Below are 112,775 nucleotides of genomic sequence, written 5' to 3'. Positions count from 1 at the left end.
CTTCGGGCACGTGAGGATCGACTTCGGAATAGGCCGGCACTTCGAGATCGCTGTCGATCCCGAACACCTGGCGCACCGACACCTTCATGTCGGGCTGACCGGAAACTTCCTCAACTTTGGACAGGGCGGCGGTCGTCATCAATCCTCCGAGGTCCCGGGCGGTCCCGAAACCGGTTATTCGCACGTTGGCTGCGGCTGGGTGCTGAAAATCAACCTATCAGAGACAACGAGCCGGCAGAAGCCCGCCCACCAATCAAAGTTCCGTTGTCTTTTCATTTAGATAGGCAAGGAGCGCGGTTTTTGGAGGGCTGCCTTGCGAATCACGCCCAAATTCGGGCGGGTCGCGCCGTTCCGTGCGAATGGTTACTTTGGCCGTATGCGGTTACTTATGTAGGGTCCGAAGCTCCCATGCTCCAGCCCTTCAAGAGACGACGTGACGTCCTTTCTCGATCCCCTCATCGCCTTCGTCTCCGCCCATCCGTGGCTGGCCTACCTGACCCTGTTCCTGGCGGCGCTGCTCGAAGCCGTTCCGGTGGTGGGATCGGTGATTCCCGGCTCGACCATCATCCTGGCGCTGAGCGCCCTGGTCCCCGGCGGCGAATTGCAGCTGCCGTGGGTGCTGCTCGCGGCCGCAGCCGGCGCCGTGCTCGGTGACGGCTCGGCCTATTGGATCGGGCATAGGCGGCAGCGGGAAATCCTCAACACCTGGCCGCTGACCAATTATCCGCGCCTGGTCGCCGAGAGCGAGAATTTCTTCCACCGCTTCGGCACCTGGGCCGTGTTCTTCGCCCGCTTCGTGCCGCCGATCCGCGCCTTCGTGCCCGTGACCGCCGGCGCGCTCGGCATGGCGCCCGCGAAATTCTATGCCGTGAACATCCCGGCGATCCTGGTCTGGGCGCCCGCCCATGTGCTGCCGGGCGTACTGGCCGTGTCGGCGCTGCACGAATATGCCGGGCTGCATCATCACGGACATGTCGGCAAGCACGTTTGGATCTTGACGGTGGTAGCCGTCGCGATCGTGCTGAGCGTAGCCGTGTGGATCTATCGCCGGCGGAATGGTGATGTCGCAGCGAAGACGCCGCAGGCCTAGTTCGGCAGCACGACTTGTTTTCACTGCGGCGGATTGAGCAACACCCAGAGCCGCGAGATTTTTCCACCTTCGACTTCGGCTACGTCGGCCCCGGTCACTGCAATAGGGCCTTGCTCGGGTCCGGCATGCCAGGCCAGACGCGCCAAGCCATGATGCCCGACCGCAACCCCATCGGGTACGAACCTGAATGTCGGTCCGAACTGCTTCAGAAGCTCTCCGGCGACGCGCGATATCTCCAGGCGTCCCCGAACGATCTTCGTCGGCTCGTACATGACGGGCTCTTCAACGAACAACTCGGCAATGGCGGCCTGCCGCTTGTCCTCGTCCCGCTCGTTGAACACGCGCTCCAAATTGGCCCGTAGAAGTCGGTCGAAATCGATATCATTGGTGGTCATCTTGCAGCCTTTCTCATCTCGTTGGAGAACATCCTCGAAGCCATCAACCGAACTTGACCAGGTTCAGCGCCGGAAGCGGACCGCCCGGAAACTGGGTCAGCCTGGCTCCGACCGCGAGCGAACCGAGATCGATGCCAAAGAATCCGAGCTGGCCGATCAGCGCGCCGACACTTGCCTTCGCATCGGCGTCGTCGCCCGAGTAGAACAGCACGCGCTTGCCGCCGTCGCTCGCCGGGTCTGTTGCGAGGAGCTGCGCCAAGAGGTGATTGAACGCCTTCACCACCCGCGCACCTTGCACCAGATCGGCGAAAACTTCGGACGAGGCGCGACCACCGAGCTCCGCCGGCTTGAACAGCGGCGCCTCGATCGGATTGTTGGCGTCAACGACGATGCGCCCGCCGAATAGCGGCAGGCCGGCAAGCGCATCAGGCAGCTTCGACCAGTTGACCGCGACGAAGACGATATCCTTGGCCGCAGCTTCCTCGCGGGTGCCGGCGATCACGAGCGGACCGATCTCGGCCACGGTCGTCCTAAGACTGTCCGGGCCGCGGCTGTTGGACAGGGTCGCGGCGATGCCATTGCGCGCCAGTGCCTGGGCGATTGCGCGGCCAATATTGCCTGCGCCGATGATGCCGATGGTGGACATGGAATGCTCCGAGCTGTTTGGGATCAGGCGAGATGATCGGTGGCCCAGAGATGACCCAAACATTGCCCTTTGATTAGGAGGATGTTGCTCGTAAGATTTTCAACGATCACTTGCAAATGAGCCCATGGAAACACTGGCCAACCTGGAATCATTCATTCGCAGCGCTGAGTGCGGCAGCTTCTCGGAGGCTGGCCGGCGCCTTTTGCTGACTCCGGCAGCCGTCAGCCGCAACGTCGCCATGCTGGAGCGCAATCTCGGCGTCCGATTATTTCATCGTTCGACACGGAGGCTGACGCTCACCGAGGCCGGCGAGACGTTTCGCACAGCCATCGCCGGCCATCTTGAGGGACTGCAGGCCGCGATCGCCGGAGCATCGACCGGACGCGAGGAGCCGGCGGGCGTTCTCAAGATAAGCCTGCCGCCGACATTCGGCACAGCCCATATCCTGCCACTGCTTCCCGGCTTCCTGGCCCGTTACCCGCAGGTCCGCCCTGAGTGGCACTTCGAGAACCGTCAGGTCGATCTGGTCGGTGAAGGCTATGACGCCGCGATCGGAGGTGGGTTCGAATTGTTGCCCGGTCTTGTCAGTCGCACCCTTGCGCCAGCACACATCATCGCCGTGGCGTCTCCAGCCTACATGTCCGGGCGAACATCACCGACCAAGCCGGACGAACTGGCCGCACTGGATGGCATCGTCATGCGCTCGCTGCAGACGGGACGCATCCGGCACTGGTCGATGCGCGATGTTTCGGGGCGGGAAGTTCAAGCCCCGCTATCTGAGTCGATCGTGGTCAACGATCCCGCTGCGATGCGCGAGGCGGCACTGTTGGGCCTGGGCGTTGCCATGCTTGCCACCGCCGACATTCTTCCCGCCCTCGAAAACGGGTCGCTGCTACGCCTGGTGCCACGTTGGTACTGTGACGCAGGCGCAATCTCGATTTACCACGCATCGCGCAAGCTTGTGCCCGCGAAGACGAGAGTCTTCGTGGACTGGGTTGCCGACGCATTCAAGAAAAACAGGCTCGCCGAACGCTTCGCCGGAAGCCTGAGCTAACGGGACCGGCAAAGTATTCTACTCCGCGGCCCCCGCTCGCCGCCCCGGCGCCGGTCCCACATACCTTGCCCGCGGCCTGATCAGCTTGCCGAACTGCAATTGCTCGCTGGCATGGGCGATCCAGCCGACGCTGCGGGCCATCGCGAACAGCGCGAGCTCGCTGCCCGCGGGCAGGCGCAATGCGTGCACCAGCACGGCGAGCGCGTAGTCGATATTGACGAACTCGCCGGTGGCTTCCGCAATCCGCTCCGGCACTTCCCTGGTGAATTTGCGCGGTGCGCCGGCGCGCGACAGCGCGTTCAGCAGTGATTGCGCACGGGGATCGCCGCGCTTGTAGACGCCGTGGCCGAAGCCGGCAAAGCGCTCGCCAAGCGCGACGCGTTCGCGCACAACAGGCGCGACATCGCGGTCGACCAGCGTCTTGACGAGCTGCGAGGCCAAGACGCCGGCGCCGCCATGCTTCGGCCCTTTCAACGCGGCGAGCCCGGCAATGACGGAGTCATAAAGGTTGAGGCCGGTCGAGGCCGCACAGCGCGTGGTGAAGGTCGAGGCGTTCAGCTCGTGATCGGCGAGCAGCACCAGCGCGCGGCGGATCAGATCGGGCGCGTGCTTGTTGTCCGCCGCCCAGGCGCGCGCGACCTGCTGATGCAGCGGCTCGGCCGAGGCTTCCGCATTGAGCATGGTCGCAACCAGCAGGCGGACGATGCGTGCGCCGACCATGGCGCGCCCATCGGGCGCCCGGGTGAAGGCGCGGGGATCGACGCTCGCGGCCAGTGCCAGCACGGCGATGGCGCGGTCGATCGGCGCCGCCCGGCGCGCGGCCGCCGCGATCGTGCGCATCTCCTCGGACATCTCGGGCTGATTATCCGGATCGAACGGATCGACGTCGGCGACATCCCACAGCAGCGTCGCCGTGTGCTCCAGCGTGTCGTTCTCTGAAAGATCGACGCAATTGACGCCGCGGTAGATCGCGCCCTCCTCAGTGATGGTCGAGATCTCCGTGTCCATCACCGGCAGGTCGGCATCGAAGCTGCGCAGGCCGCGCGGATCGGGCGACGGCACGCGCCGTTCTTTGAGCGCGCGGACGTCCTCGGCGCGATAGCGGTTCTTGCGCGAGTCCGGCGTCGGCTCGGAGCGGATCAGGCCGCGGCTGACATAGGCGTAGAGGGTAGCCGGGGAGATCGCGAGCTCGGCGGCGGCTTCCCGGGCGGAGAGGTACAGCCCATCGGAATTTTTCATATTGATTTATGTAATCAAGATTGATCAACGTGTCGAGAGGCATGACTTTATCCTCCGTGAACAGGAGATTTGGGCCATGAACATCCACCTCACCAAAAGCCAGATCGGGCTGGACGGCGTTCCCGCGGCCGAGACCGTGCTGAGCCATGTCGATGGCGAGCGCGGCGAGCTGATCATCGCTGGCGAGCATGTCGGGCGGCTCGCCGCCATCTCGAGCTTCGAGGGCGTCACCGCCCGGCTCTGGAACGGCGCCAGCAAAACCACCCTCACCGAAGCCAATGTGCGCTCACACCTGGGCGCGGCGCGCGAGCGCGCCTTCACGCGGCTGCCGGACCTGCTGCCGGCGACGCGCGGCATGGGCGTCATCGACGGGTTCCGGGCGGCCGTCGCCGGACTTCGCGCCGAGCCCGGGCTGGAGCACGAGGCGACGATCGTCGGCGCATTTCCGGTGATCGCGGGCGCACTGGTGCGGCGCGCGAGGGGGCTCGAGCCGGTCGCGCCCGATCCCAACGTGAGCCATGCCGCCGACACGCTGCGCATGCTGCACGGGCGTCCGCCGGCCGCGCGCGAGGTCACGGCATTGGACGCCTATCTCGTCACCGCCAGCGACCACGGCATGAACGCCTCGACCTTCACCGCGCGCGTGGTGGCCTCGACGCAGGCCGATCTGTTCGCCGCCGTCACCGCCGGCTATTGCGCACTGACCGGTCCGCTGCATGGCGGCGCGCCGGAGCCGGTGCTGGAAATGCTGGACGCGATCGGCTCGCGCGAGCGCATTCAGCCCTGGGTGGATGCGGCGCTGGCGCGCGGCGAGCGGATGATGGGTTTCGGTCACCGCGTCTATCGCGTGCGCGATCCGCGCGCCGACGTGCTCAAGACCGCGGTCGAGGCGCTGGCGTCCAATGGCACCGATTTGCCGTTTGCCGGCGAGGTCGAGGCCTATATCCGCAGCGCCCTGCGCAAGAAGAATCCGGACCGGCCGCTGGAGACGAACGTCGAATTCTTCACCGCGATCCTGCTCGATGCGCTGGCGATCCCGCGGCAGGCGTTCACGCCGATCTTCGCGGTCGCGCGCAGCGCCGGCTGGACCGCACACGCGCGCGAGCAGCGGCGGACGGGGCGGTTGATCAGGCCGAGCTCGTCGTATGTCGGGGCGATGCCGGTGGCGTGAGGTGGCGCGGATCTCTCCGCGAGTCCGGGAATCGTAGGGTGGGCAAAGGCGCACTTGCGCCGTGCCCACCATCTCTCTCGAGGGAAAAAAGTGTGGGCACGCTTCCGCCGTCGCTCTTCGAGCTATGGCGGACAAGTCGCTTTGCCCGCCCTACGACACTGCCGGCCGCGCGAAAACCGGGACGACACCGGAAGGTACCGCGAGTCCTACGCCTCGCGCACGACCGTCTTCAGATAATTGTACGCCTTGATGATCTCGATCAGGCGGTCTTCGGTCGAGCGGTCGCCGCCATTGGCGTCGGGGTGGTGCTGCTTCACCAGCGCCTTGTACTTGGTCTTGACGTCGGCGAGCGTGGCGCTGGGGCCGAGACCCATGACCTGGAGCGCCTTGCGCTCGGCGTTCATCACCTTGCGGGTCTCGGCCTTGGGCTCCGCTTCGGGGCCCTTGCGCCAGCTGGCGCGGCCGTTGATCTCGGAGAACATGCTGAAAGGATCGGCCGCCATGTCGATCTGTTCCGCGCCCTTCTTGCCGCCATTGGCGCCCATCTTCCAGGTCGGGCGGTGACCGGTCAGCGCATCCTTCTGGTAGCGCGCAACGGCTTCGGCATTCATGCCGGAGAAGAAATTGTAGTTCTGGTTGTACTCGCGCACGTGGTCGAGACAGAAGTGCCAATACTCGCGCTGGTTCTCGCGGCCCTTCGGCGCGCGGTGCGAGCCCTTGTTGGCGCAGCCCGCCCACTCGCAATTGACCGCGGTGTCGCGCGGCTTCACTTCCGGCTGCTTGCCCCGCGGCTTCACGCGGATGGAGTCGAAGAACTTTGATGAATCGATCGGCATGGCTGACTTTGACTACGCAATGCGAAAACCTTCAAGTCTTGACATTGCAATTCGCTGAGCACCCGGTCGCGACGGGCCTGGACGTCCGGGTATTGACGGGGTGCGACCGCGCACCTTAATGGCACACATGGCTATGAAAGACACTATCAGCAACAAGTTGCAGGAAGCTTTCACGCCCGAAAGCCTGCAAGTCGTCGACGAGTCACATTTGCATGAGGGCCACGCCGGCCATCGGGCGGGCGGCGAGACGCACTTCCGTGTCTATATCGTGTCTGCCGCCTTCAAAGGGAAGAGCCGGGTCGACCGTCATCGCATGATAAATTCGGCGCTCGCCGCGGAACTTGCCGGCAGCGTGCACGCGCTCGCGATCAATGCGCAGGCGCCGGGGGAAGGTTAGAACGACGTCCCGGCCCGTCTCGGCTTGGCCTCTTCCAGCTCGGCCTCGCGCGGCACCGGTGAAATACGGAGCGCGGTGATGCGGTTGCGCTCGCGGCGGAGCACGCGGAAGCGGAAGCCGTGGAAGGTGAAGCTCTGGCCGCGGTCGGGGATCGAGCGCGCCTCGTGAATGACGAGGCCGGCGACCGTGGTTGCCTCTTCATCGGGCAGATGCCAGTCCATGGCGCGGTTGAGGTCGCGGATCGGCACCGAGCCGTCGACCACGACGGAGCCGTCGGGCTGGCGGCGCACGCCGGCCACCACCACGTCATGCTCGTCGGAAATATCGCCGACGATCTCTTCCAGAATGTCTTCCAGCGTCACGAGGCCTTCAACCTCGCCATACTCGTCGACGACGAGCGCGAAATGGGTCTTGCGACGGCGGAACGCCTTGAGCTGCTGGGATATCGGCCGCATCTCCGGCACGAACCAGGGCGGCAGCATGATGGTGGAGACGTCGATGCGCGAGGTCTCGCCCTCCGACGCGCGGATGGCGCGCAACAGATCCTTGGCGTGCAGAATGCCGATGATGTTCTCCGGCTTGTCGCGCCACAGCGGAATGCGGGTGTATTCGGTGGCCAGCACCTCCCGCACCAGCTCCTCCGGCGGCAGGTCGGCATTGATCATCACCATGGCGGTGCGGTGAACCATCACGTCGGACACCGTGAGCTCGCCGAGGCGGAAGACGTTGTGAATGTATTCGGCCTCGCCGCTCTCGATCTTGCCGTGCACGGCCGATTCCTCGACCAGGCCTTCGATCTCCGAATCGGTCAGGATCTCGTGTTGCGAAAACTCCTGGACCCCGATCAGGCGCAGGATCGCGCTCGAGGCCGTGTTGAGGCACCAGCTCAGCGGATAGAACACCAGATAGGAGACATGCAGCGGGTACGCGATCCACTGCGACACCGGCATCGGCTCCCGGATCGCAAGCGTCTTCGGCACCTGCTCGCCGATGATGATGTGCAGCGACGAGAAGACCAGGAAGCCCGCCACGAACGAGGTGAAGTGCAGCGTGGCCTCCGACAATCCGAGCGGGCTGAGGACAGGGCTCAGCAGCGCCGACACGGTCGGCTCACCGATCCAGCCGAGACCGAGGGAAGCCATGGTGATGCCGAGCTGGCAGCAGGCGAGATAGGATTCGATATTCCCCATCATGGTCTGCAGCAGGCGAGCGCCGAAGCGGTTCTGCTCGACCATGGCCTTGACGCGGAAGCCGCGGCTCTTCACCAGCGCAAATTCCGCCGCCACGTAGAACGCGTTGGCAGCGAGCAGGAGGGCCGCAAGCAGAAGATTGATCGAGATCGAACTCATGTTTGCCTCGCGACCGCCCCGGCATTCCCCGCCGTTTCGCGGGCGGCCGATCTGAACGGTCCCGCCATCACTGCGCGAGCTTCTCTTTCAGGAAGTCGCGCACCGGCGCCGGCTCGACATCCTTCGCGATCACCGCGCGGCCCACCGCCTCCAGCAGGATGAAGGTGAGCTTGCCGCGCTTGACCTTCTTGTCCTGTGCCATCAACGCCATCAGCGCGTCGGCATCGGCAAGCCCTTCCTGCGCAAAGCCGGCGATGTCCTGCAGACGCGTCGGCAGGCCGGCCTCGATGAGGTGACGCTCGACACGTGCGGCATCGGCCGCGCCGATCATGCCGAGCTTCGCGGAGAACTGCGCCGCCAGCGTCATGCCGATGGCGACGCCCTCGCCGTGGAACAGGCGGTCGGAGAAGCCGGTCGCAGCTTCCAGCGCGTGACCGAAGGTGTGACCGAGGTTGAGCAGCGCGCGTTCGCCGGTTTCGCGCTCGTCGCGTGAGACGATTGCGGCCTTGGCGCGGCAGGAGGTCGCGATCGCATGTTCGCGGGCCGAGCTCCCCCTAGAGATGTCGGCATGGTTCTTCTCCAACCAGGAGAAGAAGGCTTCGTCGCCCAGCACGCCGTATTTGGCGACCTCGGCATAGCCGGCCCGGAACTGACGCGGCGACAGCGTGTCGAGCACGGCGGTGTCGGCGATGACGAGCACCGGCTGGTGGAAGGCCCCGAGCAAGTTCTTGCCCTGCGGCGAGTTGATGCCGGTCTTGCCGCCGACGGATGAATCGACCTGAGCGAGAAGCGAGGTCGGCACCTGCACGAAATCGACGCCGCGGCGCAGGATGGCCGCGGCAAAGCCGGCGAGATCACCGACCACGCCGCCGCCGAGCGCGATGACGAGATCGTTGCGCTCGATTTTTGCGGCGATCAGGGCCTCGCTGACCTTTTCGAGGCCGGCATAGGTTTTCGAGATCTCGCCTTCCTCGACCACGATGCGCGAGGTCGGAATGCCGGCGGCCGCAAGCGATGCTTCGGTCGGCTCGAGCCAGTGTTTTGCCACGGTGCGATCGGTCACGATCGCCGTGCGCACGCCGGGACGCAGCGCGGCGATGCGCTCGCCGAGCGAGGCCAGCACGCCGCGGCCGATGACGATGTCATAGGCGCGATTCTCCAGCGCGACGTCGACGTTGATGGGATCGGAATGCTTCAACGGCGCCGTCATCTTAACGCACTCGCAACGTCTTGAGGTGGTGGGGCGGACTGCTCGCCGCAGAGATGAGCACGCAGCGTCTCGATGCACTCCTCGACGATTTTGTCGTGGGGCACGTCGCGCGAGGCGATGGTGAGGTCGGCTTTGCCATAGACCGGCTCACGCTCGGTGAGCAGGCGCGTCACCGTCCCTTCCGGATCGGCAGTCTGGAGCAGCGGACGGTCGGCACGGCGGCGGACGCGGCGCATGATGACGTCGTGGTCCGCCCTGAGCCAGATCGAGACCGCCTTGGCGGCGATGCGGGACCGCGTCTCCTCGCGCATATAGGCGCCGCCGCCGGTTGCCAGCACCACGGGTCCATCGTCGAGCAGCCGCGCGATCACCCGTGTCTCGCCCTCGCGGAAATGCGCTTCGCCATAACGCTCGAAAATTTCCGGTATGGTCATGCCGGCCGCCGCCTCGATCTCCGTGTCGGCGTCGACGAAGGGCAGCTTGAGCCGGGCCGCGAGCCGCCGGCCGATGGTGGATTTGCCCACCCCCATCATGCCGACGAGCACGATCGAGCGCGCGCCGAGCGCCGACAGGATGTCGGCCTCGGGCGAAGCAGGAAGCGGCAACGCGGCGTCGGACATCGTCTCGCTCGACTGGATCTCGCTCGAACTGCCGCCAGATGCGGCATGCTTTGGCCACCTATACGACCCCATGGGGGCCCTCGCCAGAGGACTCTTGCCACGAAACGGCGAACATGTTGGATGATTTCATTGGTTAATTTGGCTGCCGAGCCCCTACCCGAGACTCCCGAACGATGCCGAGCCTGTTCCGCTTCCTGACGGTCGTTGCTGTGATCGCCGGCATCGTCTATGGCGTGGTCTTCGCGCTGGCGAACTTCGTCAATCCGAAGCCGCGGGAAATGACGGTGACGATCCCGCCGGACAAATTTCTCAAGAAATAGGAGCTAGCCTCCAGGGCATGCGCAACCCGCCCTCAGACGCCAAGCTCATTGGCCTGTTCCTCGACATGCTCGCAGCGGAACAGGGCGCCGGCCCCAACACGCTCGACGCGTACCGCCGCGACCTCACCGATTTCTCCGAATTTCTGGGCCGGGTCGGCCATACCTTCGTGAATGCCGAGACCCAGACGCTGCGCGACTATCTCGCCGATCTCGACACCCGCGGTTTCAAGTCCACCAGCGTCGCCCGCCGGCTATCGGCGATGCGGCACCTCTACCGTTTCCTGCTGAACGAGCGCATCCGCGGTGACGACCCCGCGGCGATCCTGTCAGGCCCGAAGCGCGGCCGCGGCCTGCCAAAAGTGCTGTCGATCGCCGACGTCGACCGCATGCTCCGCCGCGCCAAGGAATTGAGCGAGGCGGAAGATGCCTCGCCCTCCAGGCGGCTGCGGGCGCTGCGGCTCTACTGCCTGCTCGAGGTACTCTACGCCACGGGCCTGCGCGTCTCCGAGCTGGTGGCACTGCCGCGCTCGGCGGCCAAGCGCGACGCCCGCATGATCGTGGTGCGCGGCAAGGGCAACAAGGAACGGCTGGTGCCGCTCAACGACGCCTCGCGGCAGGCGATGGCGGATTATCTCGCCGCGACGAAAGCGGCAAAGGCCGACAAGAAGAACAGCGTGGCAGCCTCGAAATGGCTGTTCCCCTCGTTCGGCGAGAGCGGACATCTGACGCGCCAGCATTTTGCCCGCGACTTGAAGGAGCTTGCGGTCGCCTCCGGCCTGCAGGCCCGGCTGGTCTCCCCGCACGTGCTGCGCCACGCCTTTGCCAGCCATTTGCTGCACAACGGCGCGGACCTGCGCATCGTGCAGACCCTGCTCGGCCACACCGACATCTCGACGACCCAGATCTATACCCATGTGATCGAGGAGCGGCTGAAGAGCCTGGTGCGCGACCTGCACCCGCTGGCGGAGAAGTGAGGATAAGTGAGAGGTCTTCGTGCCCCGGACGCAGCGCAGCACGTCAGTGATGCGCTGCTGAGCCGGGGCCCAGGCCGCGCTGGGTCCCGGCTCTGCGCAGCAGCGCTATAAAAGCGCTGCAGCGCGTCCGGGACACGAGAGCCCAGCCAGAACGACGAGGAAACCGCCTTGACTTCGGCCAGATCTCCGCAGAAAGAGCCGGGGCCCAACGGCTGATTTGGCCGACTGCATCAGCGCACAAGCCAAACCATTGAAGACGCTACACTTCTTTCCGTCATCCCAACTCGCTTCGCTTCTCAAGCCCCGTCCCCTTATATTGAGTTGATGCAAGACCAGATGCGCAGCTATCTCGACTTCGAAAAGCCCGTCGCCGAGCTCGACTCCAAGGTCGACGAATTGCGCGCGCTCGCCGCCACCGGCACCGACATCAGCGACGAGGTCGGACGGATCGAGGACAAGGCGGCGCAGGCGCTGGCCGACCTCTATGCGAACCTGACGCCGTGGCAGAAGACGCTTGTCGCGCGGCATCCGCAGCGGCCGCATTTCAACGACTTCATCAAGGGCCTGATCACCGAGTTCACCCCGCTCGCCGGCGATCGCAAGTTCGGCGAGGACGAGGCGCTGGTCGCCGGCTTCGGCCGCTTCCGCGGCGAGCCGATCTGCGTGATGGGCCAGGAAAAGGGCGATTCCACCGAGAGCCGCATCAGGCACAATTTCGGCATGGCGCGCCCCGAAGGCTATCGCAAATGCGTGCGGCTGATGGAGATGGCCGAGCGCTTCGGCCTGCCGGTGCTGTCGCTGGCCGATTCCGCCGGCGCCTATCCCGGCATCGGCGCCGAGGAGCGGGGACAAGCCGAGGCGATCGCGCGCTCGACCGATGCGTGCCTGGCGCTGACCGTGCCGAACGTCGCGATCATCACCGGCGAGGGCATGTCGGGCGGCGCCATCGCCATCACCACGGCCAACAAGGTCTTGATGCTCGAGCACGCGATCTACAGCGTGATCTCGCCGGAGGCGGCGTCCTCCATCCTCTGGCGCGACGGCACCAAGGCGCAGGAAGCCGCCAACAACATGAAGATCACCGCCCAGGACATGCTCCGCTTTGGCGTGATCGACGCCATCCTGAAGGAGCCGGTCGGCGGCGCCCACCGCGACCCCGCCGCCATGATCGCCACCACGGGCGAGGCCATCGCCAAGGCCTTCGATGAGCTCCGGAACTTTGATGGGGATGCCATCCGCAAGCAGCGGCGGCAGAAATTCCTCGATATCGGCCGCAAACTGGGCTGATTCGCCTCGATTCCGGTCTCGGTAGGGTGGGCAAAGCGAAGCGTGCCCACCATTTTACGCCTCGCAACGGACAGATCGTGGGCACGGCGCTTCGCGCCTTTGCCCACCCTACGAGACCTTTCGCAGCCCCGGTAACCCAGCGTTAACCCTTTTTTTGCCCAAATCGGCGATCTGAGTCCTGCTGGGCCAAAAGCCCAAGTTCCGTCCCAAGTCGCGTCCATTTAGTCTCTGTTGACCATGCCACTGGGCCAACGCCCTCGTGATCCCCGCTCGGGTTGCGACCACATGACCCAGAGGTTAGAATTTTAATCAATGGCTTCAGGGCATAAGCGCTGGAGCGGGGTCTGACCGGGCCCGTCTCGGCGGGTCGGTTTTCCGGTCGGATTGCGCTTCGGGAGAATTGGGGTTCGCGCTTCAATGCCCGGCACGGTGTGGGGTCCATCTTGATTTCTCGTTCGCTTGCTCGCGCGCTCTTGGCTTCGGTTGCGCTGATGACGGCCGGCGTTCTGCTGTCCGGCTGCGACACCGATCAGGTCTCGCTCGCAACCAATGCCAAGGCCAATCAGCCGGTACCGCCGAAGCTGATCGCCGCGATGGCCGAGAAGAACATGGACCTGCAATCGCCGATCCTGGTCCGCCTGTTCAAGCAGGAGGCGGAGCTCGAGGTCTGGAAGCAGACCCGCAACGGCCAGTTCGCGCTGCTCAAGACCTATCCGATCTGCCGCTGGTCGGGCGATCTCGGCCCCAAGGTGCGCGAGGGCGACCGTCAGGCGCCGGAAGGATTCTACTCGATCAACCCGGGCCAGATGAATCCGCAATCGGCCTATTACCTCTCGTTCAACACCGGCTATCCGAACGCGTTCGACAAGGCGCTGGGCCGCACCGGCTCGCAGCTGATGGTGCACGGCGACTGCTCTTCGCGCGGCTGCTACGCGATGACGGATGAGCAGATCGCGGAGATCTATTCGCTGGGGCGCGAATCCTTCTTCGGCGGCCAGAAGGCGTTCCAGCTGCAGGCCTATCCGTTCAAGATGACGCCGGTGAACATGGCCAAGCACCGGAACAATCCGAACATGGCGTTCTGGAAGATGATCAAGGAAGGCTATGATCATTTCGAGGTGACGCGGCAGGAGCCGAAGGTCGATTTCTGCGAGAAGAAGTACGTCTTCGACGCGGCGAAACCGGCCGATGCCAAGCGCGATCCGGTGTTCGACGCTTCCGCAAAATGCCCGGCCTATGTGATCCCCGAGGACGTCGCCAGCGCCGTGCGCGAGAAGCAGGCCAAGGACGAAGCCGAATACGCAAAGCTCGTCGCCAAGGGCACGCCGGTGGCGCGGATGAACACCGGGATCGATGGCGGCATGAACAAGGTGTTCGCCGCCAAGATTCCGGAAGGCTCGACCGGCCTGTCCGAGGGCGCCGAAGGCACCACGCTGCAGATGCTGGCGATGGCGAAGGCGCCGGGCACGATCCCCGGCCACGTCAACCCGCCCAAGCCGAACTTTGATGCGGTGGCAAGCGCGCCGGCGCCGCGGGAAGAGCCGGTGGTCGCCGCGCCCGCGACCAATACCCGCGTCGCCGCAGCAGCTCCGAGCGAGAAATCCGGCGGCTTCTTCTCCAATCTCGGCCGCAAGATGGGGCTCGGCACCGCCGATACCACCGCGACCACCACGCCGGCGCCGCAAGCCACCGCGTCCGCGGCCCCGGCCGCCCAGACCTCCACGACGCCGGCCACGGCCGCCTCGAGACTCAAGGCCGCCGTGACTCGCTTCGTGCCGGGGCAGGACAAGTCCAAGGATTCAGTAAAGGACGCGGCGAAGGACACGCCGAAGCCGGCCGTTGCGGCCGCCAAGCCTGCCGAGCCGCCGAAGCCCGACACCCGCCTTGCCGCAACGCGCCCGGCGCTGAAGCCGTCGGTCTCGGACGGCGCGGGTGACAATGCCCCGATGATGGCTGGCGCCGCGCCGGTGGTGCAGTCGAACTCGTTCGACAGCCGGTTCTCGGCGGTGAAGTAAGGCACGCTACTTCGGACAAACAAAATTTCTCTTTACCCGAACACCCGAAACACCCTATCCTCCTGCCATCTCATCCCTCCGGAAGGGGCGGGTCGCGATCGTCACGGTTCGTGGGGTGGGTTGCGGTGGACGCGGGCGGCGTTGGCGCCAGAGGCGGTCGCAGGGCGGGTAGTCCCCGTGAGCGATCAGCGGGCGCGGTACGACGGCGCTGCCGTGCCCTTGCGAGGCCGAAAGGCGAAGCAGGGCCAGCGTACGGCAAAATCGTGTGGTCCTGGCGCCCGCAGGCTGGCGTCAAGTCTCCGCGGTGGTGTGGGTGCCCGACCGGGTTGCCCACATCAGCGATCTGGCGAGGCGACGGGGGCAAAAGTGCAACGCTCCCCGGGGAGAGCGCGACATAAGCCGTCAAACCACTGCGCAGGGAAGGCCGGTTATCGGGCTGCACCTGTGTCTCCCCTGTGAGCGTCTACTCTACGCATCATGCACAGGGGCTCGTGGGTGCCAGCCGGTACCCGGCCTTCCCTGCGCCCTTCCGACTCGAAGGGCGTCAGAAGCGAAGCAAAACCCGGGCGCGGAAGCGCTGCGGGATCGCGATGTCACGTTCGGTTGTTTGACAATTGAATCGGGGATTCGACGCCGCCACCAGTCTCCGCTGTCATTCCCCGCGAAAGCGGGGAATCCAGTATTCCAGAGGCCGTCGTTATCGATCGAGAGGCCGCGGCGTACTGGATGCCCCGCTTTCGCGGAGCATGACAGGCGAGGTCGATGTTAGATCGCCTCACGCGCATCCCTACGGCGCCAGATAGCGCATCAGCTCCGGATTGCCCCTCACCTCCCCCGCCTCCCCCTGCAGCGCGACTCTTCCGCGGTCGAGCACGTAGGCATAGTCGGCGACGCGGAGCGCGAGGTCGAGGTGCTGCTCGACGATGATGACGGCGATGGTCTTGGCGAGCTCGATCAGGCGCTCGGTGATCTCCTCGATGACGCCGATCCAGACGCCTTCGGTGGGCTCGTCCAGCAGCAGCAGCTTGGGATCGCCCAGCATGGCGCGCCCGATCGCGAGCATCTTGCGCTCGCCGCCGGAGAGCGTGCCGGCGGGTTGGTCGAGGCGCTGGCCGAGCTTCGGGAAGATGGCCAGCACGCGGTCGATTGCCGATGCGTCCTTGCTGGCGAGCGAGCCGACCGCGAGATTGTCGCGCACCGACAGGCGCGCGAACACCGAATGCTCCTGCGGCACATAGCCGATGCCGGCGCGGACGCGCTCCTGGGTGGCGCGGCGACTGATGTCGCGGCCGTCGAAGGCGACCTCGCCCTTCCACGCCGGCAGCTCGCCGACGATGGTCTTCATCAGCGTGGTCTTGCCGGCGCCATTGCGGCCGAGCACGGCGACGCCGCCGCGCCAGGGAATGCCGAGGCTGACGTCGAACAGGACCTGGCTGCGGCCGTAGCCGGCGTCGAGATGCTTGATGTCCAAAAATTCAGGCACGGCGCAGATAGATCTCCTGGACGGATGTGTTGGCCTGGATTTCGGACACCGTGCCTGTTGCCAGCACCTTGCCCTGGTCGAGCACGGTGAGGCGGTCGCAGATGTCGCGGATGAAATCGAGGTCGTGCTCGACGATGACGAGCGAGCAATGCTTTTTGATCGGCTGCAGCAGCTCGCCGGTGACGCGGCGCTCCTCCAGGCTCATGCCGCCGGTGGGCTCGTCGAGCAGCAGCAGCTTCGGCTTGCCGGCGAGCGCCATCGCGATCTCCAGCCATTGCTGCTGGCCGTGCGACAGCGCGGCGGCCGCATCGAAGGCGCGGTCGGCGAGGCGGAACTGCCTCAACATGGTCATGACCTGATCGTGCAACGCGCCGCGTGTGCGCGAGAACACGAGGTCGAACAGCGAGGACTGCGCCTGCAGCGCGAGCAGGATGTTGTCGTAGAGCGTCAGCGACGGCAGCACGGATGTGATCTGGAATTTCAGGCTCATGCCGGCGCGGGCGCGCTCGGTCGGTGTGAACGCGGTGATATCGGTGTTGACGAAGGACACCTTGCCTTGGGTCGGCACTTCGGCGCCGGCGATGCACTTCATCAGCGTGCTCTTGCCCGAGCCGTTCGGGCCGATCAGGCCGTGAAACTCGTTCTCGCCGACCGTGAGGGCCGCGCCGTCGAGCGCGGTGAGCTTGCCGAAGACTTTCTTGATGCCCGCCGCTTCAAGGAGCATTGTGCTTCTCCTTGATCCGGGAGCCGAAGCTGCCGACCCGTTCGCGCTCGCCAAGGACAAAACTGATCAGGCCGAGCGGCCGGAACAGGATCACGAGCAGGAGCAGCAGGCCGAGGATGATCGGCCAGATGTCGCGGTAGTTGTCCGAGAGCCAGAAGCTGACGCCCTCGACGATCACGGTGCCGATGACGGCGCCGATCAGTGTGCCGGAGCCGCCGAACAGGACGTAAAGCACGACCTGGGTCGAAACCACGACGCCGACCATGTTGGGCCAGACGAAACCTTCGTGGAAGGCATACAGGCTGCCGGCAAGACCGGCGATGGCCCCGCCGATGGTGAAGATGATCGCTTTCAGGTGCTGCGCCTTGTAGCCGAAGAAGGCGATGCGCTGCTCGTTCTCGCGCAGCCCCGCGAGCGCCAGGCCGAACTGCGAGCGCACCAGGAAGCGGCAGAGCAGATAGACGACGACGAGGATGCCGAGCACGAGATAATAGAAGGCCGGTCCTTCCGTGAAGTCGTAAGACCCAAACGACATCGGCGCGATCGAGGGGATGCCGTTCTGGCCGCCGAGATAATACCAGCCGCGCGCCAGACGATCGGCGGCGTAGGAGCCGGTCAGCGTGCCCAGCGAGACGAAGATCACGCTGGAGGGGTGCCGTCCCAGCAGCAGGAAGCCGCCGAGCAGCAGCGCGAAGGTGAGGCCGATCAGCGTGCCCGCCGGCAGCACCAGGAAGATGTTGGTGATGCCGAGGTCGCGCGCGAGCAGGGCGACGCCGTAGCCGGCCGAGCCGAAGAACAGGGCCTGGCCGAAGCTCATGATGCCGGCATAGCCCCAGACCAGGTCGAACGACAGCGCGAACAGCGCGAGGATGACCACGCGCGTCGCGAATACCGTGAGATAGTCCTGCAGCACCAGGGGCGCGAACAGCGCCGCGACGAACACAATGCCCTCGACGATGGGCAGGATTTTTCGTCCTGCCTTGACGCGGTCATTGGCCTGTTCCGCCGCTGCGCCTTCAGCCATCGCACCATCCGCTTCGTCGTCCGCGTCGGCGACGATGGCCTCTCTTACCACACTCATCGGCTTCAGCATTCCGAGTTAAACATCGTGAGAGTCAGCCACGTTAATGACGGCGGGTTTACCTCTCCCCAGCGGGGAGAGGTCGGATTGCGCAGCAATCCGGGTGAGGGGCCGCGGCAGCCAGTGAGACCAGATCCCCTCACCCGGATCGCATCTTGCGATGCGATCCGACCTCTCCCTCCGGGAGAGGTGAAGATTCAGCATTCCTTGGGATCGACGAGACCGTTGCTGCGCCCGACGATCTCGTAATTGCCGCTCTTGGCGACCGCGGTGTACATCTTCATCTTGCAGTGCCGCTTGCCCGGCACCATCTCGGCGGGTCCGCCGGGACCTTCGGCGATCTTGGCATGGTCGAGCGCGGCGGCCACGGACTCGCGGTCGATCTTGCCGGCTTCCTTGACTGCGGCTTCCCACAGCTTGAGGCCGCGATAGGTGCCGGTGGCCGCGCTGCCGGCGGCGAACAGGAAGTTGCCCGGGAAATCCTTTTCATAGGCCGCCTGGATCTTGGCGTCGAACGGGTTCTCCTTGGTCAGCACCTTGAAATAGTCGAGGCAGCTGGCGAGGCCCTCGATTTCGGCAGCCTGGTTGATGTTGAGCGTGTTCTCGTCGTAGTAGACGCAGGCGAGACGTCCGCCGTTCTTGAGGAAGCCGGCTTCATAGAGCTGCTTGAAGAACGGTCCGACGCCGGGCGGGATGACGGTGTTGAAGACGACGTCGACCTTGTTGGAGATGATGCGGTTGACGGTCGCGGAGAAGTCGACCTGGTCGAGCGGGTAATATTCTTCGAACACGACCTCGCCGCCACTCGCCTCGATCACCTTGCGGGCATAGACGTTGAGGGTATGCGGCCAGACGTAGTTGGCGCTGGGCAGCGCGAACTTCTTGCCGCCGTTCTTGATCAGCCAGGGGATGAACTCGTCGCATTGCTGCGCCGGCGTCGGGCCGGTGCAGAACAGGTAGGGCGTGCACTCCTTGCCCTCGTAGAGCTGCGGATAGATGTAGAGCGTCTTGCCGCGCGCCACGATCGGGTCCTTGATCGCGTTGCGCATCGACGAGGTGATGCCGCCCAGCACCATGTCGACCTTGTCGCGCTGGATCAGCTTGCGGACGTTGCCGACGGCGACGGATTCGTTGGATGCGGTGTCCTCGATGTAGAGCTCGAGCGGACGGCCGAGCAGGCCGCCGGCCGCATTGATTTCCTTGATTACCATTTTCGCGACGTTGGCGTCGGCGTTGCCGGCATAGGCGATCGGGCCGGTGAGGTCGGTGGCGATGCCGACCTTGATCGGCGCCTCGGCCGCATTGGCCCAGGGCGCCGGGATCACCCAGCTGCCGACGCCGGTTGCGACCGCGCCCGATGCAAAGGCGAAATTGGAGAGAAAGCGGCGGCGTGAAAGCTGCGTACGATCGAACATGACTAAACCCCTTTTCCAGCGATGAGACCTTGCGGACGGAATTTGATGAAGACGATAGCAAGGACGAAGACGAGGACGTCGGCGACGACGGGCGCCATCACCCAGGGCAGCGCCGCGCTCAGCGTGCCGATGACCCCCGCGCCCGCGACCGGGCCGATGAAGGAGCCGACGCCGCCGACCATGACCGCGACGAAGCCCTGGATCAGGAAGCGCAGGCCGAGATCGGCAAACAGGCTGAACACCGGCACGATCAGCGCGCCGGCAAGGCCGGCGAGCGCTGCTCCGAAGGCAAAGGTGGCGCCGTAGATCAGCGGCGTGGAGATGCCCGAGGCACGCGCCAGCGACGGGTTCTCCAACGTCGCCCGCACGCGCAGGCCGAAGCTCGTGCGTGACAGCAGCAGATAGCAGAGGCCCATCACCAGCAGCGTGATGACGATGATGGTGAAGCGCCAGGCCGAGATGTGCATGGCGCCGACGTCGATCGAGCCGCCGATCGGCTCCGGCACGGTGAGATAGAAGCCGCCGATCAGCCCGCGAACGACTTCGCGGATGATCAGGCCGAGCGCATAGGTGCCGAGCATGGCAACGATCGGCGCGGCGTAGAATCGACGGATAATCAGCGCCTCCAGCACGAAGCCGAGCGCGCCGACCACGAAAGGCGCTGCCACCATGCCCGCCCAGATCGGCAGGCCCTTGGCATAAGCGAGATAGGTGATGTACGCCCCGAGCAGGACGAACTCGCCCTGCGCGAAGTTGAAGATGCCCATCATGCTGGCGATGATCCCGAGCCCCAGCACGATCAGGACGATGATCGCACCGAAGCTCAGGATTTCGAACGCTGCGACGAACGCGTTAGCCATGTGGTGGTGTTCCGTTCGTCTGGACTAGTCCCTCGTTCACATCTTCTTCCAGTCGCCGATCTGCTCGAAGGCATGGGCGGCGCGGTAGATGGTGGATTCCTCGAACATGCGGCCGACCAGCATCAGGCCGACCGGCAGGCCGTCGACCATGCCGCAGGGCAGCGACATCGCGGGATGATGGGTGATGTCGAACGGCGCGGTGTTCGAGATCATCTCGAGCGCACGGGCAACGTAGTCCTCGCGGCTGGCATTGGGCTCCGGCAGCTTGGTCGCCTTCATCGGCGTGGTCGGCATCAGCAGCAGATCGTAATCCCCGAACGCCTTGTCGTAGGCCGCGGTCAGCCGGCGCGAGATGTTGAGCGCCTTGCCGTAGAAGCGTGGACCGAAATTGTTGTTGATGTAGGTGCCGAGCATCATGAACAGTTTCGTGGTCTCGGACAGCGAGTCGGCCTGCCGGCGCCAGCCGCGATGGAAATCCATCAGCGAGGTCGAATAGAGATCGCCGCGGCTGAGGCCGTAGCCATCGCCGAACATCATGGTCTGGGTCAGGCCTTCGGTACCGATCGGAGTCCAGATCGCTCCGCCCATGAGGTGCATCGGAATCGAGACGGTCTCGACAGTGGCGCCCAGATCCTTGAAGCGCTTTGCGGCCTCGCGCACGCTTTCGTTCACCGCAGACTCGGCGGTCGGCTGCTCGAAACCCTCCTTGAGGATGCCGATCTTCATGCCCTTGACGCCCTGGCCGAGCGCCTTGGTGTATTCCTCGACCTTCGGGGCCTTGATCCTGGGATCGTAGCCGTCATCGCCGGCGAGCACCTCGAGCAGCAGCGCATTGTCGGCGACGGTCGCGGTCATCGGGCCGGTGTGATCGACATAGATCTCGATCGGCATGATGCCGGTGTAGGGAACGAGGCCCCAGGTCGGCTTCATGCCGTAAATGCCGCAGAACGACGACGGCATGCGGATCGAGCCGCCCTGGTCGCCGCCGATCGCCATGTCGACCTCGCCGAGCGCGACCACGACGCCCGATCCCGACGACGAGCCGCCGGCCGAGTAGCCCATCTTGTGGGGATTGTGCACCGGCCCGTAGGAGCCGGTGTGGCTGCCGCCGGACAGGCAGAAATGCTCGCAATGCACCTTGCCCTTGATCTCGGCGCCGGCATCCAGCATGCGCGTGACGATGGTGGCGTCGAAATCGGGCACATAGCCCTCCAGCGTCGACGAGCCGTTGGTCATGGGCACGCCGGCCAGCATGATGTTGTCCTTCAGTGCAACGGTCTTGCCCTTGAGCTTGCCGCTGGCGGCGCCCTTCACGGTCGACTTGCGATACCAGGCATTGCGCGGGTTCTCTTCGGCCGAGGGCCGATAGCCCGGCGTGCGCGGATATTTCACCTCGGGCAATTCGTCCGGCATCGCGGCAACGAGATTGTAGGCTTCGATCGAGCCCTGCATGAGACCGCGGAACGAGGCGACGTCATCATCGGTGAGCGAAAGGCCGCACTGCTCGGCGACACTGCGAAGTTGGGCTGGCGTGGGAAGGGCAACTGTCACGGCGCTCTCCTTGAAGGCTTCTTGATCCCTGGCACTGATGGAAGCCTCTCGCCCGCGCCTTGGGGGTGCGGGTCAACCGGCTTCACGTGGTTACTAGAGACGGAAATATTTTCCTTTTCAAGTATTATTTCGCGAGAGCGCTGCGGCGTATCGGCAGCCGTCGCTCAGAGCGTCTTGATGATCTTGAAGTCGAGACCGTCGGCTTCAGCGAGGTACATCGGCATCTCGGCACGGCCATCGCGAAGCGTCACGGGACCGCGGCCCGCCGAGTAGACGGTGTTCCGCGCGGCCTTCAGCAGCGGACGAAAGGCCAATGATCCGGCACGGTTGGCGACGGATTCCAGGAAGCGCAGCCCCTCATAGTTCGACTGACCGACGGAGCCGACCGGCGGCGCGTTGGCACCGAACATGGAATAATAGGCACCGAGGAACTCGTCATTGGCGCGCGAGGCCAGGCCGTTGAAATAGCCGGAGGCGCAGAACAGATTCTCGGTGTTGTCGGCACCGATGCCGAGCAGCACGGTCTCGTCCATCGCACCTGCAAGCCGCAGCGTTGAGGTGGCAAGGCCCGCTTCGGCGAAGGCGCGGTTGAAGGTGATGCTGTCGGTGCCGATCAGCGAGATCAGCACCACATCCGGCTTGGCGGCACGGATCCGCGCCAGATGCGGCTCGTGATTGTCCTCGCCTACGGGTACGAACTCCTCGCCGACGACCTGGCCGCCCGCCTCCTTGATATAGCGCTTGACCGCGCGATGCGACTGCCAGGGCCAGACGTAGTCGCTGCCGATCAGGTACCAGCGTGCCGCCTTCTTGACGTCCGCGAGCCAATGGATCGCCGGCCGGCTCTGCCAGCGCGGCGTCTCACCGATCGCCATGACGCCCGGCGTGCGCTCGCCGCCTTCATAGACGGGCGTGTAGATGTAGGGGATGCGGTTGCCGGTGACCTTGCGCAGTGCGACGCGGACCGCGCTGATATGCGAGCCCATGATGAGGTCGACCTCGTCGAGTGCAATCGCCTGCTCGGCACGGCGCACCACCTCCTCGATCGGTCCGCCGGAATCGTAGATCGACAGTTCGAGCTCGCGGCCGAGAATGCCGCCGCGCTTGTTGATCTCGGCAACCGCCAGCATCGCGCTGTTGGTTGAGGTCGGGCCCCAGATTCCGGGCGAGCCCGTGAAGGTGAGGAAATTGCCGATGCGCAGCTTGCTGCGCGCGCCGCGCCGCCTCATGAAATGCGCATCGACCGGAGACAGGTCGAAATCCGCCGCCGATGACGACAAATTCCTGAACAGCAAGGACGGCGGCAACGCCGGGCCGCCGTGAGCCGGGAAGTTTACCGTCGCGTGCACGCCAACTCCTGTCTGAGACCAGACTTGAAAGCACATTGAGCAGGCGGCCGCGGCTTCCGCCCTTTTGTTGGGCAATGATCCTATTTTGAAAATATTGAATATTCAAGAATTGAAGTGCATATAGATGCAGCATTGTTTGCAAGACATTCACTCATTTGGGTCAAGACGAAGTCTTAGCCGTGGCAAAACCGTCGAAAGAAAACTCCCCGATCACCGAACATCTCGCCTACCTGCTCGCGCAAGCCAACCGGGAGATCAACCGGCAGCTCGAATTGCGGTTGAGCAAGGAAGGCGTGCCGGTCGAGCAATGGCGCATCCTGAAAGTGCTGTCGGATGGCGAGGGCCATTCGATGGGCGAGCTTGCTGACGCCGTGCTGCTCAACCATCCGACGCTGACCAAGATGATCGACCGCATGGTCTCCGACACGCTGGTCTATCGCGTGCAGGACCCGAACGACCGCCGCAAGGTGCTGATGTTCATCTCCGACCGCGGCAAGGTGCTGTGCAAGAAGCTCAACTCGCTCGCGGTCGACCAGGAGGAGCACATCCTGGAGAGCTACGGCGACAAATCGACGAGCGAATTGAAGCGGCTGCTGGAGAGCTTGATCGATAGCTCGAATTGAGCGCGAGCTACACCCTCAACTGTCATCGCCCGCGGAGGCGGGCGATCCAGTATTCCAGAGACGATTGTGATTGAGCCGAAAGGCTGGGGCGTACTTGATGCCCCGCCTTCGCGGGGCATGACAGCATCACCTAATCACTACGCATACCGCCCGTGGCAGTGCTTGTACTTCTTGCCGCTACCGCACGGGCAGTCCTCGTTACGGCCGACCTTGCCCCAGCTCGTCGGGTTCTTCGGATCGCGCAGCGCAGCGTCGGTAGCCTGGGTGCCGAGGGTGACGCTGGCGAGGGCCATCTCGTCTTCGCCGGTGTTCGGATCGAACTTGTGCGCCTCCATCGGCGGCAGCACCGGGGCTTCCTGCTCCGGCGGGACGATCTCGACACGCATCAGCTGCGCCGTGACCGCCTCGCGCAAGTGAGCGCTCATCTCCTGGAAGAGATTGAAGGCTTCGGTCTTGTACTCCTGCAAGGGATCGCGCTGGCCGTAACCGCGCAGGCCGATGACCTGGCGCAGATGGTCGAGCATGATCAGGTGCTCGCGCCAGAGATGGTCGAGCGTCTGCAAGAGGATGGTCTTCTCGACGTAACGCATCACGTCGGGACCCCATTGCGCGACCTTCGCCGCCATGTGCTCGTCGGCCTTGGTCTCGATGCGGTTGAGCAGCTCCTCGTCGGCGATGCCCTCTTCCTTGGCCCATTCGTCGACCGGCAGGTCGAGATCGAGCACGCGCTTCAATTCGTCCTTCAGACCCGCGACGTCCCACTGCTCGGCATAGGCATGCTCGGGGACGTGCTTGGCGACGAGGTCGTCGATGAAGGCGTGGCGCATGTCGGCGACCGTCTCGGCGACGCTCTCGTCCTTCATCAGCTCGACGCGCTGATCGAAGATCACCTTGCGCTGGTCGTTCTGGACGTTGTCGAACTTGAGGAGGTTCTTGCGGATGTCGAAGTTGCGCGCCTCGACCTTCTGCTGCGCCTTCTCCAGCGCCTTGTTGATCCAGGGATGGATGATGGCCTCGCCCTCTTGCAGGCCGAGACGCTGCAGCATGCTGTCGAGACGATCCGAGCCGAAGATGCGCATCAGATCGTCTTCCAGCGACAGGAAGAACTTCGAGCGGCCGGGGTCGCCCTGACGGCCGGAACGGCCGCGCAGCTGGTTGTCGATGCGGCGGGATTCGTGGCGCTCGGAGCCGATGATGTAGAGGCCGCCGGGCTTCTTCACGGTCTTGGCGGGCTTGCTTCCCTTGGCCGGCTCGACCTCGACGGTCTCCTCGGCCTTCAGCACGATGTCGCGGAAATGCTCGATGTCGGCCTTGATCTGCTCGATCTTCTTGGCCTTCTCGGCTTCGTCGGTGATGCCGGCCGTTTCCTGCTGGATGCGCATCTCCAGGGAGCCGCCGAGCTTGATGTCGGTGCCGCGGCCGGCCATGTTGGTGGCGATCGTGATCGCGCCGGGCACGCCGGCCTCTGCGACGATATAGGCTTCCTGCTCGTGGAAGCGCGCGTTCAGCACCGCGAACAGCTTGGCCGGCTTGCCGGCGCGGGCGGCGGCATAGAGCTTGTCGAGTGCGCCCTCCTTGCCGAAATCGATCTGCTTGTAGCCGTTCTTCTTGAGGAAATCGGCCAGCACTTCCGACTTCTCGATCGAGGCGGTACCGACCAGCACCGGCTGCAGCCGCGCATTGGCCCGCTCGATCTCGGCGAGGATGGCCTGATATTTTTCCTTGTGGGTGCGATAGACCTCGTCGTCCTCGTCGAGGCGCGCGATCGACAGATTGGTCGGGATCTCCACGACCTCGAGCTTATAGATGTCGAACAATTCGTCCGCTTCGGTCGCGGCGGTGCCGGTCATGCCCGCCAGCTTCTCGTACATGCGGAAGTAGTTCTGGAAGGTGATCGAGGCCAGCGTCTGGTTCTCGGGCTGGACCTGGACGTGCTCCTTGGCTTCCAGCGCCTGGTGCAGGCCTTCCGAATAGCGGCGGCCCGGCATCATGCGGCCGGTGAATTCGTCGATGATGACGACCTCGTTGTCGCGGACGATGTAGTCCTTGTCGCGCGTGAACAGCGTGTGGGCGCGCAGGGCCTGGTTGATGTGGTGCACGACGGAGACGTTCTCGACGTCGTAGAGCGATTCGCCCTTGAGCTGGCCGGCATCGCGCAGCAGCGTCTCGATCTTCTCCATGCCGCCTTCGGTCAGCGTCACCGTGCGCTGCTTCTCGTCGACCTCGTAGTCGGTCTTGTCGAGCTTGGGCAGGAAGCCGTCGATGGTGTTGTAGAAGTCGGAGCGATCGTCGAGCGGACCGGAGATGATCAGCGGCGTGCGCGCTTCGTCGATCAGGATGGAGTCGACTTCGTCGACGATGGCGAAGAAGTGCGGCCGCTGGACCATGTCCTCGAGCCGGTACTTCATGTTGTCGCGGAGATAGTCGAAACCGTATTCGTTGTTGGTGCCGTAGGTGATGTCGCAGGCATAGGCCGCCTTGCGCTCGGCATCGTCGAGGCCGTGCACGATGACGCCGGTGGTCATGCCGAGGAAGCTGTAGATCTGACCCATCCAGCCGGAGTCGCGGCGGGCGAGGTAGTCGTTGACGGTGACGACGTGGACGCCCTTGCCGGCGAGCGCGTTCAGATACACCGCAAGCGTTGCGACCAGCGTCTTGCCTTCGCCGGTCTTCATCTCGGCGATGTCGCCCTCGTGCAGCACCATGCCGCCGATCAGCTGGACGTCGAAATGGCGCTGGCCGAGCGTGCGCTTGGCGGCCTCGCGCACGGTGGCGAAGGCGGGGACCAGCAAGTCGTCGAGCGTCTTGCCGTTCGCGAGCTGCTGCTTGAATTCCGCGGTGCGGGCCTTGAGCGCCTCGTCGGAAAGCTTGGCGAGCTCAGGCTCCAGCGCGTTGATCGCGTTGACGCGGGACTGATATCCCTTCACCCGCCGGTCGTTGGCGGAGCCGAAAAACTTGCGGGCGAGCGCGCCGATCATGCCTAGTTCCTGTGTTCGCGATTTAACCGCGTTGGGCCCAAGAAGTTGTTCCCCGCCTGCCTATCAACTCACCGTGACGCTTCGCGGCGTCAGAGCCCGGACTGCGGGGTCATCCGCCATATGGGTGGGAATTGGGCAAGTCTGGGTTCAACGGCCAAAAACGCAGCAAAATAAACGCCATCGCCATGGTCGCGACCGGGCAGAGATATGGCCCGGTCAGGGCCTTGTCAACGGCGGGCGCATTGCGGCTAATTCATCATTTTGACAGACTTTTCGCGTTGCCAAGCCCCCCTGATTGGGCGAGTGTCCGCCCCGCTCGAGCAGCCCCCTGCTTCAACATAAGGATTTTCCATGACCGCCTCGTTCCCGGTAATCACCGGCCAGCGCTTCCGCAACGCGTCCGCCCTGGCTGGCAGCCTCGCCCTGGCGCTGTCCCTGGCGTTTGCGGGCCCGCTCCGGGCCGCCGATGATCCGGTGCTGGCGAAGGTCAACGGCGCGGAAATCAAGAAGAGCGACGTCACCATGGCCGAGGAGGAGCTCGGGCCGAGCCTCGCCCAGATGGACCCGGCGACCAAGGATGAGAACGTCCTCTCGTTCCTGATCGACATGAAGATCGTCAGCAAGGCTGCCGAAGACAAGAAAATCGCCGACAGCGAGGAGTTCAAGAAGCGCCTCGCCTTCGCCCGCAACCGGCTTCTGATGGACAGCCTGCTCGCCAACGAGGGCAAGGCCGCCACCACGCCGGACGCCATGAAGAAGGTCTATGAGGAGGCTTCCAAGCAGATCACCGGCGAGCAGGAGGTCCGCGCCCGCCACATCCTGGTCGAGACCGAGGACGAGGCCAAGGCGGTAAAGGCCGAGCTCGAGAAGGGCGCCGATTTCGCCGAGCTCGCCAAGAAGAAGTCCAAGGATCCGGGCTCCGCCGACGGCGGCGACCTCGGCTTCTTCACCAAGGAGCAGATGGTGCCGGAATTCTCGGCGGTGGCCTTCTCGCTGGAGCCCGGCAAGATCTCCGACCCTGTGAAGTCGCAGTTCGGCTGGCACATCATCAAGGTCGAGGAAAAGCGCAACCGCAAGGCGCCCGATTTCGAGCAGGTCAAGGCCCAGATCGAGCAGTACGTGACCCGCAAGGCCCAGGCCGAGTATGTCGCCAAGCTGCGCACCGAAGCCAAGGTCGAGCGGCTGGACCAGCCGGCGGCGGATGCCTCCAAGGACGCCAAGCCGTCAGACAGCAAGATGGCGCCGCCGGCGAAGAAGTAAGAATTCGCTGTCACTTCGCGGACGCCAAGAGTATCTAACGTCGCAATGGCCGGGGCTCCCCCGGCCATCTGCATGTCCAGACCCTACCAAGGCGCCCGCGATGTCCTCCTCCGTCTCTCCCCTCGCCCCCAAAACCGTCCCTGATATGCCCGTGATCGCAGGCGTCCGTCTTGCGACGGCCGAAGCCGGCATCCGCTACAAGAACCGCACCGACGTGCTGCTGGCGGTGATGGACAAGGGCACTGCGGTCGCCGGCGTCTTCACCAAGTCGAAATGCCCCTCGGCCCCGGTGGAATGGTGCCGCACCAAGCTGAAGGGCGGCAAGGCGCGCGCACTCGTCGTCAATTCCGGCAATGCCAACGCCTTCACCGGCAAGACCGGCCGCGCCTCGACCGCGCTGACCGCGAAGATCGCGGCGAAGGCGGTCGGCTGCAGCGAGAGCGAGATCTTCCTGGCCTCGACCGGGGTGATCGGCGAGCCGCTGGACGCCACCAAGTTCGACGGCGTGCTCGGCCGTCTCGCCGAAACCGCCGAGCCCGGCGATTATCTCGCCGCGGCCAGGGCGATCATGACCACCGACACCTTCCCGAAGGTCGCGACCGCGACCGTCAAGCTCGGCAAGGCCAAGGTCACCATCAACGGCATGGCCAAGGGCGCCGGCATGATCGCACCCGACATGGCGACGATGCTGTCCTTCATCTTCACCGACGCGCCGATCGCGCCCGCCGCACTGCAGGCCCTGCTCAAGGCCGGCGTCGAGGACACGTTCAATGCGGTGACGATCGACGGCGACACCTCGACCTCCGACACGCTGCTGGCGTTTGCGACCGGCGCTGCCGCCGCGCATGGCGCACCGAAGATCAGCCGCGCCAGCGATCCGCGCCTGAAGACCTTCGTCAAGGCCTTCAACCAGGTGCTCGCCAATCTCGCCGAGCAGGTCGCCCGCGACGGCGAAGGCGCGCGCAAGCTGGTCAAGATCACCGTCGAGGGCGCCAAGACCAAGGCCTCCGCCCGCAAGATCGCGATGTCGATCGCCAACTCGCCGCTGGTGAAGACCGCGATCGCCGGGGAGGACGCCAATTGGGGCCGCGTGGTGATGGCCGTCGGCAAGGCCGGCGAACCCGCCGACCGCGACAAGCTCTCGATCTCCTTCAACGGCATCCGCGTCGCCAAGAGCGGCGCGCGCGATCCGTCCTATGACGAGGCCCAGGTGTCGGAAGCGATGAAGGCGCCGGAAATCGCGATTCTGGTCTCGCTCGGCCTCGGCAAGGGCCGCGACCGCGTCATGACCTGCGACCTCACCAAGGAATATGTGGCGATCAATGGGGATTACAGGTCGTAGGCCTCACGGTGTCATTCCGGGGCTCGCGAAGCGAGAACCCGGAATGCGTCCAAGCAATCACCCCGAGATCCTTGCGTCGGCAACCGCCTTCTTGAACAGCGCGTTCATGGCGTCCGAGATGCCCTGCGTCGGGCTGACCTCAAAATACAGGCCCGGCGAAGCGCAGCTCTCCATGTTCTGTGCGATCTGGCTGTTCGGCGACGGGCCATAGGGGCCGGCATTGAACGGGTCGATCCATTTCATGTACCAGGAGTTGGTCGGCAGCGCGAGATAGGTCGTGTACAACACAGCGATCTTGATGCCGCGATCCTTCATCGTCTTGCAAAGTGCAGGGTTGAGCGGTGACTGGCAGCGCGTGCTGCCCGAGAGCGGTTTCAGGCACCCGGTGTTACTCTCGTCGGCGACGCCATCAGACACGAAGAACAGGTATTTGAGCGGACTGGACGAGGTGCCGCTTCCGGGGGAGCTGATCTGGCCGTTGATCGCAGGAAAGACCGCGGTGAATGGGGTATCCTGATCGTTATTCTCGTTCTGGCCGTTCACCGACATCAAGTCGATGTTGCCGGCCGCCGTTTTGGCGCTGGAGAGAGAGGACGACAACGAAAACAGACTGCGCAGACCGAGCGAGCTTGCAGAGCCGCCGAAATCATAGATCGCCATTCTGAACTGGTTTGAATAGGTCTGAGTGGCGTTTGCCGTATCCATCAAGGACTGCGTGGCGCTCCGAAGTACGTCGATCCGGGTGGTCACGCCAAGCTTCTTGGCCAGGTCGTAATAATTGTTCTTGTCGTTGAGGTCGTGGCAGGCGAAAGCGCACTTATCGGACGTGTTGTTGACCATCTTCTGCACGTCGCTCGGCGTCGCGCCGACACCCATCGACGGAGAATTGTCCAGCAGCAGATAGAAATCGATATAGAGCGGCATGCTGGCCGTCGCCTTCGACGTGCCACTCAAGGTCATCGCGGACTTGCCGATCACGCCGAGAAACATGGTGTTCATAGTTGCGGTGAACGAAACCGTCGCAGTGACGGTCGAGCCGGACTTGATCACGGTCGGCGTGAGGCCCGTCAGCGTGTAGCCGGTCAGATTGGCGCGATTGGCATCGAAGATGTTCTGGGCGTCCGTAACGCCGACCGAAATGGAGCCGTCCGCAGTCATGTTGCCGGCGGCCTTGAAGCCGGGCGAGGCCTTGGCGATCGAGCCGACACTGGCCGCATCGGCGGCAGCCTGAAGCTTGGACCGGGTCAGCGTCGCGCGCGAATAATCGATGGCGCAGCCGATCGCACTGATCACCGGAACGCAGGCGAGAGCAAAAATCACCGCGATATTGCCGCGCCGGTCGTGGACGAACCGGCGGAAGAGAACGGAAAGCGCAGTGCGCATGGGTCGGACCTGGTGTGGTTTAAGCGTTCCCACACTAGGAACCGTGGATTAAATATGACTTATGGAGACCTTGGAAACATGGACCGCAACGAGGTTAACAAACCGTTGCGGACGATCATCAGCGAGTGACGACCACGCATGGCCGATCTCAAACTGACACTGGTGGTGGCCTGCGCGCTCGTCGACGCCGACAAACGCGTCCTGATCGCGCAGCGCCCCGAAGGCAAGGCGCTGGCGGGCCTTTGGGAATTCCCCGGCGGCAAGTGCGAACCGGGCGAGCGGCCGGAGCAGAGCCTGATCCGCGAGCTGCATGAGGAGCTCGGCATCGAAGTCGCCGAGCCGTGCCTCGCGCCGTTGACCTTCGCCAGCTACGCTTATGAGACCTTCCATCTCCTGATGCCGCTCTACATCTGCCGGCGTTGGGAGGGAATGGTCACCGCACGCGAAGGCCAGAACCTTGCCTGGGTCCGCGCCAACAAGCTGCGCGACTACCCGATGCCGCCGGCGGATATTCCGCTGATCCCGCATCTGATCGATTTGCTGATGTGATTGCACTGTACCCCGGACGCAGCGCGAAGCGCTGCAGAGCCGGGGCCCCAGGGCGCAGACCGGGTCCTGGCTCTGCGCAGCAGCGTTAGAACGCTGCAGCGCGTCCGGGACACGCGTCACTCCTTCCCGGCCTTCTTCACCGCCTCCGCCAGGCTCGCTTTCGCCGACCCCGGCTTGAGCGGCTGTTGCTGGCTCGCATGCGGCGCCCAGCCAGAGAGCCAGATGATGTCGAACGTCGCGCGGGTGCGGCCGTCGGCATCGGCAAAGCGCTCGGTGTAAATCTCGGCCATCCGCAACAGCGTCGCGCGCCTGCTAGGTGTGCGGCGCCGCTCGATCAGCACATTGGCCGCGCCCATGCGGCGGAGATCCTGCATCAAGGCGAACGCATTGCCATAGCGCACCACGACACGATCGACGTCAGTCACCGGCAAGGCAAAGCCCGCGCGCTGCAGCAGCGCGCCGATATCGCGGAGGTCCGCAAACGGTGCGACACGCGGCGACACGCCGCCCTCGCATTCGGCTTCCGCCGCCGCAAAGGCCTGCCGCAGCTCGGTGAGGCTGTCGCCGCCGATCATCGCGGCAAGCAGCAGGCCGTCCGGCTTCAGCGCCCGCCGGATCTGCGCCAGCACGCCCGGCAGGTCGTTGACGAATTGCAGCGCCAGCGCCGAGACGAGGAGGTCCAGGCTTTCCGGCGCGAAGGGAAGCTTCTCCGCGCCGGCCGCGTCGAGCGCGATGTGCTCGATGGAAGGAAGCCGCGTGCGCAACGCCACCAGGCCCGCGCCGGGCGTCCAGAGGTCGGCGGGAGCGTGAAACTCCCGCATCACCGCCGCCAACCGGTCTGACATGTCCTCGGCAACGCGATCGAGCAGGAAGCTCACGGGACCCTGCGCCTGCGCACGCCGCTGCCGCGCGTGCAGCAAGGCGCGATCGAACAAAGCAGGCGGGGTTTGAGGGGGTTGGGCCATGCCGCTGGTTACGCCGATCTCCACGGTTCTGGCAATCCGCTGCGTACAACGCTAGCCTCCCCACATGGAAGCTAACACCGTCCCTTCCCGTTCCATCGTCGCACCGCTTCGAGCCGCGTGGACGGCCGGCCGCCACGTGCTGGCGCGGGCGGCGCGGCTGGCGCTCGACATCGCGCTGCCGACACAGTGCGTATCCTGCCACGAGCCGGTCGAGGGCGAAGGCGTTTGCGCTTCGTGCTGGGCGCGGCTGTCGTTCATCGAACGGCCCTATTGCCCGCGGCTCGGCATCCCCTTCGTCTATGACCCCGGCCCCGACATGCTGTCGATGGAGGCGATCGCGAGCCCGCCGGCCTACCAGCGGGCGCGCGCGGCGGTGCGCTACGACGACGTCGCGCGCTCGCTGGTGCATGCGCTGAAATACCAGGACCGCACCGATCTGGCGCCTGCCATGGGCCGCTGGATGGCACGCGCGGGTCGCGAGTTGCTGACCGGCGCCGACATGCTGGTGCCCGTGCCCCTGCATTGGCGGCGGGCCTGGCGGCGCCGCTACAACCAGTCCGGAGCCCTCGCCCGTGTGATCGAGCGGCAGAGCGGGGTCAAGGTAGCAGGCGACGTGCTGCGGCGGGTGCGTGCCACCGAGCAGCAGATCGGCCTGTCGCGGGCCCAGCGCGCCACCAATGTGCAGGGCGCATTCCAGGTATCTCCCGACCGGCAGGCCGAGGTCCAGGGCCGCCGCGTTGTCCTGATCGACGATGTCCTGACGTCAGGGGCGACGCTCGATGCCTGCGCGCGAGCCCTGCTCCGCGCCAAGGCGGCCCAGGTCGACGTGCTGGTCTTTGCCCGGGTTGTCGAGAGCGGCCCCCGTCCCATATAATTCAACGAATTCATGACATGAGAGCGCCAGACGAAATGACTGCTGCTGTCGAGATCTACACCCGGCCGGGCTGCGGCTATTGTTCCGCCGCCAAGTCGCTGCTGACCCGCAAGAAGGCGACCTTCACCGAATTCGACGTCGCCAAGAACCCGTCCTGGCGCCAGGAAATGTACGGCCGCGCCGGCCAAGGTTCGACATTCCCGCAGATCTGGATCGGCGGCACCCATGTCGGCGGCTGCGACGACCTCTATGCGCTCGATCGCGAAGGCAAGCTCGATGGCATGCTCGAAAGCGTGAAGGCTACGTCATGAGCGAGAACCGCACGTTCACGGCCGCCATGGTGCAGATGCGCACCGGCCTGATGCCCGGGCCGAGCCTCGAGCAGGCCACGAAGCTGATCCGGCAGGCTGCGGCCAATGGCGCCGATTACGTGCAGACGCCCGAAGTCAGCAACATGATGCAGCTGAACCGCAAGGCGCTGTTCGAGCATCTCCAGAGCGAAGAGGACGACACCTCGCTAAGGGCCTACCGGGCGCTCGCGGCGGAGCTGAAAATTCACCTCCATGTCGGCTCGCTGGCGCTGCGCTTTTCGCCGGAGAAGGCGGTCAACCGCTCCTTCCTGATCGGGCCCGAGGGCAACGTGCTCGCGAGCTACGACAAGATCCACATGTTCGACATCGAGCTGCCGGACGGCGAGAGCTATCGCGAATCCGCCAATTACCAGCCGGGCGAGACCGCGGTGATCTCGGATCTGCCCTGGGGCCGCGTCGGCTTGACGATCTGCTACGACGTGCGCTTCCCTGCGCTGTACCGCGCGCTGGCCGAAAGCGGCGCCTATTTCATCACCGTGCCGTCGGCCTTCACCCGGAAGACCGGGGAAGCGCATTGGCACGTGCTGCTGCGTGCCCGCGCGATCGAGACCGGCTGCTTCATCTTTGCCGCGGCGCAGGCAGGCCTGCACGAGAACAAGCGCGAGACCTATGGTCACTCCCTGATCATCGACCCCTGGGGCGAGATCCTCGCCGAGGGCGACGTCGAGCCGGGCACCATCATGGCCAAGATCGACCCGGCCAAGGTCGAGACCGCGCGCCGGGCGATTCCCTCGCTCCAGCACGGCCGCCGCTTCGGCGTCTCCGATCCCAAGGCGGGGCCGGACCATTTGCACCTCGTGCGGGGATCGACATGATCCGCTACGCGCTACGCTGCGACCGCGACCATGACTTCGAGAGCTGGTTCCAGAGCTCGTCGGCCTATGATTCGCAGGTGAGGCGGAAGCTCGTGACCTGCCCGATCTGCGGCTCAGCCAAGGTCGGCAAGGCCATCATGGCGCCGCGCATCGTCGGCAAGAAGGGGCGCGGGCGCGCCACGCCGCCGCCGGAGCCCGTGGCTGCGACCACGCCCGAGGCTGCGCCGTCAGGGCCGACCTCGTTGCTGATGGCACAGGAGCGCGAGCTGCGCGCCAAGCTTAAGGAGCTGCGCGATCACATCGTCAAGAACGCCGACAATGTCGGCGAGCGCTTTGCGAACGAAGCCCGGGCCATGCATTACGGCGACAAGGAGCACCGCCCGATCTACGGCGAGGCATCGCCCGAAGAAGCGAAGTCGCTGATCGAGGAAGGCATCGAGGTGTCGCCGCTGCCGACCCTGCCGGAAGACCGCAATTAGGCCCCCACCAGCACCGCCACGCCGATCACGATCAGCGCTATGCCAAGAATCTCGCGCCGCGCGATCGGCTGCTTGAACGAGTAGTAGGCGACGGCTTGTGCGAACAGCACCTCGACCAAAGCGAGCGTTCGGACATTGGCGGCGGCCGTCAGCGCGAATGCCAGGAACCAGAATTGCGAGGCGAGGGCGCCCGTGAAGCCCGCCAGCATCGAGGGCTTCCACAGGCCGAGGATCGCCTGCAGCACTTTTGGAGCGCGCCAGAGCAGATAGATCGTCAGCACCAGCGTCTGCACGAACAGGCCGAGCACCAGCGTGATCGACGCCGCGGTCACGAAGGAGACATCCGGCACATTGATGATGGCGCCGCGAAAGCCGACTGCGGAGAGCGCGAAGGCCGCCGCGGCAACGAGGCCGGTGATGGTCGGCTTCAGCTCGGCAAAGCTCTTCTCGCCGCCGGGGCGGAGCGCGGTGATGACGACGCCGATGGTGGCGATCACGATCGCCAGCACCTTCAGCCAGGTCAGGTGGTCGCCGAGGAAGACGAAGCCGAAGATCGCGGTCTGGATCGCCTCGGTCTTCAGGTAGGCCGTCGTCACGACGAAGGAGCGGTCATTCATCGCGAGCAGCATCAGGCCGGTGGCGACGATCTGGCTGAGCGCGCCCAATAGGAGCCACGGCCAGAACACGGTCGGCGGCGCGCTCAGATGATCGCCAGTCGCGAGCAGCACCAACCCCAAGAACAGCAGCGAGAACGGAAAGCCGAACAGGAAGCGGATATTGGTCGCGCCCCAGGTCCCCAGCGGCTTGGTCAACGACCGCTGCATCGCATTGCGCGCGACCTGCCCGAGCGCGGCAATGATGGTGAAGGGAATCCAGAGGCTGGCGATGGTGAACATGGGATGGCGGGCGCGAGGAAGAGACAGTCAACCTGCCGCTTGCGCTCAAGCAGGTCAATCACGCCCACGTCATAGGAGCGATGCTCGCGCCGACCGATAGCCTCACACCATCGCTTCAGCGACCACCATGTAGTTCACGTCCATGTCGGACGACAGAGACCATTTGTCGGCGAAGGGCGAGTAGACGACGCCGGCCTGCTCGGTGATGACGAGACGGTTGTCGAGCAGGTATTTCGTCAGTTCGTCCGGCGTGACGAACTTGTTCCACTCATGCGTGCCGCGCGGCAGCCAGCGCAGCACGTATTCGGCGCCGACGATGGCGAGCGCAAAACTCTTCCAGTTGCGGTTGAGCGTCGAGACCACCATCAGACCGTTCGGCTTCAGCATCGCGGCGCAGCGCTTCAGGAAGACGCCGACGTCGGTGACGTGCTCGACCACTTCCATCGCCAGCACGATGTCGAAGCGCTCGCGCGGGTCGATCTCCTCAACCGTGGTGCAGCGATAGTCGATCGCCAGATGGCTCTTGTCGGCATGCAGCTTCGCCGCCGCGATGTTGCTCACGGAGGGATCGATGCCGATGACCTGCGCTCCGAGGCGCGACAGCGGCTCGCAGAGCAGGCCGGCGCCGCAGCCGATGTCGAGCACGCGCAGGCCGGCCAGGCAGTTCAGGCTTCGTACATTACGCTCGAACTTGCGGCAGGCGGCGTCGCGGATATAGCCGAGCCGCAGCGGGTTGATCCGGTGCAGCGGCGCCATCTTGCCCTTCGGGTCCCACCACTCCGCCGAGAGCTTTGAGAATTTCGCGATCTCGGCGGCGTCGACGGTCGAGCCCGGCTGGGTGGAGAGGGAAGTATTTTGCTGCATGCTCATGGTTGGGCGCGGTCCTACCGCGTGGTGATCGAACTACGGAAAGCGAGCGGCGAGGCGATGGTCTTGATCGTCTCGATCCCCTCGCCGACGCCGCGAATCGTCACGTCGCCGTAGTTGAGAATACGTCCAAGAATGGTCTGGTCGACGTCGACGCTCTCGACCTTGTCCAGCGCCATCTCGAAGGTTCGGCGCTTGATGAAGCCGGTCTTGTGCACGACCCTGAGATTGGTGACGTCGGTCTCGGTGGTGAAGCGATGGAACCAGCCCTTCACGGTCCAATACAGGCCCGCCAGCGCCGCGAGAGCTGCGGCGGCGAGGCAAAGCAGAACGAGCCAGTCGACGGTCGCCTGTCGCGACAGGATGAGCAGGGCCAGCGCCGCGATCCAGGCCACGATGGCCGGAAAGTAGAAGATCCAGTGCGCATTGGTCGAATACAGCACCCGCTCGCCGGGCTGCAGGATCTCGTCGATGTAACGCGCCATGATCTCGGTTAACCCACTACCCCGCCCCGGCCCCCGCAGGAACCCGCTTGCCCCCGGCCCCGTCGCTCTGTATACGCGCGGTCGGTGTCCGCGAGGCACCCGTCCAGTGCGGGCCACCATACTGATCCTTATGAAGGAATGCACGCGTCGTCATGAGCCGCCTCGTGATGAAATTCGGCGGCACGTCCGTCGCCAACATCGAACGTATCCGCAACGTCGCACGCCATGTGAAGCGTGAGGTCGATGCCGGCCACGAAGTGGCCGTGGTCGTCTCGGCGATGGCCGGCAAGACCAACGAGCTGGTCGCCTGGTGCACCGAGGCCTCACCGATGCACGACGCGCGCGAATATGACGCCGTGGTCGCCTCGGGCGAACAGGTGACGTCCGGTCTTCTTGCTATCGTGCTCCAGGGCATGGGCATCCAGGCCCGCTCCTGGCAGGGTTGGCAGATCCCGATCAAGACCAGCGACGCCCATGCCTCGGCCCGGATCGAGGACATCGACGGCGGCGAGATCATCAAGCGCTTCAGGGAGCGCAAGGAGGTCGCGGTCATCGCCGGCTTCCAGGGCATCAACCCCGAGACGGGTCGCATCACCACGCTCGGCCGCGGCGGCTCCGACACCTCGGCCGTGGCGATCGCCGCTGCCGTCAAGGGCGACCGCTGCGACATCTACACCGACGTCGACGGCGTCTACACCACCGACCCGCGAATCGTGCCGAAGGCCAAGAGGCTCGACAAGATCGCGTTCGAGGACATGCTGGAACTGGCCTCGCAGGGCGCCAAAGTGCTCCAGGTCCGCTCGGTGGAACTCGGCATGGTCCACAACATGCCGATCTTCGTCCGCTCGAGCTTCGACAAGCCCGAGGATATCGACCCGCATGCCAACCAGCCGCCCGGCACCCTGATCTGCGGCGAGGAGGAGATCATGGAAAACCACGTCGTCACCGGCATCGCCTTCTCCAAGGACGAGGCTCAGATCTCGGTGCGCCAGATCGAGGACAAGCCCGGCGTTGCGGCCTCGATTTTCGGCCCGCTGGCCGATGCCAACATCAACGTCGACATGATCGTGCAGAATGTTTCCGAGGACGGCAAGACCACCGACCTCACCTTCACCGTGCCGGCCGCGGACTTCACCCGTGCCAAGGACACGATTACCGCCGCCAAGGCCAAGATCGGCTATGCGCGGCTCGATACCGCCACCGACGTCGCCAAGATCTCGGTAATCGGCAGCGGCATGCGCAGCCATGCCGGCGTCGCCGCCCAGGCGTTCTCGGCGCTCGCCCGACGGAACATCAACATCCGGGCCATTACAACCTCCGAGATCAAATTCTCGGTTTTGATCGATACCGCCTATACCGAGCTTGCGGTGCGCACCCTGCACACGCTCTACGGCCTCGACCAAGCCTAAAGCGCGACCCTCGTCGCGCTTCAGATTGCCGTTTGAGCATGGTCTTTCCGGAAAACCGCTTCGCACTTTTCCGGACCAAGCTTAGGCTAATTTTCTCTTAGCGGTCGCAGCAAACGCGAAGGTATACACACCTTCGCGTTTGGCAGGCGTTTTGCTTGGCAAAACAAGCCTCAATTCGCTATACGGCGGACAGGGTGGGCTGCCGCAGACTGTGTCCCAGTTCAGGCGGCGCTGATTCGGTACAAGCGCTAAATTTCCCGTGGATTTTGGGCTTGTGCCTGCGCCGGACAAACAATTTGATTGTTTTTCTGGAATTTTGGTCCAGCCGCCGGCCGATACCGCCGGGCCCGGCAGACGGAGGAGATTGACGGTTCATGCGGAGCGCGTCGGGAGGTCCCCGCGTCTTGTTGAGACGGCTCCGCGAGACCATGGCGGAGCAGGTCTCGGCCCAGGAGCGGCTGGACAAGATCGTGGTGCTGATCGCCGCCAACATGGTGGCCGAAGTGTGCTCGGTCTACGTGCTGCGCATCGACAACACGCTCGAGCTCTACGCCACCGAAGGTCTGAACCGCGAGGCGGTGCACCACACCGTGCTCAGCGCCCATGAGGGCCTGGTCGGCCTCGTCGCCAGCGAGGCGACGCCGCTCAATTTGAGCGATGCGCAGAGCCACCCGGCCTTCTCGTTCCGCCCCGAGACCGGCGAAGAAATCTATCACTCCTTCCTCGGCGTGCCGATCCTGCGCGCCGGTAACACGCTCGGCGTGCTGGTGGTGCAGAACCGCGCCAAGCGCAATTACGTCGAGGAGGAGCTCGAGGCGCTCCAGACCACCGCGATGGTGCTGGCCGAGCTGATCGCCTCGGGCGAATTGTCCGCGCTGGCCCAGCCGGGCCAGGAACCGGCGGCGCGCCATTCGGCGCAGAAAGTCGGCGCCATCCTGTCGGAGGGCATTGCGCTCGGCCATGTCGTGCTGCACGAGCCGCGCGTCGTCATCAAGGACTACATCGCCGAGGACCTGCCGAAGGAAATCAAGCGGCTCGATACCGCGCTCGCCAAGCTGCGTGCCGATCTCGACCGCATGCTGGAGCGCGGCGACGTCGCCGAAGGCGGCGAGCATCGCGAGGTGCTGGAAGCCTACCGCATGTTCGCCAACGACCAGGGCTGGTCGCACAAGCTGCACGAGGCGGTTGCGACCGGCCTGACCGCGGAAGCCGCGGTCGAGCGCGTGCAGTCCGACACCCGCGCGCGCATGCTGCGCTCGACCGACCCGTATTTGCGCGACCGGCTGCACGACCTGGAAGACCTGGGCTACCGCCTGATGCGGCAGCTGGTCGGCCAGGATCACGCACCCTCGCGCGAACAATTGCCCGACAACGCCATCGTCATCGCCCGTGCGATGGGTCCGGCGGCGCTGCTGGACTACGACCGCAAGCGCCTGCGCGGCATCGTGCTGGAGGAAGGCACCGCCAATTCGCACGTTTCGATCGTGGCGCGGGCGCTGGGCATCCCTGCGGTCGGCGAGGTGCCGAACGCGCCCGGCATCGCCGATCCCGGCGATGCCATCATCGTCGACGGCACGTCCGGCTCGATCTATGTGCGCCCGTCGCAGGAGATCGAAGCCGCCTTCGCCGAGCGCGTGCGCTTCCGCGCCCGCCGCCAGGCACAGTACCTAGCGCTGCGCGACCGGCCCTGCGTCACCAGGGACGGCCAGAAGGTCGAGCTGATGATCAACGCAGGTCTTGCCATCGACCTGCCGCATATCGAGGACACCGGCAGCGCCGGCATCGGCCTGTTCCGCACCGAGCTGCAATTCATGGTCGGCCAGAGCCTGCCGCGCACCAGCGACCAGCTCGCGCTCTATCGCACCGTGCTCGATGCCGCCGGACCTAAGCCCGTCACCTTCCGCACGCTCGATATCGGCGGCGACAAGGCGCTGCCCTATATGGAAGCGGTGATCGAGGAAAATCCCGCGCTCGGCTGGCGCGCGATCCGGCTCGGGCTCGATCGTCCCGGCCTGTTGCGCGGCCAGATCCGCGCGCTGCTGCGGGCCGGCGGCGGCCGCGCGCTGCGCATCATGTTCCCGATGATCTCGGAGGTCGCCGAATTCGACTCGGCCAAGGCGCTGGTCGAGCGCGAGCTGACATATCTGCGCCAGCACGGCCACACGCTGCCTGAACGAATCGACATCGGCACCATGGTCGAGGTGCCCGCGCTGCTCTACCAGCTCGACGAGCTCCTGAAGAAAGTCGACTTCATCTCGGTCGGCTCCAACGACCTGTTCCAGTTCCTGTTCGCGGTCGACCGCGGCAATGCCAAGGTGTCCGAGCGCTTCGACACCATGTCGGCGCCGATCCTGCGCGCGCTGCGCGACATCGCACGCCAGGCCCACGCTGCGCAGAAATCGCTCTCCCTCTGCGGCGAGATGGCGTCGAAGCCGATCGGCGCGCTGGCGCTCATTGCGCTGGGCTACCGCTCGCTCTCGCTCTCGGCGACCGCGCTCGGCCCGGTCAAGGCGATGGTGCTCGACCTCGACGCCAAGAAGGCCGAAGCGATGCTGGGCCCTCTGCTGGATGCACCCGCGGGCAGCGTCTCGATCCGCCAGAAGCTGACGGAATTTGCCGAGGCCGAGGGCCTTGCGTTGTAGCGGGCCGATCGCCCGCTTTCCCGCCGCCCTCGCCCCCTTCCGCCCTTTGAGACTGAACCGATGTCGTCACTTCCCGAAGCCAAACTGGACGTCCTGCTCGCGCATCACGCCTCGCTCGAGGCCGAATCGCTCGGGCAGCTCGCCTCCGAGCGCTACGTGCAGATCACGCGCGAGCTCGCCGAGCTCACGCCGCTGATCGAGGCGGTGAAGGCCTATCGCTCCGCCGTCAAGGAGCTCGCCGACACCGAGGCGCTGATCGCCGATCCCGCCACCGATGCCGAGATGCGGAGCATGGCCGAAGCCGAACGCGACGAGCTCGCGCCGAAAATCGAGGAACTGGTCCAGAAGATCCGCGTCGCGCTCCTGCCCAAGGACGCCATGGACGACCGCAACGTCATGCTGGAAATCCGCGCCGGCACCGGCGGCGACGAGGCTTCGTTGTTCGCCGGCGACCTGTTCCGGATGTACGAGCGCTTCGCCAGCTTGCAGGGCTGGAAGGTCGAGGTGATCTCCGCCAGCGAAGGCACGGTCGGCGGCTACAAGGAAATCATCGCCGAGATCCAGGGCCGCGGCGCATTCTCGAAGCTGAAATTCGAATCCGGCGTGCACCGCGTGCAGCGCGTCCCCGACACCGAGACACAGGGACGCATCCACACCTCGGCGGCAACGGTCGCCGTGCTGCCCGAGGTCGAGGACGTCGACGTCGACATCAAGAACGACGACCTGCGCATCGAGACCATGCGCGCAGGGGGCGCTGGTGGCCAGCACGTCAACAAGACCGAATCGGCGATCCGCATCACCCACATCCCGACCGGCATCGTGGTGATGATGCAGGACAGCCGTTCGCAGCACAAGAACCGCGCCTCCGCCATGAACATCCTCCGCTCGCGCATCTATGACGCCGAGCGGCAACGCGTCGAGGCGGCGCGCTCGGCCGAGCGCAAGGAGAAGGTCGGCTCCGGCGATCGCTCCGAGCGCATCCGCACCTACAATTTTCCGCAAGGGCGCGTCACCGATCATCGCATCAACCTCACGCTCTACAAGCTGCCCCAGGTGATCGCGGGTGAAGCGCTCGGCGAATTGATCGACGCACTGACGACGGAGCACCAGGCCGCACAGCTCGCTGCGCAAGGCGCGGCGGCCTGAGGCGTGAGCAACCTCTTCACCGGGCAATCCATCGAGAGCGCGCGGCGCGCGCTGGCTGCGCAACTGAGATCGGCAGGGCTCGACGAAGCCGAGCTCGACGCACGCATCCTGATCAGTGCGGCACTCGGCCTCGACCTCACCGGCCTGATTGCGCAGGCGGCCCGTCCCCTCACCGCGGCCGAAGCATCGCGGCTCGCGCAACATACGCAGCGCCGCATCGCCGGCGAGCCGGTGGCGCGCATTCTCGGGACGCGCGAATTCTGGGGCCTGCCGTTCCGCCTGTCGGAGGCGACCCTGGTGCCGCGCCCCGATACCGAGACCGTGGTCGAGCTTGCGCTCGAAATTCTTCGCGAACGACAGGCCTCTCACCCGCCGCGTATCGCCGACATCGGCACCGGCTCCGGCGCGATCCTGCTCGCGCTGCTGCACGAAATTCCGGATGCGTTCGGCGTCGGTACCGATCTCAGCCAGAACGCGCTCATAACCGCCAGGGACAATGCCGCCGCGCTCGGCCTCGCCGGCCGTGCCGGCTTCGTCGCCTGCTCCTACGCCACCGCGCTCCGTGGCCCGTTCGACCTCATCGTCTCGAACCCGCCCTATATTCCCTCGGCTGAAATTCCGAAATTGAGCGTCGAGGTGCGCGAGCACGACCCGCATTTGGCGCTCGACGGCGGCAACGACGGATATGATGCCTACCGCACCCTGATCCCGCAGGCGAGCGAGCGCCTCGCCCCCGGCGGCGCCCTGGTCGTCGAGGCCGGACAGGGTCAGGCCCAAAATATTGAAACCTTGATGAGGGCCGCCGCGTTGTCATTGGACAGGCCACCCAAGGCAGACCTGGCGGGCATTCCGCGGGCCGTATCGGCCCGAAAAATGCCCCCATAAAAGCCGGATTGGCCCGCAAAAAGCTCTTGGAATATCCCGTGGGAACGACTACGTTCCGGTCAACACATCGGTGCCGGCCCCGTAGACCTACGGGTGAAAGCCGGGCTCTCGGGCGAGAGCTTTACTGATTTACAGGTTCCAAGCCGCAGGTCCTGTTGAGCGCGATTGGCCAGTGAGCTGCGCTGCTCTCCGACCGCAACGTGAACGAAAGCCTGATATTGCGCCTGAAGACTAACGCAAGAAAGCTGGGCTTGTTTCGGCAGGCGAAATGAATGGGTTCGCTGGCGATGAATGCTGGCGGGTGGGGAACGCGTCTTTGTTGAACGCGACGGTCGACGAACATCGGCAGGGTTGGATCCGCTGGCGTGCGGTGCGCGCGAGTCGTGTGAACCGCTGTCACCAGGTCACTCCTAGCAATCAGTAATGCGTGCAACCTTTAGGGCTGGAATTAAAGGCAGGACATGAGAAACGGTCAAAACAAGCAGCGGATGCGCAACCGCAACAACAATAACAACAACAACCGGCGCGGCCAGAACCCGATGACCCGGGTCTACGAGTCCAATGGACCCGACATCAAGATTCGCGGCACCGCTTCGCACATCGCCGAAAAGTATCTCCAGCTTGCGCGTGACGCGCGCTCCTCCGGCGATCCCGTTGCGGCCGAGAACTACTATCAGCACGCCGAGCATTATTTCCGCCTGATCGCGGCGGCCCAGGAGCAGTTCCGTCAGAACCAGCAGCCCCGCGGCGATGAGCCCGTCGCCAGCAGCGAGGACGGCGACGACGACGGCGAGAATTTCTCGGCCTTCGGCCAGGAGCCCGGCTTCGTCCCGCAGCCTCAGCAGCAGCCGTTCATGCGCGACCGCGACGGCCAGCGCGATCATCACCAGCGTGATCACCAGCCGCGCGACAATCAGCCCTATCAGCGTGACAATCAGCAGCCGCGCGAGCACCGCGAACGCGATCACCGTTCGCAGCCGCAATATCAGCCGCAGCCGCAACCCGCCAACCAGCCGCAGCCCGTCATCGCCGATGCCGGCGGCGTCGACCGTCTGCCCTCCTTCATCACCGGCGCGCAGCCGCAGGTGAACGGCGGTCAGGGCGGCTTCGAGGGCGGCGGTGGCGGCGAGCGCTATCCGCGCCGGCGGCGCCGGCCGCATGGCCCGCGCCCGGAGCGTGAGGCCGCTCCAGTCGCTTCCAGCGACGAAGTCGCCTCGGGCGAGTAAGCTTTTCTGACTTTCCGACTTGAATCGTCCCGGCCTCGCCGGGACGATTTGTTTTTGAGGATGTCGGTCCGCTGAATCGGCGAGAGCCGCGAGGCTGCTAGCCGCGCGTCACCGTCGTCGAGGACGGCACCAGCACGGGCTTGGCGAGCGAGGGAATCAGCCGCGCCCGCTCGCGCTTGGCGGGGATCGCGCGGTAGACCTGCTTGGTCGCCTCCACGATGTGGACGCCGGCAAAGGGCAGCGACAGCGCGGCGCCGGCGCGCTCCCACATCTGGGCCGATTTCAGCACCCAGCCGCCGGCGTAGGGCGGCATGAACAGCGCCTCGCCCCAGGCGGTCGGCGTGAACCAGGTCTGGCGGAACAACTCGGTGATCTGCGAGCGCGAATAGGGCCGGCCGTGACCGAACGGCGTGCTGTCGGTTCGGGTCCACACCCCGCGCCGGTTCGGAATCACCGCGATGACGCGTCCGGACGGCGACAGCACGCGCCACACCTCGCGCAGCAGCGCGGCCGGATCGTCCGACATCTCCACCGCGTGCACCAGGAGAATGCGGTCGACCGCCGCCTCGGGGAGCGGCAGTGAGAATTCGTCCACCAGCGAGGCCAGCGCCGGCCGTCCCGTCGGCCATTTCAGGACACCTTGGGCCGCCGGCATGAAGGCCAGGCAGCGCTCGGCGTCCTCGCGGAACAACCCCAGATAGGGTGTGGGATAGCCGATGCCGAGGACCCGCTGGCCCTCGGCGTTGGGCCAGCGCTGCCTGATGCCGCGATTGATCATTTGCCGCGCCACGATGCCGAGGCGGCGGGAATAGAACTCGCGGAGGTCGACGACGTCGATGGTCATGACAGCAATGTAACATGCGCGAGGGCGCCGCTGCGCGCGGAATATTGCATTGCCTGCGCAACGTTAACGCCATATTTGTCGGACGAGGCTGAGCGCGATGGAGATGACATGGCCGCCGAAATTCGTACTTTCACCTGTTTAAATGACAATTTCGGTTATCTGATCCACGATGTGGAAACCAAAGCGACGGCCTCGATCGACGCGCCGGAGGCCGGCCCGATCCTCAAGGCCCTGGAGCGCGAGGGCTGGCAGCTCACCGACATCCTGATCACCCATCATCATGGCGATCATGTCGGCGGGGTCGCCGAGCTCAAGCAGAAATACAATTGCCGCGTCGTCGCGCCGCACGACAAGACCACGAAGATCGCAAATGTCGACTTGCGCGTCGCCAATGCCGACGTGGTCAAGATCGGCAATCTGCTGGCGCGTGTCGTCGAGACGCCCGGCCATACGCTCGACCACATCTCCTACGTGTTCGACAACGAGAAGACGGTGTTCGCCGCCGACACGCTGTTCTCGATCGGCTGCGGACGCGTGTTCGAGGGCACCTATCCGATGATGTGGGATTCGCTGCTGAAGCTGCGCGCCCTGCCCGACGACTTCAAGCTCTATTGCGGCCACGAATACACGGCCTCCAACGTCAAGTTCGCGCTCACCATCGAGCCCGACAACGCGGCACTGCAGGCGCGCGCTGCGGAGGTGACGAAGCTCCGCGCCGAGAACCAGCCGACCATTCCTTCCCTGCTCGGTGAGGAGAAGCGCGCCAACGTCTTCCTGCGCGCCGACGAACCGGCGGTCGCGGCCAAGCTGCACATGAAGGGCGCGGATCCCGCTGCGGTGTTCGGCGAGCTGCGCGAGCGCAAGAACAAGTCCTGAAGCACACATCCCGACGAGGATCGATGCCGAACGCAGCCGAGATCATCGCACGCCTCGAGCTCCGCCCGCATCCCGAAGGCGGACATTATCGCGAGACGTTTCGCGACCAGAGCACGGACGCCAACGGGCGTTCGCGCTCGACTCTGATCTACTTCCTGCTCGCGCGCGGCGAGCGTTCGCATTGGCATCGCGTCGATGCAGTGGAGACGTGGCACTATTACGCCGGCAGCCCCTTGACGCTGCGCATTGCCCATGACGGCTGCTCGCAGCACGAGGTGCGGCTCGGCACCGACCTGATCGGCGGTGAGCGGCCGCAGGCGATCGTGCCTGCGCTGGCTTGGCAGATGGCGGAAACCACAGGCGAGTGGACGCTGGTCGGCTGCACCGTGGCGCCCGCTTTCGAGTTCGCGGGCTTCGAGCTCGCGCCGCCCAGCTGGGAGCCGTAGCTTCCAATCAGCGCTTCCGCAGCACCATGTCCTTGGCCGCGATCAGGCCGCCCCCGGCAATGAGGATCGCAGCAAGGGCGATGTTGGCGCTGGCCTTGGCGAAGCCGGCAGCGATGAGGAATCCTGTCGAGAGCAGCGGCGTCGCATAGGAGGCCGCGCCGAGCACGCGGATGTCGCCGCGCTTCATGCCGATGTCCCAGGCGTAGAAGGCGGCACCGACCGGGCCGATGCCGAGCGCGATGACCGAGAGCCATTGCAAGCCCGTCTCCGGCCAGACCGTAGTTTCAAGCAGGCCGTGCATCAGCGCGGCCAATATGGCCGTGGCAAGACAGAAGCCCGCGACCGCATCGGTCGGCACCGCTTTCAACCGGCGCGACAGCACCGAATAGGTCGCCCAGACGAACGCCGCGATGAAGGCTGCGATCAATCCCGGCACAGTTCCCGGGGCAAAGCCGGAGGTGTTACCGGCGAACAGCAGCACGGTGCCGACGAGGCCGAGCACGGCGCCGATGATGTGGTGCGCCGCCAGCCGCTCGCCCGGCAGGAACGACGAGAACAGCACGATCAACAGCGGCCACAGGTAATTCAAGAGGCCGGCTTCCGCCGGAGGGGCGAAGCGCAGCGCGAGGAAATACAACGCGTGATAGCCGAACAGGCCGCCGGCGCCGACGACCCAGACGACGAGCGGCTGCTTAAGGCTTTTCGCCGCCTCGCTCCGCCCGATCCAGGTCAGCAGACCGACGAGACCCCCGATCGCAAACGTCATCGCAGCGAGCTGAAACGCCGGGATCTTTCCGGTCGCCACCGTCATCACTGACAGCAGCGACCACATCAGGATCGCGGTCAAGCCGATCAGCGTGGCAGTGCGGGGAGTCATCGGCCCAATGTTTCCGTCATGGCCGGGCTTGTCCCTGCCATCCACGTTCTTCCGTGGCGACGGCTGTTGTAAGGCCGTGGATGCCCGGGACAAGCCCGGGCATGACGGTGTGGACAATATCAGCCTGCGTGATGCGATCGCATCACACCATGTACTGGCCGCCGTTGACCGACAGCGTCGAGCCGGTGATGGCACCGGCTTCATCCGCGGCGAGGAACACGACGGCGCGCGCGATCTCTTCGGGCTCACCGAGACGGCCGATCGGAATCAGCGGCAGGATCGCCTTCTCCAGCACGTCCTTCGGCACCGCCTGCACCATCTCGGTGTTGATGTAGCCCGGGCAGATCGCGTTCACGGTGACACCGCCCTTGGCGTTCTCCAGCGCCAGGGCCTTGGTGAAGCCGATCTCGCCGGCCTTGGCCGCAGAATAGTTCACCTGGCCGAACTGGCCCTTCTGGCCGTTGATCGAGGAGATGTTGATGATGCGGCCGAACTTGCGCCCGCGCATGCCTTCGATCACCTGGCGCGACATGTTGAACAGCGAGCCGAGATTGGTGCCGATCACGGCGTTCCATTGCTCGAGGCTCATCTTGTGGAAGGCACCGTCCTTGGTGATGCCGGCATTGTTGACCAGCACGTCGACCGGGCCGACCTCGGCCTCGACCTTCTTCACGCCTTCGGCGCAGGCGTCGAAACTGCTGACGTCCCATTTGTAGACGGCGATGCCAGTCTCGGCCTTGAACTTCTCCGCCGCCGCATCGTTGCCGGCATAGCTTGCCGCGACCTTGTAGCCGGCCGCCTTCAGCGCCTTGCTGATCGCAGCTCCGATGCCCCGCGTACCACCCGTCACCAGTGCAACACGTGCCATATCGAATTCCTTCCCTTGAACTCTTCCTTGGACTCTTCGGACGCTTTTGAGTGATCGTTTTTAGCTGAGGATTATGCGGGACGTTTGACGGACATCAAGAACAAAACGCCCGGCATCGAGCCGGGCGTTTCTCTTTAGTCGAGGCTTATCGGGTTGCGAAGAATATTTGATTTGCAACCGCTGCCTTTTTAGTCGCGTGCAACGCACGCGCTGACGTGTGCGGCGCACGCGTCAGCTGCGTGTAAGATCAGTCGCGCGCCACACACATGGCGATACCCATGCCGCCGCCGATGCACAGCGTGGCGAGGCCCTTCTTCGAATCGCGCTTCTGCATTTCGTGCAGCAGCGTCACCAGCACGCGTGCGCCGGATGCGCCGACCGGATGACCGATCGCGATCGCACCGCCGTTGACGTTGACCTTGGAAGTGTCCCAGCCGAGGTCCTTGTTGACGGCGCAGGCCTGTGCCGCGAAGGCTTCATTGGCCTCGATCAGATCGAGATCGCCGACGCTCCAGCCGGCCTTCTTCAGCGCGGCGCGCGAGGCCGGGATCGGGCCCGAGCCCATGATCTTCGGATCGACGCCGGCCTGCGCCCAGGACACGATCCGCGCGAGCGGCTTCTTGCCTTCCTTGGCGGCCTGCTTGGCGGTCATCAGCACCACGGCGGCGGCGCCGTCGTTGATGCCCGAGGCCGAGCCCGCGGTCACCGTGCCGTCCTTCTCGAAGGCGGGCTTGAGCTTGGCCATCGCGTCGATCGTTGCGCCATGGCGCGGATATTCGTCGGCGCTGACGACGACGTCACCCTTGCGGGTCTTGATGGTGACGGGAACGATCTCGTCGTTGAACTTGCCGGCCTTCTGCGCGGCCTCGGCCTTCTGCTGCGAGGCGACCGCGAACTCGTCCTGCTGGGCGCGGGTGATCTGCCATTGCCGCGCGACGTTCTCGGCGGTGTTGCCCATGTGGTAGCCGTTGAAGGCATCCCACAGGCCGTCCTTGATCATGGTGTCGACCAGCTCGAGGCCGCCCATCTTGACGCCGCCGCGCAGATGCTGGGCGTGCGGGGCCATGCTCATGGATTCCTGTCCACCGGCGACCACGATCTCGGAATCGCCGTTGAGCAGCGCCTGATAGCCGAGCGCAACCGTACGCAGGCCCGAGCCGCAAAGCTGGTTGACGCCCCAGGCCGGGCTCTCGACCGGAATGCCGGCGGCGATCGACGCCTGGCGGGCCGGGTTCTGGCCCTGGGCGGCGGTCAGGATCTGGCCCATGATGACTTCGGAGACCCGGCCGGGCTCGATGCCGGCGCGCTCCAGCGCGGCCTTGATGGCAATGGCGCCGAGGTCATGGGCGGGAAGGGTCGCGAACGCTCCGTTGAAGCTTCCGACCGGGGTGCGGGCGGCGCTGACGATGACGACATCGTCTGACATGGGCATCTCCTGGGGCTTGAGGTTCTTGTGATGGGGGCAGGCGGGGCTGGAAAGCGATCGCCAGTCTCGTCAGCCATCCTGTTAACGTCGTTGAGGCATGTCAATCGGCTGGGCACCGAATTCATACCGCAGCGCATTCAAAATAGCGTTCTTGGCGTTTTCGCAAGCACGATCTTGCTCTGCAATTAACCGTGCCGCACAAAACGGTAGCGTGAGCCCTTTGAAAATGCTTATTTTGTTGCGTTGCGTACTCTTCCCGCCCTGCGGCATTGCCCGACAGGTTCCCGTTCTCCGCGTTTGCAAGTGAGAGCCCATGGCGAAATCAGACCAACCCACCACCATCAAGAAATACGCGAACCGCCGGCTCTATAACACCGGAACGAGCACCTATGTGACGCTGGAAGACCTCGCCGCCATGGTCAAGGACGGCGAAGATTTCCTGGTCTATGACGCCAAGACCGGCGACGACATCACCCGCTCCGTGCTCGCGCAGATCATCTTCGAGCAGGAGAACAAGGCCGGCCAGAACCTCTTGCCGACCACCTTCCTTCGCCAGCTGATCCGCTTCTATGGCGACAGCATGCAGATGGTGGTGCCGAAATATCTGGAGCAGTCGATCGCGACCCTGACCCAGGAGCAGGAGAAGTTCCGCAAGCAGATCGCCAATACGCTGTCCGGCACTCCTTTTGCTCCGTTGGAGGAGCAAGTCCGCCGCAACATGGAGCTGTTCCAGCAGACCTTCTCGATGTTCAAGCCGTTCGCTGCGCCCCGCCCGGCGACTACTCCCGAGCCGGAGCCCGATGCGAATGCCGAGGCGCCGAAGGACAGCAACATCGACGAGCTGCGCCAGCAGATGAAGGAAATGCAGGAGCGCCTCGAGCGGATGTCGAAGAAGGACGAATAGTCTTTCATTCACGCCGGCCCCCTGTATGCGGGAGGGCGAGCCATGTCTGACCGAAGCACCCACTGGGACCATGTCTACGCCACCAAGGGCGAGGCCGAGGTCAGCTGGTATCAGGATAGCCCCGCGATCTCGCTAGCGATGATTCGCGCAGCCGGCTCAGATCGTGACACGGCCATCATCGACATCGGCGGCGGCGCATCGCGGCTGGTCGATGCGCTGTTGCAGGACGGATATCGCGACGTCGCCGTCCTGGATCTTTCTGCCAATGCGCTCGAGGCGGCGAAGAAGCGCATCGGTCAGGCCGCTTCGACGGTCGACTGGATCGTTGCCGATGCCACGACATGGCATCCCGCCAGGACCTACGATGTCTGGCACGATCGCGCAGCGTTTCACTTCCTGACTGATCCGCGCGACAGGGCGGCTTACGTGGAGCGCCTGCGGTCGACGGTCAAGCCTGGCGGCCACGTCATCATTGCGACGTTTGCACCCGGCGGCCCCGAGAAATGCAGCGGCTTGCCGGTGCAGCGCCATGACAGCGCGAGCCTTGCGGCGGAGCTCGGGCCGGACTTCGAGCTGGTCGAGACGCGAAGCGAGACGCATCACACGCCGTGGGGTTCGAGCCAGGCGTTTCAGTTCAGCCGGTTTCGGCGGCGCGGCTCGTGAGCGGCCACCAATTCGTCATTGCGAGCGCAGCGAAGCAATCCAGACTGCCGCCACGGAAAGACCCTCGATTGCCTCGCTGCGCTCGCAATGACGGAGGGACTGGCTCCTATGCCGCCATCTTCACGGCATGCGCAAAGTCCCAGTAGAGCTTGCGCGCCTTGGTGTAGAACGGGCCCGGCTTCAGCTCGCGCTCGTCGATGCGGATCACGGGCGCGACCTTGGCGAAATTGCCGGTGGAGAAGATCTCGTCGGCGGCCAGGAAGTCGGCGTAGCGCAGCGTCTTCTCGACCACGGTGACGCCGTCGGCACGAAGCAGGCTGATGACGCGCTGGCGCGTGATGCCGTTGAGGAAGGTGCCGTTCGGCACCGGTGTGAACACCACGCCGTCCTTGGCCATGAACACGTTGGAATTGCCGAACTCGGCGACGTTGCCGAGCATGTCGAGCATCAGCGCGTTCTGGAAGCCGCGCGAAGCAGCTTCGGCGAGCGCGCGCGAATTGTTCGGGTAGAGGCAGGCGGCCTTGGCTTCGACCGGCGCGCATTCGGCCGTCGGCCTGCGGAACGGCGATAAGGTGATGGCGTTGCCGACGGGTTTTGGCATCGGCGCTTCATAGATGCACAGGCACCAATTGGTGGTCTCGGGGTCGAACAGCACGCCGCCGCCGCTTCCGTTCTGCGCCCAGTACATCGGACGGATATAGAGCTCGGCATTTGCGGCAAAGCGCGCGATGCCTTCGTTCGCGAGCGTCAGCCAGGCGTCGGTATCGACCACCGGCTTCAGGCCGAAATTGATCGCAGATTGATTGGCGCGGGCGACGTGGCGGTCGAGATCGGGCGCAACACCCTCGAATGCGCGCGCGCCGTCGAACACAACGGACCCGAGCCAGGCCGCATGCGTGCGCGGGCCCATGATCGGCACGTTGCCGTCGTGCCATTTGCCCTCGAAGAAGGTCCAGCTCGGCGAGTAGTCGATGGGCTTCTTGATCTCGGCCATGACCGGCCTCCCCTTGCAAAGATGCGGGCACTATTGTCCCAATTTCTAAACGATTTGCTGCGGGGCTAGCCACCCCTCTCTGGAGGAAAGGGTAAGACAGAGCAAACCGGCTATAATGCTGACCACGATATGGAGTGCCCCATGCCGCTCGATCCGCTCGCAAAGCGTCTGTTGACCATGATGGCCGTGGCTGCGCCGCAGGCGCGGAGCCGGCCGAGCGTGGAGGAGCGGCGGCAATCGCTGGCCAAGCTGATGCAGTTCGCCCGCGCCGAGGCGCCGGATGTGACGACCTCCGACGGCATGCTGCCAGGCCCCGGCGGCGAGTTGCCCTATCGCCTCTACACGCCGGCAGGCACTGAAGCGCCCGCACCGGGCTTCGTGTTCTTTCATGGCGGCGGGCTCGTCGCCGGCAGCATTGCCACGCATGAGCGCATCGCGGCGGCGTTGGCGCATGCCACCGGCTGCCGCCTCGTGTCGGTCGACTATCGGCTCGCGCCGGAGCACAGGTTCCCCGCAGCCGTCGAGGACGCGATCGCCGCCGCCGAATGGGTGGCGCGCGAGGCGGCATCGCTCGGCATCGACGCTGACCGCCTTGTCATCGGCGGCGATTCCGCCGGCGCCACACTCGCGGCGATCGTCTGCCAGAATGCGGCGCAGACCGCCGGCCTCTCCATCGCCGCCCAGTGCCTGATCTGTCCGGTGCTGGATTTCGAGGAGACCTCGCCTTCGCGCGAGGCCTTTGCCGAGGGCCATCTGATCGATCGTGTCACGATCGAAGCCGATCTTTCCGATTATCTGCCTGACGGCAGGGATACTGCCGATCCCCGCGTCTCTCCGTTGCGCGCGACACGCCTCACGGGCCTGCCGACCGCGATCATCCACACCGCCGAGTACGACCCGATGCGCGATGAGGGCAATGCCTATGCGCGCAAGCTGCTCGCCGCGGGGGTGGCGGTCGAGCATGTCTGCCACGAGGGGATGGTTCACAATTTCCACGCCATGGGCGCAATCCTGCCGCAGTCACAGCTCGTGCTGTCGCAAATCGGCGAGCAGGTGCGGCGGGCGGTGAAGAGGTGAGAGCACTTTGATCACACGCGTGCGCCGATCACCGCGCGCGCTGCCCCGACATATTCCGGCCAGTGCGTGTCCGCGTAACGCTCCGCCTGCCATGCGCAGGTGAGGTCGGGCGCATGCGCCGCCGCAATCGTGCGCGCGAAGCGCTCCTCCGCAACCGTCACTTCGCCGGGCTCGGCCGTGGGTACAGCCGCCGCAGCAGTCGGAGCAACGGCGAGCCCCGCCAGACCGGTGAGCAGGATGCGGCGTGACGTGTTCATGGCTGTCTCCTCCATTGTTCGGCCAGCACAGTGGCGGGCGAGTGTGTCAGTGCGATCACGGCAGGGTAACCGCACACGTCCACGCCGTCCATCGCCTGCGGATAGCGCTTGACCAAGCGAGCGATCACGTTCCATCTAACAACGGTCTTGCCCCCAAATCGCCACGCGTCGGACCGTCACGTGCCTCTTCGCAGCCAACCCCGTTGTCCGGCATTGCGCGCTGCCGCGGCGGGATTGCTGTGTCTGGCGATCCCGGCTGGCGGCGCCTTCGCCGCCGACGATGAGGAGGACGAGCCCGCAAGGCCGACCGTCCCGAACATCTATCTCGACCTCCGCACCATCTATGCGACGATCCCCGCAGGCACGCTCGCGCTCGGCTTCGGCAATACCTCGCTGGCGGCCGCATTCCAAGCCCTGGCGGCGCAACGAGGCACGACGCTGCGGAACGGACTGCCGGCCGCGAAATCGATTGCGATCGACCTGCCGCTGACCGTCGACGTCAGCGACCGCGTTTCGCTCTACGGCGGCGTATCCGGTACGACGACGGATATCGGCGGCGGCTGGTCGTCCTTCGACATCACGAGCTGGAACATCGGCGTTCAGGCCGATCTCTACCAGCAGAATGGCGGCAAGATCCCGACCATCACGCTGCAATCGACCCTGACGCAGTCGGTGCCGAACGAGCAGGGCATGACGAATTCCTTCAATAACATCCTGGAATTCGACTACGCGCTCGACGAGGACGAGACGCGGGGCTGGCTGGCCGGCGTGCAATATACCTACACCACCGTTGCCAGCCCGTTCGCCAGTATCCGGCCGAACACGATCCTCTATGCAGGCGGCTATTACCAATGGCCGAGCAACTGGAAGTTCACCGGGCGCCTCGGCATCCAGTCGTTCGCCGGTGCCCAGCTCGCGGGCCGGACGCTCGCGGAATCCTTCACCCAGCCGGTCCTGCGGCTCGACCTCGATCGCATGGACGACAACGACAACCGCCTGTTCGGCATCACCGCGCAGATCGCCTGGATGCCGAAGCCGTCGTACCAGCTGACGTTGCGAACGCCGCTCTATGCGGTGCGCAACTGACTGCATTCGCAAGGAATTTTCGCTCAGGCGCGGCGGCAGCGCTTGACCGGCCGGACAGCATTCCGCATCGCCGTCAACCGATCATTAATCCTCATTCCGGAACATCGATTGCGTTACATCGCCGCAAAGAAGCTTGCGCGAAACTACGCCGGCTCTTCGGTCGTGTTCGCTTTGGAGGCCGCGAATGTCCCGCTTGGTTTCGGAACGGACGTTCCTTGCTGGGAAGATCTTTTTCAATTTCGGCCAGTCGTCGATCGATTGCGTGGTACGCCGCCTGACCGAGGAGGCCGCGACGCTCGAGATGGAGAGTGGCCTGGGCGTACCCGAGCGCTTCCAGCTCCGGCTCGCGGGGCGCGAGATCCTGACCTGCCGCGTGATCTGGCGATCGGACCGTCAGGCCGGCGTCGCCTTCGAGCAGCCGAACAGCATCGAGCCAGCAGCCGGCGAGGAACGGGAACGCTCGTCCGACGCGTTGATGCGCAGCCAGATGCTGGCGCTGCGCGCCGCACTCGATCATGTGCCGACTGGCATCGTGCTGCTCGATTCTCACCTGAGGGCGCGGCTGATCAACCGGTCGTTTCGTCAGATGTGGCGCCTGCCCGACGAGGTTGCCGACAGCAATCCATCCATTCTCACCCTGCTGCATCACGGGCGCGATACCGGCGCCTATGAGGTGCCGGACCCGGACCTCGATGCACTGATAGCGGAGCGCGTCCGTGTGATTGAGTCGGGCGATCCAACCCCAATCGACGTGCGCCGAACCAATGGCGATGTCGTACGCGTTCAGGTCACGCCGCTGCCCGACGGTGGGCGCATGCTGACCTATACGCCCGTCACCGATATCGTGCGCACCTCCGACGAGTTGAAGCTGCTGCGGGATGCGCTGGAGAATGTCCAGGACGGCGTTTTGCTGCTCGATGCCGACCTGCACGCTACCTTCATGAACCGGCGGATGCGGCGGTTCTGGGAGGTCAGCGAAGACGAGGCGGTGAGCCGCCCGGCCTATTCCTCGCTGGTCCGACGTCTGCATCGCGCCAGCGCGCCCAATCTTCCGAACAGCGAGCTCGCGAAGTTTCCGGCGCGGCGTGTCGAGGAGGTCAAGGCCGGCGATCACGTACGCGACCTGCAGACGCCGGACGGACGCCGCATCCGGGCCCATTGCACCACGATGGCGAATGGCGGGCGCATGCTGACCTATGTCGACATCACCGATCTGACGCAAAAGGCCGCAATGCTGGAGACGCTCGCCACCACCGATCCGCTCACCGGCCTCCACAATCGCCGCCACTTCCTCGACAACCTCGAAGCGGAATGGAGTCGCTTTCAACGCTATTATCGCTCTGTCTCCGTGTTGATGCTCGACATCGATCACTTCAAGTCGGTCAACGATCGTCACGGTCATGCCGTGGGCGATGCGGCGATCAAGGCGGTTGCGGCCGCCTGCCTTGACGGCAAGCGGAAATCGGACATCGTCGGCCGTCTCGGCGGCGAGGAATTTGCCGTGCTGCTGCCCGAAACCAGCCTGTCCAGGGCGAGAACGGTAGCCGAGCGCATCCGCAAGCGCGTGATGAGCACGCAGGTCTTTGCCGACAAGGTGCAGTTCGGTGTCACCGTTAGCATCGGCATTGCCGAGGCCACCGTCAGCATGTCCGGCATCGATGCGCTGATGGTCGCGGCCGATCATGCCCTCTACCAGGCCAAGGCCGAGGGCCGCAACCGCTGCATAGCCTGGATGCCCCCGCCCCCTGCAACCAAGGCGGCGGAGTGACGGCAGCAGTTGCCGTCTACTCGGGCACCGGCACGTCGAACGTGTTGAGCGTGACCGAGACCATGCAGTAGACGCCGACGAGATAGGACAGTTCGGCCGCACCGTGCTCGCCGAATTCCTTCACGGCCGCACGATAAGTCAGCTCGGGCAGCACGCCGCCGCTCACCAGGGCCGAGGCCATGTCGTAGGCGACTGCCTCGTGCTTGGTGAGATCGACCGGCCGCTGGCCGGCGACGATGGTCGCGAGCTTCTCGTCGGAGAGGCCACGCTGCTCGGCCACCAGCACATGGGCATAGAGCTCGTAACCGGAGCGGAAATGCGAGCCGGTGACGAGGATCGCGACCTCGCGCACCGGCGCGGGCAGCAGCGGGTTCGACGCAATCGCCTTGACCAGCTCCCACACCGGCTTGCCGAAGCGCGGCTCGCGGATCCAGGGATTCCAGGGCCCGAGCAGCGCGCCGTCCTCGCGCATGTTCACAAAGCCCTTGAAGTGGTCCTTGATGCCGGCCTGCATGTCGTCATAGAGCGGCTTCTGCTCAGCACTCAGGTCTTTCGGATCGAGAATGGGAAGGCGCACGGCGGGATCTCCTCATTGAGAAGAGGCAACCGTCACCCGCAGGAGATCGCAAGGCAAGTGAAGTTGCCGTGACGACCTTGCCCTTTCGCAAATCCCAGGGAGATCTCGGCTATCGCGCCGTGGGGCCTGGCACGCTTTGCGGATTGACGGCATCGTCGACGTCCAGCGTCAGTGGCTCACCTGTGGTGAGGAACGACGACAGCGCCGCTTCGAACGGCGCCGGATCGAGACCGCGTGCGGCGAGCCAAGCGGGCTCGTAATAGGTCTGACGATAGCGCTCGCCGGAATCGCAGATCAGCGTCACCAGTGATCCCGTGACGTTCGCCTGGCGCATCTCCGAGGCGAGCCGGCACAGCGCCAGGAAGTTGGTGCCGGTGGAGCCGCCGACCGGACGACGCAGCCGGCGCGACAGCACGTTCATCGCCGCGATGGTCGCCGCATCCGGGATCTTCATCATGCGGTCGACCACGCCGGGCACGAAGGACGGCTCGCAGCGGGGACGACCGACGCCTTCGATCAGCGACGGGCGGTCGCAGACACGCGAGCGGTCCTGCGTGCGGAAGCAGTCGAAGAAGGCGGAATGCTCGACATCGGCGACGCACAGCCGCGTCGGATATTGCCGATAGCGCAGATAACGTCCGATGGTGGCCGAGGTGCCGCCGGTGCCGGCGCCCATCACGATCCAGTCCGGCAGCGGGCGCGGCTCGCCCTGCAACTGCGTGAAGATCGATTCGGCGATGTTGTTGTTGCCGCGCCAGTCGGTGGCGCGCTCGGCGAAGGTGAACTGGTCCATGTAGTGGCCGTCGAGCCGGGCGGCGAGCGCGGCGGCTTCCGCATAGAGCGCGCGGCCATCGTCGATCAAATGGCAATTGCCGCCATAATGCTCGATCGCGGCGATCTTCTCCGCCGACGTCGTGCGCGGCATCACGGCATAGAAGGGCACGCCGATCATCTCTGCGAAATAGGCCTCCGACACCGCCGTCGATCCCGACGAGGCCTCGACCACGGGCGTGCCTTCGCGGATGTGGCCGTTGCAGAGCGCGTACAGAAACAGCGAGCGCGCGAGGCGATGCTTCAGGCTGCCGGTCGGATGCGTGGACTCATCCTTCAGATAGATGTCGATGCCCGATAGCGCCGGCACGATCAGCCGGATCAGATGCGTGTCGGCGGTGCGGCACTGGTCGGCCTCGATCGCGGCCACGGCCTCGTCGGCCCAGCCGCGCCGATAGGCCGGCCCGGCCGGATTGTGCTGGCGGAAGGGGAATGTCTGCATTGCATGAATCTCTCATGACACGGATCGCGCATCAAGTGCGCTGAATAACGCTCCTGCTCGAAACTCCAGCGGCGAGGCTCGCGTGTGGTGCGCTAGGCAAGTGAAGCTTCCGGGACGGCCGAGGTGGCTTGGCAGAACGACTGCGATATGCTGACATTGCCGTGATGCTGGGGGGCTCACGGAATGAAATTTGAAGCCTGGATCGCGACGCTGGGCCTACTCTGCGCAACAGTCGGACCAGCATGTGCGATGCAGTTCGATCGAACGGTCCCCTCCGGAGCGATGGTCAGAATGCATCACTACCGCTCGTGGGGACCGAACTGCGAGGGCAATGGCGGCGTGGTGAGGCTGCTGACCAAGCCGCAGCACGGCAAGCTGACGACGCGCACCGTGGACTCGCGCATCGAGATTAACCGCTTCGCCCGCGGCGGCGGCACGCCGTGCACCGGACGGCCGATCAAGGCCTTTGAGGTCAATTACCGATCGAATCCGGGCTACCACGGCCCGGATAGTTTCACCATCGAGATGATCACCGGCAGGGGCAGCCGCGACGTCGATACCTATTCGATCACCGTCCAATAGCGGCACGCCCGCTCAAAATTCCAGCGGCGCATTGTCGACGACTTCCTTCATCACGAAGAAGGTGCGGGTCTGGCGCACGCCGGGGAGCGCAATCAGCTGCTCGCCGTGGATGCGGTTGAAATCCTCCATGTCGCCGACGCGGATCTTGAGGAAGTAGTCGAAGTCGCCGGCGACGAGGTGGCAGTCGAGCACGAATTTCAGTTTTGCGACGGCCTGCTCGAAGGTGGCAAAGCTCTCCGGCGTGGAGCGGTCGAGCACGACGCCAACCATCACCAGCGTGCCCTTGGCCACTTTCTTCGGCGCGACCATGGCGCGGACAGTGGCGATGAAGCCGTCCTCGAACAGGCGCTGGGTGCGGCGATGGCACGTGGCGGGGCTGATCGCGACCGTTTCGGCCAGCTCGGCATTGCTGAGCCGGCCGTTATTCTGCAGCAATCTCAAGATCTTAAGGTCGGTGCGGTCGAGCCGGGCAGCCATGAAAGGAACTTCCACAAATATGGACTTTCTGGAAGGAATATTAGCTAACAGCGCTATTTTCGCAAGAAGTTGCGCATTATTGGCGCAATATTCGAGAGCACATTTTCCCGACACGATGCTAGGGAGCCGCCAACACCAACGCCACTCGGGATGACCCATGAAGCTGGACAAATTTCCGCGCTATCCTTTGACCTTCGGCCCGACGCCCATCGAGAAGCTGGAGCGGCTGTCAAAACATCTCGGCGGCAATGTCGAGATCTATGCCAAGCGCGAGGACTGCAATTCCGGTCTCGCCTATGGCGGCAACAAGCTGCGCAAGCTCGAATACATCATTCCCGATGCGATCGCCTCCAATGCCGATACGCTGGTCTCGATCGGCGGCGTGCAATCCAACCACACCCGCATGATCGCGGCCGTCGCGGCCAAGCTCGGCATGAAGTGCCGCCTGGTGCAGGAAGCCTGGGTGCCGCACGAGGACGCGGTCTATGACCGCGTCGGCAACATCATGCTCTCGCGCATCATGGGCGCCGACGTGCGCCTGGTCGACGACGGCTTCGACATCGGCATCCGCAAGAGCTGGGAGCAGGCGATCGAGGAAGTGAAGGCCGCGGGCGGCAAGCCCTACGCCATTCCCGCCGGCGCCTCCGTGCACAAATATGGCGGCCTCGGCTATGTCGGCTTCGCCGAGGAGGTGCGCAAGCAAGAAGCCGAGCTCGGCTTCAAGTTCGACTACATCATCGTCTGCACCGTCACCGGCTCCACCCACGCCGGCATGCTGGTCGGGTTTGCGGCGGACGGCCGTGCGCGAAAGGTGATCGGCATCGACGGCTCGTTCACGCCGGCGCAGACGAAAGCACAGGTGCTCTCGATCGCGCAGAACACGGCCAAGCTGGTCGAGCTCGGCAAGGAGATCGTCGCGGACGACGTCGTGCTGATCGAGGATTACGCCTATCCCGCCTATGGCGTGCCGTCGGAAGAGACCAAGGAGGCCATCCGCCTCACCGCGCGCCTCGAAGCCATGATCACCGACCCCGTCTACGAGGGCAAGTCGATGCAGGGCCTGATCGATCTCACGAAGAAGGGCTATTTCGAGAAGGGCGCGAAGATCCTCTACGCCCATCTCGGCGGCGCGCCGGCGCTAAACGGCTACGGCTACGCGTTCCGGAACGGCTAGCTCCTCTGTCGTCCCGGGGCGCGACGAAGTCGCGAGCCCCGGGACCCATAGCCCCAGGAAGATGTTTGGCGAAGACTCGTGGTGACTAGCTTGCCGTAGCCACATCCGCTTGTGGTTATGGATTCCGGGCTCGCCACTTCGCCCCGGGATGACGGCGGAGTTTTCGTGGCGCGCCCTACCTCGTCCTCACGATCTGCAGCAGCTCGTCGCCGTAATGCTCGAGCTTCTTGTCGCCGATCCCCGGCACGTTGCGAAGCTCGTCCAGCGTCGTCGGCCAGGCCCGGACGATGCCGTCGATCGTTGCATCGTGCAGCACCACATAGGCCGGCACGCCGCGTTCGCGCGCGACCTCTGAGCGCCAGGCGCGCAGGCGCGCGCGCAATTCGGGGTCGACATCGCCTTGCGGCGCGCTCGCTGCCGGCGCGAGGTCGCCGCGTCGCGACTTCGCGCGGCTGGTACGAACACGCGTGCCGGGTGCCTCCTCGCGCAGCCAGACCTCGGTCTCGCCGCGCAGCACCCCGCGCGAGGACTCCGTCAGCTTCAGCGCGCCGTAGGCTTCGCTGTCGCTCCGCAAATGGCCCATTGCCACCAATTGCCGCAGCACCGTGCGCCACTGCTTCTCGTTGAGCTCGCGGCCAACGCCGAACACCGACAGCTTGTCGTGACCGAACTGCGTGACCTTCTCGGTCAGGCGTCCGATCAGCACGTCGATCAAATGCATGGCGCCAAAGCGTTGCCCGGTGCGATAGACGCAGGACAACAGCTTCTGCGCCAGCACCTTGCCGTCGCGCATCTTCGGCGGCGTCAGGCAATTGTCGCAATTGCCGCAGCTCTCGCCCATCACGATCTCGCCGAAATAAGCGAGCAGGCGCCGGCGCCGGCAATGCGGCGTCTCGGCGAGGCCGACCAGCGCGTCGAGCTTGCCGATCGAGACCCGCTTGAAATCCTCCGATCCCGCCGACTCGTCGATCATGCGGCGCTGCTGCACGATGTCGGAGAGGCCATAGGCCATCCATGCCGCCGACGGCTTGCCGTCACGGCCGGCGCGCCCCGTCTCCTGGTAATAGGCCTCGATGCTCTTGGGCAGGTCGAGATGGGCCACGAAGCGCACGTCGGGCTTGTCGATGCCCATGCCGAAGGCGATGGTCGCGACGATGACGATGCCGTCCTCGTTGAGGAAGCGGTCCTGGTTGCGCGAGCGAACGCTGCCGTCGAGCCCGGCGTGGTAGGGCAGCGCCGCAATGCCGGCCTCGGCAAGCGCGGCGGCGACCTCCTCGACGCGGTTGCGCGACAGGCAATAGACCACGCCCGCATCGCCCATGTGGCGCTCGCGGATGAATTCCTTCAGCTGCGACACCGCATTGCGCTTGTCGACGATCTCGTAGCGGATGTTGGGCCGGTCGAAGCTGGAGACGAACTGCGGCGCGCCCGTCAGCTGAAGCCGCTCGACGATCTCCTTGCGCGTCAGCTCATCGGCGGTCGCGGTCAGCGCGATCCGCGGCACGTCGGGAAAGCGCTCGGCGATGACGGAAAGGCCGACATATTCAGGCCGGAAGTCGTGGCCCCATTGCGAGACGCAATGCGCCTCGTCGATCGCAAACAACGCCACCTTCGCCTGCGCCAGCAGCGACAGGCAGCGCGGCGTGACCAGCCGTTCCGGCGCGACATAGAGCAGGTCGAGATCGCCGGCGAGCAGGCGGCGTTCGATGTCGGACGCCTCCTGCGGCGTCAGCGACGAGTTCAGCGCGGCGGCATTGACGCCGGCCTCGATCAGGCCTGCGACCTGGTCGCGCATCAAGGCGATCAACGGCGAGACCACGATTCCGCAGCCTTCGCGCAGCAGGGATGGAAGCTGATAGCACAGCGATTTGCCGCCGCCGGTCGGCATCAACACCAGGCAATTGCCGCCGTCGGTGACGTGGCGGATGATCTCGCCCTGCGCGCCGCGGAATCCCGGCAGGCCGAACACCGATTGCAGCACCGACAGCGCGTCGCGGCCGTTGGTCGGCGCAGGCAGCGGGGCGTGGGACGGAGCAGACATGGGCGGAGCAGATCAGGCCGTGAGATTCGTCACAAGGCCAGTCGCATGCTGGCGTCGGCGTGGCAAGACTGTTTGCGGGGCAACGCTGCTTGTTCTCCCTCTCCCCGTTCTTACGGGGTGAGGGGCCTCTCTCCGCACATGAGAATGCCGATGGGCCTGTACCATCACCCGGATCGCAAGAGCGATCCGACCTCTCCCCGCAAGCGGGGAGAGGTGAAAAAGCTACGCCCCGATCCGTCGCAGCGCTTCTGCGACGGTCACGATCGGCATGTTGCGCTTGGCGGCGGCGTCGAGCGCGTGACGCATCAGATGCGGCGTGCAGCCATAGGGGCTCGGCCTGTCGGTGACGTCGTGGCCGTAGAAGATCAGCCAGCCGCCGCTCGCGACCGCCTCGTCGAAATAGCGATCGACCCCCGCCTTGTCGATCTCGCAATCGACCAAAGGCGAGGCGCGCAGAAATTGGAGGTCGATGATGCCGCTATTGACGCCGGGAAGAATGCCGCGGGCGGAACGGAAGGCTTTTGCCAGCTGCGGCTTGCGCCACACCGAGGCGATGCCATAGGGATAGGCGAAATTCTGCAGCGTGATCGAGGCATCGATGCCGTGGAGATGGCTGCGGTTTCGTTCGATCTCGCGCGCCATCGCGGCCTCGTCGAGCGTGGCCGAGCTCTGATGCGAGAAGGTGTGGCAGGCGATCTCGTGCCCGGCGCGGTGGAGCCGGACGATGGCGTCATCCGACAGGCCATGCCAATGCTCCGACGGCTGACCGATCAGGCTGCCGGCGAGGTAATAGGTGCCGCGGCCGCCATGTTGCTCCAGAAGCTCGGCGCCCTCGCCTGCGGCGCTATCGGGGGCGTCGTCGAACGTGAAGCTCACCATCGGCGCGTGCGCAGGCAGCCGGTGCGGCGCGGCGCGGAAATGCCGGGCCAGCCGATTGATCACGCGTCCCTGGAGTGCCGACCACACGACTGCGTTTCCCGTGATGCCTTCTTGCTCTACTGAAACATTCGTGCGCAGGTCGAGACAAGCCTAACGCCCGGGTAATCCTAACGCCGAACCAAGACCGCTTCGGCTAGCGCACCGACATCGGCGCGTCGGCGGCCGCGCCGAGATAACGCAACCAATTGGGGAAGAGCACCGCCGCCGCCTCGCCAGCGCCGATATCGCCGCGCAGGTTCAGCGCGGGCAGCTCGTTGCTGAGCGCCGGATGGCGCTGGTGTGCCGCCTTCCTCTCGAAGCGAGCCAGCTTCTCTTCCGTTGCTGCGTCAAAATAACTCACCGGCAGGTGCGGATAGTTCTCCCGCTCGCGCGCGAGATAGCGGCCGATGTCACGCAGATATTCGCGCTGGAGCGATGGCGCGTCATATTCCGGGTGGCCCTGGAAGAACACGAAGCGGCTGGCATATTGGCGAACGAAGACGTCGACGCCGGCCTCCTCCGAGCGGGTCAGCACCTGATAACCGGCCTGCACAAGGTCGCTCTCGGCGATCTCGTTCAGGCGTGAATGCGAGACCTTGAGCGGCGCAGGCGCAGAGCGGATCAGCGAATCGTCCGTCACGACGTCGCAATCGAAGATGCCGTGACATTTGGCCGGCAGCCGCTGCCGTTTAATGCCGTCGAGGTGCAGCACCGCGGCATGGGCGGCAAGGCAGGACCAGATCGTCGAACGCGTGTTGGCCTTGGCCCAGTCGATCAGGTTGGTGAGGTCGCGCCAGTACGGCTCCCGGTCGAGCTCGGGCGCGATCGGCTCTGCGCCTGTTACGATCAGCCCGTCGAATTTGCCGCGCTCGAGATCGGAAAGGTTGGAATATTCGCTTTCGACATGCCACTTCGCTTCCGGCGACCGCTTCACGCTGGGAAGCGAGAAGCAGTGGAAACGGATACGGCGCGAGCCTGCTGCGGCCTGAAGCAGCTTCATGAACTGCCGCTCGGTCGCCTTCAACGCGGCATCCGGCATGTTGTTGACGAGACCGATGGTGAGCTCGGCGCCGGCGTCGCGCGTGAGCTCGTGCGCGGCCGGCACCAGCGTCGGACCCGCGATGACCTGATCCTTGTCGATCAAGATCGTCATGGACGGCGCCGCCTACTCCGCAGCCTCGCGGCGCGCCAACGGGCAGGCCTTCTCCAGCGCCTGGTCGATATCCTCGATGATATCAGAGACATGCTCGATGCCGATCGACAGACGGATCGTCTCCGGCAGCACGCCCGCGGCGCGCTGCTGCTCCGCGGACATCTGCCGATGGGTGGTCGACGCCGGGTGGCAGGCGAGCGACTTGGCATCGCCGATATTGACGAGGCGCGTGATCAGCTTCAGGGCGTCGTAAAACGTCTTGCCGGCCTCCATGCCGCCCTCGATGCCGAAGGTGAACAGCGAGGAGGCGTTGCCATTCAAGTATTTCTGCACCAGGGGATAATAGGGGCTGTCCGGAAAACCGGTGTAGTTGACCCAGGCCACGCGTGGATCGACGCGGAGGAATTCGGCGACCCTGCGGGCGTTCTCGACATGGCGCTCCATGCGCAGCGCCACGGTCTCGATGCCCTGGAGCAGCAGGAAGGCGTTGAACGGCGACAGCACCGAGCCCATGGTGCGCTGATAGACGCTGCGCGCGCGCTCGATATAGGCGGTCTTGCCGAAGCGCTCGGCATAGACCAGGCCGTGATAGGAGGCGTCGGGCTTGTTGTAGGCCGGGAAGCGGTCGGCGTGCTTGGCCCAGGGGAAGTTTCCGGAATCGACGATGGCGCCGCCGAGCGTAGTGCCGTGACCGCCCAAGAACTTGGTCAGGGAATGCACGGCGATGTCGGCGCCGTAGTCGAACGGCTTGAAGAGGATCGGAGTTGCGACGGTGTTGTCGACGATCAGCGGCACACCATGCGCGTGGGCAATTCTCGCCAGCGCCTCGATGTCGCAGACATTGCCAGCGGGATTACCGATGGTCTCGGCGAACACGGCGCGGGTGTTCTCGTCGATCAGCTTCTCGACCGCCTCTGGCTTGTCGCTCTCGGCGAAACGGCCGGTGATGCCCTGGCGCGGCAGGATGTGGGAGAGCAGCGTGTGCGTGGTGCCGTAGAGCTGCGGCACCGAGACGATGTTGCCGCCGTGATCGGCGACGTTGACGAAGGCGAAATGCAGCGCCGCCTGCCCGGTCGCGACCGCGAGCGCGCCGACGCCGCCTTCGAGCTGCGCGATGCGCTTCTCGAGAACCGCGCTGGTCGGATTGGCGATGCGGCTGTAGCGAAAGCCCTCGGCCTCGAGATTGAACAGGGCTGCGCCATGATCGGCGCTGTCGAAGGCGTAGGCCGCGGTCTGGTAGATCGGAACGGCCACTGCGTGCGTGGTGGCTTCAGGCTCGTAGCCGGCGTGAATAGCGATCGTCTCGTTGCGCATCGTGCCACCTCCGCGTGGGGCGGGCCGCACTTATTGGCCTAGAATGAGGCATGTGCGTTGTCCGCCGTCCCTCTGTTAGAGGCGGGTGGTAAAGCGGACAATAATTCGCCTAGAGATCGAGGAAGTAACCCTAATGCTTGCTCGCGAAATGGCTGAAAACCGGGTTAAAGCCGATTAACGAACGCACGGCGCCACCCTCGCCCACGAGGACGAGGGGCCGCCGTCAGCGCTGCGATAGCTCGCAGCGTCAGCCCATCTGCTCCCACAGCCGATGGGTGAGCGCGCCGACGCGCTTCTCGATCGCAGCTGCGGCATCGAGGGCGAGATCCTCGCGATAGCGTCCGGCAATCAGCTGCACGCCGATCGGCCTGCCGTCATGCAGCGCCACCGGCACCACCGCGCCGGGCAGGCCCAGCACGTTGATGGCGGAGATGAAGCGGATCTCGCCCCAGAATATCTCGCGCACGCGCTCTGCGCTGACGGTGTCCTCGCGCGGGCCCGGCGTCGGCTTCACCGTGGTCGGCGCCAGCACGATCGGATAGTCCTCGAAGAACAATTGCCAGGCGCGGATGTGACCGTTGCGCGCGGCGGTGGCCTGCATCCAGGCCTTGAGATCGAGCACGTTGGCCTTGGCCTTCATGCCGCCCCAGGACTTGTGAAAATCCTCGGACGTGACCTTCAGCATGGCGGCCTCCTGCATCATCACGGTCTCGTTGGTGATGATGTCGCACCAGGTCTGCCAGACCCCGTTGATGTCGGGCACCTCGACCTCGCTGACGCGATAGCCGGACCGCTCGAGATGATCGGCAGCCTGACGCAGCGCCGCGGCGACAGACGGATCGACGTCCATGTCCTCGGGGATCTTTGCCAGCGCGACCTTGATCGGCCCCTTCGGCCGCTCGCCGACCAACGGCGCCGGTACCCACCAGGGATCGCGCGGATCGCGCCGGCTCATGACCTCCAGCGCGAGGCGGACGTCGGCGACATGGCGTGCGAGCGGCCCCTGCGCCGACATCAGATGCGCCAGCATCGGCCGCTCCGACGTCGCGCTTCCGTTGAAGGCGGGGATGCGGCCCTGCGTCGGCTTGATGGTGGCAACGCCGTTGCAATGCGCCGGCCAGCGCAGCGAGCCGCCGATGTCGTTGCCATGGGCGATGGTGCCGATGCCCGCGGCGACCGCCGAGCCCGCGCCGCCCGAGGAGCCGCCGCAGGTGATATCGGGATCCCAGGGGTTGAGCGTCAGCCCGTGCAGGGGATTGTCGGTGAAGCCGCGGAAGGAGAATTCGGGCGTGTTGGTGAGCCCGATGACGATCGCGCCTGATTTCTTCAGGTTGCGCACCACGGGCGCATCCGATGGCGCGATGAGGTCCTTGTTGGCGGGCACGCCGTTGAAATTCGGCCGGCCCTGGTAGTCGACATTTTCCTTGATGGTGATGGGTACGCCGTGCAGGAGACCGAGATCGCCGCCCTTGGCGCGCTGCTTGTCCGCCACGTGCGCCGCCTTCAGCGCCTCCTCGCCGAGATCGACGACGACCGCATTCAGCCTGGGATTGACGGCGCGCATCCGGTCCAGATGGGCCTCGACGGTCTCCACGGCGGAGATCGCGCCGGCGCGGACCGCGGCCGCGGTCTCGACCGCGGACCATTGCCAGATCGGCCCCTTGGGCCGGCGGACCGCGGCTGGCTTGCGCGGTGCCGCCTTCTTGACTGTCGTCTTCGCGGTTTTCGCAATGGCGCCCTTTCGGGCGGTGCTCGTCTTGCTCGAGGCCCTGCTTACCTGCCTTGAAGCACTTTTCTTCTTGGTCGCCGTCTTCTTCGCCACGTCGCATCTCCAAAAAATTGCGCGGCGGAGGTTATGGAGGTCACGCAACCGTGTACAGGCGCGTTTCTGCATGGCGCATTGTCGCGACGCTCTGTCGCAATTCGCAGCGTTCTGAGAGAGCTCCTACACCAACGGTGGATTGAGCCGCGCGAAACCCTCCTGGACGCGATAAGGATAGTACGGATAAGGCGGCATCACGAAGCTGACCTCATCGAGCCGCTTGATCTGGTCCGCGCTCAGCGACCAGCCGACGGCGCCGAGATTGTCGCGCAGCTGCGCTTCGTCGCGTGCCCCGATGATCACGGAGGAGACCGTGGGACGCGACAGCAGCCAGGCAATCGCGACCTGCGGCACGGTACGACCGGCCTCAGCGGCAATCGCATCCAGCACGTCAACGACGGCATAGAGGCGCGCATCGTCCACGGGCGGACCGAACTGTGCGGTGGCATGCAGGCGGCTTCCTTGCGGCAGCGGCTGGCCGCGCCGGATCTTTCCGGTGAGCCGGCCCCAGCCCAGCGGGCTCCAGACCAGAGCGCCGACGCCCTGATCGCGCGCGAGCGGCATCAGCTCCCATTCATAGTCGCGCCCGAGCAGCGAGTAGTAGACCTGGTGCGCGACATAGCGCGGCCAGCCATGCCGGTCCGCGATGGCGAGCGACTTCATCAGCTGCCAGCCGGCGAAATTCGAGACGCCGATATAGCGTAGCTTGCCGGCGCGCACGAGCGTATCGAGCGTGGACAGCACCTCCTCGATCGGCGTGAACGCGTCGAAGGCGTGGAGCTGAAGCAGGTCGACGTGGTCGGTGCCGAGCCGTCGTAGCGCCGCATCGACCGAGGCCAGCAGCCGCTGCCGCGACGAGCCGGCATCGAGCGGACCGTCGCCAATCGGCAGGCTCATCTTGGTCGAGATCAGCACCTTGTCGCGGCGCCCCTTGATCGCAGCACCGAGGATCTCCTCCGAGGCGCCGTTCGAATAGACATCGGCGCTGTCGAACAGATTGACGCCGGCATCGAGGCAGATGTCGACCAGCCTGCGCGCCTCCTCGATGCCGCTGCGGCCCCAGGCGGAAAACAACGGACCCTGGCCGCCGAACGTGCCGGTGCCGAAACTGAGGACGGGCACTTTGAGCCCGGAAGCGCCGAGGTTGCGGTATTCCATGATCGCTCTCCTATTCCGCCGGGCACGCCGCGACTGCGGTCGCCGTGCGATCAAGCTGGAGGCTCCACAGCGCCAGAACGAGGCCGATGGCGGTGACGCCGGCTGCGACCAGCGGCAGCGCCGAGAGGCCGAGGCCGCGGTCGATGGTGACGCCGCCGGCCCAGGCGCCGAGCGCGTTGCCGAGATTGAACGCGGCGATGTTGAGGCTGGAGGCGAGCGTCCGGCCGCTGGGACCGGCAGCCTCCAATACGCGGAGCTGAAGCGGTGCGACGGTTGCGAAGGCGGCGACGCCGAGCAGCAGGATCAGCACGACGCTGATGATCTTGACCGACAGCAGCGCCGCAAGGCCAAGCAGCACGATGGCAAGCGCGGCCAGTGTGCCGATCAGGGCGCGCGCAAGGCCGCGATCGGCGAGCTTGCCGCCGGCGACATTGCCGATCGCAAGCCCAACGCCGAACACCAGCAGGATCGGCGACACGGCGGCCTCCGAAAAACCGGTGAAGCGCGTCAGGATCGGCTGGATATAGGTGAAGACGACGAACAGTCCGGCGAAGCCGAACACGGTCATGGCAAGACCGAGCAGCACCTGCGGACGGCCGAGCACGGCCACTTCCTCGGCAAGCGAGATCGGCTTGTCGTCGTTGCCGACATGGCCCGGCACGAGCGCAGCGACGACCGCGAATGCGATCAGGCCGATGACAGTCACCGCCCAGAACGCTGCGCGCCAGCCGAGCATCAGGCCGAACCAGGCGCCGAAGGGCACGCCCAGCAGCGTCGCGACCGTCAGGCCGATGAACATGGTGGAGATCGCAGACGCACGCTTGTCCTCAGCGACGAGGCTGGTGGCCACTACCGAGCCCACGCCGAAGAACGTGCCGTGTGCGAGCGAGGTCAGCACGCGCGCGGCCATCAGCCATTCGTAAGTGGGCGCGAGCGCGCAAGCCGCATTGCCGAGCGTGAAGATGGCCATCAGCGCCAGCAGCACGGTTTTCCGCGGCATCCGCCGCGTCGCCAGCGTCAGCACCGGCGCGCCGACGAACACGCCGAGCGCGTAGCCGGAGATGAGCAGGCCCGCGACGGGCACCGAGACGTGCATGTCGGCGGCGACCTGCAGCAGCAGGCCCATGATGATGAATTCGGTGGTGCCGATGCCGAAGGCACCGGCGGTGAGCGCGAGGACGGCGGGAGGCATGCGTTGCTCCAAGGGATGAGACGAGCCACGCAGATAGCGGCGCTGCCGCCAAACCATTAGAATGTCCGCAATCCAATCATTTGTGACGTGAATTCAACATGGCCCGTTTCGACACCAACCGCTCGGCCGAGATGGAGGTCTTCGTCCGCGTCGTGGACCTCGGCGGCTTCACCCAGGCCGCGCGAAAGCTGCGCCTGACGCCATCGGGCGTCAGCAAGCTGATCTCGCGTCTGGAGGCGCGCCTCGGCGCGCGGCTCGTCAACCGCACCACGCGCAAGCTGACGCTGACGGCGGAAGGCCAGGCCTTCTACGAGCGCTCGTTGCGCATTCTCGCCGAGATGGAGGAGGCCGAGCGCGAGGCGGCCTCAGGCGCGGCGCCGCGCGGCCGCCTCACGGTCAATTGCAACATTCCCTTCGGCATGCTGCATGTGATGCCGTTGATCCCGCGCTTTCTGAAGCAGCATCCCGACGTCACGCTCGATCTCGTGCTGACCGATACGGTGATCGACCTGATGCAGGAGCGCGCCGATGTCGCCATCCGCGTCGGTCCGCTGCGCGCCTCGCGTCTGGTCGCGCGAAAGCTCGGCACCAGCCGCATGGTGGTGGTCGGCGCGCCGGATTACCTCGCCCGTTGCGGCACGCCGAAGATTCCGGCCGACCTCGCCGACCACCGCGGCATCGGTTGGACCTTTCCGCGCAGCATCCGCGGCTGGCCGTTCAGGCGTGGCGACCACGCCGAGGAGGCCCTGCCCCCGCCCGTCGCACGCGCCAGCGACGGCGAAGCCGCCCGCCGCCTCTGCCTCGGCGGCGCCGGTCTCGCGCGCCTCGCGCTCTTCCACATCGGCCCCGATATCGAATCCGGCCGCCTCGTCCCGGTGCTGCAAAGCTACAATCCCGGCGACCGCGAAGACATCCACGCCGTCTATGTTGGCCACACCGCGCCACTCCCGGCACGCGTGCGCGCGTTCATCGATTTCCTCGCCGAGCACGTGCGCGTGAGCGACCCCGCATTGAAGCGGGCCGCGGATGGGAAGTGGAAGCTGGTGGGGTGAGGCGCGATGGCGGAGCGAGCGTCAGCCAATCCAGATTGGCGATCATGTTCCGTGTGGCTGGACCGTTGAGGACACGCCGCCGGAGCTTGCGCGAGGGCGCAGAAATCGCGAAAATCCCGGCTGTTTCAGAACTCGCCAGGGGAATTCCACACACATGCAGTTCGATGACGTCATCCTCGGTCGCCGGAGCATCCGCGGCTACAAGCCGGATCCGGTGCCCAAGGAACTGATTGCGGAAATCATTGGATTGGCGATGCGCGCTCCGTCGTCGATGAACACCCAGCCCTGGAATTTCTATGTCATCACCGGCGAACCACTTGATCGGATCCGCGCCGGCAATACCGAACGGATGCTGGCGGGCATCCCGCAGTCGCGCGAGTTCCGCACGGGCCAGGCCTTTGCAGGCAAGCACCGCGACAGGCAGGTCGGCGTCGCCAAGCAATTATTCTCCGCAATGGGAATCGAGCGCGACAACATGGAGAAGCGCCAGGACTGGGTCCTGCGCGGCTTCCGTCAGTTCGACGCGCCCGTCTGCGTGATCATCACCTATGACCGCGTGCTCGACGGTAGCGACGATACGCCCTTCGACTGCGGCGCCGTGGCGACCGCCCTGGTCAATGCCGCGTGGTCCCGCGGGCTCGGCGCCGTGATCAACAGCCAGGGCATCATGCAATCCCCCGTGGTGCGCGAGCACGCAGGGATCGCCGACGATCAGGTCATCATGAAAAGCATCGCGCTGGGCTGGCCGGATGAAACTTTTCCGGCGAATGCCGTGGTGTCGGAGCGGAAGTCCGTCGAGGAAGCGACGGTGTTCGTCGGGTTCGAGACTTAGCGGCGCGGGCCGGAAGGGCTGGAGGCACAGCAGTGATCCGCGCCATGGTCCGACGTGTCCTTGTGCTGGCGGCGGCTTTTGCCGCCGCCTTGACTCCGGTCATGTGTCTTGGCGAAAGCAGCAAGCCGTTGCCGGCGAAGGCGACGCGGGAACTACCTGATGAGCTGCTCTCGCTGCTCGAGCAGAAAAGGATGCCGAAGTATTCACCTATCCTCGTGCGTCTTTTCAAGGAGGAGGCCGAGCTCGAGGTCTGGAAACAGGACACGACCGGCCGTTTCCAGATCCTCAAGTCCTATCCGATCTGCCGGTGGTCGGGCGATCTCGGGCCGAAATTGCACGAGGGCGACCGACAAGCTCCGGAAGGATTCTATACGATTACACCTGAGTTGATGAACCCCAACTCCAACTTCTATCTTTCGATCAACCTCGGCTTCCCCAACACGTTCGACAAGGCGCACAAGCGCAATGGCAGCTTCCTCATGATCCACGGCGACTGCTGGTCGAGCGGTTGCTATGCCATGACCGACGAACAGATCGGCGAAATCTATGCGCTGGCGCGCGACACATTCCTCGGCGGCCGCCCGTCGTTCCAGGTCCAGGCCTATCCGTTCCGCCTGACACCGGCAAATCTGGCGCGGCATCGAAACAGTCCCAATCTCGCGTTCTGGAAAATGCTCAAGGTCGGCAACGATCATTTCGAGACGACGCGAATCGAACCGAAGGTGGATGTGTGCGACCGCCGCTACGTCTTCGATGCGCAAGGTCCACCGAATTCGCCGTCGCCTCCAGTGTTCAACCCTACCGAAAAATGTCCCCCCTTCGCCGTCAATCCGGACATCGCGCGGCGGGCCCTGGAGAAGAGGCGCGCCGACGAGCTCGAATACGCGCGATTGCTTGAAGATGATTTGCCGGCCGCCCCGATATACAGCGGACTGGACGGAGGAATGAACAAGGTGTTCCTCACACGGTTTCCGGGCAGAGTGACGCTCGCGAAAGTCATGCCGTATGCATCCTACCTGCCGCAATTGCCACCGATTCCCTGGATCGACAGGGATGGCTCGTTGACGAGCAGATGGTTTGGCAGCTTGTTGGACCAGCCGCCGGAATGTAATCCAACACGTATCGGCTTCCCGTCAGGTCGGTGCTGAACACTCGTGCGGCGTCCGCGATGGATCATCAGCAGACGATGGCTGGCATCGACATTCCGTCCCAGCGAATGCGGTGGCGTCGGAGCCGAGGTCTGTCGAGAAAGCTACGGTGTTCCTCGGATCTGGGTTGGATGGGTCTGCCGTAATATGATGGGGTAACGCGGATGACGTCGAAAAGGCCCTTTGACGGCTTCGACTTCGAAGGCTTCTGGGACGACTGTCCGTATTCCCTGGAGAACTATGTCGAGCCTCCACCAAGCGACGAGCTGATCGCCTCCATTGAAGAGGAGATGGGCGGGTATCGGCTGCCGGCCACCTATGTCGATCTCGCGCGCCGCCACAACGGCGGTATGGTCAAGCGCAACTGCCACCCGATGAAGGAGCGTACAGGCTGGGCGGAGGACCACGTGGCAATCGAGGGCCTCTACGCCATCGGCCGCACGTCCAAATATTCACTCGGCGGTGAGCTCGGCGCCAAGTTCATGATCGAGGAATGGGGCTACCCGCCGATTGGCATCGGCATCGCCGACACGCCGGCCGGAGGCCACGAGCTGATTATGCTGGACTACCGGACCTGCGGAAAGCGCGGCGAGCCGCAGGTCGTGTACGTCGACCAAGAGGCTGACTACAGCATCGCCGTCATCGCGCCGGACTTCGAGACCTTCATTCGAGGCTTGGTCGAGGAGTCCGAGTACGACACCGCTGATGAGGATCGGGCTGCTGCGATCGCAACCGTCGAGCAGGGAACGTTATCGCCGATCGTGGTGCGAGCTTTGGCCGCCGTCGGCGACCGTCTGCCGCACGGCGAGCGAATGTTGCGCACCTTGGCCCGGCAGATCGTGGACGAGAAAGGCTTCTTTGCCCTGCACGACGACGAGCGCTCGCACCTGATGTATGGGCTGATGTTCTGGCTCTATTCGAGCCTTTGTACGGCCAGATCCTTCGAGGCTTTCGTGGGCCGTCCCGAGACCGGCACCTCCTACGACTCGCCATGTTTCGAGCTGATGATCGCTTTCGACCTCGTCGCCGAACCTTACGGCTTCAACACGCGCGGGTACGCCGAGGGCTTTGTGAGGGACTGGTGGGACTCGTGCGTCGCCCGCGGCGACATCGTCAAGATGGCGGAAGGCTACCGTCTGGCCCCCGAGGCCGAGGCGGCCCTGCTCGGCCGCTTGGCGACGTTTGCTGGCGCGCAAGGCAAATAAGCCGGCGCGATTGATTCGAGCCGGTGGCGGAGGGAGAGAAACCGAGTTCGAACATTCTCCAATCGACTAAACCACGCCCGTCTCAGAAACTTATGAAGTTTCAACAACTTACATTTTGGCGTCGAAGGGCACTCCCGCTTAACTGCCTGCGCCAAGCGAACCGGCCGTCGGAACGAATTCCGGAACTCGCCCAGTTCTGTCGTGGACACGTCCCCTTCTAGGGCGAGCAGACAAGATCGCGCTGCTCGCCGACGGCGGCTTTTGACCCATCTGCGACATTACCCCTCCGGTACTCCTGCCAATCGCATGCCCTCATAAATGCGCTCACGTTTGGCGAGGTAAGCTGGATTATCGGTCGACGGGCTGGCGCGGAAGCGGCGGATGCTGAAATTAGGTTGAAGCGCGAGCCCCGCTTGCGCAGCGGCCCGCGCGTCATCGAGTGCTCCAAGCAGTGCTAGGGCAGCGGCGAGCCCAAGATGCGCAAACGGATAATTTCGGTTGGCGTCGATGCTCCTGCGGAGCCAACAGACGGCTTCCCTATCGGCACTAAGTTGCAACTTAGCGAAACCGACATACTGCATCCACATGAAGGCATGAATGTCGCGGGGAGACAGGCGGAGTGCCTCTAAGACATGCGCCTCAGTGTCCCCGCCGCGACCGAGGAAAATCTTGGCTTGACCGATTAACCCGTGCGCATGGGCCAGATTTCGGTCCAACGCCAAAGCGTGTTGTAGTTCGTCAATGCCCTCGGACACGCGGTTCGTGAAAATTTTTGCTGTTCCCAAATGTAAGTGAGCCAAGGCGTGGTTCGGCGCGAGGGTCAGGACATGCATAACGGCCACTTCCGCTATGGTCAGGTACTTTATCCGATTGTCGGTCATGTAGCCGGCACCAACAATGCCATCAACATGCGCTAAGCCCAGACGCGCTTCGATATTGCCGGGATCAAGCGTCAGGGCGCGCTCGAAAAAGTGGCGCGCCTGCAAGATATATTCGGGAGTCAACCCCATATTGAGCTTAGCTCTGCCCTGGAAGTACAACTCCATTGAATTGGGATGCGCCGAACGTTGTGCTCTCACGGCCTCGGCTGCGACGAGCTGCGCATCTAAGGAGTTAGCTAGCCTAGATATGATCTCGTCCTGCATATCGAACAGATCGGTGACGGGTTTGTCAAAGCGGTCCGCCCATAAATGCGTGCCGGTTTCAGCGTCTACCAGCTGCACGTTGACGCGAAGTCGGCTTTCGTGGCGCTGTACGGAGCCTTCTAGCACATACCGGATGTTCAACTCGCGACCGATTTGCTTGAGGTCAGCCGCTTTGCCCTTGTAGGTGAATGCGGTGTGTCGCCCGATCACCAATGAGCCGCTGATCCGCGACAAGTCCGTAGTGAGGCTTTCCGTCACACCATCGACGAAATAGTCGTGCTCTGGGTCGCCGCTGAGGTTGGCGAAGGGCAACACAACGATGGAGAGGCGAGGCGGTGAAAGCGACCTTTGTGCCGTGCCGTCGTTCTGCGCCGCCGAACTTGCCGACGCAGTTTCGGGCCTCTGCCCTTCGTGCACTACGCCAACGAAGCGAAAGCCTTTGCGCGGCAACGTTTTGATTAGGCACTGCTTGTCACCATCGTCACCGATTGCGGCGCGAGCGGCATTCAAGCGGGTCGTCAACGCGGCATCTGAGACTATGCGTCCGTTCCAAACCGCGCTGATGACATCGTCCTTGCTGACGACGCGCTCCCTGTGCCGGATCAAATAGTCTAGTAGATCGAAGACCTGCGGCGTGATGGAAACAGGGATGGTTCCGCGATGTAGCTCGCGACGGTCAGTATCGAATGCGTACTCCTCGAAGAAATAGCGCATCTGACGATCCCTTAGGGCCTTCGATTTTCAGGCTTTAACGCCCTCGAACGCAAAGAATAAGCCGCTGGTAAGGAAAATGTAAGCCGGATGTCAGGCGCGGTGGCTCGTCGTACATCATGTTCGTCCTGTGAAAAGTAAACAGGACACACGGCAATGAGCACAGTCCAAGAGATCACCAAGTTGCAGCACAGAGCAACTATCGACCGGCCGGTCTATAGTCCGCTCGAAGCATATTGGAAGGCATTTCAGGAGTGGCGCAAACGCCGGAGGCTGCAAACGGAATTATGCCGCCTGACGGACCGCGAGCTGATGGATATTGGCACGACGCGAGGCGAGATTGACTACGTCGTGTCGAACAGAGATATCGACCCGCGAGGCATACGAGCCGAATGGGTCCAATGCCTGCCAACAGTGGACGGCCAAATCCACCCACATTGGGACAAGCACCTCTCAGAAACACGCGTCAGACCTCGCTAGTGCAATGCGCGGAAACCATCGCGGTCTGCTACGCAAGCCGTTATGGCTGCTTCTGGCCCGTAGCGGCCCAGCCGAATACTCCTTGGGCCGTCGGCTGTCAGGCGTGGAGCGGAAACTGATCGCGGCGGTACGGACCGCCGATTTTGACCCAAAGCGGCCAAAAGCCCTGAGCGGCTGGCGAGGCTTTGCATTTCGAGCAAAAGCGTGTGAGTTTCTGGCGCATTTCGAACCACTAGCTAGGCCGGGCGCAGAGATGGCCACGCGCAGGGCATTGATCATCGGAGGCTCGGTCGGCGGGTTGTTCGCCGCGCATATGCTCGGCCGGATCGGCTGGCAAGTCGATGTCTTCGAGCGCGCTGACGAGGACCTCGCCGGCCGCGGCGCCGGCATAGGCACACACCCGGCACTACACGAGGTCATGCGCCGGCTCCGGCTTGCCTTCGACGACGCCCTTAGCGTGGCGACCCGCACCTACGTCTGCTGGGATAACTCCGATCGGCTGATCCACGAGGTGCACCTTCAACGTAAGATGAGCGCATGGGCACCCCTTTATCGGACGCTGCGCGATAATCTGCGCGGGCCCAGATATCACCGCGGTATGGAGTGCATCGACGTGCGCTCCGAAGCGGGTAGCGCAACGGCCCACTTCGCCGATGGCAGCGAGGCGCGCGGGGACCTCCTGATCGCCGCGGACGGTTTGCGCTCCGCAGTTCGCGCGCGCCTGCTGCCTGAGCTGCAACCGGCCTACGCCGGCTACGTCGCCTGGCGCGCCCTCATGCGAGAAAGCGAGGCGGCGCGCGCCGCCCGCGACATCCTGGAGAGGGACTTTCTGTTCTGCGTGCCGGGGGGGTCGCTAGCGCTATGCTATGCTGTGCCGGCGCGCGACGGCGACTTGCGCGTCGGCCACCGCGACTACAATTGTGTTTGGTACCGGCCCGCGGACGAGGCCCAGCTGGCGGAGCTGTGCACCGACACTAGTGGAAAATGCCACGGCACCTCGATCCCGCCGCCCCTGATCCGGCCCGAGGTCGTCGCTGACTTTCGCCGATCGGCCCGAGCCGAGTTGGCCTCGCCCATGGCCGACGTCGTCACCCGTGGCGACCAGCCGTTCTTCCAGGCCATCTACGATCTGGCCTCTCCGCGCCTGGTGTTCGGCCGGGTGGCGCTCTTGGGCGATGCCGCCTTCGTTGCGCGCCCGCACGTCGGTGCCGGTGTCACCAAGGCGGCGCTCGATGCGACCTGCCTGGCCACGGCCATCGTCGGACATGGGGGCGACCTAGAGGCCGCGCTGGCCCGCTACGGCAGCGAGCGGCAGCGGTTCGGTGACTGGATCGTCGGACGCGGACGCGACCTCGGCGCTTCGATCGGCATGCGCGTTGGCGGGCGCGCCGGACTTGATCGCGAGGAGCTCGACCGTCGCGCTGCCGCCGCAGTGAGCGCCTACGCCGCCAATGCCGACGAGCTGTCGCGACTTGCCGTCGATGGCAACATCCCGAGCAGTGGGTAAGCGCTGCCGGAGGCGAGCCCCATGATCCCTCGCCAGACCCCTTCATTTTTGTGGCGGGTGCTCGCGGCTGCTTATGGCCCGGAGCCGTCTTTAAGGGCAGCGCAGAGCGCGTCTGCTCTGCCTCCAAAGTCAGACGTCGACTTGTTCAGCTATCGCGAGGGCGTCGTCGACCTCAATGCCTAGATATCGAACGGTGCTCTCGATCTTAGTATGCCCCAGAAGGAGCTGTACAGCTCGCAGGTTGCCGGTTCGTCGATAGATCAAGGTCGCCTTGGTCCGGCGAAGGGAATGCGTGCCGAACAGATGTGGGTCCAATCCAACGTCAGCGAGCCAGCGGGATAGGAGGCGGGCATACTGGCTGGTGGTCATATGTCCACTTAGCCTTCGGCCAGTGAACAGGTATTCTCCTGACTTCTTGCCCGTAACCCGCAGGTAATCGTCGATCGCCTGCCGGGTCGATTCAGTCAATTCAAATTTGACTGGCGGCCGGTCTTCTTTTGACGGACGGTCGCGCGGTCGGCCGAATATCCGCCTGGCGCAATGTCATCGACTTTCAAGGCTACGACGTCGCAGCCGCGCAGCTTGCTATCGACGGCGACGTTGAAGAGTGCGAGATCGCGCATTCGGCCTTCGACCTGGAGCTTGGTTCGTATTGACCAGACGTGCTTCGGACGGAGTGGCGGCTTTGCGCCGACATCTTCCCCTTGTTCCAGGGAACGTGCTTCGAGACGGCGGTGATTGTGCTTGGGGTAATGGTCATGTTGACCTCCCCAGCTAGTGAGGCTGGTCATTTTGAGCCCAAAGCCCTTTCCAATCCGGCGCCCGCTTCTGGACGGTTGGAGACGTACTTGCGTCCAATTCGAGCGATGGAAGGACCGATTTTGACCCACAGCGGACTCCAATCCATCGAACTGCCCCTTTGCAAAGCTGGCTGAGCACTTTGGTGTGCTCGCTGGTGAGGTTCAAAAAGCAATCGCGCGGGCCTTCATCCTAGGGAATGGCCGAGCCTCCGGGGGTGGAACGATTTGCCTATTGCCAAGTTTTCCCGACACCCTTCCCCAAAGGGTAGCGGCTGTCTTTCCCCAAGGGCAGCCCAAGGCCCGGCTTCACCGCCCTGAAGCTTGGGCCTTTTTCTTTAGACGGCGCCGTGCGCCCGGTCCAAAATCCTCCCATTGCCCCCAGAAAAGTTGCTCCTTACGCAAAGCCGAACTCCACCCCGAAGTTAAGAGTAAGTGAATTTTGCTTCGTCCTAACTCGGTATGTATCCTTTGATACCTTGCCCGCCCTTGGCGCCTTGCTAGTATTTCCCCAAAGTGGGGTGGGGCATGGAACGGCTGAAGAAAGCACTAGATCATCTCGAAGTTCCGGACTGTCCGAATTGCCGCATCTCAATGAGGTGGTTTCGCTCGGAGCTACTGCGAGACACTCCGGAACCGCTAGTCGCGCACCTTTTCGTTTGCCCTAACTGCAAGCGGGCTCAACGAACCGACACAAAATTTACGCCGGTTCGTGTCCCGCCTGACAAACTTTCGGCCCCGTTCCGCGTCCTGAGGGGTGGACGGTAAGATGGCCTCAGGGGGCGATTTCGAATGTCGCCTGTTGGCCCGTGGCCGACCTTCACCCGAAATGCCCAACGTCCACTATCCGAAGATGACCCGAACAGAACGATGTGAGCGGGCCAAGGCAGCCTTTCACCCGAAGCGGACGTTTGACCGTCGGATGATGGTCGATTGCACAACTCACAGCTTTCGGGCAATGATCTCCACAGGGGTGATCCGGCCATCAGAGATGCCTTCGCTCATATTGCGGACCATTTCAGGCCGTCGCGCGCCCATCAGCGTATGTACGCCGAGCGCTACCGGCCCTGCGGCCACCTGCGCCCGCTGCCGCGCAAAGTATTCAAGCGCAACGTCGCGTCGCTGACGATCTGACATGAGTTCGAACCCCGCAGTGGAAAGCGCGTCACGGTATTGACTAGGTGACGTGACCGCATCCGCATCCGGTGTGCTTGCCCACGGCACCGGGTAGGACAACGCACCGTTGCCCGTTCGCATCACGTCGTAGATGGCGAAGCGTGCGCATGCGCGCAGGACCCGCCCGACCTCTGCGAAGAGCGCGCTCTTGTCAGCGATGTTCATCCCGACATGCAGCATGTAAGCGGCAGAGAAAGACCCGTTTGCGAAGGGCAACGACAGAGCATTACCCTGTTGCAATGACACGCAATCATGGAGCTGAAGCCATTCGGAGAGCACGTTGCCGGCTTCGATGTAGTCGCGCGTGAGATCGATGCCGGTCACATGACACCCATAGCGGGCCGCGATATGGCGCGCGGGTCCGCCAAGACCGCAGCCGATATCGAGTACGCGATCATCCGGGGTGAGGCCGAGCTGCTGTGCCAAATCGGCGGTTGCGGCACGGCCGCCGATATGAAACTCGTCCACCGGCGCGAGGTCCTCTGCCGTCACCGTGCCCTCGGTCTTTCCGATGCGGGCAAGGCCCTCGCGAATGGCGGCGGTCAGATCTCCGCGCGCGTAATGGTCGGCAACAGGCGATCGCATGATCATCGCACCTTGATGCCGGCTTCTTGGATCACGTTTGCCCAACGGGTTGCCTCCACCCTGATGTGTTCAGCACACTCATCCGGCGTGTCTCCGACCGGGCGATAACCGAGCGCGGCCATGCGGTCTTTGATATCAGGCAGAACAACAAGCCTGGCGATCTCGCGCTGGAGCAGCGCGACGATGTCCTTCGGGGTGCCGGCGGGGACGAGCACCGCCGTCCAGATGTCGGCCGCGAAATCAGGATAGCCGGCCTGCGCGATGGTCGGTACCCCGGGGAGCGCATCCGCTGGGGTCGTTGACGTGATGGCAAGGGCGCGCAGCGCGCCTTCTCTTACGTGCTGCACTGCAGGAGGCAACGCGCCGAACGAAATCGGCGCATGGCCTGCAAGGGTCGATTGAATCGCCTGGCCTCCGCTGGAGAACGGGACGTGTACCATGTCGAGCTTCAACGAGAGCCGGAACAGCTCGCCCAACAGGTGAGGCGGCGTGCCCGTTCCAGGCGATGCGTAGCTGTATTTACCTGGCGTATCCTTGATGGCGTTGATCAATTCGGTAACGGTCGCCGCCGGAACCGAGGGATGCACCGTTAGAACGGTGGGGGCGGTGGCCGCCAGCGTCACGGCATCGAAGCTTTTCACGGGATCATAAGGCACGCTATCGAACAGCGCCGGATTGGCCGCATAGCTGGGTGCCACCGTTAGGATCGTGTAGCCGTCCGCCGAAGCGCGTGAAGCCTGACCGGTACCGACATTGCCGCCAGCGCCGCCGATGTTCTCGATATAGAATTGCTGGCCGAGTCTGTCCGAGAGGCCCTGGGCGATGAGACGCGCCGCGATATCATTGGGGCCGCCAGCAGCGAACGGCACGATGATCCGCACTGGCTTGACCGGATAGGCGGCCGCTCTGCCGAGACACGGCGACACGACAGCGGCGGCAGTCGCAAAGGATGCGCTCAGGAGCTTTCTGCGGCTCAGGATCATCGGTCCACACCTCCTAATGGCTGTAAGCACTATTTTTCATAGCGCCGGACGGTCCTGCGAGCCATAATATCGCAGAGGGGAAATCCATATGTTTTGGATATGGCTATGGAATTAAGGCACTTGCGCTACTTCATCGCCGTCGCCGAGGAAGGCCACATCACCAGGGCTGCCGAGCGGCTCGGAATGCAACAGCCGCCGTTGAGCCAACAGATCAAGGCGATCGAACGAGAGCTCGACGTGCAGCTGCTTCGTCGCAAGGCTCGCGGCGTGGAACTGACCGACGCGGGCTCGAATTTTCTCGACGATGCTCGCGCCACCCTTGCGCAGCTTGAGAGAGCCGTTGAATCGACGCGGCGCACGGCGCGGGGCGAACTGGGGCGTATATGCGTCGGTGTGACTTCGACGTCATCATTTCATCCGCTTGTTGCGCGTTCGATCCGGGCGTTCAGCAGGACTTGCCCGAAGGTATCACTCACCCTGGAGGAATCGCTGAGCAATGAACTGCTGGACGGTTTGCGCAACGAGCGAATGGATGTTGCGTTCATTCGCACAGCACCCGCTGATGCACATGGACTCGCAATCCAGCGGCTGCTCGACGAACCAATGGTGGTTGCCCTCCCGGCCGATCATCAACTCGCGAAAGTCGCGAGGGATAGCGCGATTCCGCTAAAACGCCTTGCACCCGAGACCTTCATCCTATATGGCCCGCCCGGCACGGGCATGTATGATACTATCATCGCTGCATGCAGCGCCGCAGGCTTCAATCCCAACGTTGGCAATCTAGGTGCATCAACGCAGCACGGGCCTCGTATCGGTTCGACGCTGAGCCTCGTTGCGGCCGGTCTCGGGATTACCTTTGTGCCGTCGTCCCTTCAGCGAATGAACATCGAAGGTGTTGCCTATCGGCGGGTCAGCACGTCCATACCACCAACCGCACGCTTAAGTCTGGCAACGCGCCGCGGCGATCCCTCAGCAACCGTGAGACAGTTTCTTACCCTGGTGAGAAACGCCGCGAAAGTGGTCTAGAGCAACGCGGAACGATATCTGCCACTGGCCTGGAGGCGAAGCTTCGATCCTCAGAGCCCATGTGGGGTTTAGGCCCAACTGCGAAGTTGCGCCGCGTCTGAAAGAGGTCCGCCCCTCGCACCAAAGCGGACCAGATTTGCTCAGCCTGAGTCCTTCGTGTTTTGACCCAACTTGGACATTGCCCTAGCCCAAGAGCAGGCCCTGTGCTCCACTTAGGTGCCGTTGTTGGCTGAACGGGAAGGAGACTTGCATGTGAACCCTGTTGATCAGTATCTTTTAGAACTTTTCAACGGTTTCGCGCACCGCTCCCCGATCTTTGATTCGGCGCTAATTTTCTTGGCCGACCAAGCCGTGTTCAAGGGGGCTCTCGTGACATCGCTTTTGTGGTTGGCTTGGTTCCAGCGTGACCCGGACCAGAAGCTGCGCCGGGAGCTGGTTATTTCAACACTTGCGGCGACAGTCGCGGCACTCTTGCTGACAAAGATCACCAGGTCTGTCGTTCCCTTTCGACTACGGCCGATCCATGATCCCGCGGTCACCTTCACGTTGCCCTATAACGTCACGAGTGATTCTTTGTGGAATTGGAGCTCCTTCCCGAGCGACACTGCCGCTTTTGCTATTGCGTTGTCCGTTGGGGTGCACTTGATATGGCGCCGATGGGGCTGGCTCGTGATCTTGTACGGCCTTGTCGTAATTTGCATGCCGCGCATCTACCTCGGCTATCATTATCCGTCGGACGTTGTGGTCGGCGCCCTTATAGGCACTCTCGCCACTCTCACGGTGTGCCGGAAAGAAATCCGGATACCGCTAAGCCGCAGGCTCATACTTTGGAGCGACGACCATCCAGGTGTGTTTTATTGCGCGTTCTTCCTTTTTACATACGAAATTGCAGCAGTGTTCGAGAACACACGGCAAATTCTAACCGCCGTCTGGAAGATGTCCCACGACGCGCTCTAAATCTCCGTCCGTGTTCGGTGGCCCCGCCCGCGCGCATATTCTCGCCTACGGACGGGGGACTTCACTCCGCGGACCAGCCCGACTTCCGCTGTTGGCCCGTGGCCGACCTTAACCCGAAGCGCCGCAACGTCCGCTATCCGTAGATGACCCGAACAGAACGACCTGAGCGGGCCAAGACAGCCTTTGACCCATGCAGACGCAGGGATATTCGGCCAAAATCACTTCTCTAGAAAACGTTTTAGAGATTGGTGGGAGCTTCCTACCATGCAGGACCGATCCTCTCAGCGGCGTCGTATTCTTAAGGCCGGGCAAATCGTGTTCGGCTCATCGGCTGTTGATTGCAGCGTTCGCGATATCTCCGCGACCGGTGCCCGCATCCAAGCGCACGGCCCGCTTTGGTTCCCAGACAAATTCGTGCTCGCGATAACCTCGGATGGCACTTCGAGACGCTGCCATATTATTTGGCGAAAGGACGGTCAGATCGGGGTCGCTTTCGACGAGTAAGGTTCGCCTCTAGGAGGGCCATTCCCTTGAGCCGTTCCCCATGCGGGACGACTCAGAGGCTTGATCTGGCTCAAGCGGCGCGCATCACCCCGCCGGGACATTAAGCCATGCCCGACCCCGACAAACAGACCGAGGATAAGGAAACGAGGCCGTCCCGGCTGGAGGAGGCGCGGCGCATCATTGAGGAGTACGCCGCCGAGCTCAGGGAGATCATCAGACAGCTTCGCCGCAAGATGAATTAAGACCGCCTCCACTGGGTTGAGCTTGCATATCTTGATGGACCGTTCTTGATGCGGTCCGATGGCTGCGTTGGCAACGACAGCTTTCCAACCATCTCGGTCGGCGTTGCATCCAACCACGCTCGCAGCTACTGGTAAGTCAGTTCGCGCTGTAGTTGGATTTTTATGCGCGCAGTCGCGATCTTGAGTTGTTTCACGAAGTATTGCCGAAACAGAAGGCTGATAGAATATATCTTAGGTAAGTGGCCTTGTTGCTTCTTGAGACGACAAAGTCAGCGATCGCAATTCCGGCGCTTCGGGAGCGATCAACGGGCTAGTACAGTCCGAACACTGGTGGCGAAAATTTTCAAACCGACGGGGGCAACGATGCCCGCTATATTCGATCTGCTTTATCGCGAATACTGCCGCGCCCGTCTCGCTGAAATGCGGAAACAGCTCCTGACTGCCGGACAAGATCCTGAAGGCCTAGAAGCCGATTACGATCGTGCTGATCAGGATAGAGTTGGCAGGACGGACACGCAGCACGAGATTGGTTGCGTCGTCCTAAATTGAAGCGAACTGTCCCAAGCCTTTCATTTCGGTTGTGAGGTCTCGCTCGTGACGAAGCACATTTCAAGTCGCAGAGTGACCGCGGTGCTTGTAGTCGCCATATCTGTGGTGACAATCACGCTTGCAGAGACACCGTTGGGAGAGTCCATTGTCGCGGGCATCGCTGCTTCTATTCCGGGCCCATTCCATCTTGCAACGGCAACGACACTTGCAGGTGCAGTGCCTAGCAAACCGCAGCTCGCCCACGCGCCAACAGGTTGCCGGCTTCGATCTGCTCCACTGCAGTGGAAGGTAGCCTGGCTTTTGGGGCCGCCTGCGACTCCATCACGGTGAAATCGTTTGAACACTCATGCCGTCGGCGAATGTCTGCTCCCGACTTCTTACATCCTGAGTTCTCGCGCCCGAGGCCGCAAGCGCTGTCAGGCTCATGTAAGGATAGAGCCTCTTAGGAATATTGCAGATGATGGTCGGCGTGCCGCGCAAGCACTGATTGCAAACCTTCGTATGTAGACGTGGGGTCTTTTTGTTCGTGCCTTGCTCGCTCTGATCGGTGATATTGCCAGAGGCATAGTAGAGGGGCGAGGATGATTACGGCAGCTCGGGAGGCCGTCGACCTGCTAATTCAGGCCAGGGGCAGCTGGCAGTTCGATGATGCACTTAACGGATTGCGTGATCGAGAGTGGATGGCACTGCGATTTCTTGCGCGTGCAAACAGGTTCTCGCGGCCCCCTTCCGCGTTAGCCCAGTTCGTAGGTACAACTCGGCCCACCGCTTCTCAGACTGTCAAGCGTCTCGAAGACAAGGGCTACCTTCAGCGCCGAAGTTCCGATCAAGACAAGCGCTCGGTGATTCTTGATGTAACCCAGCTAGGAGAAAAAACCTCGTAAGCGATCCTATCACACAACTCGTCCATGCCATTGCTACGCTTGAACTTGGCGCAAACAAATTCCGCGATTGTCTTCGAGAGATGTTGAAGCAACTCGACGCGCGCGGTGGTCGTCACCATGCAGATACTTGCAGAAAATGCATCTTCTTGACCGAGGCGGACCCCAACCGCGCAAGCAGAATACAGACTCAGTATATGTGCAGATTCTTCCGGGCCAATCTTGCCGACTCCGAAATCGATCTTCTGTGTTTCAACTTCGAACAATAGTAAGCGACGCCCTCTCAGCCTAGTTATCCCACTTCCGCTTCTGGCCCAATCGCTGCCCAGCGGAATGCTCGGCGGGGCGTCGGCTGTCGGGTGTAGAGCGGAAACTGATTGCAGCGGTCTGAACCGTCGATCTTGGTCCGTAACGGACTCTCCCGCGCAGCGAGCCCGGACCTAACTTAAGCCAAGCCAAACTGTCGCAATTGATCCGGAACGGACAAGATGATCAAGTCTACCCCACGATCTTGCCGCGTGGATCACCAACGCGCATTGGTCGTTCACGTTGAAAAGGCCTGGGACGACTCGCAGCATCGGCGATGCGCCGAGGTCCGTGCGCCAACGTACCTCGCAACGATCAGTCGTCGCGAACGCCGGCCGAGCGCAATCCTTCAGTGTACTTGACCAAGAAGCGGTCGTCCCTACAGAAGAAGAGCTCTCTCCGGGCGGTTCCGGTCGTGTAATCACTCTTGCGATCCATCAAGTCTGCCAAAGCGGCGCTTGCTTGCGCTTCGTCACCAAGGCGTCCTAGCGAAGCGGCCAAGGTGGCATAGGCTCGATACGTCGCGTTCGTTTGGCGCGTCGCTCTGCGGGCAAATTCCACAGCGATGTCGTACTCTCCAAGCGAGAAGTGTGCCCACGAACGGGTGTGGTGGAAGCTCCACAGGTGGCTGTCGCGTGGACTCAATATGGTGGCCTGGTCCAGCAGTGTTTCCGCTTCGATTTGGCGTCCGCACCATAGAAGGTTGAAGCCTTGCGCAAAATAGCCTTGTGCGAAGCTGGGATTAAGCTCCAACGACAAGCCGATCGCGGCGAACGCTTCCTCGTTCTGCCGTGTGAGGCACAGAGCGCGGCCCAGCGCGCAATGGCAGAAGCAATCTAGCTCGTCGAGAGATACGGCGATGCGGGCTTGGTGCAAAGCGGTTTTGAGCCGAGGGCCCCTGGCTTCCGGCGTATCGTAGAGAGAACGTTGAATATTCACATAGCTGAGAGCGCCATGTCCTCTCGCGAAACTCGGATCAGCGGCGATCGACCTCTGAAAGTATTCTTCCGCAATGTCAAAACCCGGCGTCGTAAACCGCCACAGATTCCAGAGGCCGCGCTGGTAGCAGTCCCAAGCGTCCAGGCTTTCCGGCGGCTTGCGAGCCGCCAGTTGCTGTTCCACTTTCGACAGCTCGGGTTCAATCGTGGCGGCAATCTGTCGTGCCATCTCCTCTTGAATGTCGAAGATGTTCAGCAGCGGAAATTCGTACTTTTCCGACCAGAGTTGCTGTCCGTCCGCGGCCCTCGCGAGCTCAGTGGCAATACGCACCGTGTCGTCAGTCTTCCGCACGCTTCCTGACATGACGTAGGTCGCACCAAGTTGGGCGCCCACTTTGCGAGCATCGACGGTGGTGCCCTGGAAGCCGATCGTGGAATGTCGGGAGATCACGGAAAGCCATCGGTTTCTGGCGAGCAGCCGGATGATGTCCTCAGTAAGCCCGTAGCTAAAGTAGTCGTTTTCGGGATCGTCGGAAATGTTTGCAAACGGAAGCACGGCAATTGAAGGGCGGGTGATCGCCTCGGCCTTGATTGCTTCCGAAACGACGTCACCCAAACGAGAAATCTCTGCCTTGACCGAACTCTGCGTTAGATTTTCCGGCTCAGCATCGCTAGGCACAAGCTTCACCACGTCGGCGTCCGAGCTCGGCACTTGTTCGACTTCTCCTACGAAGCGGAAGCCGCGACGATGCAAAGTCTTGATAAAGCGTTGTTCAGTCCCGCTGTCACCGAGCACGCGCCGAGCCCCGTTTATGCGGCTCGAAAACGCGGCTTCCGAAATGATCCGGCCGTCCCAGATGTTGTCGATCAGCTCATCCTTGCTGACGACGCGATCGTGGTTTCGCAGCAGATGAACGATCAGGTCGAAAACCTGCGGTTCGGCGTGAACGGGCGAGCCCCGTCGGCGCAGTTCATGCTGCCCGGGATCGATTTCGAAGTCTGCAAAACGGTATTTCATTACCAACGCCCCTTGTGCCAAGCGGACGAACGACCTCAAGTAAAGGGAAAATAGGAGTTTCCTTAAGGAGTCCACCAAGCAGTCCGGACAAGCGCAATCTACAGAGCGGTGAAATGGCGTTCAACAGGAGAAGCGATATGACCGCCCTATCCCACCAGCCTCTCACCCGTGTTTCGGGCAGCGCAGCGCGCCCAAGCCGACTCGCGTCATCGTTGCTTGCCTTTCGTTTCGCGCCGAAGCCCTCCCTGTCACGCCGCGTTCTGGTCGTAGCCGCTCGGTTAAGACGGGCGACGAACGAGGCGATTGCGGCCGCAATCGCCGAACAGGTCAAGGTTGGGCTGACGGTTCAGCAGTGGCCTGCCGAGACGTCACAACTCGTCCAAAGATCAACTCCCTACAGTCCTCTCGACCAACTGATCGCATGGGCGGCAGCGCGGCTAGACATGGGCCGGCGGGTTTGACGCGCACGTATTCCGAAGATTTTGCAGCAATGGAGATTGACATGACTATGACTTTGCATTCCGACCAGAATTCCGTTTCGGCTACACCGTCCCGTGCGACGAGATTGGCCGCCCTCGTCTACGGCCTGCTCTCGTATGCCGTTTTTCTTGGCACCTTCATCTATGCCATCGGCTTCGTTTCGGGGATCCTAGTGCCAAAGACGATCGACGATGGCAGGATCGCGCCTTGGAGTACAGCCCTGGTGATCAATCTCGCGCTGATGTCGATCTTTGCTGTGCAGCATAGCGGGATGGCACGACGTGCTTTCAAGTCGTTCTTCGCGCGCTTCTTTGCTCCGGCCGTCGAGCGCAGTACCTTCGTCTTGCTCGCGAGTCTTAGCTTGATCTTGCTGTTCTGGCAGTGGCAACCGCTATCCAGCGTTGTGTGGAAAATCGATGGCCCGGTCTTCGCCGGCGCCGTCACCGCACTGGGCGCGATCGGATGGATCATCGTGCTGTACAGCACGTTCCTGATCAGCCATTTCGAGCTGTTCGGATTGACCCAGGTGATCACGCACTTCCTGGGGCGGGTTGCCCAACCCATCAAGTTCAAGACGCCGGGCCTCTATCGTTTGGTTCGGCATCCGATTTACCTCGGCTTCATCATCGCCTTCTGGTCCACGCCGCTGATGACGGTCGGCCACTTCCTCTTCGCCTCGGTCACCACGGGTTATATCTTTGTGGGAATTTGGCTGGAAGAAAGGGATCTGGTCGCTTTCTTTGGGGACGAGTACCGCAGGTATCGCCAGCGAGTCGCAATGCTGCTCCCCGGTCTCTTTTGATCGACTGATATAGTGCTCAACGGCCCGCCGATGTGCGGGCCGTTCAGTAGTAATCCGCGGATCTCTCCTCCCCTGCTCCGGCTGCAGCGCACCTCTATCGCAACAGCAGAAAAAATAGCCGGGCGGGCGTGTGGTACTCGGATGTCCGCTCACTGAGCCAGAGCGGACCAGATTTTCTCAATCTGAGTTCTTCACGTTTTGACCCACTGCAGACCATCAGGCGGGGAGAAGGAGTACTGCTCGGAGGCACCTCTTAACGTGCGGCTGCGAAGATGCGCCACTCCCCCGGAATACCCTTGAGAGACCGGGTGCCGCGGTCCTCGAAGCGTAACCCAGAACCGGCCACCAGATCCTTGACCGTGCTCGATACCAAGACCTCGCTTGCACCGGCAAGGGCCGCAACCCGCGCTCCTATGTGGACAGCGATCCCGCCGACATCATCACCAATCATTTCGCACTCGCCTGTGTGAAGCCCAGCACGAACCTCAATGCCGAGCGGCCTGATTTCCTCGGCAATGGCCGAGGCGCAGCGAACGCCACGAGCTGGACCGTCAAAGGTCGCGAAAAAGCCGTCTCCAGTTGTTTTCACTTCCTGGCCTCGAAATCGTTGGAGATTGCGCCGGATCGTTGCGTGATGATGGTCGAGAAGATCACGCCAACGTTGATCGCCAAGTTCAGCGGCCTTCTCCGTTGAACCCACGATGTCGGTGAAGAGAACCGTTGCGAGGACCCGGTCGACCGGGACCGACGTCCTTGAACCAGTCAAAAATTCCTCGATGGCATCGGAAATTTCGCCCGCGTTTTCTCCGACGTAGAAAATGTGGTCGCTTCCCGGCAGCTCAAAGAGCCGGGCGCCGGGAATGTGCGCCGCCACGTCGCGCCCACCCTCTACACTGACAGTTTTATCCCCAGTCCGGTGGACCACGAGTGTTGGTACCCGAACCGCCGGTAGGATACCGCTGATTTCGATCTGGCTGTTCATCTTCATGAGAGCTTTCACAGCGGCTGGGCTGGCGCCGAGCCGCTCGTTGCGACCCCACCAGTGTTGGAAAGCCGCATCATTGGCGCGAGAAGGCGCGAATTTCTGGACGCTGCCGCCTGTGCCCCATGCCTGCTCGACGTAACCGAAAAACGCCTCGAGTGCTTCGTCTGTCGGAAACCAGTAGGAAAACCGTGAAAAGCTGCCATAGAGCACCAGCGCGCCGCAACGGTCGGGGTAGGTTGCCGCGAACAGGACCGACAGTGGGGCGCCTTCGGAAATCCCGAGGAGTGCCGACTGCTCCATGCCGGCGGCGTCCATGACCGCTCGAAGATCGTCCATACGTTGGTCGAGGCCGGGAAGCTCGACGCCTCGGTCTGACATTCCGGTGCCGCGCTTGTCGAAAGTGACCACTCGGGCGTAGGTGCCCAAACGATTCAGAAAGCGAGCGAGGTCGGGCTGTTCCCAATAGTTCTCTACGTTAGATACAAACCCCGGAACCATAACCAGGTTGATCGGACCAGCACCGAACGACTGGTAGGCGATGTGAATATCGCCGCTCTTGGCGTATTGCGTGACCGGCTGCATGGGCGTCCCTACGGGTTCACCGGGCTTTACCCGGCCGAATTTTGAAACCTGACCTGACGATGGAAAAACGGCAAGCCCCACAATGTCGACTTCTGGCCCATCGCCGCCGCCTTTCTCAGCCGAGAATATGTCGGGCGTCAGAGGTAGACCGGGCCTAACTTAAACCGGACCAAACCGTAGCGATTGACCCTGAACGGACATTTTGAACGTGTTGAAAGGCGCGCGCCTTGGGCGGAGTGCTGGCACATCAGACAATCAGTCTGACGCAGATCGCGAAGGCACTCACTTCGGAATTGGGCAGAGCCTTCGTTCCATTGGCACGAACCCGTCAACATCGAAGTTACGCGAAACATTCTCCGCTCCTTTAACTTAAGTGAATCATGGGGCCTAATTGAAAGGTCGCGATATGGAACCGACCAGTCGAACATCGGGCCACATCGACCGTAAGACTGCCCGATCGATCTGCGACGAGTGGGTGAAAGGTTGCAACAGGACTTATTTCTCGAAGCCTCGCCTCTGCCGCCCTAACCTCGAACGTCTAGTCAATGAATTGCGCAAGCAGGAGCGTCATCAAATTGATGGCGTCAGCGCGTCCGCGGCCGTTTCCTTCATCCCCGGCCATGATGACGCCGGACGAAGTTACGCAGCGAGCGAGCCATTACTGCAGAGCCGGCGAAGAGGCTTCTGACTCGCATTCTCGCTGCCAGTTTCGTTGTTGGCGGACAGTTACATGACGCTGGCAAGAAGCACTTTGGTCTTGGAGCGACCCGGCACGGTCCCTTGACCTACTGGAGCGATCCCGAAAGAATTATGACCGCTAAGTTGGCGGCCTCTTTCATTTCATGGCCGGAATTGTCTACTGCTCGTCGCTGTTGCCGTACGGGCGCGGCCCCATGCCGTCAACAGCGTCGGCGCGCGCCAGCTCAGTTAAAAACTACCTTAGCTTGACCCGGAAGACCGCTGCCGCCAATCGCCGAATACTCTTTGCAAATGGCTTCAGACCCGCCGTGATGAATGCGAAGAACATCATCAGCCATGTCGCGAGCGCGGCGCACCATAGGATTACTTCCAGTATCTCGGGCATAATGCCCTCCCGCCAAATATTGCTTTTGAAAATAAGGGGGCAGTTTTTCTGAACGGAACGGCTGTGGCAAGCTCCGGAAAGTAGCAAGCTAGCTAAGATACCTGAGAAAAGTTGCACTCTCTCGTTTGTCGGCAAAGGTTTTGCTTCGAGCGCTCACCCAAGATTTGGCTGCGGCACATCAGAGACATGAAACGTAGATACGATCGCGCAGGCAGCGCAACCTGCAATGGGAATCGAGAAGATTCAATTCATCTGGTACATGCGGAAGATCAGCGGACTTGCGCTGCTGGGGTGCTTCGCCGGAGCGGCGATCTACATTTTGCAATACCGCTTATTCCACTAAGATGAAGAGGCTGAGTTAGCAGCTTCGGAGCTGCGTAAATTCGTCCTTTCCCTTTTACGCCCGATGTCCCCAATTGGCCCTTAGCCGAACAACGCTGAAACCGTCGGATTGTCGGCTATCGGCAGAGCAGACCGGACCCGGTGCCGTGCTCACTTCGACCGCTGCTTGTGACCCCTTAGCAGACGTTGGCCCTCGGATGATCTACCCCTCTAATTATTGCCTGGGGATGAGGTCACGACCTTGCCCCAGCGAGGTACCTCGTTTGCGACAAATTCGCCGAGAGCCGCCGGTGTCCTCCTTGCGGCATCGGGAATGACAAATCCGATGTCGAGAAGTCGCTTGCGCGTCCCTTCGTCATCCAGTGCTTTGTTCAAGGCGTTGTTTAGCTTGGATTGTATTTCAGGCGTCAAATTCTTGGGGGCGAAGATCGCATTCCAGGTCGAGACGACGAATTGGGGGAGACCGCTTTCCACGGTCGTCGGAATGTTAGGGATGACGTCGGCGCGGTGCGGACTCGCGATGGCGATCGCCTTCAGGGTTCCGCTCTGGATCTGGGAGATGGCGCCGCTCAACGAAATACAACTGAAATCAACTTGGCCGCCCATCAGGTCGTTCATCGCTGGTGCGCCGCCGCGATAAGGGATGCGGCCTGTTTGGATGCCAAGCATTGATTGCAATAGCGTGCAGAAGAGATGGGTAGGCGCTCCGACGCCGACATGTGCTTCATTGACCTTATCGCGCTTTACTCTGAGATACGCGATGAACTCGGCGAGGCTGTTCGCAGGAAAGTCTTTTCGCGTGACGATGACAGCAGGTACTTCGGCTGCGAGACCGATGGGCGCGAAGTCATTGATGGGATCGTATTTTAGGTCCGGATATTGTGCTGGGGCAGCGCCGTGCGTCCCCATGTTACCCATGATGATCGTATACCCATCAGGTGCCGCACGGGCAGCGCGCGTTGCTGCCGTGGTGCCTGCAGCACCGGGCTCGTTGTCAATGATTATGGGCCGGCCCAGCGTCTTTGACATGTGCTCGGCCAGGATGCGAGACAGGGTGTCGTTCGATCCGCCGGCCGCATAGGGAACTATGAGGGTAATCGCTCTCGCCGGATAGTCGGCCCGAGCCGCTCCGGGGAGAAGGGCGAGGCTTGCAAAGAAAAGCGCGAGAAGGCGGCTCATGCGGTATCCTTTCCTCGCTTAAGACTTTCTTTGGTAGGCTAACCTAAGCGCGGTCTTTTAGCTATGAGATGGAAGGGTCGAACCTTATACCTACTGGGGTATGTCATCCCCACATTGGCAATCGCCTAAGAGCGGCTGCGCAGACTAACCCGTGAGAGAACAGACCTGCCTCGGCTTCACGGCCATGACTTAGTTCCGATGACAATGCATGTCTGCTATTGGCCCATCTGCGAAGCCGCGCTGGGTCTCACAGAGGTCCGCTTATCGCAGCAGAGCGGACCAGATTTGCTCAACCTGAGTTCTTCGCGTTTTGACCGAAGCAGACATCGCCTCTAGCCCAAGGGTTGCTCAGCATGCTTTGATGCATCTGCCAAAGCGAACGTCGGGGCAAGCAAATGCGGTACCTAGTGTTGGGTGCGGGCGGCACCGGTGGCTATTTCGGCGGCCGCCTCGCCGAGAGCGGAGCGGATGTTACGTTTCTCGTCCGCGACGGGCGGCGCAAGACTCTTTCTGAGCAAGGGTTGCGGATCGAGAGCCCGTTCGGGGACGCACAAGTAGCAGTCAAAACGGTGGTCGCAGCAGACGTGGCGCCGGTATATGACGGGGTGATCCTAACCTGCAAGTCATATGATCTCGACGCTGCAGTCACTGCAATCGCGCCCGCCGTGGCGTCGAACGGCTACGTCCTCCCATTCCTGAACGGCATTGCCCATATGGACGTCCTGAATGAGAAATTTGGTCCGCACCGTGTGCTCGGTGGCACGGCAAAGATCCAGGCGACGATCATGCCGGATGGCGCGATCCGGCAGTTCAACGACTGGAGAACGCTTACCTTTGGCGAGCAATCGGGGGAGATGACGGAGCGCGTGAGAGCGCTCGCCGCGTTGTTCAAGGCTGCGAAGGGCGTGGAGGTCTTCGCGGTCGCAGATATCGTCCAACGAATGTGGGAAAAGCTGGTTCACCTTTCGACCGCAGCCGCTATGACCTGCCTGATGCGCGCAAACGTCGGTGAGATTGTCCGCACTCCTTATGGCCGTGAGCTATTTCTCGATCAGCTTCATTGTGGCGCGGCGATCGCTGCGGCCAACGGCCACGCGCCTAGTGAGGCCTTCATGAAATCGTGGGAGGAAACGTTCTCCCAACAGGACTCGCAGTATTCGACGTCGATGCTGCGCGACATTGAACGGGGCGGACAGACGGAGGTGGAGCACATCCTCGGCTTCATGCTGAGCAAGGCGGAGAAGGCGAAGATACCGTGCAACACGCTGTTGCTCGCCTACACCAGCGTCAAGGCTTTCGAGCAACGGCGCGCCGCAGGGCGCTTGTCCTGATTGCTTTGTCGATGTCCGGTTATGGCCCGTGGCTGACCTCCCCTGTTGGTTTCGCACGGTCCGCTTCCGAGGGCTGAGCGGAAAGCCATTGCGGAGCCGCCGAGGGCAGCCTTTGACCCAACTCTGCCATTCGTTAGAGTTTCATGTTGCAGTAGCGAACTAGGGTTTTAACCCCATCACAGAACTCATTGGAGTCGATATGATGCGCCCTGAAAATTTTGGGAGCAGTATTCATGAACGACACCACCTCGCAGTTGCTATATTTCTACAATCGGCATCCCATCTCGCGCGACATCATCCTGGCTAAGCTGCAAGCGAGCCGCGGTCATCTCGATAACCTGCGACCGGGAGGAATTGTCTCCGCACGACCAGGATCATTACGGTGGCCTCAAGGCCACGGATGAACTGGCGCGGCAAGCTAAGATCGGCTCAGGAACGCGTGTCGCCGATTTTTGCGCCGGACTTGGCGGCACCGTGCGTTACCTTGCCTACAAGTACGGAGCCAATGTCACTGGAATCGAATTCACGCCTGTGCGCGTGGCAGGCGCTCAGGATCTGACCAAGCTCGTTGGCCTTCAGGACGTGGCGCGAATCGTCGAAGGCAACGTGATGGACGTTCCGCTGGCAGACGCGAGCGTCGACGCCGTCGTGAGCCAGGAATCATTCTGTCACGTGCCTGATGTGAAAAAGGCGGTGATGGAAGCTAAGCGTATTCTGAGGACTGGCGGTCGATTGGCCTTTACCGATTGGGTAGCCAATGAACCGCTATCAGCCGCGGATGCTCAACTAATGTGGGACGGGATGGCAATTCAGCCACTCCGTTCGATTCCCGACTATCGTCGCCTGGTTGAGGGTGCTGGCCTTGAGGTGCTTTCGGTCACAGACTTGACCGATGAATGGGGCCCGATCCTCAAGGATCGTCTCGCGATGTACCAACGTTTGCGCGAAGAAGCGCGACAGGCTGGAACACCGCTCGGACACGATGCATTTCATGAATCTTACATTCGATTTGTCGAACTCGTTCAACAGCGCAAACTAGGGGGCATTAGAATCGTCGCGGCGAAATAGGTCGCGAGCTGCTCTATGTGATTTGTTGCGGTGCATATGTCGCTTCCTGGCCGTGGCTGACCTCAGTCCAGAGCGCGGCGAGGTCTGCTTCCGAGAGATGATCCGACCATGGGCATGCCGGCTGCCGAGGGCAGCCTTTGACCCATTGCGGGCTCAGTGGGAGGACTGAGTACGCTCTCCCGTGCCATCTAATCTGCCAGTTCAAGCCTTGCCTCAACATTCGAGCCGGTCCGAGCAAGCCGACGTATCCGCGTGTCCTCCATCGCTAACGCAAAGTCGCGGATTGTCTCCTTGATCTCTGGTGCGAGATTAGTCGTGTTCACGCCCCTGATGATGAAGGGAGGTTTGAGGGCATTCATACCGCCGCCGAAGATTGAGTCCAAAAAAGCCGCCACCATGTCGCCATGCCATTCTGGGGCTCCGATGGCGGTCTTTAGCGCTGAACGAAAATCGGAACTGGTATTCCAACCGCCAGCATCAAGTTCAATTGTGATAAGCGACATTGGTACGGCCTACATCTTCGGGACGCGGATCGCGGCACACGACAGCTTCTGATCCGAAGCGAACATTTGATGTTGGGATGCACCCTTGTTGCTACTCCGTTTTTTGACTGGCTGCTCTCGCGGCAATCAACATCTGTTCGACAAGGCCGTCGAACTCTGACTTAGCGATTGGATCAGTCGCGCACATTTCGTCATAAGATTTATTGTATGGCTTCCACCAGCCGCGGTGAGTTCCGGCTTTATGCAGGACGCGCGCTGCCGCTTCAACTTCCGCCAGTGTCGGACGCGGTTGCATTTAATAGCCTCTCAGAGCGACGGTGGCTCCTTCAGACTAGATTTCCGATGCCGCCTCCTGGCCCATCGCTACCGTTAGTGCGTCGCGCCGAGAAGTCCGGAGTCGGGGGTAAACCGGTCGCGCCCGACCGCCGGTCAAATCGGAGCTTGTGACCCAAAGCCGAAGTCGGATCACCGGCAGCTTTCGCTCAGTCGATCACCTCGTCGGCCAGTGCGAGCAATGCAGCCGGAATGTTCAGGCCCAGCTCGCCTGCTGCCCTGGAATTGATTACCAATTCGAACTTGGTAGGCTGTTCGACCGGCAGCTCTGCGGGTTTGGCGCCTTTCAATATCCTGTCAACGTGGCTTGCGGCGCGTCGGTAAAGGTCGGAGAGGCTCGGCCCGTAGCAGATCAAACCGGCGACCTCGGCAAACTCCCGCGTTGGGTACACCGCCGGCATTCGTCGATCCCTTGCAAATCCTGTGATGCCGCGCCGGTTGGAGAAATTCCAGGGATTGCGCGCCACGAACATTCCCTGCAACTGTTCGCGGGTTATCAGCCCGAATGCATCTTCGTAGTTCGACGGCGTATGCTCGGCATGAAGCAACGTGATACCGAGTCTCTCCGCTGCACCGCGCACGCCAATTGCGGCCGGACTTTCCCAATCGAGCTTCAGCCCCAGATAGGCCACGCGGATCGCATTTGGTGCGACCTCGCGCAGCAACTGCAATCTCTTTGCTTCAAACTCCGGTCCCGTGTTGCCTGAGAAGCCTGTGATGTTGGCGCCGGGATGAGCGAGACTGGCCACGAGCCCCTGCGCCGCCGGATCGGAGCTGTTGGCCATGACGATGGGCACAGTTCGCGTCAACCGCTGGAACGCGTGCGCGACCTCGTTGGCGCCGCCACCGCCAGCCAGGATAACGTCGGGCGACGTCTCGAGGACCCGGGCCGCGATTTCATCGATTTGTCCAAATTTCCCCTCGGCCGAGTAAAATGCGAACGTCATGTTCTTGCCGTCCAGGTAGCCAAGCTCGCGCAGGCCTTGCAGAAAGGCAGTGACAAGACCTTTCCAGGCATCCCCCTCTTTGGCGTCGAGATATTGGCCGGTCGGAACGACGAAGACGATCCGATAGACCTTGCTGGCGGCTCTCGCCCGAGGCAGGCAGAGCGCAGACATAACTCCCCCGATCATGGCGATGACGACGCGGCGCTTCATGGGACATTCCGATCTCTCGAACAAATTCCGTCCCGTGCGGAGTTTGCGAGCACGAAGCCTACTACGGTTTAGCGTCGCCATCCATGTCAGTTCATGGCCCGTGGCCGACTTTTACTCCCGGCCTCGCAAGTGTCCGCTTCCGAGAGCTGAGCGGAATAGCATCGCGGATCTGCCCAGGTCAGCCTTTGACCCGAAGCGGACTTTGAGGCCTAGCCGCTCCCCGCTTCTGTGTGGTTGAATGACCGAGCAAAACGAAGGCGATGCGATATGGACAAGCTCAGCTTTCACGATCCGCTTTTTCGTACCTATGCGATCGCTGCCTCCATCATGGTTCTCAAAGCTCTCATGATGTCGTGGTTGACGGTTGTTCGGATGATGCAAGTAAGAGGCGGATTTCGCTCACCCGAGGACATCAAGAAGACCATCCTCAACCCACATCCAAACTCAGAACAACTAGCACCAAATGAATATGTGGACCGCATCCGGCGAATTCAGCTGAACGATCTCGAAAATTTGCCGTTTTTCCTAGTCGCTGGATTCCTCTTCATCTTGACCGAGCCATCAATAGCGCTCACGCAATGGCTGCTGTACGGTTACGTGGTCTCGCGGCTATTGCATTTCGCCGCATATTTCACGGCAAGGACTCACGATACGCGCGCAACACTCTGGACGGTGGGTTCTCTAATTCTAATCTTTATGACTTGCTGGACGCTGATTGTTGCTTTGCGTCAATGATGTCGCAGCCACTGGGCCCGTCGCATGTAAGTTCGTATCCAACGAGCCATGGGCAGAAGCATCCGCCCGAGGTCCGTTCACCGCTCCTCAACGGACATCCTGCGATAGCATAGCGCGTTGGGCTCCGTTCCTTTGGCACTCTCAAGGGATTGACTGCCAAACTAGTAAGGAACAACCTATTTTACGTCGTCACCCCGCGACCTGCCTTCAATGCTAACACGAGAAGAACATCTTACACGGAGCAAGGAAGCTGCGCTCGCGCTTCTGAGCGCCGGCCGTATGCGCGAGGCGGTTTCTTCGATAATGACGGATATCGTCAAGAGCCAAAGCAGCGCATTGCCTCATGAAATCCATGCATTTGGCATCTGTGCTGCCGCGGCTGGCGACACGAGTGCGGTGCGAGAGTACATCGAAGGCTTTATCTGATATCTCTCGGATCTATGTCTGCCTTTGGCCCATGGCTGACTTCCCTCTCTCTGTCTCACACCGTCCGCTTCCGAGGACTGAGCGGAAGGCCGTCGTGGAGCGGCCGAGGGCAGCCTTTGACCCATCCCTGCCATATCCCACGGCCGAGAATATGTCGGCTGTCAGAGGTAGACCGGACGTAACTCGAATCGAGCCAACCCGACGCGATTGACCCTACGCGGTCCTCGAATCCAAAGGATTCGTTGTGTTAGATGGTGCGCACCGCAATTTCTGAGATATCATCCGTTTGGCGGGACGTCTGGTACTCGATGCATCTTTACTGTGTGCGGGGCAGCAGCAGGAGGTGAGACCATGGCCACCAATGCTTTGTCGGATCTTACGCGGCTGATTAACGGTTATCAGATCTCGCAGGCTATTCACGTGGCGGCCCGGCTTGGCATAGCCGACCACCTTAGTCGCGGGCCCCTAGGCAGCAACGAACTTGCTCAGCTCAGCGGATCGCATCCGAGGACACTTTATCGGCTCTTGCGGGCGCTGGCTTCAGTCGGTGTTTTCCATGAGGCCGAGAACAAAACGTTCTCGCTCACCCCGATGAGCGAGTGTCTTCGTTCCGACTCGCCGACTCCGCTCGACGGCTGGGCCGCATATGTTGGCCGACCTTATGCCTGGCAGGCCTGGGGCCATCTTGAACACAGCGTCTGCACCGGCGAGAGTGCCTTTCGGCATCTCAACGGTCAGAGCGTATGGGAGTATCGCAGCACCCGCCCGGATGAGAACACGATCTTCAACCGAGCCATGACGGCCAATTCACGCGGCGCGATCGAAGCTATTATCGCCGCCTACGATTTCAGCAGCTTTCGTCGCGTCGCGGATATCGGGGGTGGTGAAGGCCAACTGCTGGCGGGAATTCTCGGAGCAAACAAGGGCCTGCGCGGAACGCTGTTCGATCAGCCGCACGTGGTTGGCAAGGCGGCCGAAGTTCTGAACCAACATGGTGTCGCCGACAGATGCGAAATCGTCGGAGGCAGCTTTTTTGAATCCATCCCGGAAGGGGCTGACGCCTATGTGATGCGGGCGATTATCCACGATTGGGACGATAAGGAAGCGATTTCTATCCTGAAGATATGCCGCCGCGCTATGACCGCTGATGCCAGATTACTCCTCATTGAACGTGTGGTGGACGCGCCGAACGAGGGGCCGATCTCGAAATTCAGCGACCTCAATATGCTCGTCATGCTCGGGGCGCTTGAACGGAGCTACGACGAGTATTCCGCGCTATGTCGAACGGCCGGATTTGAGATGCGCGGCACAGTTCGTGCAGGCTCGCACTTCCAGGTCATCGAGGCAGTTCCAATTTAGACTGAGCCAGTGCGGGTCCTATCTTCACGGCCGGAGGGTCTGCATCCGATGCGCTTTCACAACCTGAGGTCTGGTTATGGCTCGAATGCGAAGTTCGGGCGGCGTCCTCAGTTGTCGGCTTATCGGGGTGGACCGGAGGCAATCGGCCGACCTTCCAAACGACGCTCACGACCCGTAGCAAAACTTCGTTGCGACGACTCGCTATAGTCTTGGGTTGGTGTTCATGATCAAATGTGACGTTTCAACCAGTACGCAGTTCGGGGCGAGGTATGAGGCGACGGGAACTATTGGTCATTGCCATTCTTGGTGCAGCAAATCTTCCTCGGTCGCTTCGGGCTCAGCCTATAAAGGGAAAGATAGGTTATCTACATCCCGTTACGACAAATCGAAATCACATTACCTTCTCAGTGCTTCAGGCGGAGTGGCGTCGCCTCGGGTACGTTGAAGGGGAGACTGTTTTGACCCGTTCCGGCGAAGGCGAATTGCAACGACTTCCCGAGTTGGTCCGAGATTTGATCGGCAAGGGAGTCGGCGTTCTTATTGCCGTCGGAGCGCAAGCCGTCCGCGCCGCTTCTAGCGTGACCTCAAACATTCCAATAGTGGCTATCGATTTGGAGACTGACCCCATCCAAGCGGGACTAATTCGCAGTGTGGCGAGGCCCGGCGGTAACGTCACCGGGCTATTTCTGGATACGCCTGTCCTTGCCGCCAAGTGGATTCAGCTCATGCGCGAGATGGTTCCAGCTTTGGACCGTGTTGCTTTTGCCTGGCAACCATCTGCGGGAAGAAGCCAGCTAGACGTGGCGCTCCGCGTTGCCGAGAACTTGGGGGTCGAAACGACTGTCCTGGAATTTAGCGTCAACGACGATTTCGTCAGCCTACTTTCGGCTATCGCAGGACCAAAACGCACCGGGATCATCCAGCTCTCGGGCCCTGGTATTACCCCTGTTGCAGAGAAATTTGTTGCCGCCGCCACGCAGAATAATCTGCCAACACTTTCGTTCCTCGGTGAAGCGGCAAGGCGCGGATTCTTGATGAGTTATGGCCCCAGCCAGAGAGACTATTTTCCTCGTGCGGTTCAACTGGCTGATCGAATATTGCGAGGCGAGAAAGCAGCTGACCTCCCGGTGGAGCGTCCCTCGAGGTTCGAGTTCATTGTGAATTTGAAGACAGCAAGAGCGCTGAATCTGACTGTGCCGCCGAGTCTACTGCTTCGGGCCGACGAGGTTATCGAATAAAGATCCGTTGCTGGGCCTTTAGCGGACATTTGTCGGAGAGCCCGCCAATTGTCTTTTTTGACTCACTGACGACTTTCCGGCCTCAAAGCAGGCGTGAGTTCGTGGTCGTCTGTCCAATCAGGATCGTGCGGCGCGGTTTGACACTTCGAGCTGTAGGGGTGATTCGCGTATTGGATGTTATGGAAGAAGCCGGCCAGAGGCCGACGTCTGGCTTGATCGCCTTAGCGGACTTGCAAAAATCCAGAGCGGACGTCAGCAACAAACCAATAAGGGTCCTTCGCCGATCGGCATCGAGGGTCACTCGGGCAAGCCCGCCTTCCGAAGCCCCTCGATCAATCGCTTCGCCTTTGCCTGACCACCTCGGGCGATATAGGCCGATATTGTAAAGTTAATAATCGACCTCGATCAAAATGAGTTCGTGTTCGGGAAAATATCCGGTCAGTTGGTACTTGATGCAGCCGTCAGCGTCGTTGGACTGACACTTCGCTTCTTCGTCGAGATATATTCTCGTCTTCCCATTCCTAAATTTTACCTGCAAGCCAAGGCCGACGCGTTGGGCCAAGTCGCCAACCTGCGCCAGACAGGCCTTTTCGGACCGGTCAATTTCGCCTACGCCCTGGTCGCCGACGCAACGGCCGTCCTGCGATGGATGATCAGAGAAAGAATAGGGAACGCCAGCAGAAGCGGTCGCATAAATCAGGAAAAAAGCGAACGTTGCGATTGTTGCGAGCCGTATCAGGGAAGCCATCATCGTGAAGCCTACGTCCCTCGAAAGGCCGCACTTGACCGCAGAGCCTACGTTTTCGTCAAGTTAGAGCTGGGCGCAATCCTAACCGACCCTAAACTTCCGCTTCGGGGTCAAAATGCGACGTACTTAGGTTGAGCAAATCTGGTCCGCTGCCGCAATGAGCGGACCTCCGTCAGACGACGCGCAATTTCGCTGATTGGCCGCGAGCGGGCCGGCTACAAAAGACTGGCTCGCGCGTGGAGCGTTAGTAGCTCTTGACACTAACCGCCTCATTTCCCGTCTAAATTCGCTTTTAGAATTTGCAGGCCAACCTTACTAAGACGCATTCGGATAGTTGAAGGTATAGCCGTCTGTAGCTCGTCCTCTATCAGCTCGTTCGCAAGCAACTTCCAGAGCACGCGCGGCGAGACGCCATTGCGCTCGCACTTCCACGCGCTACCGTTCGGCCCATAAGTGCGAAACACTTTCTGGTCATTCGTCGCAATCATCGCGCGGCGAACCGCAGGCGTAACGTTGAATCTCTTGGGCTCCGAATGCCTCATCAACAGCAAGAAAGGCGATGCCAATTGGCTTTCGTTGATTTAAATCAAAGCAACCGCTTCGGGTCAGAACCTGCCTCCTACTATGCACGGCACTATCGGCTCACTTCCGAGAAGCGGACGTACAGTTCATTCGCATAACACGGCTTTTGAGCGGCTTCCCTCCCCTCAGGAACCAAGCGTTGATCACCGTGAACCTTGCGTTCGCGCGCCGTCTGGACTGCCAGCCGTCTGCGTCAGACTTGCGGTACAAATGAAGATGGCGCTCCGGCGGCAGTACGAAAGACCAAGCCACGTCGGACTGCTTCTTGAGGCGTGCAACTAAAAATAGTATACTATCTCAAGATGGCGGAACAACAAAAACAGTTCCACGTTGTAGTGGGTCTAGTCATCGCTCCGGGGAGCCTAAAATGCGGGCGACAACGTACGTCGCGCGTCAGATCGCGGCCCTGTTGGGCTACGCCCAGTTCACAGTGGTCGAGCGATCGAGAAGGCTGGTTAGCCGACGCTCTGCTCGTAGGACGGTGCTCGACCGGGAAGCCGTCGCGGAGCTTATCAAGCTCACCGACAACCTGCTCCGGCAGTACGGCCGAGACGTCGAAGGGGACGATAGAGTCATCCGCTGCTTCGCTACCGACGAATTTTTCGTCTCTACGCACACAGTGGAACCGGGCCTCGCTCGCTACCAAATTTCGCAGCACGCTGACGGTGAGAATACTCAAAGGTTTGTCGCAACGTGGCACCGCACTTCTGGCATAACAGAGCTGCAACTCTACCGTGACGGACCTTGGCGTCAGCGATTTCGAAGTTTCGCTGACGACTCACTGGAACCGGCTCCGCCACGGCTTCTACATTGAGAACGCAAGGTCCTGATCTGGTTTCACGTCGCCTTGACCCGACCCATCTGTTCCCCGCAAGATCACGCGGGCATAGAGTAGGCCGTGACCTCAACCAACGATTGTATAACTTTCGAGGGCGGACGGTGAGACTTTGCTGCGCGTCAGGAGCTGCCCTCACTGCACGTGCCTGGTCGGCTCACCTCCCAAAAGCGGACGTACAGCTCGTTCGCATACTGGGCTTTTGAGCGGCTACCCCTCCCCTCGTGCATCAAGCGTTAATCACCGTGAACCTCCCTGTCGCGCGCGATCGGGACTGCCAATCCTCTGCATCTGACTTGTGGTGCACCTGAACATAGCGCTCCGGCGTGAGTACGAAGACACCATCACCCCAAGACCAGAAGCCGTCACTATCTGTAAAGCCCTCCGCTCCGCGGACGATGATGGTTAGTGGATACTCCCCCTGCAATCATTGCGGCTTTCCCATTCCAATGCGCCGACGCTAGCGAAGAGGCGCCGGGTGTGAACGGCTTCACACGCCTGTTTCAAGTTCGGACCTAAAGTCATCCCCGCGCTAATATTGAGCGCGGGATGTTCATCTCAACAGGAATGGACCGGTGGGAGGTGCTGCGATGAGCACGACCTATGGTGCAATAGGGTTGAGACAGACCGCAGCAGCGACGCGGCGCGTCTCCAGCTTTTTCATGAGATATTTGAGTGGGTATCATGATCGGCGCGAACGCCGGAGGTTACAAGCGGTCTTGCATGACTTAGTGACCGGGAGCTACTGGACATTGGCACTTCTCGCGGCGAGATCGACTACGTCGCCTCGAACCGAGATGTCGATCCACGTGGCATCCGCTCCGCAGGATGAATGTCTGATATCCGGCGCCGATGGAGGCCCGAGACTGAACACGACCCGTGTCCACGATTTCGCACGGGCCGACTTCCGATATCGGTCAGGCCCGGAAGAAATCAGGTTGAGCATGGCGTGTCCGGTACACCCTAATCAACTGACATCCGACGGAAGTACCGGGTCGGCCCCTTCGGGCCAATTGCGGACTCAGCGTCTTAGCGGTTCGAGGCAAAGGTCTGAGGCCGCCTAGTATTCTGCTCCATATTTGAGACCGATTGCGTTGATCTGCTCTCGCGTGAATTCTTTTCGCGGTTCGTCGGGTCGGCTGCAGGTTTCGCGAAAGAAACCGTCGAGGCCTGGGGGCACCATGATCCACAGCAGAACCATTTCCTGATCTGGACTACTGAAACCATGCCAGGTGTTCCTGGGTATGAAGATCGTTCCACCTTTTTCGCAAGAGTGACGCACATCGTTGAGTGTGACCGTGCCACTGCCTTCCAGAACGTAGAAGGCCTCGTCCCTGTCGAGATGTCGGTGAACTGGAATGCCTGAGCCCTTGGGCAGCTGCTGAATGCCCAGGCCAAGATTATTGGACCCCGTTACCGGGTCGGCCTTGATGAAGATGTTGCCGCCATCACGAAAATGGATCAGGTGTTCACCATCTCCGGGACCAAGCACATAGCCCTGCGGCACCGGGTTGTGCGACTTCGCCTCAATCTCCTCGCTGTTTGGCATCGCGTGCTCCATTGGCCGATACTCAACAATGAAAAAGCCACAATAGCAGAATGCTCCATCACGAGCGACGCCCATGGTCAAAGAACGCTTTTGGTCGAAGGCTGCCCTCGGCGTCTCCACGATGGCTTTCCGCTTAGCCGTCGAAAGCGGACGGTGCGAGGCCAAGAGCGGAGGTCAGCCATGGGCCAGCAGCGGAAGTCAACGTGGGCTGAATGGAAGAGCCACTAAGCGAGGCGGCTTTAGGTCATCTTGCGCCGGAGCTTCTGTATGATCTCCCGCAATTCGGCGACATACTCCGGGATGACGCGGTGCGCTTCGTCCAGCCGTGACGGCTTAGCCTCGTTAGCCTCGTTCTGTTTGTCAGGTTCGGGCATAGCCCGATGGTCCGGCGTGGAGACGAGTACTGCTTGAGCTAGATCAACGAAGGTGTCTCACATTCCGAGCTCTCTGCGGATCATATCCCTATGCTCAACATGTGAAGCCCGGAGCATCCGGTAAGTGGTTAGAACGTCGAGAGCGAGGTCCGTCGAGCCGCCCGCGCGTTCCAGCGCATCAATAATTTCGAGCTGGCGGGCAATATGCTCGTCGCTCAGCGCAACGTGGCGCTCAGCCTGAGCTAAATGTGCCCGGATAAAGCCAAGGTCCATCCGGGCAGCGTACGCCTAGTCAGGCAGTTCTAAAACAGGCCACTTGGTCCGAAACTGGCCCGTACCGTCCGTTGGGTACTGTCCCGGACGGCAGCGCGGCATCACTTGACGAAGATCAAGCTCAATTCTCTTCGGGAACGGCTCTTGACTTTTGCGGCCAAGGAACGTGTCCGGCTTGGGACACTCGTGAAGCACCTGTTGCGCCTTTTCCACGACCTCTCTTGCGCGGTCGAATGCAAGGCGATCCTGCTGGCGTGACGGCCAATAGATCGGCGGAAGGAGGTGGGACTGCGAAGCCATGTCTGATGTTGCCATGCTGCGCTCCGGGCCGACGTATCTTTTGATCTAAACTTCAATCGGACGCCCTAAGCTCCCGGTTCCAAGTCCGCTCCGGGTCAAAATGCGAAGAACTCAGATTGAGCAAATCTGGTCCGCTCTCCCGTGACAAGCGGACCTCCTTGAGACCTAGCGCAACTTCGCAAATGGGCCATTACCGGACTTGCGTGCTATTCGATCATCCGTCCGCCCGTCCAAGCATGATGACGGCTTAAGGCGAGAGGAGAGGTGGTGATTCTGACCGGCGCTGGGACTATAGTCTCCAAAGTCAGCTTATGCCGCGGTCCTTTCGTCAGCCCGTGCGTAGAGGATTTGATCAATGACCAGCGGATATTTTGAAGACGTCGAGGTCGGTGACAGCCAGAAGGCTGGGCCCTATTCTGTCTCCAAGGAAGAGATCATTCAGTTCGCCAAGCGGTATGACCCGAGGCCCTTCCATATTGATGAGGCAGCTGCTGCTGGTTCCGTTTTTGGAGGACTGTCGGCATCTGCTGCCCACACGTTTGCGATCTTCATCTCGCTAACTAACCAATTACAGCCTCCGGTTCGTGCGACCGCCGGGTTGGGCTATGATGAACTGCGGCTGCCCAACGCAGTACGTCCCGGCGACGACCTCTATCTCGAAGCGATCACGTTGGAAAAACGCGAGTCGAAGTCGAGGCCCGATTGTGGAGTCGTTCGCGGCCAGTTCCGCTTGCGCAATCAAAAAGGCGATACGGTGCTGCAGTGCATCGGCAGCGGCCTCGTTGCGAGGCGACCGGATGCGAAAGCATCAACGTAACCTAATGTCGGCTCGGTGGGTCGTCTGCAATGGGTCAAAATGCGAAGAACTCAGTGTGAGCAAGTCTAGCTATGTCCTACTGTGCCGATGACATTGAATTCCGTCCCATTCGGCTGTCCGCTCTACACGCCCGAACAGCTCAGGTCTTGATATCGGCCCACCGGTTTTAGCCAGTAACGATGTGAGCCGAGATACGGCAGCGTTACTGTCTCTTGCGAACCCTGAACCAAAATCAATCGATGAAGACAAACCTTCATCGAGATTGCATTGGGATTCGCTCCCAAAGGTCACTCGATACATGCCTCTTGGACATTTTACATCGCTAAGGAGGTAGTCCCATGCCGATCGTTCAATTCACTCGCTTCAAAACCGACAAGCCCGAGGAAATGACCAAGGTTGTCGGGCGGGCGAAGAAAATCTTCGAAAAACACGGCGCCGAATTTCTTCGGCTGTCCCGTTTCCACACTGGCCATTGGGCAGGAGAGTTGCTGGTTACGACGCGCTACGCCAATTGGGAGGTCTACGGCAAAGTGCAGGAGGCCGTGGCAAAGGACCCGGAGTTCGCGCAGGTGATGGCTGAGGGGTTGAAAATTGCCGAACTACAGGGCCGTAACATCGCTGTTAGCATCGATCTCTAGTCCGGGCGCCACCCGGCGGCAAACCACGTTAAGCGCGGAGGCCGCTGGACATATTGCCAGCGGCCTCTTTTTTAGTTTGGGCGCCCTCGCCGACCAATGTCGGCTTCGGGTCAAACTCTGCCCGGAACGGTTGGTCTGGTCGGCGTCCGGTCTACCTCAAAAAGCCGAACTCAACCTTAGCTTCCTCCTCCAGAACCGACCGTGCTGACCTTGAGCGGCACAGAGACTATAGTGGCGTTTGCCATCCCTATAGTTAAGTCCGCTCGAAGGATTGACCAATGACCCGTATATATTTCGAAGATGCCGAAATTGGTGCCACCAGAAAGGCAGGTCCTTATTTGGTCTCGAAGGAAGAGATTATTCAGTTCGCCAAGCAATACGATCCGATACCGCGCCACATCGATGAGGAGGCAGCAGCACGTTCAATTTTTGGTGGATTAACCGCATCGGGCGCCCACACGTTTGCAGTCTTCATCTCGCTCACGCCCAAGCTCCAGCCTCGGCCTCTCCATGTCCTCGCCGGAATGGGCTGGGATGAGCTGAGGTTGCCGAACCCGGTACGCCCAGGAGATGAACTTAATCTCGAAGCGATTATTTTGGAGAAGCTGGAATCAAAATCGAAACCTGATCGCGGTATCGTGCGCAATCAAATCCGATTACGTAATCAAAGAAACGAAATCGCCCTGCAATGCATCGGCACAATCCTCGTCGCAAGGCGACCAGACGCGAAAGAATCGGCGTAAGCCGTTCTACAAGGTGCCGTCGGTTGGTTTCGCTCCGATGTCTCTTGCGGGTCAAAAGCGCCGACTTGACCGGCGGTCTGGCAGTTCCGGTTTGCCCCCGGCTGCTGACATCTCGCTGCGACATGCCAACGGAAGCGATGGGCCACAAGCGGAAGTTCAGCCCTACTCGATCACCTCGTCGGCCCGAGCGAGCAAGGCGTGTGGTACGCTCAGACCAAGCGCTTTCGCAATCTTCATGTTGATTACTAGCTGGAATTTGGTCGGCTGTTCTACGGGCAGATCGGCAGGCTTGGTGCCTTTGAGGATCTTATCAACATAGCCGCCCGCACGGCGAAATAGATCTGGTACATCGGGGCCGTAGACGACCAATCCGCCATTGGCGAATGGTCGGAAAAGATAGCTCGCGGGCAGACGATGCTTCGCTGCGAGTGCCATAACTCGCTGGGCATGGCGATTGATCAGATCATCGCTAAAGACCGTGATCGCATCGACGTGCTGAGCGGCGGCCGAAGCAAAGGCGCTATCCAGTTCCTCGGGCGTGGTCGCTTCAACTATCGGCAGAGCCACGCCCAACTGCCGGGCTACGCCGGGTGTCTCTTCGGCTAATGCCCGCCTATGGAGTGGGTTGTTCGGATTGGCCAAGAGAGCAATTTTCGAGGCGTGGGGAACCAATTCCCGGAGGATTTCTATTTGCTTTCCAATAAAACTTCCCGGAACAAAGGTTGCAAATCCCGTTGCGTTGCCGCCTGGTCGCGAGAGGCTCTGCACGAGGCCAAGCCCCACGGGATCGGCCACAACTACGAAGATAATCGGAATGGTAGCAGTTGCCGATTTCAGTGCTACGGCCGCTTGCGGCCCGGCGGCGATTATTAAATCGGGAGTTAAAGCCACTAACTCGGCAGCGAAATTCGGGAGGCGATCCGGCGCTTCGGCAAAATGACGATATTCGACGAACAGGTTCTGACCCTCAATCCAGCCCCGTTCGCTTAGTCCGTTGCGCCACGCGTCGCGACCTCGCACCTCCAAGAAAGAACTCAAGAAACCAATACGGCGAAGTTTTCCCTGCGCCCCAGGACGCGTAGGCAGAACGAGAAGCGCCGCAGTAACCGCTATGAACTGGCGCCGTTTCATTCGAACCTCATCGCCTTGAGGATGAGGTGGTAGAGTATCACGTCTCGCTGGTCCTCGCACGCATGCGAGGGATGTGCGCAGGACCGCTTTGGGTCACAAGCTGCCTTGCCACGGCGTCGGCCGCACGTCCGCTATTGAGGCAGAACCGGCTGAATGCGCGCCCTAGGGTGTGCTGCCATCCTGTTAAGTTTGCCACGGCGCTCCTTGAGTGTTTCATCTCAAGACTTTCGCTACATTCCGCCGGCCGATCGCTTGGTCGCGGTCGGCCTTTCTTTGTTTCACGGGTCCCTCTGGCTTCCCGAGCAACCGCGGGTAATTCGCACCCCTTGGTCTCGCTAGCCAGAGCATTCAAAAAGTTAGGTTGACACGGTTGACAAGGTTGACACCCGGTTGACACCGACCAGCTTGACGCTTCCGACACTTGGGTGTCCTGAGCCAGTCCTTCCTGCGCGCGCGGGCGCGCGCTTAGGCAGTTTTGTGCAACGAAGTGTCGAAAGTGTCGAAACTGTCGGGAAGCCCCACTTTTCTCGAGCTTTTTTGGCTCCGACACTTCCTGGACGCTCGTATTTCCCGACACTTTCAACTGTCGTTTTCGGCCTCCTCACCCTCTAAATCGTCCTCAGCCGAGGCGCTGACCGCGAAGTCACCCACCGCCTTGGTGGCCACGATGTCCTTCCAATAGCGCTCCTCCCCTCGGGACTGCTCGTAGTCCCGCTCCTTCATAGCGCTGGTCAAACTCTTCTTTGTCCATGGCCGCTCCCCGTTCTTCCTGCTCCAAACGACAAACAGGTTGTGGAGCTCTGCGTTAGACAGGCGCTGCCCCTCCGCCCGCATGGTGCATTCTTGGAGGAAGCGACCAAGGACGTCGCTGTCGCTGCGGTACTCCTCTGTCGTCTCCTTGATCTCCTCGGGGACGAGCAGGCCGTGGTCGATCCAATCGCGAAGGCCATCTAGCAATCGGTTTAAGATGCCCGAAGCCTCCGCCTTGAGCTTTGCCGATAGCTGTCTATCAACCTCTTGCTCGGGAACCGTAATTGCCCAGCGCACCATGATCAGGCGGCGCCACGTGCCCTGAGACGCCTCGCCGCCGTCCACCTTCGGCCGGTAGTTGCCCGACATCGTCAACTTGAACTGCGGCTTGAAGCTAAAGAAGCCCTTGTTCAGCTCCCGGGCTTGGATCGTGTCGCCTCCGGTCAGTAGCTTTACGTGGCTTTCCGACAAGCGCGCGTTACGCGCCGGCTCATCAGTATGGACGAACCTAATTCCCGGGAGGAGCGCGAGATCCGGCGTCGCCTGACCTCCGCTTCGCCCCCTGCCATTGTCCATGAAGGTTTCAACGGCAAGCGAGCACGCGTAGTCGCCGTAAATCGACGCCCACGCCTCCACCAGCGTCGTCTTGCCGTTGCGTCCCTTTCCCCAGAAGAACAGCAGCTTCTGTTCTGACGTGTCGCCCGTGAGCCCGAGTCCAGCCCATTGGTGCAGGAAGCGCTGAACTCTTGCCGAGGGCTGCACTTTCTTGAGGAAGGAATCGTACACCGGGCACGTCGCGCTTGCCTCGTATTCGGCATCAATAGCCTTCGTAATAAGATCAGCGGGATCATGCTCATAAAAGCTAATAGGATCCTCGTCGCCGCAGTTGCGATTGACCTTAAGCGTCCCATTCTTTGTGTTGATCTTCATGGGATCAGCGTCGAGCCGCGCCTGGTCGACCGCCATCATCGGCTCGGCCTGCTTGCGCAATGCCGTCAGATGCCGATCGTTTTCTGTCTCTCGACCCCAATCCCTCAATTTGTCGGATAACCTGATCTCCCGCTCACATTTGGCACCAGGAGAGCGAACTTCGACCACCGTGTCTTCATCGCTTCCGGACAGCGCACTCGCCTCGCGCTGAATCGATCGCGCCACGTACTGCGCTGCAATTCGCGCCGCGTCCTCCGCGCCATTCATCGTCCATCGGCAGCCGTCCCACTGAAACCACCCCCGCGTCGGCACCGCCATCAGCCGATCCTGCATCCGGCGGGCAAAGCGTTCGGCATTGCCTAGGTCCGTCAGGGGACACTGAGCCAGTTCTCCGTCGAGCTGAATCTGGTGATCCTCATCCAAACCGAGGCGCGCGAGAATAGAGGCGGCAATCTTCGGGGCCGCCGGCGCGAGGTCAGCAACCCGCCCAGCAGGCCGATTTTTGGCTCCGCGCGTCGCGACTGACCTCGGCTCCGCGAGACCGCGCGCAAAGCCTGAAGCAATGGTCGTTTTTGACTTATGGAGATTTGGCCACTGCCTCGCCACCGACTCAAGGGCGGAGCGGGCGACTATTTCGTCGAGGTGCCCGGAGGCTACAAGTTGCGCCAGCTTTATGGAGCTATGAAACAGCGTGTCATTGCGAGTCCCATCCGCTGCATTTCGCAGGGCGCTGATTTCATCGGCAAGGGCCTTCAAGCCGTAGGCCTCTTTTGACGATGCTCTGGCACTGGTCTGGCGCAAACCATCGCGGCGAGATGGTGCCGCCAAAAAACCCAGCAGTTCGGCTGGGGCCCAGGCCTCGGCAGCATCGTCCTCGCTCTGCCAAACGTAACCGGCGCCGTCTGACCGAAGTGAAGGAGGAACAATGACGTATCCGCCCTCCCCTCTCACATCGACGCGCCTCAAGATGCCGGCACGATTGCGTGGCATTGTCGCGCCGCCCTCGGGCAACCGAAAGTACAGATGCAAACCGCCGCGCGGAGTGCGGCAGACCCGTGTCGGTGGCAGCGGGCACCCCAATGTGGCCTCGAGGTGACCGAGGATTTCCGCGGCTTCATAGACCTCGCCTGTCTTGCTATCCGTTCCGGCGTCGATATCGACCACGAAGGCGCCTATGGGCGTGCCTGTCGGCACCCCTATCATGGCGTTAGGATACTTTCGCCACCAAGCTTCAATCTGCGCCTTGTCAGTAGTGGCCTTCTTAAGGCCGCCGGACGCTGGGATGGCTTTTCCGGTGACCGGATCCGCGTCTGCCTTGACGAGAGGTTGCTTAGTCTCAGGATGACACGGGAAAACCGGCCAGCCCTTCGCCGCGTACGCCAGCGCCACGGCCGCCATGCTGCTGCCGGGCTTCCCGGCCCCCTCCCTTTC

The 112,775-nt window shown here is 62.6% G+C and carries 104 protein-coding genes and 1 pseudogene (2 of these 105 cut by a window edge); 52 read left to right on the top strand and 53 right to left on the bottom strand.

From position 1 onward, the window contains the following. Positions 1-139: the 5' portion of a cobaltochelatase subunit CobS gene (gene cobS, locus ACNJYA_RS03185; RefSeq protein WP_172786549.1), read on the bottom strand. It extends 860 nt beyond the left edge of the window; only the first 139 of its 999 coding nucleotides appear in the window; its start codon is at positions 137-139; its stop codon lies beyond the left edge, outside the window. 294 nt (positions 140-433) lie between these two features. On the opposite strand from cobS, the gene ACNJYA_RS03180 reads away from it, so the two are divergent. Continuing rightward, on the top strand, positions 434-1,090 hold the full coding sequence (locus ACNJYA_RS03180; protein ID WP_439402031.1) for a DedA family protein: 657 nt from the start codon (positions 434-436) through the stop codon (positions 1,088-1,090). A 20-nt stretch (positions 1,091-1,110) separates the two neighbouring features. Here ACNJYA_RS03180 and ACNJYA_RS03175 read toward each other — a convergent pair whose 3' ends face one another. Together ACNJYA_RS03175 and ACNJYA_RS03170 are read right to left on the bottom strand one after the other, a co-directional pair. Then, the gene (locus ACNJYA_RS03175; RefSeq protein ID WP_439402030.1) at positions 1,111-1,485 is read right to left on the bottom strand and encodes a nuclear transport factor 2 family protein; all 375 of its coding nucleotides are present in this window, start codon (positions 1,483-1,485) and stop codon (positions 1,111-1,113) included. Between the two features lie 43 nt (positions 1,486-1,528). Continuing rightward, positions 1,529-2,131 (bottom strand): NADPH-dependent F420 reductase, encoded by a 603-nt coding sequence (locus tag ACNJYA_RS03170; protein ID WP_439402029.1) that lies wholly within the window; start codon positions 2,129-2,131, stop codon positions 1,529-1,531. A gap of 124 nt (positions 2,132-2,255) precedes the next feature. Here ACNJYA_RS03170 and ACNJYA_RS03165 point away from each other — a divergent pair, with 124 nt between their 5' ends. Next, entirely contained in the window at positions 2,256-3,185 is a 930-nt protein-coding gene (locus ACNJYA_RS03165; RefSeq protein ID WP_172786545.1) for a LysR family transcriptional regulator, read from the top strand. Positions 3,186-3,203: 18 nt separating this feature from the next. Here the strand turns inward: ACNJYA_RS03165 and ACNJYA_RS03160 are convergent, their stop codons facing one another. Continuing rightward, the gene (locus tag ACNJYA_RS03160; RefSeq protein WP_439402028.1) at positions 3,204-4,424 is read right to left on the bottom strand and encodes a citrate/2-methylcitrate synthase; all 1,221 of its coding nucleotides are present in this window, start codon (positions 4,422-4,424) and stop codon (positions 3,204-3,206) included. Positions 4,425-4,500: 76 nt separating this feature from the next. Between ACNJYA_RS03160 and ACNJYA_RS03155 the strand changes: the two genes are divergently transcribed. Continuing rightward, positions 4,501-5,595 (top strand): citrate synthase/methylcitrate synthase, encoded by a 1,095-nt coding sequence (locus ACNJYA_RS03155; RefSeq protein WP_439402027.1) that lies wholly within the window; start codon positions 4,501-4,503, stop codon positions 5,593-5,595. A 206-nt stretch (positions 5,596-5,801) separates the two neighbouring features. Here the strand turns inward: ACNJYA_RS03155 and ACNJYA_RS03150 are convergent, their stop codons facing one another. Beyond that, positions 5,802-6,431 (bottom strand): J domain-containing protein, encoded by a 630-nt coding sequence (locus ACNJYA_RS03150; protein WP_439402026.1) that lies wholly within the window; start codon positions 6,429-6,431, stop codon positions 5,802-5,804. Between the two features lie 118 nt (positions 6,432-6,549). On the opposite strand from ACNJYA_RS03150, the gene ACNJYA_RS03145 reads away from it, so the two are divergent. Then, positions 6,550-6,828 carry a BolA family protein gene (locus ACNJYA_RS03145; RefSeq protein WP_193760624.1) on the top strand — a complete coding sequence of 93 codons (279 nt, stop codon included), beginning with the start codon at positions 6,550-6,552 and terminating at the stop codon, positions 6,826-6,828. Here the strand turns inward: ACNJYA_RS03145 and ACNJYA_RS03140 are convergent. From ACNJYA_RS03140 to ACNJYA_RS03130, 3 genes are all read right to left on the bottom strand, one after another. Beyond that, the gene (locus ACNJYA_RS03140) at positions 6,825-8,177 is read right to left on the bottom strand and encodes a hemolysin family protein (RefSeq protein ID WP_172786541.1); all 1,353 of its coding nucleotides are present in this window, start codon (positions 8,175-8,177) and stop codon (positions 6,825-6,827) included. The two genes, ACNJYA_RS03145 and ACNJYA_RS03140, sit on opposite strands and share 4 nt — an antisense overlap. 67 nt (positions 8,178-8,244) lie before the next feature. Further along, positions 8,245-9,387, bottom strand: coding sequence for a 3-dehydroquinate synthase (gene aroB / locus ACNJYA_RS03135; protein WP_439402025.1), 1,143 nt, complete (start codon positions 9,385-9,387; stop codon positions 8,245-8,247). Then, complete coding sequence (locus ACNJYA_RS03130) at positions 9,384-10,007, bottom strand: shikimate kinase (RefSeq protein ID WP_172786751.1); 624 nt, start codon at positions 10,005-10,007, stop codon at positions 9,384-9,386. Before ACNJYA_RS03130 ends, aroB begins: the two co-directional genes overlap by 4 nt. Positions 10,008-10,180: 173 nt before the next feature. Between ACNJYA_RS03130 and ACNJYA_RS03125 the strand changes: the two genes are divergently transcribed. The 4 genes from ACNJYA_RS03125 (at position 10,181) to ACNJYA_RS03110 (ending at position 14,603) form a co-directional block, all read left to right on the top strand. Beyond that, positions 10,181-10,327, top strand: a complete 147-nt coding sequence (locus tag ACNJYA_RS03125; RefSeq protein WP_035669499.1) for a hypothetical protein — start codon at positions 10,181-10,183, stop codon at positions 10,325-10,327. 17 nt (positions 10,328-10,344) lie between these two features. Further along, positions 10,345-11,301, top strand: a complete 957-nt coding sequence (gene xerD, locus ACNJYA_RS03120) for a site-specific tyrosine recombinase XerD (protein ID WP_439402024.1) — start codon at positions 10,345-10,347, stop codon at positions 11,299-11,301. A 324-nt stretch (positions 11,302-11,625) separates the two neighbouring features. Further along, complete coding sequence (locus ACNJYA_RS03115) at positions 11,626-12,588, top strand: acetyl-CoA carboxylase carboxyltransferase subunit alpha (RefSeq protein WP_036042616.1); 963 nt, start codon at positions 11,626-11,628, stop codon at positions 12,586-12,588. Positions 12,589-13,079: 491 nt separating this feature from the next. Then, entirely contained in the window at positions 13,080-14,603 is a 1,524-nt protein-coding gene (locus tag ACNJYA_RS03110) for a L,D-transpeptidase family protein (RefSeq protein WP_439402023.1), read from the top strand. A 787-nt stretch (positions 14,604-15,390) separates the two neighbouring features. Here ACNJYA_RS03110 and ACNJYA_RS03105 read toward each other — a convergent pair. The 7 genes from ACNJYA_RS03105 to ACNJYA_RS03075 form a co-directional block, all read right to left on the bottom strand. Continuing rightward, entirely contained in the window at positions 15,391-16,086 is a 696-nt protein-coding gene (locus tag ACNJYA_RS03105) for a branched-chain amino acid ABC transporter ATP-binding protein (protein WP_025032669.1), read from the bottom strand. Further along, complete coding sequence (locus tag ACNJYA_RS03100) at positions 16,079-16,810, bottom strand: ABC transporter ATP-binding protein (RefSeq protein ID WP_439402022.1); 732 nt, start codon at positions 16,808-16,810, stop codon at positions 16,079-16,081. The genes ACNJYA_RS03105 and ACNJYA_RS03100 overlap by 8 nt, the downstream gene beginning before the upstream one ends. Continuing rightward, positions 16,800-17,903: a branched-chain amino acid ABC transporter permease gene (locus ACNJYA_RS03095; protein WP_439402021.1), complete on the bottom strand. Its 1,104-nt coding sequence runs from the start codon at positions 17,901-17,903 to the stop codon at positions 16,800-16,802. Before ACNJYA_RS03095 ends, ACNJYA_RS03100 begins: the two co-directional genes overlap by 11 nt. Before the next feature lie 185 nt (positions 17,904-18,088). Next, entirely contained in the window at positions 18,089-19,306 is a 1,218-nt protein-coding gene (locus ACNJYA_RS03090) for a substrate-binding protein (RefSeq protein ID WP_212258924.1), read from the bottom strand. A 2-nt stretch (positions 19,307-19,308) separates the two neighbouring features. Further along, complete coding sequence (locus ACNJYA_RS03085; protein WP_212258925.1) at positions 19,309-20,166, bottom strand: branched-chain amino acid ABC transporter permease; 858 nt, start codon at positions 20,164-20,166, stop codon at positions 19,309-19,311. Positions 20,167-20,202: 36 nt separating this feature from the next. Continuing rightward, positions 20,203-21,717, bottom strand: a complete 1,515-nt coding sequence (locus ACNJYA_RS03080) for an amidase (RefSeq protein WP_212258926.1) — start codon at positions 21,715-21,717, stop codon at positions 20,203-20,205. A gap of 164 nt (positions 21,718-21,881) precedes the next feature. After that, the gene (locus tag ACNJYA_RS03075; RefSeq protein WP_439402020.1) at positions 21,882-23,066 is read right to left on the bottom strand and encodes a substrate-binding domain-containing protein; all 1,185 of its coding nucleotides are present in this window, start codon (positions 23,064-23,066) and stop codon (positions 21,882-21,884) included. Positions 23,067-23,245: 179 nt separating this feature from the next. On the opposite strand from ACNJYA_RS03075, the gene ACNJYA_RS03070 reads away from it, so the two are divergent. Then, on the top strand, positions 23,246-23,689 hold the full coding sequence (locus ACNJYA_RS03070) for a MarR family winged helix-turn-helix transcriptional regulator (protein ID WP_172786530.1): 444 nt from the start codon (positions 23,246-23,248) through the stop codon (positions 23,687-23,689). Between the two features lie 137 nt (positions 23,690-23,826). On the opposite strand, the gene secA is transcribed toward ACNJYA_RS03070, so the two are convergent. Beyond that, positions 23,827-26,667 carry a preprotein translocase subunit SecA gene (gene secA, locus ACNJYA_RS03065; RefSeq protein ID WP_439365345.1) on the bottom strand — a complete coding sequence of 947 codons (2,841 nt, stop codon included), beginning with the start codon at positions 26,665-26,667 and terminating at the stop codon, positions 23,827-23,829. Positions 26,668-27,018: 351 nt separating this feature from the next. On the opposite strand from secA, the gene ACNJYA_RS03060 reads away from it, so the two are divergent. Beyond that, a complete protein-coding gene (locus tag ACNJYA_RS03060) occupies positions 27,019-27,927 on the top strand; it encodes a peptidylprolyl isomerase (protein ID WP_439365344.1) in 909 nt (302 codons plus the stop codon). A gap of 100 nt (positions 27,928-28,027) precedes the next feature. Next, entirely contained in the window at positions 28,028-29,269 is a 1,242-nt protein-coding gene (gene argJ / locus ACNJYA_RS03055) for a bifunctional glutamate N-acetyltransferase/amino-acid acetyltransferase ArgJ (protein ID WP_439365343.1), read from the top strand. Positions 29,270-29,326: 57 nt separating this feature from the next. On the opposite strand, the gene ACNJYA_RS03050 is transcribed toward argJ, so the two are convergent. Beyond that, the gene (locus ACNJYA_RS03050; RefSeq protein WP_439365342.1) at positions 29,327-30,652 is read right to left on the bottom strand and encodes a TadE/TadG family type IV pilus assembly protein; all 1,326 of its coding nucleotides are present in this window, start codon (positions 30,650-30,652) and stop codon (positions 29,327-29,329) included. A 138-nt stretch (positions 30,653-30,790) separates the two neighbouring features. Here ACNJYA_RS03050 and ACNJYA_RS03045 point away from each other — a divergent pair, with 138 nt between their 5' ends. Beyond that, entirely contained in the window at positions 30,791-31,201 is a 411-nt protein-coding gene (locus tag ACNJYA_RS03045; protein ID WP_172786525.1) for a (deoxy)nucleoside triphosphate pyrophosphohydrolase, read from the top strand. 116 nt (positions 31,202-31,317) lie between these two features. Here ACNJYA_RS03045 and ACNJYA_RS03040 read toward each other — a convergent pair whose 3' ends face one another. Beyond that, complete coding sequence (locus ACNJYA_RS03040) at positions 31,318-32,166, bottom strand: methyltransferase domain-containing protein (protein WP_439365341.1); 849 nt, start codon at positions 32,164-32,166, stop codon at positions 31,318-31,320. A gap of 64 nt (positions 32,167-32,230) precedes the next feature. Between ACNJYA_RS03040 and ACNJYA_RS03035 the strand changes: the two genes are divergently transcribed. The 4 genes from ACNJYA_RS03035 to ACNJYA_RS03020 are packed head-to-tail and all read left to right on the top strand — an operon-like array spanning position 32,231 to position 34,705. After that, complete coding sequence (locus ACNJYA_RS03035) at positions 32,231-33,040, top strand: ComF family protein (RefSeq protein ID WP_439365340.1); 810 nt, start codon at positions 32,231-32,233, stop codon at positions 33,038-33,040. 35 nt (positions 33,041-33,075) lie between these two features. After that, positions 33,076-33,351, top strand: coding sequence for a glutaredoxin 3 (gene grxC, locus ACNJYA_RS03030; protein ID WP_172786523.1), 276 nt, complete (start codon positions 33,076-33,078; stop codon positions 33,349-33,351). Next, on the top strand, positions 33,348-34,226 hold the full coding sequence (locus ACNJYA_RS03025) for a carbon-nitrogen hydrolase family protein (protein WP_439365339.1): 879 nt from the start codon (positions 33,348-33,350) through the stop codon (positions 34,224-34,226). Before grxC ends, ACNJYA_RS03025 begins: the two co-directional genes overlap by 4 nt. Beyond that, complete coding sequence (locus ACNJYA_RS03020; RefSeq protein ID WP_212258932.1) at positions 34,223-34,705, top strand: DUF1178 family protein; 483 nt, start codon at positions 34,223-34,225, stop codon at positions 34,703-34,705. The genes ACNJYA_RS03025 and ACNJYA_RS03020 overlap by 4 nt, the downstream gene beginning before the upstream one ends. Here ACNJYA_RS03020 and ACNJYA_RS03015 read toward each other — a convergent pair. From ACNJYA_RS03015 to ACNJYA_RS03005, 3 genes are all read right to left on the bottom strand, one after another. Further along, positions 34,702-35,601 (bottom strand): EamA family transporter, encoded by a 900-nt coding sequence (locus ACNJYA_RS03015; protein WP_172786520.1) that lies wholly within the window; start codon positions 35,599-35,601, stop codon positions 34,702-34,704. The two genes, ACNJYA_RS03020 and ACNJYA_RS03015, sit on opposite strands and share 4 nt — an antisense overlap. A 102-nt stretch (positions 35,602-35,703) precedes the next feature. Continuing rightward, positions 35,704-36,471 (bottom strand): bifunctional 2-polyprenyl-6-hydroxyphenol methylase/3-demethylubiquinol 3-O-methyltransferase UbiG, encoded by a 768-nt coding sequence (ubiG, locus tag ACNJYA_RS03010; protein WP_439365338.1) that lies wholly within the window; start codon positions 36,469-36,471, stop codon positions 35,704-35,706. A gap of 14 nt (positions 36,472-36,485) precedes the next feature. Beyond that, on the bottom strand, positions 36,486-36,953 hold the full coding sequence (locus tag ACNJYA_RS03005; RefSeq protein ID WP_212258935.1) for a PH domain-containing protein: 468 nt from the start codon (positions 36,951-36,953) through the stop codon (positions 36,486-36,488). Between the two features lie 152 nt (positions 36,954-37,105). On the opposite strand from ACNJYA_RS03005, the gene ACNJYA_RS03000 reads away from it, so the two are divergent. From ACNJYA_RS03000 to ACNJYA_RS02980, 5 genes are all read left to right on the top strand, one after another. After that, positions 37,106-38,362: an aspartate kinase gene (locus tag ACNJYA_RS03000; protein WP_439365337.1), complete on the top strand. Its 1,257-nt coding sequence runs from the start codon at positions 37,106-37,108 to the stop codon at positions 38,360-38,362. A gap of 374 nt (positions 38,363-38,736) precedes the next feature. After that, a complete protein-coding gene (gene ptsP, locus ACNJYA_RS02995) occupies positions 38,737-41,004 on the top strand; it encodes a phosphoenolpyruvate--protein phosphotransferase (protein ID WP_172789746.1) in 2,268 nt (755 codons plus the stop codon). A 60-nt stretch (positions 41,005-41,064) separates the two neighbouring features. Further along, positions 41,065-42,150 (top strand): peptide chain release factor 1, encoded by a 1,086-nt coding sequence (gene prfA / locus ACNJYA_RS02990; protein WP_172788313.1) that lies wholly within the window; start codon positions 41,065-41,067, stop codon positions 42,148-42,150. Positions 42,151-42,153: 3 nt separating this feature from the next. Continuing rightward, positions 42,154-43,035 (top strand): peptide chain release factor N(5)-glutamine methyltransferase, encoded by an 882-nt coding sequence (gene prmC / locus ACNJYA_RS02985; RefSeq protein ID WP_212258937.1) that lies wholly within the window; start codon positions 42,154-42,156, stop codon positions 43,033-43,035. 461 nt (positions 43,036-43,496) lie between these two features. Further along, positions 43,497-44,261, top strand: a complete 765-nt coding sequence (locus ACNJYA_RS02980; RefSeq protein WP_172788311.1) for a DUF4167 domain-containing protein — start codon at positions 43,497-43,499, stop codon at positions 44,259-44,261. Positions 44,262-44,358: 97 nt separating this feature from the next. On the opposite strand, the gene ACNJYA_RS02975 is transcribed toward ACNJYA_RS02980, so the two are convergent. Further along, the gene (locus ACNJYA_RS02975; protein ID WP_172788310.1) at positions 44,359-45,105 is read right to left on the bottom strand and encodes a methyltransferase domain-containing protein; all 747 of its coding nucleotides are present in this window, start codon (positions 45,103-45,105) and stop codon (positions 44,359-44,361) included. Between the two features lie 108 nt (positions 45,106-45,213). Between ACNJYA_RS02975 and gloB the strand changes: the two genes are divergently transcribed. After that, positions 45,214-45,981, top strand: a complete 768-nt coding sequence (gene gloB / locus ACNJYA_RS02970; RefSeq protein WP_172788309.1) for a hydroxyacylglutathione hydrolase — start codon at positions 45,214-45,216, stop codon at positions 45,979-45,981. A 23-nt stretch (positions 45,982-46,004) separates the two neighbouring features. Then, on the top strand, positions 46,005-46,427 hold the full coding sequence (locus ACNJYA_RS02965; protein WP_439402019.1) for a cupin domain-containing protein: 423 nt from the start codon (positions 46,005-46,007) through the stop codon (positions 46,425-46,427). 7 nt (positions 46,428-46,434) lie between these two features. On the opposite strand, the gene yddG is transcribed toward ACNJYA_RS02965, so the two are convergent. From yddG to ACNJYA_RS02950, 3 genes are all read right to left on the bottom strand, one after another. After that, positions 46,435-47,304, bottom strand: a complete 870-nt coding sequence (gene yddG / locus ACNJYA_RS02960; RefSeq protein ID WP_439402018.1) for an aromatic amino acid exporter YddG — start codon at positions 47,302-47,304, stop codon at positions 46,435-46,437. Positions 47,305-47,446: 142 nt separating this feature from the next. Continuing rightward, positions 47,447-48,172: an acetoacetyl-CoA reductase gene (gene phbB / locus ACNJYA_RS02955; RefSeq protein WP_172788306.1), complete on the bottom strand. Its 726-nt coding sequence runs from the start codon at positions 48,170-48,172 to the stop codon at positions 47,447-47,449. A gap of 247 nt (positions 48,173-48,419) precedes the next feature. After that, positions 48,420-49,598 (bottom strand): acetyl-CoA C-acetyltransferase, encoded by a 1,179-nt coding sequence (locus ACNJYA_RS02950; RefSeq protein ID WP_172788305.1) that lies wholly within the window; start codon positions 49,596-49,598, stop codon positions 48,420-48,422. 313 nt (positions 49,599-49,911) lie between these two features. Between ACNJYA_RS02950 and phaR the strand changes: the two genes are divergently transcribed. Both phaR and ACNJYA_RS02940 read left to right on the top strand, forming a co-directional pair. After that, positions 49,912-50,502, top strand: coding sequence for a polyhydroxyalkanoate synthesis repressor PhaR (phaR, locus tag ACNJYA_RS02945; protein ID WP_172788304.1), 591 nt, complete (start codon positions 49,912-49,914; stop codon positions 50,500-50,502). Positions 50,503-50,544: 42 nt separating this feature from the next. After that, positions 50,545-51,165 carry a class I SAM-dependent methyltransferase gene (locus tag ACNJYA_RS02940; protein ID WP_439402017.1) on the top strand — a complete coding sequence of 207 codons (621 nt, stop codon included), beginning with the start codon at positions 50,545-50,547 and terminating at the stop codon, positions 51,163-51,165. Between the two features lie 106 nt (positions 51,166-51,271). Here ACNJYA_RS02940 and ACNJYA_RS02935 read toward each other — a convergent pair whose 3' ends face one another. Next, positions 51,272-52,159: a branched-chain amino acid aminotransferase gene (locus tag ACNJYA_RS02935; protein WP_260381708.1), complete on the bottom strand. Its 888-nt coding sequence runs from the start codon at positions 52,157-52,159 to the stop codon at positions 51,272-51,274. A 141-nt stretch (positions 52,160-52,300) separates the two neighbouring features. On the opposite strand from ACNJYA_RS02935, the gene ACNJYA_RS02930 reads away from it, so the two are divergent. Next, positions 52,301-53,236 carry an alpha/beta hydrolase gene (locus ACNJYA_RS02930; protein ID WP_439402016.1) on the top strand — a complete coding sequence of 312 codons (936 nt, stop codon included), beginning with the start codon at positions 52,301-52,303 and terminating at the stop codon, positions 53,234-53,236. An 11-nt stretch (positions 53,237-53,247) separates the two neighbouring features. On the opposite strand, the gene ACNJYA_RS02925 is transcribed toward ACNJYA_RS02930, so the two are convergent. Then, positions 53,248-53,493: a hypothetical protein gene (locus tag ACNJYA_RS02925; protein WP_260381706.1), complete on the bottom strand. Its 246-nt coding sequence runs from the start codon at positions 53,491-53,493 to the stop codon at positions 53,248-53,250. 213 nt (positions 53,494-53,706) lie between these two features. On the opposite strand from ACNJYA_RS02925, the gene ACNJYA_RS02920 reads away from it, so the two are divergent. Both ACNJYA_RS02920 and ACNJYA_RS02915 read left to right on the top strand, forming a co-directional pair. After that, entirely contained in the window at positions 53,707-54,579 is an 873-nt protein-coding gene (locus ACNJYA_RS02920; RefSeq protein ID WP_439403528.1) for a hypothetical protein, read from the top strand. A 184-nt stretch (positions 54,580-54,763) separates the two neighbouring features. After that, a complete protein-coding gene (locus tag ACNJYA_RS02915; RefSeq protein ID WP_439402015.1) occupies positions 54,764-56,347 on the top strand; it encodes a diguanylate cyclase in 1,584 nt (527 codons plus the stop codon). 16 nt (positions 56,348-56,363) lie between these two features. Here the strand turns inward: ACNJYA_RS02915 and ACNJYA_RS02910 are convergent, their stop codons facing one another. After that, the gene (locus ACNJYA_RS02910) at positions 56,364-56,924 is read right to left on the bottom strand and encodes a carboxymuconolactone decarboxylase family protein (protein ID WP_439402014.1); all 561 of its coding nucleotides are present in this window, start codon (positions 56,922-56,924) and stop codon (positions 56,364-56,366) included. A 109-nt stretch (positions 56,925-57,033) separates the two neighbouring features. Continuing rightward, positions 57,034-58,197, bottom strand: a complete 1,164-nt coding sequence (locus ACNJYA_RS02905) for a PLP-dependent cysteine synthase family protein (protein ID WP_439402013.1) — start codon at positions 58,195-58,197, stop codon at positions 57,034-57,036. A 183-nt stretch (positions 58,198-58,380) separates the two neighbouring features. Between ACNJYA_RS02905 and ACNJYA_RS02900 the strand changes: the two genes are divergently transcribed. After that, positions 58,381-58,779 carry a hypothetical protein gene (locus ACNJYA_RS02900; RefSeq protein ID WP_172788296.1) on the top strand — a complete coding sequence of 133 codons (399 nt, stop codon included), beginning with the start codon at positions 58,381-58,383 and terminating at the stop codon, positions 58,777-58,779. Between the two features lie 12 nt (positions 58,780-58,791). Here ACNJYA_RS02900 and ACNJYA_RS02895 read toward each other — a convergent pair whose 3' ends face one another. Next, positions 58,792-59,256: an Lrp/AsnC family transcriptional regulator gene (locus ACNJYA_RS02895; RefSeq protein WP_036014765.1), complete on the bottom strand. Its 465-nt coding sequence runs from the start codon at positions 59,254-59,256 to the stop codon at positions 58,792-58,794. Between the two features lie 157 nt (positions 59,257-59,413). Between ACNJYA_RS02895 and ACNJYA_RS02890 the strand changes: the two genes are divergently transcribed. Further along, positions 59,414-60,430, top strand: coding sequence for a 1-aminocyclopropane-1-carboxylate deaminase (locus ACNJYA_RS02890; protein WP_172788295.1), 1,017 nt, complete (start codon positions 59,414-59,416; stop codon positions 60,428-60,430). A gap of 175 nt (positions 60,431-60,605) precedes the next feature. On the opposite strand, the gene recQ is transcribed toward ACNJYA_RS02890, so the two are convergent. From recQ to ACNJYA_RS02855, 7 genes are all read right to left on the bottom strand, one after another. Next, positions 60,606-62,471, bottom strand: a complete 1,866-nt coding sequence (gene recQ / locus ACNJYA_RS02885; protein ID WP_439402012.1) for a DNA helicase RecQ — start codon at positions 62,469-62,471, stop codon at positions 60,606-60,608. Between the two features lie 222 nt (positions 62,472-62,693). Beyond that, positions 62,694-63,437: a polysaccharide deacetylase family protein gene (locus tag ACNJYA_RS02880; RefSeq protein WP_439402011.1), complete on the bottom strand. Its 744-nt coding sequence runs from the start codon at positions 63,435-63,437 to the stop codon at positions 62,694-62,696. A gap of 106 nt (positions 63,438-63,543) precedes the next feature. After that, the gene (gene metA, locus ACNJYA_RS02875) at positions 63,544-64,542 is read right to left on the bottom strand and encodes a homoserine O-succinyltransferase MetA (RefSeq protein ID WP_439402010.1); all 999 of its coding nucleotides are present in this window, start codon (positions 64,540-64,542) and stop codon (positions 63,544-63,546) included. Positions 64,543-64,554: 12 nt separating this feature from the next. After that, on the bottom strand, positions 64,555-65,856 hold the full coding sequence (locus ACNJYA_RS02870; protein ID WP_439402009.1) for an O-acetylhomoserine aminocarboxypropyltransferase/cysteine synthase family protein: 1,302 nt from the start codon (positions 65,854-65,856) through the stop codon (positions 64,555-64,557). 247 nt (positions 65,857-66,103) lie between these two features. After that, a complete protein-coding gene (locus ACNJYA_RS02865; RefSeq protein ID WP_439402008.1) occupies positions 66,104-67,678 on the bottom strand; it encodes an amidase family protein in 1,575 nt (524 codons plus the stop codon). A gap of 123 nt (positions 67,679-67,801) precedes the next feature. Further along, on the bottom strand, positions 67,802-68,836 hold the full coding sequence (locus tag ACNJYA_RS02860; protein WP_439365325.1) for an aldo/keto reductase: 1,035 nt from the start codon (positions 68,834-68,836) through the stop codon (positions 67,802-67,804). A 10-nt stretch (positions 68,837-68,846) separates the two neighbouring features. Beyond that, on the bottom strand, positions 68,847-70,028 hold the full coding sequence (locus ACNJYA_RS02855) for an MFS transporter (protein ID WP_439365324.1): 1,182 nt from the start codon (positions 70,026-70,028) through the stop codon (positions 68,847-68,849). Between the two features lie 98 nt (positions 70,029-70,126). Between ACNJYA_RS02855 and ACNJYA_RS02850 the strand changes: the two genes are divergently transcribed. From ACNJYA_RS02850 to ACNJYA_RS02835, 4 genes are all read left to right on the top strand, one after another. Continuing rightward, positions 70,127-71,080 (top strand): LysR family transcriptional regulator, encoded by a 954-nt coding sequence (locus ACNJYA_RS02850; RefSeq protein WP_172788287.1) that lies wholly within the window; start codon positions 70,127-70,129, stop codon positions 71,078-71,080. Positions 71,081-71,234: 154 nt separating this feature from the next. After that, positions 71,235-71,912 carry a nitroreductase gene (locus ACNJYA_RS02845; protein WP_025032723.1) on the top strand — a complete coding sequence of 226 codons (678 nt, stop codon included), beginning with the start codon at positions 71,235-71,237 and terminating at the stop codon, positions 71,910-71,912. A 32-nt stretch (positions 71,913-71,944) separates the two neighbouring features. Next, a complete protein-coding gene (locus tag ACNJYA_RS02840) occupies positions 71,945-73,060 on the top strand; it encodes a L,D-transpeptidase family protein (protein ID WP_439365323.1) in 1,116 nt (371 codons plus the stop codon). Between the two features lie 164 nt (positions 73,061-73,224). Then, positions 73,225-74,265: an SMI1/KNR4 family protein gene (locus ACNJYA_RS02835; RefSeq protein WP_439365322.1), complete on the top strand. Its 1,041-nt coding sequence runs from the start codon at positions 73,225-73,227 to the stop codon at positions 74,263-74,265. Positions 74,266-74,543: 278 nt separating this feature from the next. Here the strand turns inward: ACNJYA_RS02835 and ACNJYA_RS02830 are convergent, their stop codons facing one another. Next, positions 74,544-76,124 carry a winged helix-turn-helix domain-containing tetratricopeptide repeat protein gene (locus tag ACNJYA_RS02830; RefSeq protein ID WP_439402007.1) on the bottom strand — a complete coding sequence of 527 codons (1,581 nt, stop codon included), beginning with the start codon at positions 76,122-76,124 and terminating at the stop codon, positions 74,544-74,546. A 153-nt stretch (positions 76,125-76,277) separates the two neighbouring features. On the opposite strand from ACNJYA_RS02830, the gene ACNJYA_RS02825 reads away from it, so the two are divergent. Next, a complete protein-coding gene (locus ACNJYA_RS02825; protein ID WP_439402006.1) occupies positions 76,278-76,601 on the top strand; it encodes a DUF1127 domain-containing protein in 324 nt (107 codons plus the stop codon). A gap of 103 nt (positions 76,602-76,704) precedes the next feature. Then, entirely contained in the window at positions 76,705-78,108 is a 1,404-nt protein-coding gene (locus tag ACNJYA_RS02820; protein WP_439365319.1) for an FAD binding domain-containing protein, read from the top strand. A gap of 129 nt (positions 78,109-78,237) precedes the next feature. Here the strand turns inward: ACNJYA_RS02820 and ACNJYA_RS02815 are convergent. The 3 genes and pseudogenes from ACNJYA_RS02815 to ACNJYA_RS02805 form a co-directional block, all read right to left on the bottom strand. Further along, positions 78,238-78,868 (bottom strand): annotated as a pseudogene (locus tag ACNJYA_RS02815) (tyrosine-type recombinase/integrase). 979 nt (positions 78,869-79,847) lie between these two features. Continuing rightward, positions 79,848-80,711, bottom strand: coding sequence for a class I SAM-dependent methyltransferase (locus ACNJYA_RS02810; RefSeq protein ID WP_439402005.1), 864 nt, complete (start codon positions 80,709-80,711; stop codon positions 79,848-79,850). Continuing rightward, positions 80,669-81,649 (bottom strand): Bug family tripartite tricarboxylate transporter substrate binding protein, encoded by a 981-nt coding sequence (locus ACNJYA_RS02805; protein ID WP_439402004.1) that lies wholly within the window; start codon positions 81,647-81,649, stop codon positions 80,669-80,671. Before ACNJYA_RS02805 ends, ACNJYA_RS02810 begins: the two co-directional genes overlap by 43 nt. Before the next feature lie 120 nt (positions 81,650-81,769). On the opposite strand from ACNJYA_RS02805, the gene ACNJYA_RS02800 reads away from it, so the two are divergent. From ACNJYA_RS02800 to ACNJYA_RS02780, 5 genes are all read left to right on the top strand, one after another. Beyond that, positions 81,770-82,675, top strand: a complete 906-nt coding sequence (locus ACNJYA_RS02800; protein WP_439365316.1) for a LysR family transcriptional regulator — start codon at positions 81,770-81,772, stop codon at positions 82,673-82,675. 252 nt (positions 82,676-82,927) lie between these two features. Continuing rightward, on the top strand, positions 82,928-83,632 hold the full coding sequence (locus ACNJYA_RS02795) for a phosphatase PAP2 family protein (protein ID WP_439365315.1): 705 nt from the start codon (positions 82,928-82,930) through the stop codon (positions 83,630-83,632). Between the two features lie 264 nt (positions 83,633-83,896). After that, a complete protein-coding gene (locus ACNJYA_RS02790; protein WP_439402003.1) occupies positions 83,897-84,136 on the top strand; it encodes a PilZ domain-containing protein in 240 nt (79 codons plus the stop codon). 107 nt (positions 84,137-84,243) lie between these two features. Further along, on the top strand, positions 84,244-84,378 hold the full coding sequence (locus tag ACNJYA_RS02785) for a hypothetical protein (protein ID WP_439402002.1): 135 nt from the start codon (positions 84,244-84,246) through the stop codon (positions 84,376-84,378). Positions 84,379-85,508: 1,130 nt separating this feature from the next. After that, a complete protein-coding gene (locus tag ACNJYA_RS02780) occupies positions 85,509-85,811 on the top strand; it encodes a MarR family transcriptional regulator (protein WP_439402001.1) in 303 nt (100 codons plus the stop codon). Here ACNJYA_RS02780 and ACNJYA_RS02775 read toward each other — a convergent pair. Next, positions 85,754-86,074 (bottom strand): hypothetical protein, encoded by a 321-nt coding sequence (locus tag ACNJYA_RS02775; RefSeq protein WP_439403530.1) that lies wholly within the window; start codon positions 86,072-86,074, stop codon positions 85,754-85,756. The genes ACNJYA_RS02780 and ACNJYA_RS02775 overlap by 58 nt on opposite strands. 355 nt (positions 86,075-86,429) lie before the next feature. Beyond that, positions 86,430-88,070, bottom strand: coding sequence for a winged helix-turn-helix domain-containing tetratricopeptide repeat protein (locus ACNJYA_RS02770; protein WP_439402000.1), 1,641 nt, complete (start codon positions 88,068-88,070; stop codon positions 86,430-86,432). Between the two features lie 502 nt (positions 88,071-88,572). Between ACNJYA_RS02770 and mddA the strand changes: the two genes are divergently transcribed. Further along, entirely contained in the window at positions 88,573-89,352 is a 780-nt protein-coding gene (mddA, locus tag ACNJYA_RS02765; RefSeq protein WP_439401999.1) for a methanethiol S-methyltransferase, read from the top strand. Between the two features lie 253 nt (positions 89,353-89,605). On the opposite strand, the gene ACNJYA_RS02760 is transcribed toward mddA, so the two are convergent. Next, complete coding sequence (locus ACNJYA_RS02760; RefSeq protein WP_439401998.1) at positions 89,606-90,919, bottom strand: adenylate/guanylate cyclase domain-containing protein; 1,314 nt, start codon at positions 90,917-90,919, stop codon at positions 89,606-89,608. A 1,636-nt stretch (positions 90,920-92,555) separates the two neighbouring features. Further along, complete coding sequence (locus ACNJYA_RS02755) at positions 92,556-93,524, bottom strand: Bug family tripartite tricarboxylate transporter substrate binding protein (protein WP_439365311.1); 969 nt, start codon at positions 93,522-93,524, stop codon at positions 92,556-92,558. A gap of 395 nt (positions 93,525-93,919) precedes the next feature. Between ACNJYA_RS02755 and ACNJYA_RS02750 the strand changes: the two genes are divergently transcribed. Then, entirely contained in the window at positions 93,920-94,855 is a 936-nt protein-coding gene (locus ACNJYA_RS02750; protein ID WP_439401997.1) for a 2-dehydropantoate 2-reductase, read from the top strand. A gap of 354 nt (positions 94,856-95,209) precedes the next feature. Beyond that, a complete protein-coding gene (locus tag ACNJYA_RS02745; RefSeq protein ID WP_439401996.1) occupies positions 95,210-95,923 on the top strand; it encodes a class I SAM-dependent methyltransferase in 714 nt (237 codons plus the stop codon). A 188-nt stretch (positions 95,924-96,111) separates the two neighbouring features. Here ACNJYA_RS02745 and ACNJYA_RS02740 read toward each other — a convergent pair whose 3' ends face one another. The 3 genes from ACNJYA_RS02740 to ACNJYA_RS02730 all read right to left on the bottom strand — a co-directional run bounded on the left by ACNJYA_RS02740 (position 96,112) and on the right by ACNJYA_RS02730 (position 97,916). Further along, positions 96,112-96,426, bottom strand: a complete 315-nt coding sequence (locus ACNJYA_RS02740; RefSeq protein WP_439401995.1) for a hypothetical protein — start codon at positions 96,424-96,426, stop codon at positions 96,112-96,114. Positions 96,427-96,517: 91 nt separating this feature from the next. Continuing rightward, positions 96,518-96,721, bottom strand: a complete 204-nt coding sequence (locus tag ACNJYA_RS02735; protein ID WP_439401994.1) for a hypothetical protein — start codon at positions 96,719-96,721, stop codon at positions 96,518-96,520. A 187-nt stretch (positions 96,722-96,908) separates the two neighbouring features. Continuing rightward, positions 96,909-97,916: an ABC transporter substrate-binding protein gene (locus ACNJYA_RS02730; protein WP_439401993.1), complete on the bottom strand. Its 1,008-nt coding sequence runs from the start codon at positions 97,914-97,916 to the stop codon at positions 96,909-96,911. 267 nt (positions 97,917-98,183) lie between these two features. On the opposite strand from ACNJYA_RS02730, the gene ACNJYA_RS02725 reads away from it, so the two are divergent. The 4 genes from ACNJYA_RS02725 (at position 98,184) to ACNJYA_RS02710 (ending at position 101,674) form a co-directional block, all read left to right on the top strand. Next, on the top strand, positions 98,184-98,651 hold the full coding sequence (locus ACNJYA_RS02725; protein WP_439401992.1) for an MAPEG family protein: 468 nt from the start codon (positions 98,184-98,186) through the stop codon (positions 98,649-98,651). Positions 98,652-98,954: 303 nt separating this feature from the next. Next, the gene (locus ACNJYA_RS02720) at positions 98,955-99,077 is read left to right on the top strand and encodes a hypothetical protein (RefSeq protein WP_439401991.1); all 123 of its coding nucleotides are present in this window, start codon (positions 98,955-98,957) and stop codon (positions 99,075-99,077) included. Positions 99,078-99,428: 351 nt separating this feature from the next. Then, complete coding sequence (locus ACNJYA_RS02715; protein WP_439401990.1) at positions 99,429-100,436, top strand: methyltransferase; 1,008 nt, start codon at positions 99,429-99,431, stop codon at positions 100,434-100,436. A gap of 458 nt (positions 100,437-100,894) precedes the next feature. After that, positions 100,895-101,674 carry an ABC transporter substrate-binding protein gene (locus tag ACNJYA_RS02710; protein WP_439401989.1) on the top strand — a complete coding sequence of 260 codons (780 nt, stop codon included), beginning with the start codon at positions 100,895-100,897 and terminating at the stop codon, positions 101,672-101,674. A 388-nt stretch (positions 101,675-102,062) separates the two neighbouring features. Here ACNJYA_RS02710 and ACNJYA_RS02705 read toward each other — a convergent pair whose 3' ends face one another. From ACNJYA_RS02705 to ACNJYA_RS02695, 3 genes are all read right to left on the bottom strand, one after another. Then, positions 102,063-102,425, bottom strand: a complete 363-nt coding sequence (locus ACNJYA_RS02705) for a hypothetical protein (protein ID WP_439401988.1) — start codon at positions 102,423-102,425, stop codon at positions 102,063-102,065. Positions 102,426-104,899: 2,474 nt separating this feature from the next. Beyond that, positions 104,900-105,508 carry a cupin domain-containing protein gene (locus ACNJYA_RS02700; RefSeq protein ID WP_439401987.1) on the bottom strand — a complete coding sequence of 203 codons (609 nt, stop codon included), beginning with the start codon at positions 105,506-105,508 and terminating at the stop codon, positions 104,900-104,902. A 311-nt stretch (positions 105,509-105,819) separates the two neighbouring features. Continuing rightward, on the bottom strand, positions 105,820-106,035 hold the full coding sequence (locus ACNJYA_RS02695; RefSeq protein WP_439401986.1) for a hypothetical protein: 216 nt from the start codon (positions 106,033-106,035) through the stop codon (positions 105,820-105,822). A 105-nt stretch (positions 106,036-106,140) separates the two neighbouring features. Here ACNJYA_RS02695 and ACNJYA_RS02690 point away from each other — a divergent pair, with 105 nt between their 5' ends. The 4 genes from ACNJYA_RS02690 (at position 106,141) to ACNJYA_RS02675 (ending at position 108,533) form a co-directional block, all read left to right on the top strand. Next, entirely contained in the window at positions 106,141-106,293 is a 153-nt protein-coding gene (locus tag ACNJYA_RS02690) for a hypothetical protein (protein WP_439401985.1), read from the top strand. 397 nt (positions 106,294-106,690) lie between these two features. Next, positions 106,691-107,152 carry a MaoC/PaaZ C-terminal domain-containing protein gene (locus ACNJYA_RS02685; protein ID WP_439401984.1) on the top strand — a complete coding sequence of 154 codons (462 nt, stop codon included), beginning with the start codon at positions 106,691-106,693 and terminating at the stop codon, positions 107,150-107,152. Positions 107,153-107,490: 338 nt separating this feature from the next. Next, entirely contained in the window at positions 107,491-107,790 is a 300-nt protein-coding gene (locus ACNJYA_RS02680; RefSeq protein WP_439401983.1) for a hypothetical protein, read from the top strand. 278 nt (positions 107,791-108,068) lie between these two features. Continuing rightward, on the top strand, positions 108,069-108,533 hold the full coding sequence (locus tag ACNJYA_RS02675; protein WP_439401982.1) for a MaoC/PaaZ C-terminal domain-containing protein: 465 nt from the start codon (positions 108,069-108,071) through the stop codon (positions 108,531-108,533). Positions 108,534-108,695: 162 nt separating this feature from the next. Here ACNJYA_RS02675 and ACNJYA_RS02670 read toward each other — a convergent pair whose 3' ends face one another. Both ACNJYA_RS02670 and ACNJYA_RS02665 read right to left on the bottom strand, forming a co-directional pair. Next, on the bottom strand, positions 108,696-109,664 hold the full coding sequence (locus tag ACNJYA_RS02670) for an ABC transporter substrate-binding protein (protein ID WP_439401981.1): 969 nt from the start codon (positions 109,662-109,664) through the stop codon (positions 108,696-108,698). A 579-nt stretch (positions 109,665-110,243) separates the two neighbouring features. Continuing rightward, positions 110,244-112,775 carry the 3' portion of a phage/plasmid primase, P4 family gene (locus ACNJYA_RS02665; protein WP_439401980.1) on the bottom strand. The gene runs 57 nt beyond the window's last position, so 2,532 of the gene's 2,589 nt are visible here — the last part of the coding sequence; its start codon lies beyond the right edge, outside the window — the gene reads right to left on this strand; the stop codon is at positions 110,244-110,246.

Origin of the sequence: Bradyrhizobium sp. BLXBL-01 (genome assembly GCF_051853025.1) — a bacterium.
Taxonomy (GTDB): Bacteria; Pseudomonadota; Alphaproteobacteria; order Rhizobiales; family Xanthobacteraceae; genus Bradyrhizobium.
This window is presented reverse-complemented; position numbering and strand designations above follow the sequence as displayed.

What these genes read in the sequence shown, in the direction of transcription:
- ACNJYA_RS03175 (WP_439402030.1), bottom strand. Translation starts at nt 1,485, where the DNA reads ATGACCACCAATGATATCGATTTCGACCGACTTCTACGGGCCAATTTG.
- ACNJYA_RS03170 (WP_439402029.1), bottom strand. Translation starts at nt 2,131, where the DNA reads ATGTCCACCATCGGCATCATCGGCGCAGGCAATATTGGCCGCGCAATC.
- ACNJYA_RS03165 (WP_172786545.1), top strand. Translation starts at nt 2,256, where the DNA reads ATGGAAACACTGGCCAACCTGGAATCATTCATTCGCAGCGCTGAGTGC.
- ACNJYA_RS03160 (WP_439402028.1), bottom strand. Translation starts at nt 4,424, where the DNA reads ATGAAAAATTCCGATGGGCTGTACCTCTCCGCCCGGGAAGCCGCCGCC.
- ACNJYA_RS03155 (WP_439402027.1), top strand. Translation starts at nt 4,501, where the DNA reads ATGAACATCCACCTCACCAAAAGCCAGATCGGGCTGGACGGCGTTCCC.
- ACNJYA_RS03150 (WP_439402026.1), bottom strand. Translation starts at nt 6,431, where the DNA reads ATGCCGATCGATTCATCAAAGTTCTTCGACTCCATCCGCGTGAAGCCG.
- ACNJYA_RS03145 (WP_193760624.1), top strand. Translation starts at nt 6,550, where the DNA reads ATGGCACACATGGCTATGAAAGACACTATCAGCAACAAGTTGCAGGAA.
- ACNJYA_RS03140 (WP_172786541.1), bottom strand. Translation starts at nt 8,177, where the DNA reads ATGAGTTCGATCTCGATCAATCTTCTGCTTGCGGCCCTCCTGCTCGCT.
- aroB (WP_439402025.1), bottom strand. Translation starts at nt 9,387, where the DNA reads ATGACGGCGCCGTTGAAGCATTCCGATCCCATCAACGTCGACGTCGCG.
- ACNJYA_RS03130 (WP_172786751.1), bottom strand. Translation starts at nt 10,007, where the DNA reads ATGTCCGACGCCGCGTTGCCGCTTCCTGCTTCGCCCGAGGCCGACATC.
- ACNJYA_RS03125 (WP_035669499.1), top strand. Translation starts at nt 10,181, where the DNA reads ATGCCGAGCCTGTTCCGCTTCCTGACGGTCGTTGCTGTGATCGCCGGC.
- xerD (WP_439402024.1), top strand. Translation starts at nt 10,345, where the DNA reads ATGCGCAACCCGCCCTCAGACGCCAAGCTCATTGGCCTGTTCCTCGAC.
- ACNJYA_RS03115 (WP_036042616.1), top strand. Translation starts at nt 11,626, where the DNA reads ATGCAAGACCAGATGCGCAGCTATCTCGACTTCGAAAAGCCCGTCGCC.
- ACNJYA_RS03110 (WP_439402023.1), top strand. Translation starts at nt 13,080, where the DNA reads ATGACGGCCGGCGTTCTGCTGTCCGGCTGCGACACCGATCAGGTCTCG.
- ACNJYA_RS03100 (WP_439402022.1), bottom strand. Translation starts at nt 16,810, where the DNA reads ATGCTCCTTGAAGCGGCGGGCATCAAGAAAGTCTTCGGCAAGCTCACC.
- ACNJYA_RS03095 (WP_439402021.1), bottom strand. Translation starts at nt 17,903, where the DNA reads ATGCTGAAGCCGATGAGTGTGGTAAGAGAGGCCATCGTCGCCGACGCG.
- ACNJYA_RS03090 (WP_212258924.1), bottom strand. Translation starts at nt 19,306, where the DNA reads ATGTTCGATCGTACGCAGCTTTCACGCCGCCGCTTTCTCTCCAATTTC.
- ACNJYA_RS03085 (WP_212258925.1), bottom strand. Translation starts at nt 20,166, where the DNA reads ATGGCTAACGCGTTCGTCGCAGCGTTCGAAATCCTGAGCTTCGGTGCG.
- secA (WP_439365345.1), bottom strand. Translation starts at nt 26,667, where the DNA reads ATGATCGGCGCGCTCGCCCGCAAGTTTTTCGGCTCCGCCAACGACCGG.
- ACNJYA_RS03060 (WP_439365344.1), top strand. Translation starts at nt 27,019, where the DNA reads ATGACCGCCTCGTTCCCGGTAATCACCGGCCAGCGCTTCCGCAACGCG.
- argJ (WP_439365343.1), top strand. Translation starts at nt 28,028, where the DNA reads ATGTCCTCCTCCGTCTCTCCCCTCGCCCCCAAAACCGTCCCTGATATG.
- ACNJYA_RS03050 (WP_439365342.1), bottom strand. Translation starts at nt 30,652, where the DNA reads ATGCGCACTGCGCTTTCCGTTCTCTTCCGCCGGTTCGTCCACGACCGG.
- ACNJYA_RS03045 (WP_172786525.1), top strand. Translation starts at nt 30,791, where the DNA reads ATGGCCGATCTCAAACTGACACTGGTGGTGGCCTGCGCGCTCGTCGAC.
- ACNJYA_RS03040 (WP_439365341.1), bottom strand. Translation starts at nt 32,166, where the DNA reads ATGGCCCAACCCCCTCAAACCCCGCCTGCTTTGTTCGATCGCGCCTTG.
- ACNJYA_RS03035 (WP_439365340.1), top strand. Translation starts at nt 32,231, where the DNA reads ATGGAAGCTAACACCGTCCCTTCCCGTTCCATCGTCGCACCGCTTCGA.
- grxC (WP_172786523.1), top strand. Translation starts at nt 33,076, where the DNA reads ATGACTGCTGCTGTCGAGATCTACACCCGGCCGGGCTGCGGCTATTGT.
- ACNJYA_RS03025 (WP_439365339.1), top strand. Translation starts at nt 33,348, where the DNA reads ATGAGCGAGAACCGCACGTTCACGGCCGCCATGGTGCAGATGCGCACC.
- ACNJYA_RS03020 (WP_212258932.1), top strand. Translation starts at nt 34,223, where the DNA reads ATGATCCGCTACGCGCTACGCTGCGACCGCGACCATGACTTCGAGAGC.
- ACNJYA_RS03015 (WP_172786520.1), bottom strand. Translation starts at nt 35,601, where the DNA reads ATGTTCACCATCGCCAGCCTCTGGATTCCCTTCACCATCATTGCCGCG.
- ubiG (WP_439365338.1), bottom strand. Translation starts at nt 36,471, where the DNA reads ATGAGCATGCAGCAAAATACTTCCCTCTCCACCCAGCCGGGCTCGACC.
- ACNJYA_RS03005 (WP_212258935.1), bottom strand. Translation starts at nt 36,953, where the DNA reads ATGGCGCGTTACATCGACGAGATCCTGCAGCCCGGCGAGCGGGTGCTG.
- ACNJYA_RS03000 (WP_439365337.1), top strand. Translation starts at nt 37,106, where the DNA reads ATGAGCCGCCTCGTGATGAAATTCGGCGGCACGTCCGTCGCCAACATC.
- ptsP (WP_172789746.1), top strand. Translation starts at nt 38,737, where the DNA reads ATGCGGAGCGCGTCGGGAGGTCCCCGCGTCTTGTTGAGACGGCTCCGC.
- prfA (WP_172788313.1), top strand. Translation starts at nt 41,065, where the DNA reads ATGTCGTCACTTCCCGAAGCCAAACTGGACGTCCTGCTCGCGCATCAC.
- ACNJYA_RS02980 (WP_172788311.1), top strand. Translation starts at nt 43,497, where the DNA reads ATGAGAAACGGTCAAAACAAGCAGCGGATGCGCAACCGCAACAACAAT.
- ACNJYA_RS02975 (WP_172788310.1), bottom strand. Translation starts at nt 45,105, where the DNA reads ATGACCATCGACGTCGTCGACCTCCGCGAGTTCTATTCCCGCCGCCTC.
- gloB (WP_172788309.1), top strand. Translation starts at nt 45,214, where the DNA reads ATGGCCGCCGAAATTCGTACTTTCACCTGTTTAAATGACAATTTCGGT.
- ACNJYA_RS02965 (WP_439402019.1), top strand. Translation starts at nt 46,005, where the DNA reads ATGCCGAACGCAGCCGAGATCATCGCACGCCTCGAGCTCCGCCCGCAT.
- yddG (WP_439402018.1), bottom strand. Translation starts at nt 47,304, where the DNA reads ATGACTCCCCGCACTGCCACGCTGATCGGCTTGACCGCGATCCTGATG.
- phbB (WP_172788306.1), bottom strand. Translation starts at nt 48,172, where the DNA reads ATGGCACGTGTTGCACTGGTGACGGGTGGTACGCGGGGCATCGGAGCT.
- ACNJYA_RS02950 (WP_172788305.1), bottom strand. Translation starts at nt 49,598, where the DNA reads ATGTCAGACGATGTCGTCATCGTCAGCGCCGCCCGCACCCCGGTCGGA.
- phaR (WP_172788304.1), top strand. Translation starts at nt 49,912, where the DNA reads ATGGCGAAATCAGACCAACCCACCACCATCAAGAAATACGCGAACCGC.
- ACNJYA_RS02940 (WP_439402017.1), top strand. Translation starts at nt 50,545, where the DNA reads ATGTCTGACCGAAGCACCCACTGGGACCATGTCTACGCCACCAAGGGC.
- ACNJYA_RS02935 (WP_260381708.1), bottom strand. Translation starts at nt 52,159, where the DNA reads ATGGCCGAGATCAAGAAGCCCATCGACTACTCGCCGAGCTGGACCTTC.
- ACNJYA_RS02930 (WP_439402016.1), top strand. Translation starts at nt 52,301, where the DNA reads ATGCCGCTCGATCCGCTCGCAAAGCGTCTGTTGACCATGATGGCCGTG.
- ACNJYA_RS02925 (WP_260381706.1), bottom strand. Translation starts at nt 53,493, where the DNA reads ATGAACACGTCACGCCGCATCCTGCTCACCGGTCTGGCGGGGCTCGCC.
- ACNJYA_RS02915 (WP_439402015.1), top strand. Translation starts at nt 54,764, where the DNA reads ATGTCCCGCTTGGTTTCGGAACGGACGTTCCTTGCTGGGAAGATCTTT.
- ACNJYA_RS02905 (WP_439402013.1), bottom strand. Translation starts at nt 58,197, where the DNA reads ATGCAGACATTCCCCTTCCGCCAGCACAATCCGGCCGGGCCGGCCTAT.
- ACNJYA_RS02900 (WP_172788296.1), top strand. Translation starts at nt 58,381, where the DNA reads ATGAAATTTGAAGCCTGGATCGCGACGCTGGGCCTACTCTGCGCAACA.
- ACNJYA_RS02895 (WP_036014765.1), bottom strand. Translation starts at nt 59,256, where the DNA reads ATGGCTGCCCGGCTCGACCGCACCGACCTTAAGATCTTGAGATTGCTG.
- ACNJYA_RS02890 (WP_172788295.1), top strand. Translation starts at nt 59,414, where the DNA reads ATGAAGCTGGACAAATTTCCGCGCTATCCTTTGACCTTCGGCCCGACG.
- recQ (WP_439402012.1), bottom strand. Translation starts at nt 62,471, where the DNA reads ATGTCTGCTCCGTCCCACGCCCCGCTGCCTGCGCCGACCAACGGCCGC.
- metA (WP_439402010.1), bottom strand. Translation starts at nt 64,542, where the DNA reads ATGACGATCTTGATCGACAAGGATCAGGTCATCGCGGGTCCGACGCTG.
- ACNJYA_RS02870 (WP_439402009.1), bottom strand. Translation starts at nt 65,856, where the DNA reads ATGCGCAACGAGACGATCGCTATTCACGCCGGCTACGAGCCTGAAGCC.
- ACNJYA_RS02860 (WP_439365325.1), bottom strand. Translation starts at nt 68,836, where the DNA reads ATGGAATACCGCAACCTCGGCGCTTCCGGGCTCAAAGTGCCCGTCCTC.
- ACNJYA_RS02855 (WP_439365324.1), bottom strand. Translation starts at nt 70,028, where the DNA reads ATGCCTCCCGCCGTCCTCGCGCTCACCGCCGGTGCCTTCGGCATCGGC.
- ACNJYA_RS02850 (WP_172788287.1), top strand. Translation starts at nt 70,127, where the DNA reads ATGGCCCGTTTCGACACCAACCGCTCGGCCGAGATGGAGGTCTTCGTC.
- ACNJYA_RS02845 (WP_025032723.1), top strand. Translation starts at nt 71,235, where the DNA reads ATGCAGTTCGATGACGTCATCCTCGGTCGCCGGAGCATCCGCGGCTAC.
- ACNJYA_RS02835 (WP_439365322.1), top strand. Translation starts at nt 73,225, where the DNA reads ATGACGTCGAAAAGGCCCTTTGACGGCTTCGACTTCGAAGGCTTCTGG.
- ACNJYA_RS02830 (WP_439402007.1), bottom strand. Translation starts at nt 76,124, where the DNA reads ATGCGCTATTTCTTCGAGGAGTACGCATTCGATACTGACCGTCGCGAG.
- ACNJYA_RS02825 (WP_439402006.1), top strand. Translation starts at nt 76,278, where the DNA reads ATGAGCACAGTCCAAGAGATCACCAAGTTGCAGCACAGAGCAACTATC.
- ACNJYA_RS02805 (WP_439402004.1), bottom strand. Translation starts at nt 81,649, where the DNA reads ATGATCCTGAGCCGCAGAAAGCTCCTGAGCGCATCCTTTGCGACTGCC.
- ACNJYA_RS02790 (WP_439402003.1), top strand. Translation starts at nt 83,897, where the DNA reads ATGCAGGACCGATCCTCTCAGCGGCGTCGTATTCTTAAGGCCGGGCAA.
- ACNJYA_RS02785 (WP_439402002.1), top strand. Translation starts at nt 84,244, where the DNA reads ATGCCCGACCCCGACAAACAGACCGAGGATAAGGAAACGAGGCCGTCC.
- ACNJYA_RS02780 (WP_439402001.1), top strand. Translation starts at nt 85,509, where the DNA reads ATGATTACGGCAGCTCGGGAGGCCGTCGACCTGCTAATTCAGGCCAGG.
- ACNJYA_RS02770 (WP_439402000.1), bottom strand. Translation starts at nt 88,070, where the DNA reads ATGAAATACCGTTTTGCAGACTTCGAAATCGATCCCGGGCAGCATGAA.
- mddA (WP_439401999.1), top strand. Translation starts at nt 88,573, where the DNA reads ATGACTATGACTTTGCATTCCGACCAGAATTCCGTTTCGGCTACACCG.
- ACNJYA_RS02760 (WP_439401998.1), bottom strand. Translation starts at nt 90,919, where the DNA reads ATGCAGCCGGTCACGCAATACGCCAAGAGCGGCGATATTCACATCGCC.
- ACNJYA_RS02755 (WP_439365311.1), bottom strand. Translation starts at nt 93,524, where the DNA reads ATGAGCCGCCTTCTCGCGCTTTTCTTTGCAAGCCTCGCCCTTCTCCCC.
- ACNJYA_RS02750 (WP_439401997.1), top strand. Translation starts at nt 93,920, where the DNA reads ATGCGGTACCTAGTGTTGGGTGCGGGCGGCACCGGTGGCTATTTCGGC.
- ACNJYA_RS02740 (WP_439401995.1), bottom strand. Translation starts at nt 96,426, where the DNA reads ATGTCGCTTATCACAATTGAACTTGATGCTGGCGGTTGGAATACCAGT.
- ACNJYA_RS02735 (WP_439401994.1), bottom strand. Translation starts at nt 96,721, where the DNA reads ATGCAACCGCGTCCGACACTGGCGGAAGTTGAAGCGGCAGCGCGCGTC.
- ACNJYA_RS02730 (WP_439401993.1), bottom strand. Translation starts at nt 97,916, where the DNA reads ATGAAGCGCCGCGTCGTCATCGCCATGATCGGGGGAGTTATGTCTGCG.
- ACNJYA_RS02725 (WP_439401992.1), top strand. Translation starts at nt 98,184, where the DNA reads ATGGACAAGCTCAGCTTTCACGATCCGCTTTTTCGTACCTATGCGATC.
- ACNJYA_RS02720 (WP_439401991.1), top strand. Translation starts at nt 98,955, where the DNA reads ATGACGGATATCGTCAAGAGCCAAAGCAGCGCATTGCCTCATGAAATC.
- ACNJYA_RS02715 (WP_439401990.1), top strand. Translation starts at nt 99,429, where the DNA reads ATGGCCACCAATGCTTTGTCGGATCTTACGCGGCTGATTAACGGTTAT.
- ACNJYA_RS02705 (WP_439401988.1), bottom strand. Translation starts at nt 102,425, where the DNA reads ATGATGGCTTCCCTGATACGGCTCGCAACAATCGCAACGTTCGCTTTT.
- ACNJYA_RS02695 (WP_439401986.1), bottom strand. Translation starts at nt 106,035, where the DNA reads ATGGACCTTGGCTTTATCCGGGCACATTTAGCTCAGGCTGAGCGCCAC.
- ACNJYA_RS02685 (WP_439401984.1), top strand. Translation starts at nt 106,691, where the DNA reads ATGACCAGCGGATATTTTGAAGACGTCGAGGTCGGTGACAGCCAGAAG.
- ACNJYA_RS02680 (WP_439401983.1), top strand. Translation starts at nt 107,491, where the DNA reads ATGCCGATCGTTCAATTCACTCGCTTCAAAACCGACAAGCCCGAGGAA.
- ACNJYA_RS02675 (WP_439401982.1), top strand. Translation starts at nt 108,069, where the DNA reads ATGACCCGTATATATTTCGAAGATGCCGAAATTGGTGCCACCAGAAAG.
- ACNJYA_RS02670 (WP_439401981.1), bottom strand. Translation starts at nt 109,664, where the DNA reads ATGAAACGGCGCCAGTTCATAGCGGTTACTGCGGCGCTTCTCGTTCTG.